The sequence below is a fragment of the Silvania sp. genome, assembly GCF_051656365.1.
In the GTDB taxonomy this organism is placed as follows: domain Bacteria; phylum Pseudomonadota; class Gammaproteobacteria; order Enterobacterales; family Enterobacteriaceae; genus Enterobacter; species Enterobacter hatchlandensis.
Map to the genome: position 1 here is coordinate 1 of NZ_JBOGBT010000030.1, position 85,351 is coordinate 85,351.

Genomic DNA, 85,351 nt, shown 5'->3' on the forward strand with positions numbered 1-85,351 from the left:
GCGAGATGGCGCGTCTGCGCACCCTGCGCAACCGTCTGTGGGAAGGCGTGAAAGATATGGAAGAGGTCTACCTGAACGGCGACCTCGAGCAGGGCGCACCTAACATCCTCAACGTCAGCTTCAACTATGTTGAAGGCGAGTCGCTGATCATGGCGCTGAAAGACCTGGCCGTCTCTTCCGGTTCTGCGTGTACTTCCGCAAGCCTCGAGCCGTCCTACGTTCTGCGTGCCCTGGGCATGACTGACGAACTGGCACACAGCTCTATCCGTTTCTCTTTAGGTCGTTTTACTACCGATGAAGAGATTGACTACACCATCAATCTGGTTCGCAACTCCATTGGCCGTCTGCGTGACCTTTCTCCTCTGTGGGAAATGTTCAAAGAAGGCGTGGATCTGAACAGCATTGAATGGTCACATCACTAATCGGTTTGTAAGGAGAATTCAACATGGCATACAGCGAAAAAGTCATCGATCATTACGAAAATCCACGTAACGTGGGTTCTTTTGACAACAGCGACGTAAGCGTAGGCAGCGGCATGGTTGGCGCACCGGCGTGTGGCGACGTGATGAAGTTGCAGATTAAAGTCAACAATGAAGGTATCATTGAAGACGCCCGCTTCAAGACCTACGGTTGCGGTTCCGCAATCGCTTCCAGCTCCCTGGTCACCGAATGGGTGAAGGGCAAATCCCTGGACGAAGCGCAGGCCATCAAAAATACCGATATTGCTGATGAGCTCGAACTGCCGCCGGTTAAAATTCACTGCTCTATCCTGGCGGAAGATGCGATCAAAGCCGCAATTGCGGATTACAAAAGCAAACGTGACGCAAAATAATTAGTTGAGGTTGTTATGTCGATTACCCTTAGCGACAGCGCTGCCGCGCGAGTAAATGCCTTTATGGCAAACCGTGGCAAAGGATTTGGCCTGCGTCTTGGTGTGCGTACTTCCGGCTGTTCTGGTATGGCCTACGTACTGGAATTTGTTGACGAACCTGCGGCGGAAGATACCGTATTCGAAGACAAAGGCGTGAAGGTCGTGATCGATGGCAAGAGCCTGCAGTTCCTGAACGGCACCGAGCTGGACTTCGTAAAAGAAGGCCTCAACGAAGGGTTTAAATTTACGAACCCGAACGTAAAAGACGAGTGCGGTTGCGGCGAAAGCTTCCAGGTTTAATTGCGTATCACCTGTTAACCCCACCGCAGCCCGCCTGCGCGTGGGGTTTGCTTTAATCAGCTAACCCTGAGATTGTTATGGATTACTTCACCCTCTTTGGGTTACCCGCCGGGTATGAAATTGATATTCAGGCGCTGGCGACCCGTTTCCAGGATCTGCAACGTCAGTATCACCCGGATAAATTCGCCAGCGGTACGCAGGCGGATCAGCTGGCTGCGGTACAGCAGTCTGCGACCATCAATCAGGCGTGGCAAACCCTGCGCAATCCGCTGAGCCGGGCAGAATATCTGCTGTCGCGCCACGGTTTCGATCTCTCAAGTGAGCAGCACACCGTCCGCGATACCGCGTTCCTGATGGAACAGCTGGAACTGCGTGAAGAGCTGGATGAGATTGAACAGGCGAAGGACGACGTGCGTCTGGAGGGTTTTATCCAGCGTGTAAAAGGGATGTTCGATTCCCGCCATCAGCAGATGGTGACCCAATTGAATAACGAGACGTGGGACGTCGCTGCGGACACTGTGCGCAAGCTGCGTTTTCTCGATAAACTGCGAAGCAGTGCTGAACAACTCGAAGAAAAGCTGCTCGATTTTTAATTTCGGAAGCAATTATGGCCTTATTACAAATTAGTGAGCCTGGCTTAAGTGCCGCACCGCACCAGCGTCGTCTGGCGGTGGGCATCGACTTAGGCACCACCAACTCGCTGGTCGCGACCGTGCGTAGCGGGCAGGCTGAAACGCTGGCCGACGCCGACGGTCAGCACCTGCTGCCGTCCGTGGTCCACTATCAGCCGCAGGGCCACAGCGTGGGCTATCACGCCCGCGCCAATGCCGCGCAGGATCCGGTCAACACCATCAGCTCGGTAAAACGGATGATGGGCCGCTCGCTGGCGGACATCCAGAACCGTTATCCACACCTGCCGTATCAACTGCAGGCAAGCGAAAACGGCCTGCCGATGATCGCCACCGCTGCCGGGCTGTTAAACCCGATCCGCATCTCTGCCGATATTCTGAAAGCGCTGGCGGCTCGTGCCACCTCTACGCTGGAAGGCGAACTCGACGGCGTGGTGATCACCGTTCCGGCCTATTTCGATGATGCACAGCGTCAGGGCACCAAAGACGCGGCGCGTCTGGCGGGCCTGCACGTGCTGCGCCTGCTGAACGAACCCACTGCTGCCGCCATTGCCTATGGGCTGGACTCCGGCAAAGAAGGTGTGATCGCGGTCTTCGACCTCGGCGGCGGCACCTTTGATATTTCGATCCTGCGCTTAAGCCGTGGGGTGTTTGAAGTGCTGGCGACCGGCGGTGACTCCGCCCTCGGCGGCGACGATTTTGACCATCTGCTGGCAGATTATATCTGCGAACAGGCCGGGATCAGCGGCAGCCGGGATGCACGCCTGCAGCGCGAGCTGCTGGATGCCGCCGTGGCCGCCAAAATCGCCCTCAGCGATGCGCAGTCCGTCAGCGTGACGGTTGCGGGTTGGCAGGGCGACATCACCCGTGCACAGTTTAATGACCTGATTGCCCCCCTGGTTAAACGCACCCTGCTGGCCTGCCGCCGCGCATTGAAAGATGCGGGCGTCGAGGCACAAGAGGTGCTGGAAGTGGTGATGGTTGGCGGTTCAACCCGCGTTCCGCTGGTGCGTGAACGGGTGGGCGACTTCTTTGGTCGCACGCCGCTGACCGCTATCGATCCGGATAAAGTAGTCGCCATTGGTGCCGCTATCCAGGCGGATATTCTGGTCGGCAACAAGCCGGACAGCGACATGCTGCTGCTCGATGTTATCCCGCTCTCGCTGGGGCTGGAAACCATGGGCGGGCTGGTCGAGAAGGTGATTCCGCGTAACACCACCATTCCGGTGGCGCGCGCGCAGGAGTTCACCACCTTCAAAGACGGTCAGACGGCGATGTCTATCCACGTGCTGCAGGGCGAGCGGGAACTGGTGCAGGACTGCCGTTCGCTGGCGCGTTTTGCGCTGCGCGGGATCCCGGCGCTGCCTGCGGGCGGGGCGCATATTCGCGTCACCTTCCAGGTGGATGCGGACGGTTTGCTGAGCGTCACGGCAATGGAAAAATCAACCGGTGTCGAATCTTCCATCCAGGTCAAACCGTCCTACGGTCTGACCGATGGCGAAATCGCCACCATGCTCCAGGATTCAATGAGCTACGCCGCGCAGGACGTGAAGGCGCGTATGCTGGCTGAACAGAAAGTCGAAGCGGCTCGCGTGCTGGAAAGTCTGCATAGCGCGCTCGCTGCCGATGCCGCGCTGTTAAGCGCCGCTGAACGTCAGGCCATTGACGACGCCATCGCGCAACTGCGCGCGGTAGCGGACGGCGATGACGCTGACGCCATAGAACAAGCGATTAAAAACGTTGATAAACAAACCCAGGAGTTTGCCGCTCGCCGTATGGACCAGTCGGTTCGCACTGCGCTGAAAGGCCACTCCGTGGACGAGGTTTAATATGCCAAAGATTGTTTTTCTGCCACATGCGGACCTCTGTCCGGATGGCGCAGTTCTGGAAGCTGAGACCGGCGAAACCATCCTTAACGTTGCCCTGCGTAACGGTATCGAAGTGGAACACGCCTGTGAAAAATCCTGTGCCTGCACAACCTGCCACTGCATCGTCCGCGAAGGGTTCGACTCTTTAGTGGAGAGCACGGAAGATGAAGACGACATGCTGGATAAAGCATGGGGTCTGGAGCCGGAAAGTCGTCTGAGCTGTCAGGCACTCGTCACCGATGAAGATCTGGTGATCGAACTTCCGCGTTACACCCTCAACCACGCACGCGAGCATTGATATGGGACTGAAGTGGACAGACAGCCGTGAAATCGGCGAGGCGCTGTACGACGCCAATCCGGATCTCGATCCGAAAACCGTACGGTTCACCGATATGCATCAGTGGATTTGCGATCTGGAAGAGTTTGATGATGATCCCAACGCCTCCAATGAAAAAGTTCTGGAGGCGATTCTGCTAGTCTGGTTAGATGAAGCAGAATAGATAATGTAACGGGCTGCCTTCGGCGGCCCGTTTGCTTGTTGCTAATAAGGATAAATAAAATGACCGAAGCGATGAAGATTACGCTCTCTACTCAGCCTGCGGATGCGCGCTGGGGTGAAAAAGCCACCTACAGCATTAATAACGACGGCATAACCCTGCACCTGAACGGCAGCGACGATATCGGTTTGATTCAGCGTGCGGCGCGTAAAATCGACGGTTTAGGCATTAAGCATGTGTTGCTCGACGGAGAAGGCTGGAACACCGACACCAGCTGGGCGTTCTGGGCCGGTTACAAAGGCCCGAAAGGCACACGCAAAGTTGAGTGGGCCGATTTGGACGCAGACGCGAAGAAAGAGCTGGAAAGCCGTCTGAAAATTATCGACTGGGTGCGCGACACCATTAACGCTTCGGCAGAAGAGTTAGGCCCGGAGCAGCTGGCCCAGCGCGCGGTGGATCTGCTGAATGGCGTGGGCGGTGAGAAAGTCTCTTACCGCATCACTAAAGGCGAAGATCTGCGTGAACAGAACTATATGGGTCTGCATACCGTGGGTCGCGGTTCCGAGCGTCCGCCGGTTCTGCTGGCGCTGGATTACAACCCAACCGGCGACAAGCAGGCTCCGGTTTACGCCTGCCTGGTCGGGAAGGGCATCACCTTCGATACCGGCGGCTACAGCCTGAAGCAGAGCGCCTTTATGGATTCGATGAAATCTGACATGGGCGGCGCGGCCACCATTACCGGCGCGCTGGCGTTTGCTATTACCCGCGGCCTGAACAAGCGCGTGAAGCTGTACCTGTGCTGTGCGGACAACATGGTCAGCGGCAACGCCTTCAAGCTGGGCGACATCATTCGCTACCGCAACGGTAAAAACGTTGAAGTGATGAATACCGACGCCGAAGGCCGTCTGGTGCTGGCCGATGGCCTGATCGACGCTTCTGCGCAGAAGCCTGAGCTGATTATCGACATGGCAACTCTGACCGGCGCCGCGAAAACTGCGCTGGGCAACGACTATCATGCGCTGTTCAGCTTCGACGACAAGCTGGCCGCTAAACTGATGGCCAGCGCGGCAGCAGAAAACGAGCCGTTCTGGCGTCTGCCGCTGGCCGAGTTCCACCGCAGCCAGCTGCCGTCTAACTTTGCCGAACTGAACAATACCGCTCCCGCCACCTATCCGGCAGGGGCCAGCACGGCTGCCGGCTTCCTGTCGCATTTCGTTGAGAACTACCGCGAAGGCTGGCTGCATATCGACTGTTCCGCAACCTACCGCAAGTCTGCCGTTGAACAGTGGTCAGCTGGCGCAACCGGTTTGGGCGTGCGCACTATTGCCAATCTGTTGACGGCTGAGTAACTGTATCCCCTTACCCCAGAGGGTGTTTGAGTTCCCTCTCCCCTTTGGGGAGAGGGTTAGGGTGAGGGGTAAAATGCAACATCTGGAATTGTTATGTCAGAAACCAAAAACGAATTAGAAACCCTGCTGGAGAAAGCGGCGACCGAGCCCGCCCATCGTCCGGCATTTTTCCGCACCCTGCTGGAGTCCACCGTCTGGGTGCCAGGCACCGCCGCCGAGGGCGAGCAGGTTGTGGATGACAGCGCGCTGGATCTGCTGCACTGGGAAAAAGATGACGGTACCTCGGTGATCCCGTTCTTCTCCTCGCTGGAGGCCCTGCAGGAAGCCGTTGAAGATGAACAGGCCTTCGTGGTGATGCCTGTGCGCACGCTGTTTGAAATGACGCTGGGCGAGACTCTGTTTCTGAATGCGAAGCTGCCGACCGGTAAAGAGTTCACCCCGCGTGAAATCAGCCATCTGATCGGTGAGGAGGGCAATCCCCTAAGCACCCAGGAGGTGCTGGAGGGCGGGGCGTCACTGCTGCTGTCGGAAGTGGCCGAACCCCCGGCGCAGATGATCGACTCCCTGACTCAGCTTTTCAAAACCATCAAGCCCGTGAAGCGCGCGTTTCTGTGCTCGATCAAAGAGCAGGCTGACGAACAGCCGGTGCTGCTGATTGGCATCGAGGCGGATGGCGAGATCGACGAGATTATTCAGGCGGCGGGCAGCGTGGCAACCGACACCCTGCCGGGCGATGAGCCGATTGATATCTGCCGGGTGATTAAAGGCGAGAAGGGCGTCAGCCACTTTCTTACTGAGCACATCGCGCCGTTCTATGAACGTCGCTGGGGTGGCTTCCTGCGCGATTTCAAAAACAACCGCATTATCTGATGCTGACGGGGTGACTCTTCACCCCGTCGCTTCCAGCAGCAGTAAATCCATCAGCAACACCAGGTTCGACTCAAACGATGTCACCCCGGCGGCTTCGGCAGCGAAATGCACCGCTTCGTCGTACAGGGCAAAATGCAGATCCGCCATCCCCGCCAGCGTATTGGCCGAGGCGCGGGTAAACGCCACTACCGTCATCCCCACGTTCTTCGCGATGCGCGCCTTATCCAGCACCTGTTCCGTTTCGCCGCGGCGCGAGACCGCAATAAACACCTGATAGCGCGAAGCGTTGCTGAGAAAAATATTGCGGCTGTCGCCGGGACCAGAGATAAACGCCGTCTTGCCCAGCACCTGCAATTTCTTCGTCAGATACTCAGCGAACAGATAGGAAAAGCCCGCCCCATAGAGAAAAAAGTGCTCTTTTTCACGCAGCAGATCGGCAAAGCGGCGGCGTTTTTCCGCCGTCGCCCACTGCAGGGTTTGCTGATAGTTGGCGATAAACTGGTTGAACAGTGCGGGTAACTCGGCGGACGGGCTGGCTTCGGCGGCAATGTGCGGCGTATCGCTCAGCAGCTGCTTACAGTGCCAGGTGAACTCGCTAAAGCCGCTGAACCCCAGCTTGCGGCACAGGCGCATGATAGTGGCGGTGGAGACAAACGTGGCCTGCGCCAGCTCCCGCACCGTGATGTTGCCCACCAGCAGCGGATGCTCGGTCAGATGCGCCAGCACGCGATACTCCGCGCGGGTCAGGGACTCCCCGCGCGTCAGCAAGGTCGCCAGACGGTTATCCATTAACGCGCCGGTTCAATCGGCAGATCGTCGCGTGCGCCCCATTCACTCCATGCTCCGTCGTACAGCGTCACGTCGGTTTTGCCGAGCGTCGCCAGCGCCAGAATCACCACGCAGGCGGTTACGCCAGAGCCGCAGCTGGCAATGGTCGGCTGGTGCAGATCCACGCCCTGACGGTCGAAAATCTCGCGCAGTTCGTCGGCGGTTTTCAGCTCGCCGTCAAACACCAGATCCCCCCAGGGGACGTTACGCGCACCGGGAATATGGCCACGCTTCAGACCTGGGCGCGGCTCGTCGGCCTCGGCGTTAAAGCGCGGGGCAGGGCGGGCGTCGATAATTTGCGCGGTCTTTTCATGGCTGGCCAGCAGCACGTCGGTCAGGCGTTTGATCGCGCTGGCGTCGATGCCTGGGTCAAAATCCCCTTCCGGTAGGTCAACATTCCCCTGCTGGAGCGGCAGGTCGGCGCGCTGCCAGCCTGCCAGCCCGCCCGCCAGAATCGACACGTTTTCGACGCCGAAGGTTTTCAGCATCCACCACGCGCGCGGAGCGGAGAACAGATTGCCCTCATCGTAGACAACCAGATGTTTATCGCGGCTGATACCCAGCTCGCGCATTGCCACGGCAAACGACTCCGGGCGCGGCATCATGTGCGGCAGGGACGAGGTGTGATCGGAGAGGGCTTCGATATCAAAAAAAACCGCCCCCGGCAGATGCCCGGCGCGGTATTCAGCGGGTACGTCACGATGCTCCTGGCCTGGCGGCGCCATGCGCGCGTCAAGGAGTTGCACTTCAGGATCGTTAGCGTGCTCAATCAGCCAGTCGGCTGCGACAAAAAATGAGGTGGACATGGTTGCCTCCAGCAATGAAAACATTAATGGATTGTCGATGTTTTTTCTGACATCGACAAGCGAACCACGTCCAGGTCGCGAGCCTGCTTCTAATTTTTCGCTATTTCCCCCTCCTGCCAGGCTTTTTGCAGGGCGGGCCAGTAGTCGCGGTTGGCCTCAATCATCTCATCAAGAATAGCTTTGGCGTGTTCCATGGTCGGCACGGTGCGGTTGAGGGTGAAGGCCTGCAACGCTTTCTCGTAGCTGCCCTCAACGGTGGCTTCCACCAGCAGCTGTTCCGAAGCCAGCTGCTGCTGCAGCAGGGTCTGATGGAACAGCGGCACCTGACCGATACGCACCGGCTCCGGGCCAGCGCTTGTGATATACGCCGGGACTTCGACCATCGCGTCATACGGTAAATTGGTAATTGCCCCGCGGTTTTCGACCATTACCAGATGGCGCTGGCGCAGGTTGAAAGCCAGCGAGCGGGCTACGTCGACGATAAACTCTCCGTGGACGCCCACGTGGAACGCATCTGACAGAATTCCGGTCTTTTTATACTCTTCCGCTGCCGCGAACAGCTTCTTCTCGCGGCCGTTCATCACTTCATTGGCGCGGGTGTAGTCAGGATTTTGATGCTCCACAATCTGGTTCGGCATCAGGTAGTACTGAAGATACGGGTTCGGCAGGTACTCCGGGAAGTTATCCATGATGGGCTTGATGTTGCGCCAGGTCTTCACCCACGACGGATCCGAGTGCTGCGGATCGGTTTTGGCCGCATCTTCCGTCAGCAGGCCAAATTTGGCGATATGGCGACGCAGCTCCGGCAGGCGATCCACGCCGTCCACCAGCACGCGGGTAAACCAGCCGAAGTGGTTCAGACCGAAGTAATCCACCTCCAGCTTGTGGCGATCCACCCCGAGAATGGCCCCCATATTACGCATCGCCGCCACCGGCATATCGCAAATGTTCAGCACCCGGGCGTCAGGACGCAGGCGGCGCACGCCTTCTGCAACGATCGCGGCCGGGTTGGAGTAGTTAACAATCCACGCTTTCTCGTGCGCATAGCGGTCGACCATATCGATAAGCTCGACCATCGGCAGAATGGTGCGCAAGCCGTACGCCAGCCCGCCGGGGCCACAGGTTTCCTGACCGACTACGCCATGGCGCAGGGGGATCTTTTCATCCTGCTCGCGCATTTTGTACTGACCGACGCGCATCTGGGCGAAGACGAAATGGGCTCCGCTGAATGCGACTTCCGGGTCACCGGTGACGGTAAATTTGATGCTCTGGCTGTGATCGCGAATGACCTTTTCGACCACCGGCGCGATGGTGTTCTGCCGCGCTTCATCGATGTCGTAGAGGCGAATTTCTGCCAGCGGGAACTTGTCCAGCTGCACCATCAGACTTTTCACAATGCCCGGCGTATAGGTGCTGCCGCCACCGGCGATAGAGAGAATAAAGGGGGGTGTAAACATGTTTGTCTCCTTCAGAGAATCGTCTCAACGGCTTCTCGCATTTTTTTGACGTGCAGCCCGTAGACCACCTGAACGTTGTTACCTTGCTTGATAATGCCTTTCGCGCCCGTTGCTTTGAGCCGTGGCTCGTCGACGATCGCGACATCTTTGACCGTGACGCGCAGGCGGGTGTAGCAGTTATCCACCACCTCAATGTTGTCGCGTCCGCCGAGGCCGATAACGATCGCCTCGCCTAATCCGTCATTGCTGCCTTTCGCCTGGTACTCCTGCTTGCTGTACAGACGCGTCTCCTGATCATCCTCCTCGCGGCCCGGCGTTTTCATCCGGAAATGGAGGATCAGGAAGCGGAAGATGACGAAGTAGAGCGCTGACATGATCAGCCCGACCACGATGTACATCGGCCAGTTGGACTTTTCCGTGCCCAGCGGCAGGTTATAAAGAATGAAATCGATAATGCCGTTAGCGCCAATGGCGTGTACGCCCAGCAGGGAGAACAGCATCATGCCAATCCCGGTCAACACCGCATGCACCACAAACAGCAGCGGGGCGACGAACAGGAACGAGAACTCAATCGGCTCGGTGACGCCCACCAGCAGCGAGGTCAGCGCCGCTGGGATCAGAATCGCTTTGGCGGCGGCTTTACGCTCCGGTTTGGCGGTGACATACATCGCCAGTGCCGCCGCCGGCAGGCCAAACATTTTGCTGATGCCGCGCGCATCCCAGACCACGGTGCTGCTGAGCTGCTTCACGTCCGGGCAGGCCATCTCGGCAAAGTAGATATTGCGCGCGCCCTGGTAGGTTGCGCCGCAGACGTCCTGGGTACCGCCCAGTTCGGTATACAGGAACGGGGTATAGACCAGATGATGCAGACCGGTCGGCACCAGAATGCGCTCAAGGAAGCCGTAAATCGCCACCCCAAACGGCCCGGAGCCTTTAATGGCGAGGGCCATGGCGCTGATACCGTGCTGAGCAAACGGCCACAGCTCGCTCATTATCACGCCCAGCAGCATCGACACCGGCAGCATAATGATGGCGACAAAGCAGTGGCCCGAGTAGATTGCCATTGCCCCGTTAAACTGCACGCTGGAGTATTTGTTATACAGGTAGCCTGACAGCGCCCCGGTGAGGATCCCGGCGAACACGCCCATCTCCAGCACCTGCACGCCCAGCACCATGCTTTGCCCGGCGGCCTTCATCTGGTCTGCCGGGGCAAGCGCCCCCTGCAGCTGCAGGGTGACGTTCATGGCGTTGATAAACACCACAAAGGTCACCAGGCCAATCAGCGCGGCGTAACCTTTGTCACGCGTGGCAAGGCCAATAGGGATCCCCACGGCAAACACCAGCGCGAGGTTGACCAGCACAGAGACGGCAGATTTTGAAATCAGCAGCCCGATGCTCTGTATTACCGGATGACCGAGAAACGGCAGATAACCGGCAAGGTTGCCGTTACCCAACACGTTACCAAAGGCGATGAACAGACCGACAATCGGTAGAATCAGTACCGGTCCGTACAGGGATTTTCCAAAATTTTGTAGGGCGTTCACGGCTCGTTTCATGACGTTCTCTCTTAGTGAACCGCGCACTCAGGGTGCGTCTCAGCATTAAAATTAGCAGGTCAAGCGGCGACTTATCCAGCTATCTTATTGTTTTAAAAACAAATGACGTTAAAGGTAACATGTAACGTTCCAGGCTGTGATCCGGGTAACAGGGGCTGTCGCGCGTGACGCAGATGTTTGCGAGGTGCTTTCCAGAGTCTCACATTGGACTTTTGTTCTTTTGTATTAATGAACGTTGCGGATAATAATTACCCCGACGATGACCAACAGGCCCGTGAGGCCAGGGATACAGGATGAAACCGTTTCGCCTTGCCGCGCTTTCTTTAGCGCTGTTTACCACAATGGCACTTGTCGGCTGTGACAACAGCGACGACAAACCCCAATCAAAGGCGCCCGCTGCGGCTGCCGAACCCGCTGCCAAAAAGCCTGAAGCGACAAAACCGGACGACGCGACGCTGGCGAAACTGGCAGCGCTTAGCCAGGGCAAAGCGCTGACCCTGCTGGATGCCTCGGAAATCCAGCTCGACGGCGCCGCCGCGTTGGTGCTGACCTTCTCCGTGCCGCTCTATCCTGCGCAGGATTTTTCACGCACTGTGCATGTGGTAGACAAAAAAAGCGGCAAGGTCGATGGGGCATGGGAGCTGGCGCCAAACCTGAAAGAGCTGCGCCTGCGGCATCTGGAGCCGAACCGTAACCTGGTGGTGACCGTCGAGCGCGGCCTGCAGGGGCTGAACAAAAATACCTTTGGCATCGACTACGAAAAAACCATCACCACCCGCGACATCGAACCGAGCGTCGGGTTTGCCAGCCGCGGCTCGCTGCTGCCGGGCAAGGTGGTCGAAGGGCTGCCGGTGATGGCGCTCAACGTCAATAACGTCGATGTGAATTTCTACCGCGTTAAACCCGAGTCGCTGGCGGCGTTCGTCAGCCAGTGGGAGTACCGCAGTTCCCTTACCAACTGGGAATCCGACAATCTGCTGAAGCTGGCGGAGCTGGTGTATACCGGACGTTTCGATCTTAACCCGGCGCGCAATACCCGCGAAAAACTGCTCCTGCCGCTGCGGGATATCAAGCCGCTGCAGCAGGCGGGGGTTTATATCGCGGTGATGAATCAGGCCGGGCATTACAACTACAGCAATGCCGCCACGCTGTTTACCCTCAGCGATATTGGTCTGTCTGCGCACCGCTACCATAACCGGCTGGATGTCTTTACCCAGAGCCTGGAAAACGGCGCGGCGCAGTCGGCCATCGAAGTGATGCTGCTCAACGATAAAGGGCAGACCCTGGCGCAGGCCACCAGCGACGCAGACGGTCACGCCACGCTGCAGACCGACAAAGAAGCGGCGCTGCTGCTGGCCCGCAAGGACGGGCAGACCACGCTGCTGGACCTTACCCTGCCGGCGCTGGATCTGGCGGAGTTTGCTATTAGCGGTGCGCCAGGCTTCAGCATGCAGTTCTTTATGTTTGGCCCGCGCGATCTCTATCGCCCGGGCGAAACGGTGATCCTCAACGGACTGCTGCGCGACAGCGATGGCAAACCGCTGGCGGATCAGCCGGTCAAGCTGGAGGTGCTGCGCCCGGACGGGCAGGTGGCGCGTACGGTGGTCAGCCAGCCGGACAACGGCCTCTATCGCTTCAACTATCAGCTTGAGAGCGGGGCGCAAACGGGCATGTGGCACGTTCGCGCCAGCACCGGCGATAACCAGCAGCGGCTGTGGGATTTCCATGTCGAAGACTTTATGCCGGAGCGCATGGCGCTCAATCTTGCCGCGCAAAAAGCACCCATTGCGCCTGCGGATAACGTCGCTTTCGACGTGACCGGCTACTACCTGTACGGCGCGCCCGCTAACGGCAACAGTCTGCAGGGGCAGCTGTTCCTGCGCCCGCTGCGCGAGGCCGTGGCCGCGCTGCCGGGCTTCCAGTTCGGTGATATCGCCGAGGAGAATCTGAGCCGCAGCCTGGATGAAGTGCAGCTGACGCTCAACGAAGAGGGACGCGGGCAAATCACGACCGAAAGCCAGTGGAAAGAGGTCCACTCCCCGCTGCAGGTGATTTTGCAGGCCAGCCTGCTCGAGTCGGGCGGACGTCCTATTACCCGCCGGGTGGAGCAGGCAGTATGGCCAGCAGCTACGCTGCCGGGTATCCGGGCGCAGTTCGCCAGCAAATCGGTGTATGACTACCGCACCGATACCACCGTTAACCAGCCGATTGTTGAAGAGAACAGTCAGGCGGGGTTCGATATCGTCTACGCCGATGCGAAAGGGGCGAAAAAAGCGGTGTCGGATCTGCAGGTGCGCCTGATCCGCGAGCGCCGCGACTACGCGTGGAACTGGTCAGAGAGCGACGGCTGGCAGTCGCAGTTTGATCAAAAAGATCTGGTCGAAGGTGAGCAGATCCTGAATCTGGCCGCGGACGAGACCGGCAAAGTGAGCTTCCCTGTTGAGTGGGGCTCTTATCGTCTGGAGGTCAAAGCCCCGAACGAGACGGTCAGCAGCCTGCGCTTCTGGGCCGGTTATAGCTGGCAGGATAACAGCGACGGCACGGGCGCGGCCCGCCCGGATCGCGTCACGATGAAGCTGGATAAGCCGACCTATCAGCCGGGGGACACCATCAAGCTGCACATTGCCGCCCCGGCGGCAGGGAAAGGCTATGCGATGATCGAATCCAGCGAAGGACCGCTGTGGTGGAAAGAGATCGACGTCCCGGCAGAAGGGCTGGAGATGACTATCCCGGTGGATAAAGCCTGGAAGCGTCACGACCTTTACCTCTCCACGCTGGTGGTACGCCCGGGAGACAAATCCAAATCGGCAACGCCAAAACGCGCGGTGGGCTTACTGCACCTGCCGATGGGGGATGAAAACCGCCGTCTGAATCTGGCGCTGGAAAACCCGCCAAAAATGCGACCTAACCAGACGCTGACCGTCAAAGTGAAAGCCAGCGTGAAAGAGGGCGCTGCACCGCAAAAAGTGAATGTGCTGGTGTCGGCGGTGGACAGCGGGGTGTTGAACATTACTGACTATGTGACGCCCGATCCGTGGCAGGCATTCTTCGGCCAGAAGCGCTACGGCGCGGATATCTACGATATTTACGGCCAGGTGATTGAAGGCCAGGGCCGACTGGCGTCGCTGCGCTTTGGCGGCGATGGCGATGAACTTAAACGCGGCGGCAAGCCGCCGGTGAATCATGTCACCATTATCGCGCAACAGGCGCAGCCGGTGACGCTGAATGCCAACGGCGAAGGCACCGTCTCGTTACCGATTGGTGACTTCAACGGTGAGCTGCGCCTGATGGCACAGGCCTGGACAGAGGACGATTTTGGCAGCAGTGAAAGCAAAATTATTGTCGCCGCGCCGGTCATCACCGAGCTGAATGCCCCGCGCTTCCTGGCAAGCGGTGATAACGCCAGGCTGACGCTGGATCTGACCAACCTTACCGACCAGCCGCAAACCCTGAATGTGGCCCTGACTGCCGGGGGCAATCTGGCACTGGAGGGGGCGCAGCCGCAGCCGGTGAAGCTGGCGGCGGGCGAGCGCAGTACGCTGTTTATTCCGGTGCGCGCGCTGGACGGCTACGGCGAGGGTGAAATTGCCGCCCAGGTCAGCGGCCTTACGCTGCCGGGGGAAACCTTTGCACCGCTGCAGAAGAGCTGGAAAATTGGCGTGCGTCCGGCGTTCCCGGCACAGACCGTGAACACCGGCACGATGCTCAATCCGGGCGAAAGCTGGCATGCGCCCGCGCAGCACATCGCTGATTTCTCACCGGCGACGCTGCAGGGGCAGCTGCTGCTAAGCGGCAAGCCGCCGCTCAACCTGGCCCGCTATATTCGTGAACTGCAGGCCTACCCGTATGGCTGCCTGGAGCAAACCGCCAGCGGCCTGTTCCCGTCGCTCTATACCAACGCCGCGCAGCTGGCTGCCCTTGGCATTAAAGGCGACAGCGACGACAAGCGCCGGGCGGCGGTGGAGATCGGCATCTCCCGCCTGCTGCAGATGCAGCGCAGCGACGGTGGATTTGCCCTGTGGGATAAAAACGGTCCGGAAGAGTACTGGCTGACCGCCTACGTTACCGATTTCCTGGTACGTGCGGGGGAGCAAGGTTACAGCGTGCCTGCTGAAGCCATTAACAATGCCAATACCCGTCTGCTGCGCTACCTGCAGGATCCTGGCATGATTTCCGTTCGTTACAGCGAAGAGACGCAGGCCAGCAAGTTTGCCGTACAGGCGTATGCCGCGCTGGTGCTGGCGCGTCAGCAAAAAGCACCTCTGGGTGCGCTGCGCGAGATCTGGGAGCGACACGGCCAGGCCAAATCCGGCCTGCCGGTGATGCAGCTGGGGCTGGCGCTGAAGCTGATGGGCGATGCGCCGCGCAGCCAGCAGGCGCTGGATCTGGCGATCAAAACTCCGCGCAGCGAGTCGCAAGGCTGGATGGCCGATTACGGCAGCCCGCTTCGCGACAACGCGCTGATGCTCAGCCTGCTGGAAGAGAACAAGCTGCTGCCGGATGCGCAAAACACGCTGCTGAACACTCTGTCGCAACAGGCATTCAGCCAGCGCTGGTTATCAACCCAGGAGAGCAATGCCCTGTTCCTCGCGGGCCGTTCCCTGCAGACCCTTTCCGGGGCGTGGCAGGCGACGACCAGCCTCTCGGACGGTGGGCTGCGCGGTGACAAACCGCAGGTGCAAAACCTGAATGCCGACCAGTTGGCCGCCCTGGAGGTGACCAATAGTGGCTCCGCGCCGCTGTGGGTGCGCCTCGACAGCAGCGGATACCCACAATCCGCGCCGCAGCCCGCCTCCAGTGTGCTGAAAATCGACCGCCAGTTCCTCGCAACCGACGGCAGCAGCAGGTCGCTCTCCTCGCTGAAGAGCGGCGAGCTGGTGCTGGTCTGGCTGGAGGTGTCGGCCAGCCAGAACGTGCCGGATGCGCTGGTGGTGGATCTGCTGCCTGCCGGACTGGAGCTGGAAAACCAGAACCTCGCCAGCAGCAGCGCCAGCCTGCTGGAGAGCGGGGCTGAAGTGCAGAACCTGCTCAACCAGATGCAGCAGGCGGATATCCAGCATATGGAGTTCCGCGACGATCGCTTTGTGGCCGCCGTGCCGGTGAACGAAGGCCAGCCGGTGACGCTGGTGTATCTGGCGCGCGCCGTTACGCCGGGAACCTACAGGGTCCCGGTGCCGATGGTGGAATCGATGTACGTTCCGCAGTGGCGGGCAACAGGTGCGGCCAGCGACCCGTTGATTGTCGTGCCGTAACGTGTGGGGTTTACGTCTGATGCGCGCCCGCTGGCTGTGGCTGGTGGGCGCGCTGCTTATGCTAGGGGGAATGGTGGTCGCGGCCGATCGCCTGTGGCCGCTGCCGTTGCAGGAGGTCAATCCCGCTCGGGTGGTGGTGGATGAAAACGGTACCCCGCTGTGGCGATTTGCCGACCGGGAGGGCATCTGGCGCTATCCGGTCACCATCGAAGAGGTCTCTCCTCGCTATCTTGAGGCGTTGATTCAGTACGAAGATCGCTGGTTCTGGCAACATCCCGGGGTGAACCCGTTCTCCGTGCTGCGCGCCGCCTGGCAGGATCTGCGCGCCGGCAAGGTGATTTCTGGCGGCAGTACCCTCACCATGCAGGTGGCTCGCCTGCTGGATCCCCATCCCCGCACGCTTGGCGGCAAAGTGCGTCAGCTCTGGCGGGCGGCACAGCTGGAATGGCATCTGTCCAAACGCGAGATCCTCACCCTCTATCTCAACCGTGCCCCGTTTGGCGGCACTTTACAGGGGGTAGGGGCGGCAAGCTGGGTCTATCTGGGCAAAGCGCCCGCGCAGCTAAGTTACTCCGAAGCCGCGCTGCTGGCCGTCCTGCCGCAGGCCCCGAGTCGCCTGCGACCGGATCGCTGGGCGCAGCGTGCAGAAGCGGCGCGTAATAAAGTTCTCGACAGGATGGCCTCCCAGGGCGTCTGGGAAGCAAGCCAGGTCCGCGAGTCACGGGAAGAGCCGGTCTGGCTGGCACCCCGGCAAATGCCGCAGCTGGCACCGCTGTTTTCGCGCATGATGCTGGGGAAAAGCCGGGACAGCAAAGTGGTTACTACCCTGGATGCCACCCTGCAGCGTCAGCTCGAGGAGCTGGCCCTCAACTGGAAGTCACGTTTAGCCCCGCGCAGCTCGCTGGCGATGATCGTCGTGGATCACACCAACATGACAGTGCGCGGCTGGGTCGGATCCGTCGACATTCATGACGACACCCGGTTCAGCCATGTGGATATGATTGCCGCGATCCGATCCCCGGGATCGGTGCTGAAGCCGTTTATCTATGGCCTGGCGATGGATGACGGGCTGATCCACCCGGCATCGCTGCTGCAGGATGTGCCCCGGCGGACGGGCGATTACCGTCCCGGCAACTTCGACAGCGGTTTTCACGGGCCAGTCGGCATGAGCGAAGCGCTGGTGCGCTCGCTGAACCTGCCTGCCGTTCAGGTGCTGGAGGCCTACGGGCCGAAAAAATTTGCCGGTATGCTGCGTAACGCTGGCCTCCCGCTGCTGCTTCCGCCGGGTGCCCAGCCAAATCTCTCACTGATTTTGGGCGGAGCCGGGGCACGTCTGGAGGATATCGCTGCCGCCTACAGCGCCTTCGCCCGTCACGGTAAAGCGGGCAAGCTGCGCCTGCAGCCCGATGACCCGCTGCTTGAACGCCCGCTGCTGTCGCCGGGCGCGGCGTGGATTATTCGTCGTATTCTGGCGAATGAGGGGCAACCGCTGCCGGACAGCGCGCTGACGCAGGTGGTACCGTTGGCGATCAAAACCGGTACCAGCTATGGCTATCGTGATGCCTGGGCGATAGGGCTGAATGCGCGCTACGTGATTGGCATCTGGACCGGCAGGCCTGACGGCACCCCGGTGGCCGGGCAGTTTGGCTTTGCCAGCGCCGTACCGCTGCTCAATCAGGTGAACAACCTGCTGCAGTCGCGCTCGGCGGTGGACGAGGCGCGTCTGCCTCGCGATCCGCGCCCGGCATCCGTGGGGCGCGGCGTGATTTGCTGGCCGGGCGGGCAATCGCTGCCGGAAGGGGCTACCAACTGCCGCAGGCGGCTCGCGCCCTGGCTGCTGGACGGCCGCCAGCCGCCGACCTTACTGCTGCCGGAGCAGGAGGGCATTCGCGGCATTCGCTTTCCCGTCTGGCTGGATAACGCCGGTCAACGTGTCGCCCCCGACTGCCCGGCGGCGAAAGAGACCACCGTCGAGGTCTGGCCGCTGCCGCTGGAGCCGTGGCTGCCGCAGGCGGAAAGGCGGGGGGCACGGATCCCGACCGCGTCCCAGGTCTGTCCGCCGCTGAGTCAGGCTTTCCCGGCGCCGCTGATTCTCTCGGGGATTCGGGAAGGGGCGGTTATCAGGCGTCTGCCGGGTGAATCACAAGTGTCCTTACCCCTGATCGCCAGCGGCAGCGACGGCGTGCGCTGGTGGTTTCTCAATGGCGAACCACTGAACGGGCAGGGACGCGCATTTACGCTGCGGCTCGACAGGGCAGGGGAGTATCAACTGCTGGTTATGGATGAGGCGGGACAGGTGGCAACGGTGAACTTTTTGCTGCAATAGCCCGTTGGAATAAGAGAAAACACGATCCAGCGCCGATCTGTTGTTAATAATCGTCTTATTTTAAAAAAATGTTACATACATCCATAGGCAATGGCGGGAATGCTCATTATAATCCGCGCCATATTTCGCAGTTATGCAAAACAACAGAACAAATCACAGAGGTTATCATGGCTATTGAACGTACTTTTTCCATCATCAAACCAAACGCGGTGGCAAAAAACGTTATTGGCAGCATCTTTGCTCGCTTTGAAGCGGCAGGGTTCCAGATTGTCGGCACCAAAATGTTGCATCTGACCGTTGAGCAGGCGCGCGGTTTCTATGCTGAACACGACGGTCGTCCTTTCTTTGATGGCCTGGTTGAGTTCATGACCTCTGGCCCAATCGTGGTATCCGTTCTGGAAGGCGAAAACGCCGTTCAGCGTCACCGCGATCTGCTGGGTGCAACCAACCCGGCTAACGCCCTGGCGGGTACCCTGCGCGCTGACTATGCAGACAGCTTCACCGAGAACGGCACCCACGGTTCTGATTCCCTGGAATCTGCTGCCCGCGAAATCGCTTTCTTCTTCGCTGAAGGCGAAGTGTGTGCCCGTAAGCGCTAATCGCGCGGGTTTACACTTTATTTCGTAAATGCCACGTGCAGACGTGGCATCCCTGCGCCAGACTTTGTACAATGCAACGCCCCGGATGAGCCAACTGCTTTCCGGGGCGTTTCTTTTTAACCCTCCAGGGGCCATAACGTGTAACAACGAGGCCGGAATCTATTATGTCTGAATTAGTAAACACCTCCGAAGTCGTCATTCCTGTCGTTGCGAATAAAAACGGTAAAATCAACCTGCTGGATCTGAACCGTCAGCAGATGCGCGAGTTCTTCCTCGAAATGGGTGAGAAGCCGTTTCGTGCCGATCAGGTGATGAAATGGATGTATCACTATTGCAGCGATGACTTTGATGACATGACTGACATCAACAAAGTCCTGCGCAATAAGCTGAAAGAAGTGGCTGAAATTCGCGCCCCGGAAGTGGTGGAAGAGCAGCGTTCAAGCGACGGCACTATCAAATGGGCGATTGCCGTGGGCGATCAGCGCGTTGAAACCGTCTATATCCCGGAAGAAGACCGCGCCACGCTGTGCGTCTCCTCTCAGGTAGGTTGTGCGCTGGAGTGTAAATTCTGCTCGACGGCGCAGCAGGGCTTTAACCGTAACCTGCGTGTGTCGGAAATTATCGGCCAGGTCTGGCGCGCGGCGAAAATCGTCGGTGCAGCGAAAGTGACCGGCACCCGTCCGATCACCAACGTGGTAATGATGGGGATGGGCGAACCGCTGCTGAACCTGACGAACGTAGTACCGGCGATGGAAATCATGCTGGATGACTTCGGTTTTGGTCTCTCCAAACGCCGCGTGACCCTGTCCACCTCGGGCGTTGTCCCTGCGCTGGATAAGCTGGGCGACATGATTGACGTGGCGCTGGCGATCTCTCTGCATGCACCGAATGATGCGATCCGTGATGAAATCGTGCCAATCAACAAGAAGTACAATATCGAGACTTTCCTGAACTCGGTGCGGGGCTACATTTCGAAGTCCAACGCCAATCAGGGTCGCGTCACCATTGAGTACGTCATGCTGGATCATATTAATGACGGCACCGATCATGCGCATGAGCTGGCCGCACTGTTAAAAGATACGCCGTGTAAGATCAACCTGATCCCATGGAACCCGTTCCCGGGCGCGCCGTATGGCCGTAGCTCTAACAGCCGTATCGATCGCTTCTCCAAGGTGCTGATGGATTATGGATTTACCACCATCGTACGTAAAACCCGCGGCGACGACATTGATGCCGCCTGTGGTCAGCTGGCGGGCGAGGTTATCGACCGTACCAAGCGTACGTTGCGTAAGCGTATGCAGGGTGAGACGATCGACGTCAAGACCGTGTGATTTTTATGCGGCCGCGGGGCGTTATCCGCACCCTGGCCGCTGATTACACGAATAAAAAGTCAAAGCACTGTGCTATGAATAATAATTACGGTGCGTTTTTTATGACTTTAAGGCAGTATGTAGCGACGCAACAACAGTTTAGCCTCACTGATGAGCCGGTTCTGTCAAACGAAAAGCTGACAGTTTTGAGCTGCTTTACTAAGGTTAACTGACCAGAAGTTTCGCGGTGCAGGCGCATTGTGATTCACCGGCGCCTGGATCCTCAATTCTCACGTACCAGTAGTTGTAGCGAATGAATACTGAAGCCACTCACGACCAAAATGCAGCACTTTCCACTGGCGTTCGTCTTCGCAACGCCCGTGAACAACTCGGCCTGAGTCAGCAAACCGTTGCTGAACGCCTGTGCCTGAAGGTTTCCACGGTCCGCGATATTGAAGAGGATAAGGCTCCTGCCGATCTTGCTTCGACGTTCCTGCGTGGTTATATCCGCTCTTATGCGAAACTGGTGCATATTCCTGAAAATGAACTGCTGCCGATGATGGAAAAGCAGGCACCTGTCAGACCGGCGAAAGTTGCGCCGATGCAAAGTTTTTCGCTGGGCAAACGCCGTAAAAAACGTGATGGCTGGCTGATGAGCTTTACCTGGCTGGTACTGTTTGTCGTGATCGGCCTGACGGGCGCCTGGTGGTGGCAAAACCACAAAGCGCAGCAGGAAGAGATCACCACCATGGCCGATCAGTCCACCGCCGAGCTGAATGGCTCGGCGGGTGACGGCGCCCAGAGCATCCCCCTGAACACTGACACCGCCGCAACCGCCAGCGAACCGCAGGTACCTGCGAGCAATATGTCGGATGAGGCCACGGCGCAAAACAGCGCGCCTGTTGCCGGACAGACCGCGCAAGCGCCTGCCGACAACGCGGTTGTTTCGCCTTCTCAGGCTAACGTCGAGACCGCACCCGCGGTCACGGCGGATAACGCCGTTCAGCCACTGCCAGCCGATCCGGCTGGCGTGTCTGCTGCCCCTACAGACCCGAACGCGCTGGTGATGAACTTCTCTGCCGATTGCTGGCTTGAAGTGACCGACGCGACCGGTAAAAAACTGTTCAGCGGTCTGCAACGTAAAGATGGCAGTTTAAATCTGGCAGGCCAGGCGCCGTACAAGCTCAAAATTGGTGCTCCGTCAGCGGTGCAGATCCAGTTTCAGGGAAAACCTGTCGATCTGAGCCGTTTTATCAGAACTAACCAGGTTGCGCGTCTGACCCTCAATGCCGAACAATCAGCAGCACAGTAACAGTCAGGCAACGCGGGAGATTTTTCATGCATAACCAGGCTCCTATTCCACGTAGAAAATCGAAACGTATCTACGTCGGAAATGTGCCGATTGGCGATGGTGCTCCTATCGCCGTTCAGTCAATGACCAACACCCGTACCACTGACGTGGCGGCGACGGTCAATCAGATCAAAGCGTTAGAACGCGTTGGCGCAGATATCGTTCGCGTCTCCGTGCCGACAATGGATGCGGCAGAAGCGTTCAAACTCATCAAACAGCAGGTCTCTGTTCCGCTGGTTGCCGATATTCACTTCGACTACCGTATCGCGCTCAAAGTGGCGGAATACGGTGTAGATTGCCTGCGTATCAATCCCGGCAACATCGGTAGTGAAGAGCGTATCCGCGCAGTCGTCGATTGTGCCCGCGACAGAAATATTCCCATCCGTATCGGCGTGAACGCCGGTTCTCTGGAAAAAGATCTGCAGGAAAAGTACGGCGAGCCGACGCCGCAGGCGCTGCTGGAATCCGCCATGCGCCATGTGGATCATCTCGATCGCCTGAACTTCGATCAGTTCAAAGTCAGCGTCAAAGCCTCTGATGTCTTCCTGGCCGTCGAGTCCTATCGTCTGCTGGCGAAGCAGATCGATCAGCCCCTGCACCTGGGGATCACCGAAGCCGGTGGTGCCCGCAGCGGTGCGGTGAAATCGGCTATTGGCCTTGGTCTACTGCTCAACGAAGGCATTGGTGACACCCTGCGCGTTTCGCTGGCAGCCGATCCGGTCGAAGAGATCAAAGTCGGTTTTGATATTTTGAAGTCGCTGCGCATTCGTGCCCGCGGCATTAACTTCATCGCCTGTCCGACCTGTTCGCGCCAGGAGTTTGATGTTATTGGCACGGTCAATGCTCTCGAGCAGCGTCTGGAAGATATCATCACCCCGATGGATATCTCGATTATCGGTTGTGTGGTGAACGGTCCGGGTGAAGCGCTGGTCTCGACGCTGGGCGTCACCGGCGGCAACAAGAAAAGTGGTCTCTATGAAGATGGCGTCCGCAAAGATCGTCTGGATAATAACGACATGATCGATCAGCTTGAAGCCCGCATCCGCGCCAAAGCAGCGATGCTGGATGAAGCGAAGCGCATCAGCGTGCAACAACTGGAAAAATAACGTGATGGGAAGCGGTGTGCTTCCTGTGTATGATTGAACCCTTCGGTTAATGAACCCCAGGGTTCATTTTTGTCTATAGAAAGAGAACAAACGTGGCAAAGAACATTCAAGCCATTCGCGGCATGAACGATTACCTGCCTGGCGAGACCGCCATCTGGCAACGCATTGAAGGCACCCTCAAGCAGGTGCTCGGCAGCTACGGTTACAGTGAAATCCGTTTGCCGATTGTAGAGCAGACCCCGTTATTCAAACGCGCCATCGGTGAAGTCACCGACGTGGTTGAAAAAGAGATGTATACCTTTGAGGACCGCAACGGCGACAGCCTGACCCTGCGTCCGGAAGGTACGGCGGGCTGTGTACGCGCCGGCATCGAGCATGGTCTCCTGTACAATCAGGAGCAGCGCCTGTGGTATATCGGCCCAATGTTCCGCCACGAACGTCCGCAGAAAGGACGCTATCGTCAGTTTAACCAGCTGGGTGTGGAAGTGTTTGGTCTGCAAGGACCGGATATCGACGCCGAGCTGATTATGCTCACCGCCCGCTGGTGGCGTGCGCTGGGCATTTCAGAACACGTCACGCTGGAGCTGAACTCCATCGGTTCCCTGGATGCGCGCGCGAACTACCGTGATGCGCTGGTTGCGTTCCTGGAACAGCATCAGGACAAGCTGGACGAAGACTGCAAACGTCGCATGTACAGCAACCCGCTGCGCGTGCTGGATTCCAAAAACCCGGACGTGCAGGCACTGCTGAACGATGCGCCAGCGCTGGGCGATTATCTGGATGAAGAATCCCGTGAACACTTCGCCGGTCTGTGTAAGCAGCTGGAAGCCGCAGGTATTGCCTATACGGTGAACCAGCGCCTGGTACGTGGCCTGGACTACTACAACCGCACCGTGTTTGAGTGGGTCACCACCAGCCTCGGTTCGCAGGGTACGGTCTGTGCGGGTGGTCGTTACGACGGCCTGGTCGAACAGTTAGGCGGTCGTGCTGCACCGGCGGTTGGCTTTGCGATGGGTCTTGAACGACTTGTTTTGTTAGTTCAGGCAGTTAATCCGGAATTTAAAGCCGATCCTGTTGTCGATATATACCTGGTGGCCTCAGGCGCGGAAACGCAGTCTGCGGCAATGCAGCTTGCCGAACGCGTGCGCGATGCGCTGCCTGACGCTAAGCTGATGACCAACCATGGCGGCGGCAACTTTAAAAAACAGTTTGCGCGTGCCGATAAATGGGGCGCGCGTGTCGCACTGGTACTTGGCGAGTCAGAAGTGGCTAACGGCGAAGTAGTAGTGAAAGATCTGCGCTCTGGTGAGCAAACAACGGTAACGCAGGACGGCGTTGCGGCGCACTTGCGCACTCTACTGGGCTAAGGAGAAAGACTGCGTGGAAATGTACGAGAACGAAAACGACCAGGTCGACGCGATTAAACGCTTCTTTGCTGAAAACGGCAAAGCGCTGGCTGTCGGGGTGGTTTTAGGTATTGGCGCGCTGATGGGCTGGCGTTACTGGAACAGTCATCAGGTCGATTCGGCGCGCGGTTCCTCTTTACAGTATGAAAATACGGTGAGCGCCATTCGTGCCGATCAGCCGGAATCGCTGGCAGCGGCAGAGAAATTTGCGGCAGAAACCAAAAACACCTATGGTGCGCTGGCTTCGCTCGAAGTGGCTCAGCAGTTCGTGGATAAAAACGAGCTGGATAAAGCGGCAGCGCAGCTGCAGCAGGGGCTGGCCGCAACGAAAGACGCCAACCTCAAAGCGGTGATTAACCTGCGTCTCGCCCGTATTCAGGTTCAGCAGAAAAAGACTGATGAAGCCCTGAAAACGCTGGAGACCGTGAAAGGTGAAGGTTTTGCCTCGATTGTGGCCGACTTGCGCGGTGAAGCACTGCTCAGCAAGGGCGACAAACAAGGCGCGCGCAGCGCATGGGAAGCGGGCGTGAAAAGCAACGCCTCACCTGCGCTGAGCGAAATGATGCAGATGAAAATAAATAATTTGTCCGTCTGAGAGGGACCCAATGCAATTGCGTAAATTACTTCTGCCAGGACTGCTTTCCGTTACGTTATTGAGTGGCTGTTCACTGTTCAGTGGCGAAGAAGATATTGTCACCATGTCACCGCTGCCAACGGTTGAAAATCAGTTTGCACCGTCCACTGCCTGGAGCACTTCCGTCGGCAGTGGTATTGGTGATTTTTATTCCAACCTGCATCCGGCGTTTGCGGACAGCGTGGTCTACGCTGCTGACCGTAAAGGCACCGTTAAAGCGGTGAATGCGGATGACGGCAAAGAAGTGTGGTCGATTAACCTTGCTGAAAAAAGCGGCTGGATCTCCCGCTCGCCTGCACTGCTCTCCGGCGGTCTGGCTGTGGCTGGCGGCCATGTGTACGTGGGCAGCGAGAAGGCCCAGGTCTATGCCCTTAACACCAGCGATGGTTCCGTTGCGTGGCAAACCCGCGTGGCGGGCGAAGCCCTTTCACGTCCGGTTGTCAGCGACGGCATGGTGCTGATTCATACCGCCAACGGTCAGCTGCAGGCGTTGAATGAAGCTGACGGTGCGGTGAAGTGGACCGTTAACCTGGATATGCCTGCGCTCTCCCTGCGCGGCGAATCTGCCCCGGCTACCGCGTTTGGTGCGGCCGTTGTGGGTGGCGATAACGGTCGCGTCAGCGCCGTATTGATGCAGCAGGGGCAGCTGATTTGGCAGCAGCGTATCTCTCAGGCAACCGGTCCGACCGAAATCGACCGTCTGAGCGATGTGGATACCACGCCGGTCATTGCCAATGGCGTTGTGTATGCGCTGGCCTATAATGGCAACCTGACGGCGATGGATCTGCGTAGCGGCCAGGTCATGTGGAAACGCGAGCTGGGTTCAGTCAATGATTTCGTGGTTGAAGGTAACCGCATCTTCCTGGTTGACCAGAACGATCGCCTGCTGGCGCTCAGCACAGACGGTGGCGTGACGCTGTGGACGCAAAGCGATCTGCTGCACCGCCTGCTGACCGCACCGGTGCTGTATAACGGCAGCCTGGTGGTGGGTGATAGCGAAGGCTACATGCACTGGGTTGACCCGACCAACGGTCGCTTTGTCGCGCAGGAAAAAGTCGACAGCTCTGGGTTCCTGACCGAACCGGTAGTGGCTGACGGCAAACTGCTGATTCAGGCAAAAGACGGCACGCTGTACGCGATCACGCGTTAATCACAGCGGTTGTAGTATACTCAACGGCTCCTGTTGCTTCAGGGGCCGTTTTGATTTTTTAAAAAACGCCGCAAACGCGACGTGATATCGAATTTTATGAGGCTTTAATCATGGTACCTGTGGTCGCGCTTGTCGGGCGCCCGAACGTTGGAAAATCCACTCTGTTTAACCGTTTAACACGCACCCGAGATGCGCTGGTTGCGGATTTCCCGGGGCTCACGCGTGACCGTAAGTACGGTCGTGCAGAAGTGGAAGGTCGCGAGTTCATCTGTATCGATACCGGTGGTATCGACGGTACAGAAGATGGCGTCGAAACTCGCATGGCGGAACAATCCCTGCTGGCGATTGAAGAGGCAGACATTGTGCTGTTTATGGTTGATGCGCGCGCGGGCCTGATGCCTGCGGATACCGCCATCGCCAAGCACCTGCGCTCGCGTGAAAAAGCCACCTTCCTGGTCGCCAACAAAACTGACGGCATCGATGCCGATCAGGCGATGGCGGACTTCTGGTCGCTTGGTCTGGGTGATATCTACCCGATCGCCGCGTCTCACGGTCGTGGCGTCACCAGCCTGCTGGAAACCGCTCTCCTGCCGTTCGTGGACGAGATCAACCCGCCGGAAGAAATCGATGAAGATGCGGCCTATTGGGCGCAGTTCGAAGCCGATCAAGCCGGCGCTGAGGGCGTAGAAGAGCCTGAAGACGACTTCAATCCGCAGGATCTGCCGATAAAGCTGGCCATCGTTGGTCGTCCGAACGTCGGGAAGTCCACACTGACAAACCGTATCCTCGGTGAAGATCGCGTCGTCGTTTACGACATGCCGGGTACCACCCGCGACAGCATCTACATCCCGATGGAGCGTGACGAGCGTGAATATATTCTGATCGATACTGCCGGGGTGCGTAAGCGCGGCAAAATTACCGATGTGGTTGAAAAATTCTCGGTGATCAAAACCCTGCAGGCGATTGAAGACGCCAACGTGGTGATGCTGGTGATTGACGCCCGTGAAGGCATCTCTGACCAGGACCTCTCGCTGCTGGGCTTTATCCTCAACAGCGGACGCTCGCTGGTTATCGTCGTCAATAAGTGGGACGGCCTGAGTAATGAAGTGCGTGAGCAGGTCAAAGAGATGCTGGACTTCCGTCTGGGCTTCATCGACTTTGCCCGCGTGCACTTTATCTCTGCTCTACACGGCAGCGGCGTAGGTAACTTGTTTGAATCCGTACGCGAAGCCTACGACTGCTCCACCCGTCGTGTTGGTACCGCGATGCTGACCCGCATCATGACCATGGCGGCAGAGGATCATCAGCCACCGCTGGTGCGCGGTCGTCGCGTGAAGCTGAAATATGCCCACGCCGGGGGTTATAACCCGCCAATCGTGGTTATCCACGGTACCCAGGTGAAGGATCTGCCGGATTCTTACAAACGCTATCTGATGAACTACTTCCGTAAATCACTGGAAGTGATGGGTACGCCAATCCGCATCCAGTTCAAGGAAGGGGAAAACCCGTTTGCTGGCAAACGTAACACCCTTACGCCGAACCAAATGCGTAAGCGTAAGCGTTTGATTAAACACATTAAGAAAAGCAAGTAATCCTTGCTGATGCTGGAAAGCTCGCGCCTGTCGCGGGCTTTTTTTATGTCCGTAGCTGATAAATAATGTTGGCTACGACATTGAAACAAACGAGGTAGGCACATGCAGATTGGCTTTGTCGGGCTGGGCGCGGTGGTGGAAACGGCGTACTTACCCGCATTACAAAACACTTTCGGTCCTTCACTTTCCTGTGTTGGATTTGATATCCAGCCCGAGAGGACGCTGGCGGGCGTCACACGCTGTGCTTCGCTGGACGAGCTGCTTGCACAGCCCCTGGATACGCTGTTTATCACCACAGCATCGCTGCAGCACCTTGAGGTGCTTGAGCAGGCGGTTAACGCCTCTATTGCGCGCATTGTTGTGGAAAAACCGATTGTCGCCACGCTTTCACAGATTGCGACCCTGAAAAACCTGCTGGCAGCGCCCGACGTTGCAGGCCGCGTGCTGGCTCTCGATCACTGGATGGCACGCCTCGGCACGGTGCAGCTGGCGCTGATTGATTCTTTATCCGGGATCGTCAAAATCGAAGGGTTTCTTCAGGAGCCGAGCGGCTTCAACGCCGCGGGGGAGCCCATCGCACTGAACTTTGCCACCGGTGAGCCGGATACGCGGACGCTTCGCCATCCTGACGGTGTGATTCTGGATATCGGAACGCATGTGCTGGCAATGCTACGTGAAACGACGCGCTATCTGGGCGGTAACGACGAGATGAGCCTGCAGGTTATCACCGCCAAAGACCGGCTGGGGCAGGATATTGCCAAAGGTGACCTGATCACAGCAGAAGGCGAGGCGCACCTTCAGGGCCGGATTAGCGGCGTGCCGGTGGATATCTGGCTGAATAAATATGCGGGCCCGTCAGGCGGGCAAAAAGGACTCCGGCTGTACCTGCGCGATGGCAGGATCATCAGCCACGACAGACGCGGCACAGAAGATGTGCTGGAGCTGATTGAGGGCGAGGACATTCAACGCTGGCACATTCCCGGCACGATCTACGCCCACTGTCTGGCGGAACATATTCTGGGGGCGAAAAGTCTGTTTGAACGCGATCCAGAGGAGGTGCCGCGCACAACCCGGCGCAGGCTGGCAGAGGTCGAACTGTTGCTGAGCTTACAACAGCTGCTGCGTGGCCCGCACTGAGCGCATCGTGTAAAATCAACGTAGTAATGAATTTTCAGAGAAGGAGTCACCATGTCGATTACCTGTCCGGACTGCCAGGCACCGCTGACGCCGCAAAACGGCCTGGCCCACTGCGATACCTGCAATAAGGATATCCCCCTGGAGCCGCGCTGCCCGGAGTGCCACAAGCCACTCCAGGTGTTAAAAGCCTGCGGTGCGGTTGATTACTTTTGCCAGAATGGCCACGGATTGATTTCGAAAAAGCGCGTGGAATTTGTGCCGGTTTAAACCGGCTTTTTCTTGCGCGTTTTTTTGGCGGGGGTGACGCCTTTTACTTCGCTCTCGACCCAACCGTCGGCCAACCGGGTGGTGAGCCTATCCCCGGCTTTAACCTGTTTGGTCTGCTTTAACACGCTGCCGTCGGTAGCGGTAGTGACGCTGTAGCCGCGCGCCAGCGTGGAGAGTGGGCTGACGGCTTCCAGATGGGTGACCGCATTGCCAAAATGCTCGCGCGTGGCGCCCAGGCGCGCGCGCAGGTTATCGGCAAGACGATATTCCAGCTGTTGGATCCGCGTTTGCGCGCGATAAATACGTGGCTGCGGGTTGTGCTGATTCAGACGCTGGGTGGTGCGCTGCTGGCGCTGTCCCGCCCGTTTAAGCTGATTGTCGACCGCGAGGTTCATTCGCTGACGCAGACGTTCCAGCACCGTTTGCTGACGCGCCAGACGCAGCTGGGGATGTTGTTGCTGCAGGCGATGGTAAAGCTGGGTAAAACGCCGCGTGCGGTTGGCGAGAAAATAGTCCATCGCCATTTCCAGGCGCTGCTGGCCGTTCTGAATCTGGCGCAGCAGCTCCTGCTGGTTGCGGCTCACCACTTCGGCGGCGGCTGACGGCGTCGGCGCGCGCAGGTCAGCAACAAAATCGGCGATGGTGACGTCCGTTTCGTGCCCGACGGCGCTGACTACCGGAATAAGGCTGGCGAAAATCGCCCGCGCCACGCGCTCATCGTTAAAACTCCACAGATCTTCCAGCGAACCGCCGCCGCGCCCGACGATCAGGACATCACACTCCTTGCGTGCGTTAGCCAGCGCAATGGCGCGAACGATTTGCCCCGGCGCGTCATCGCCCTGAACCGCCGTCGGGTAGATGATGATCGGCAGGGAAGGGTCGCGGCGTTTCAGCACGTGCAGAATGTCATGCAGCGCGGCACCGGTTCTGGAGGTGATCACCCCAATGCAGCGGGCAGGGGAGGGAAGCGGTTTTTTGTACTTCTGATCGAACAGACCCTCTGCTGCCAGCGTTGCCTTTAGCTGCTCGTATTTCTGCTGCAGCAGGCCTTCGCCCGCGGGCTGCATGCTTTCGACAATGATCTGATAATCACCGCGCGGCTCGTACAGGGTAATATTGGCGCGTACCAGCACCTGCTGCCCGTGCTGAGGGCGGAACGTCACCCGACGATTGCTGTTGCGGAACATCGCGCAGCGTACCTGGGCGTTGTCATCCTTCAGCGTAAAATACCAGTGGCCGGACGATGGCTGCGTGAAATTGGAAATTTCACCGCTGATCCAAACCTGTCCCATTTCCTGCTCAAGCAGCAAACGAACCGTTTGATTAAGGCGGCTAACGGTAAAAATTGAGGGGGTCTGAGAGGATAACATGTGAGCGAGATCAAATTTTAAATCAGCAAGTTATTCAGTCGATAGTAACCCGCTGAGACACGATCGCAAGCATTTTTTATAAAAAAGTGTAGATGCAATCGGTTACGCTCTGTATAATGCCACGGCAATATTTAACCATCCAGGTCAGAGATATTGCCCATGCTACGTATCGCTAAAGAAGCACTGACGTTTGACGACGTCCTCCTTGTTCCCGCTCACTCCACCGTTCTGCCGAATACTGCCGACCTCAGCACGCAGTTGACTAAAACCATTCGTTTGAACATTCCTATGCTCTCCGCGGCAATGGACACCGTGACTGAAGCGCGTCTGGCTATCGCTCTGGCGCAGGAAGGCGGCATTGGCTTTATCCATAAAAACATGTCTATCGAGCGCCAGGCGGAAGAAGTTCGCCGCGTGAAGAAGCATGAATCTGGCATCGTTTCCGACCCACAATCCGTTCTGCCAACCACTACCCTGCAGGAAGTCAAAGCCCTGACCGAGCGTAATGGTTTTGCAGGCTACCCGGTTGTGACCGCGGACAACGAACTGGTAGGCATCATTACTGGCCGTGACGTACGTTTCGTTACCGACCTCAGCCAGCCGGTCAGCGTCTACATGACCCCGAAAGAGCGTCTGGTGACCGTCCGTGAAGGCGAATCCCGCGACGTTGTCTTTGCGAAGATGCACGAAAAGCGCGTTGAGAAAGCACTGGTTGTCGACAGCGGCTTCCACCTGCGCGGCATGATCACCGTAAAAGACTTCCAGAAAGCAGAACGTAAACCGAACGCCTGTAAAGACGAGCATGGCCGTCTGCGCGTCGGTGCGGCAGTTGGCGCGGGTGCGGGCAACGAAGAGCGCGTTGATGCGCTGGTTGCGGCAGGCGTTGACGTGCTGCTGATCGACTCCTCCCACGGCCACTCCGAAGGCGTGCTGCAGCGCATTCGTGAAACCCGTGCGAAATACCCGGATCTGCAAATCATCGGCGGCAACGTGGCGACGGGCTCAGGCGCTCGCGCGCTGGCTGAAGCTGGTTGCAGCGCGGTAAAAGTGGGGATCGGTCCTGGCTCTATCTGTACCACCCGTATCGTAACCGGCGTAGGCGTCCCGCAGATCACCGCAGTTTCCGACGCGGTTGAAGCGCTGGAAGGCACCGGTATTCCGGTTATCGCCGACGGCGGCATCCGTTTCTCAGGCGATATCGCTAAAGCGATCGCAGCCGGAGCAGCAGCGGTGATGGTCGGCTCCATGCTGGCCGGTACCGAAGAATCCCCGGGCGAGATCGAACTGTTCCAGGGCCGTTCTTACAAATCCTATCGCGGGATGGGCTCCCTGGGCGCGATGTCCAAAGGGTCGTCTGACCGTTACTTCCAGACCGATAACGCGGCTGACAAACTGGTGCCGGAAGGGATCGAAGGCCGTGTGGCGTATAAAGGCTACCTGAAAGAGATCATTCACCAGCAGATGGGCGGCCTCCGTTCCTGTATGGGTCTGACCGGCTGTGGTACCATCGACCTGCTGCGTACTAAAGCGGAATTTGTACGTATCAGCGGTGCGGGTATTCAGGAAAGTCACGTTCACGACGTGACCATCACCAAAGAGTCCCCGAACTACCGCATGGGCTCCTGATAATTTCCACGCCCGGATTTATGCCGGGCGATTTTGTTTCACTTGCCTCGGAATTAGCGTCAATGACGGAAAATATTCATAAACATCGCATTCTTATCCTCGATTTTGGTTCGCAGTACACTCAGCTGGTTGCACGTCGCGTGCGTGAACTTGGCGTTTACTGCGAGCTGTGGGCGTGGGATGTCACGGAAGCACAAATTCGCGAATTCAACCCAAGCGGCATTATTCTTTCCGGTGGCCCGGAAAGCACCACCGAGAACAACAGCCCGCGCGCGCCGCAGTATGTGTTCGAAGCCGGTGTTCCGGTATTCGGCGTTTGCTACGGCATGCAGACCATGGCGATGCAGCTGGGTGGCCACGTTGAAGCCTCTAATGAACGTGAGTTTGGCTATGCGCAGGTTGAAGTGCAGACCGACAGCGCCCTGATCCGCGGTATCGAAGATTCCCTGACCGCTGATGGCAAACCGCTGCTCGACGTGTGGATGAGCCACGGCGATAAAGTCACGGCGATCCCGTCCGACTTCGTGACCGTTGCCAGCACCGAGACCTGCCCGTTTGCCATTATGGCCAACGAAGAAAAACGCTTCTACGGCGTGCAGTTCCACCCGGAAGTGACCCACACCCGTCAGGGTATGCGCATGCTGGACCGCTTCGTGCGTGACATCTGCCAGTGTGAAGCCCTGTGGACTCCGGCAAAAATCATCGACGACGCCATCGAGCGTATTCGCCAGCAGGTGGGTGACGATAAAGTCATTCTCGGCCTGTCCGGCGGCGTTGACTCCTCCGTGACCGCAATGCTGCTGCACCGCGCCATCGGTAAAAACCTGACCTGCGTCTTCGTGGATAACGGCCTGCTGCGTCTGAACGAAGCTGAACAGGTTATGGACATGTTTGGCGACCACTTTGGCCTGAACATCGTTCACGTTGAAGGCGAAGAGCGTTTCCTGACTGCGCTGGCGGGCGAGAACGATCCGGAAGCGAAGCGTAAAATCATCGGCCGCGTGTTCGTGGAAGTGTTCGACGAGCAGGCGCTGCGTCTGGAAGACGTGAAGTGGCTGGCACAGGGCACCATCTACCCGGACGTGATCGAATCGGCGGCCTCTGCCACCGGTAAAGCGCACGTCATCAAATCTCACCACAACGTGGGCGGCCTGCCGAAAGAGATGAAGATGGGTCTGGTTGAGCCGCTGCGTGAGCTGTTCAAAGACGAAGTGCGTAAGATCGGTCTGGAACTGGGCCTGCCGTACGACATGCTGTACCGTCACCCGTTCCCGGGTCCAGGTCTGGGCGTGCGCGTGCTGGGCGAAGTGAAGAAAGAGTACTGCGACCTGCTGCGTCGTGCGGACGCGATCTTCATCGAAGAGCTGCATAAAGCCGACTTGTACAACAAAGTCAGCCAGGCGTTCACCGTGTTCCTGCCAGTCCGTTCCGTGGGCGTGATGGGCGATGGCCGTAAGTACGACTGGGTTGTCTCCCTGCGTGCCGTCGAGACCATCGACTTTATGACCGCACACTGGGCGCACCTGCCGTACGATTTCTTAGGCCGCGTGTCTAACCGCATCATCAATGAAGTTAATGGCATCTCGCGTGTTGTGTATGACATCAGCGGTAAGCCACCTGCGACGATTGAGTGGGAATAACCTCTCCTGATCGCTAAACAAAGCCCTCGGATCCCTCCGGGGGCTTTTTTGTTTGCCTCTGCCCGATAAACAGCGTTACCGCCAGCCCGGCAATCACCAACGTCAGGCCCCACGATACCCACATCGCGCCAGTCGTCCCTAACATCCTGTTCAGCCATGCATACGCCAGCGGGGAAGCCGCTGCCATTAACTGGGCGGGGATCAGCAGCACGCCGGTGCGCCTGGCGTACTCTTCAGGCGCAAAAAGCTGTAGCGGCAGGGTAGCTTTGACGATGGTCACCAGACCGTTAATCGCCCCATAGCCCAGCACAAAACCGGCTGCCGACCACAGGTAAAGCGAACTGCTCAGCCCGAGTAAAAAACAGACCGGCATAGCCAGGGCTGTTACGAGGGTCAGGCGCAGCGGGGTGAGTCCTGCGCCTGCTACTACCTCCAGAAAGCGTGCCCCCGTCTGCCCAATCCCCCATAGCATGCCGATGGCAACCGGCAGACCTGTGCTTGCGATAAATTCTGGCAGGTGCGTGGAGGTGCCGTTAGAAACAAACGTGATCAGCGCAATAAACGTTGCGTACAGCCAGCCGTTGCGTCGCGTCTTGTCATCGGCAGAGGAAGTCGGTTGGCGCTTACTCACTGCAGGAAGGGTCTGATTGGGCAGCGAGCGGGTAAGCGCCGCGCTCAGCAAACCGAACAGGGCATAGATCAGCAGCGTTTCTCGCCAGCTCATCAGCGTCAGCAACGCTTCGCCCAGCGGCCAGAACACCACCGAAGCCAGCCCGCCCGCCAGCGTCACGCGGGAAATCGTTCGCCGTGCCTGCTGCCCGTAGAGATTAACCAACGCGGCGAACAGCGCGTCATACAGCGACAGGCGCATGCCGACACCGGTCACCATCCAGGCGAGGTACCAGCCAACAAGCGAGTAGGAACAGGCCATCGCCACGCAGCTTACCGAAATCAGCAGCGTACCGATCATCACCGTGCGCTGCCCGCCGATAAGCGCCAGCAAGCGGGCGACACGCGGTGACAGGGAAGCCATCACCAGCATGGCGAGCGTCAGGCCTGAATAGATCGCCGGTGACGACCAGCCGGTGTCGGCCGTTATCGCCCGGGCCAATGTTCCCGGCATATAAAATGAAATCCCCCAGTTGATAAGCTGATTACAACCGAGGGTGAAGGGGATCGCGCGAGCCAGGACAGGGGATTTCATTATCTATCATTCCGTTAGAGAGTTGTCCTGAGCATAGCCCGCGCGGTATGGTGCTGGCAGGCCTGTACGTTTATGACTGCTATAAGAGAAACTTTGCGATGACGACGCTCAATCTGGGACATCTGGCGACCTTTCGACTGGTCGTTCAGCGGGGCAGTTTTTCTGCGGCTGCGGACGTGCTGGGCCTGTCGCAGCCGGCGGTCAGTTTGCAGATCCGTCAGCTGGAGCAGTTTCTCCAGGCGCGTTTAATTGAGCGTACCGGGCGGGGGATCAAAGCCACGGCGGCCGGGCTGGCGCTGGTGACGCATGGCGAGCGCATTGAGCAGGCGGTGGATGAAGCGATTCGTTCGGTGGCCGGGTTCAGTCATGAGGTGAGCGGCACCCTCGCGATCGGCATGGGGGCGACTGCCTGCATCCATCTTTTGCCGCCGCTATTGCAGCAGCTGCGTCAGGATCACCCTCTGTTGAGGGTAGGCGTTACGACAGGCAATACCCTTGATATTGTCCGTGCGATAGAGGAGAACCGCCTCGATCTGGGTCTGGTGACGTTACCCGCGGCGGGGCCTGCGCTGGCCATTACGCCGGTGCTGGATGAAGAGTTTGTGTTTATTGCCGCTGAGGATCAGCAGGCGCAGTTCGATGCGCTGACTGCCGAGAATCTGCACCAACAGCCCTTGATCGCATTCAGTGCCGGGAGCAGCACCCGGGTCATGATCGACAGTTGGTTCCAGGCCAGTGGCGTGCAGGCAGTGCCGATCATGCAATCAGGCAGTATCGAAGCCATCAAACGGATGGTATGCGTTGGGCTGGGCTACAGCATCATTCCCCGCATGGCCGTCAGCAGTGAGCAAGACCGTCAGGGATTGTGCGTGCGTTCGCTTACGCCGGTTTTACAGCGTCAACTGGCGATAGTGATGCGGCAGGATAAAATTCTGAGCAAAGGCATTAGCGAAGTGATTCGGCTATTACAAAACGTCTGATAATTGAAATCGTTACTCACTCACGCATTAATTAATTTTCGGCGAGGAAGGTTCAACGTAATCCACAGACAGGCCGGACTGTTGTGCCTGTTTTTTTTCCTGATGGTGATACCAGGCGCCGATAGAGGAATAGACAAAACGGCCAAGGAAAAAGAATAAACTGATTAGCAGTATGATACGCGTCATTCGAGTGTTAAACCGATGTCGTTTGCGCATACGTGTGGCCTGACTCACTGTGGATTTCCTGAAATACCCTGCGGGCGATGGGCTCATTAAGGCACACGGGCGCACAGGGGTCAATTATTCGTAATGTAAAATTCCGTCAACGAATAACATACTTAATGTTATGTATAATAATTAGATTATTTACGCCATTGATAATTAGCACAAAAATATGGTTAAAAAATGTGATTATCCTACTTCGTTATTAATATGTTTGATTTAAGTCAACTATTGCTTGCCGTTGCTAACTAAAATCTTTGCTCCACATTCGTGTAATCATTTTTTGTCTGCACGGCAACGTCGTCAGGTTGGATGCCTGTCTGAACTACCCCTGGATGAGTGGGTTAACTATGGCATCTATGACTATTTTTTCGTTCTACCAAAAACACAAAGATCGCTGGTGGGCGCTTCCGTTGATTTTGCCCGGTGCGCTGTTGCCGCTGGCGCACGCTGCCACAACCTACACGCAGATGCAGGGGAGTCTGGTAGTGCTGTATTACATGCCGCTGGCGTTGCTGCTGTCGCTGATGTTGTTCTACGGGATGGCGGCGGTCCCCGGCATCATTCTGGCGTTATTCCTGCACTATTATCCGACGATTGGCGGTTACGAAACGACGGTGGCAATCGGCCATTTCCTGATCCCGATAATTCTCAGCTGGGGGGGATACCGGATGTTTACCCCGCGGCGCAATATGATCTCCTATGGCGACGGGCAACTGATGGCGCAGCGGATGATCTGGCAGATGCTCTGCCCGGCGACCTTGTTTCTTCTGTTGTTCCAGTTTGCGGTGTATCTTGGCGTCTATGAAAAACGCTTTAACCTGGCGGGCATCAGCGAGCCTGGTATCCGCGCGTTAATCAATTACCAGGGGCTGCTGGTCGGGTGTCTGACCGGGGTGCCATTTTGCTATCTGCTGATCCGCATTATCCGTCACCCTCGCTATCTGCGCAGCCTGCTGTCGCAGACCCTCCTCCAGATAGACCGTAAGGTCACGCTGGTCGAAATGGGGATCTGGAGTCTGGTCACCGGTGCGCTGCTGGCTTTGCTGCTGTGGCCCATTAACGAGAACAGCACCATCTTTAGCACCAACTACACGCTGTCGCTCCTGATGCCGGTTATGCTCTGGGGGTCGATGCGTTTTGGCTACAGGCTGATGTCGCTTATCTGGACGCCGGTGCTGATTATCTCGATCCACTACTTCTATCGCTATATTCCCTGGACCCAGGGATATGACCTGCAGCTCACCATTACCACATCCAGCTATCTGGTCTTCACCTTTGTGGTGGTCTACATGGCCGTGCTGGCGACGCGTCAGCGGGCAATCACGACTCGCGCCAGCCGACTGGCGTTTCTCGACCCGATAGTGCATATGCCGAACCTGCGCGCCCTCAGCCGCGCGCTGGGCAAAAAGCCCTGGTCGGTGCTCTGTTTCTTGCGCATGCCGGAGCTGGAAGTGCTCGGGCGCAACTACGGCGTGCTGCTGCGTATTCAGTACAAGCAGAAGCTGGCGGCGTGGCTGGGTGAATATTTGCAGCCGGATGAGTGCGTTTACCAGCTTTCGGGGCACGATCTGGTGCTCAGGCTGAATACTGAAGCGCATCAGTCGCGAATGGATGAACTGGATCAGCACATTAAACGCTTCCGCTTTTACTGGGACGGGATGCCGCTTCAGCCTCAGGTGGGAGTCAGCTACTGCTACGTCACTTCCCCGGTGGTGCATCTTTATCTGCTGCTGGGTGAGCTAAGCACGATTGCGGATCTCTCTCTGTCGACCAATCATCCGGAAAACCTGCAGCAGCGGGGTGCCATCAATTTACAGCGCGGCCTGAAAGATAAAGTGGCGATGATGAACCGCCTGCAGCAAGCGCTGGAGAAAGACCAGTTTACCCTGATGGCTCAGCGGGTGCAGGGCGTGCGGGGCGATAACTATTATGAAGTGCTGATCCGCCTGCAAAATGACGACGGGGAACTGATATCGCCCGATACGTTTTTGCCGGTGGCGCAAGAGTTTGGCCTCTCGTCACGTATTGATCTCTGGGTATTGGAGACGACGCTGCAGTTTATGGCCGACAATCGGCAGAGCCTTCCGGCGCAGCGCTTTGCCATCAATCTGTCGCCTACATCCATCTGCCGGGCGCAGCTGCCGCTGGAGGTTAAACGCCTGTTGCAAAAGTATGCGGTTGAGTCCTGGCAGCTGGTATTTGAGATCACCGAGAGCAGCAGTTTTGGTAATGCCGGGCTGGCGACTCAGACGGTCAACCAGCTGCAGCAGATGGGGTGTCGGATCGCGATTGACGATTTTGGTACCGGCTACGCCAGCTACGCACGGTTAAAAAGCGTGGATGCCGATATCCTCAAGATCGACGGCAGCTTTATTCGTAACATCGTCAGTAACAGCCTGGATTACCAGATTGTCGCCTCGATTTGCCATCTGGCGAGGATGAAGAAGATGCAGGTAGTGGCGGAATATGTCGAAAGCGAAGAGATCCGAATCGCCGTACTGGGGCTGGGGATCGATTACCTGCAGGGCTATTTGATTGGTAAACCGGAACCGATGGAGACACTACTAAAAAATGAGGCGCTCACAAAGAGCGCCTGATGAGCAGATTATGCGGCCACTTCCGGGGAGCGCTCTTCTTCAATTTTTAAGCACCAGCCGGTGACGGCGCTCCAGAACTGCTGTTCGCGTTCCAGATCCAGCAGCACCAGCGCGTTCTGGCTGAACCAGTCGTGCGGGAAGCTCAGGGTCCAGTGGTTGTCATCCGTAGTCAGCGTCAGCGTCGGCGGCGTGGTTGTTGCCTGACGCTGGTTGTTCAGCAGCACCCCCAGACGCAGCAGCTGGATCAGCGGCATAAACTGTTTTTTCTTAAACAGCGTAAAGCGCGGCATGTCGTCCAGCTTGACGGCTTTACGATGGTAGCGCACCAGGGAGGCCATCATCGTTTGCTGTTCCTGGTTAAAACCCGGCAGGTCGCTGTTCTGCAGAATGTACGCCGAGTGGCGGTGCATTCCGCTGTGATTGATGTTCAGCCCGACTTCATGCAGCATCGCCGCCCATTTGAGTAATGCCGCCAGCTGCGGATGCGCCAGTTTCGGATTCTGGGCCTCCCACTGTTCGTAAATATGGGTGGTGGTTTCCAGCACGCGCTTCGCCTGCTCGCGGTCAATATTGTACTGGTTGGCCAGGCTCTGGGCGGTACGGCTGCGAATGTCCTGATGGCGGAAACGACCTTCCATCTCATACAGCACACCTTCGCGAAGGGCGCCGTCAGACAGGCGTAACTCGCGAATAGCCAGCGCATCAAACACGCCGCAGAGGATCGCCAGGCCCGGCACAAACACCGCCTTACGCTCTTCTGACAGTCCCGGCAGGCTGAGGGCATCGAAGCTTTTATGCTTGAGCACCTCCTCCAGCAGCATCGCCAGACGTTCCGGGGTAATAAAACCGTCTTTTTCGCCCATCTCGACCAGCACTTCATGCGCCGCCTTAATGGTGCCGGAGGCACCGAGCGCCACGTTCCAGCCCTGCAGACGATACTGCCAGGCAAGCGTTTCCAGCTTCTGCACCGCCGCCATGCGCGCACGCTGGAAGTTCTCCCGGGTGATCACGCCGCCAGGGAAGTAGATCTGGGCGAAGCTAACGCAACCCATCCGTCGGCTTTCGACCAGATGCGGTTCAAAGTTTTCACCAATCACCAGCTCGGTGGAGCCGCCGCCGATATCAATGACCAGCTTGCGGCCTTTTTCCGGCTGGGTATGTTCCACGCCCATAAAAATCAGACGCGCTTCTTCATTGCCTGAAATGATTTCGATAGGGTAGGGGATCACTTTTTCCGCGCGCTTCAAAAACTCTGTCGCGTTCGATGCCTGGCGAAGCGTATGGGTACCGACAATGCAGACGCTCGACGGGGTAAACCCCTGCAGACGTTCGGCAAACAGCGACAGGCAGCTCAGCCCGCGCTCCATCGCCTCTTCGCTGAGCATGTTGTCAGCGCCCAGGCCATCGGCCAGGTGCACGCGCTGCTTCAGACGACCGATGATCTGCATTGCGCCATCCACTTCACGGGCAATGACCATGTGGAAGCTGTTAGAACCAAGGTCGACCGCGGCGAACTCCTGCGGTCGTGGGGTCTTATCGTTTATCGGCATAGGTTAATCGGGTTGCTCGAGTGATTTGATATAGTCGTAAATCGCCAGCTGTGCCCGCACTTTACGGCGATTGCCGCGCGGCACATAGCGGTTACTCAGTTCTTTATCGACATAGCGTGCTTTCACGGTGTCGCTTAACAGTAAATCAATAATATCAAGAACTTGTTGTTTTAGGCGCGGATCGAGTAGCGGAGCCGCCACTTCAATGCGGTAGTCGATATTGCGCGTCATCCAGTCGGCAGAAGAGAGGTACACCCGCTTATCGCCACCGTTCTCAAAAATATAGATCCGATCGTGCTCAAGATAACGGTCAACGATGCTGATGACGCGAATATTTTCACTGATACCCTCCAGATCGGGGATCAACGAACACATGCCGCGGATCAGCAGATTCACCATCACCCCGGAGCTGGAGGCCGCATACAGGCGATCGACCAGCCCTTTATCCACCAGGTTGTTGATCTTCAGCGTAATCCCGGCAGGTCGGCCGTTCTGCGCATTGGCGATCTCTTTATCGATCATGTCGTACAGCAGCCGGCGCGAGTTCTGCGGGGAGACCAGCAGATAGTCGAAGCTGACCGGGCGATACGGGTTCTCAATAAAGTTAAATACCCGGCGCACCTCGTTGGTGATCCGCGCATCGGCGGTGAGCAGCGAGTAGTCGGTATAAATACGCGCAGTTTTTTCGTTAAAGTTACCGGTGCCGATGTGGGCGTAGCGCACCACATCCTCGCCCTCTTTACGGGAGATGAGGAACAGCTTGGCGTGGATTTTCAGCCCTGGTGCCGAGAAGATAACATGCACGCCTGCTTCGGTCAGACGGCGAGCCCAGTGGATGTTTGCCGCTTCATCGAAGCGTGCCTGCAGCTCAACCACCACGGTCACTTTCTTACCGTTATGCGCGGCATGGATCATCGCGTCAATAATGCGTGAATCTTTCGCCACGCGGTAAATATTGATTTTGATCGCCAGCACGTTGGGATCGAACGATGCCTGACGCATCAGTTCCAGTACGTGCTCGAAGGTGTGGTACGGATAGTAGAGCAGGACATCGCGCTCGCGAATTGCGTCAAAGCCGTTGCGGAACTTGTCGAACCAGATATGACGCAGGCGCGGCAGCGGTTTATTCACCAGGTTGGCTTTGCCCACATTCGGGAAGCCAATAAAATCTTTAAAGTTGTGATAACGCCCGCCCGGCACGATGGAGTCGTAGCGGGAGATAGTCAGCTTTTCACGCAGCATCTCGACCATCGCATCCGGCATATCGCGCTGATAGACAAAACGTACTGGCTCTGCAGTCAGGCGCTGCTTCAGGCTCGACGACATCAGCTCCATCAGGCTGGCTTCCATCTCGTGCACCAGGTCGTACTCGGCGTCACGGGTCATCTTCATGGAGTACGCATTCAGCGCATCGTAATCGAAGAAGCCCTGGAAGATATCGTCCAGACAGTAGCGCAGAATGTTATCCAGCAGGATCATCGGCTTGCGGCGACGTGGCGTTTCTGGCGGCAGATTGACGAAGCGCGGCACTTTATCTGACGGGATCTCCAGCAGGGCGTAGCGAATGCTGTCGCCGCGGATAATCTCAACCGCCAGATAGGTGTAGTCATCCTTCAGGAACTGCACCAGGTCGGTTTCGCGGTTAATCAGAATGGGGGTGATGTGCTGGCGCAGATAGTGTTTGAAGTAGTGGCGCAGCCAGCTCTGTTGGTTGACGGAGAGTTGACGCTCATTAATCAGGAAGATTTGATTACGCGCCATCTCCAGCAGCAGTTCGTTATACAGGCCGTCGAATTCCTGATCGGCTTTCAGCACGCGGGACTGGATCTTGCCCAGCAAATGGCGTGAATTCGAGTTTAAACCCTGCTCTTCGCTAATGATGATGCGCCGTTTCAGTTCCGCGAAGCGAACTTTATAGAACTCATCCAGGTTATTGGAGTAGATACCCAAAAAACGCATGCGCTCAATCAGCGGGTTGCTTTTGTCAGCCGCTTCCTGAAGTACACGCTCGTTGAATGCTAACCAGCTTAGCTCTTTCTCGATGTATAACTTTTCCTGACCCATTACTACTCACACTCCAGTTCAATCACAGGACGTGGTAAATCCGTCTCGCCCTTATTATGGCGAGCATTTCCACAATATGTCCAACTGTGTCAGAAAAGTATGACAGTTAAATTATTTTATGAGGGATATTAATCAGTTGGAATGAGGTAAGGGATTGCCCGGCGCTGCCGGGCAAAAGACTACTCTTCGGACGCGTGGCCTTGCGGGGGGAGCGGGGCACCATCCAGCCAGGCGGCACCATCGCGCATCAAGAGACGTCCTTCGACAAACCAGCCGACCACCAGCGGGTAGATGGCATGCTCCTGGGTTTGCACCCGGGCGGTGACGTCCTCTTCGCTGTCGCCTTCAAAGACCGGCACCTTCGCCTGCAGGATCACCGGGCCGCCGTCCAGTTCGTCAGTGACAAAATGAACGGAAGTACCGTGCTCTTCATCGCCGTTTTCCAGCACCTGACGATGGGTATGCAAGCCGGGATATTTTGGCAACAGGGAAGGGTGGATATTTAACAGACGCCCGGCATAGTGCGCGACAAACGCCGGGCTGAGGATCCGCATATAACCGGCCAACACCACCACGTCGGGTGCGTAGGCGTCGATCTCTTGCACCAGTTCGCGGTCAAAGGCTTCGCGACTGGAAAACTGAGAGGCTTCGAGCGCATGCGCGGCAATACCGGCGTCGCGGGCGCGTACAAGGCCGAATGCATCGGCCTTGTTACTGAATACTGCACGAATGGTGCCGCTGATTTTCTTTTGTTCGCAGGCATCGATGATGGCCTGCAAATTACTTCCGTTACCGGAAATGAGCACCACGATATTTTTCATGCAATGACCACACGCTCTTCGGAATCAGATGCTTTGATTTTACCGATTTTCCACGCGTTTTCACCTTTCGCACTCAGCAGCGCGAGGGCGCTCTCAACTTCGCTTTCAGGCAGGGCGATAATCATCCCGACGCCGCAGTTGAAGGTGCGGTACATCTCGTGATCGCTGACGTTACCGGCATCCTGCAGCCAGTTAAACACCGCTGGCCACTGCCAGGAGGATTCGTCAATCACGGCCTGGGTGTTATCCGGTAGGACGCGCGGAATGTTTTCCCAGAAACCGCCGCCGGTCAGGTGGGCGATAGCGTGAACGTCCACGTTAGCGATCAGATCCAGCACTGATTTCACATAGATACGGGTAGGTTCGAGCAGGTGATCGGCAAGCGGTTTGCCTTCCAGATCGGTAGTCAGAGGGTCGCAGCCGCTCACTTCAACAATTTTGCGCACCAGTGAATAGCCGTTGGAGTGCGGGCCGCTGGAGCCCAGGGCGATCAGCACGTCGCCGTCGGTCACTTTGCTGCCGTCGATGATTTCGGATTTTTCGACAACGCCAACGCAGAAGCCCGCAACGTCGTAATCTTCGCCGTGGTACATCCCCGGCATTTCAGCGGTTTCACCGCCCACCAGCGCACAACCGGACTGCAGGCAGCCTTCGGCGATGCCGGTGATCACGCTGGCAGCGGTATCCACATCCAGTTTGCCGGTCGCATAGTAGTCGAGGAAGAACAGCGGCTCAGCACCCTGAACCACCAGGTCGTTAACGCACATGGCGACCAGGTCAACGCCGATGGTGTCGTGGCGTTTCAGATCCATAGCCAGACGCAGTTTGGTACCCACGCCGTCGGTGCCCGAGACCAGAACCGGTTCGCGATATTTTTGCGGCAGCGCGCACAGTGCGCCGAATCCTCCCAGACCTCCCATGACTTCCGGGCGGCGGGTCTTTTTCACCACACCTTTGATACGGTCGACCAGCGCATTACCTGCGTCAATATCAACACCGGCATCTTTGTAGCTGAGAGAAGTTTTGTTGGTCACGGCTCGAGTCCCCACGCGATTGCATTGCGATAGTAAGAAAAATCGGCGCAATTCTAACAGTCCAGGCAAACGTTTGCGAGCCCATTCTGCAACAGAAAATCACGCCGCTGAAAATGGAGATAAAATCGCAGGCTGCGGCACAAACTTGAACCCGTTCACGAAAATGAAACCGGGTACATTCTTATTCTTGCAACCCTCGCAACGAATGAACATCATTCCACTGAAACCGGTTTCTGTGCTCTTTTTTGCCGATAATTAACGCTGAATGAGGGATATCGCATGTCAGGATTTAAAGAAGGTTTTCTGTGGGGCGGCGCGGTAGCGGCGCATCAACTTGAAGGCGGCTGGCAGGAGGGTGGGAAGGGCGCGAGCGTAGCGGACGTCATGACCGCTGGCGCACATGGCGTCCCCCGCGAAATAACGGACGGCGTGCTGCCGGGCAAGAACTACCCCAATCACGACGCCATCGATTTCTATCACCGCTACAAAGAAGACCTTCAGCTGTTCGCCGAACTGGGCTTCAAATGTTTTCGTACCTCGATTGCCTGGACGCGCATTTTCCCCAACGGCGATGAACAGCAGCCCAACGAAGCCGGCCTGCAGTTTTACGACGATCTGTTCGACGAGTGCCATAAGCACGGCATTGAGCCGGTGATTACCCTGTCGCACTTTGAGATGCCTTATCACCTGGTCAGCGAATACGGTGGCTGGCGCAACCGTAAGCTCATCGACTTCTTTGTGCGCTTTGCCAGCGTGGTGTTTGAACGCTACCAGCACAAAGTGAAGTACTGGATGACCTTCAATGAGATCAATAACCAGGCTAACTTCCACGAAGATTTCGCGCCGTTCACCAACTCCGGGCTGAAGTATCAGCCGGGCGAAGATCGCGAGCCGGTGATGTTCCAGGCGGCGCATTACGAGCTGGTCGCCAGCGCGCTGGCGGTGAAAGCCGGGCGTGAGATTAACCCGTCGCTGCAGATTGGCTGCATGATTGCTATGTGCCCGATCTATCCCCTGAGCTGCGCGCCGAACGACATCATGATGGCGATGAACGCCATGCACCGCCGCTACTGGTTCACAGACGTGCACGTGCGCGGGGCGTATCCGCAGCATCTGCTCAACTACTTTGCCCGTCGCGGCTTTGAGCTGGATATTACCGAAGAGGATCGCGCGGCGCTGAAGCAGGGCTGTGTGGATTACATCGGCTTCAGCTATTACATGTCGTTTGCCACCAAAGCTACGGAAGACAACCCGCAGTTGGATTATGACGAAAGCAAAAGCCTGGTCTCTAACCCGTACGTGCAGAAATCCGACTGGGGCTGGCAGATTGACCCGGTGGGCCTGCGCTACTCCCTGAACTGGTTCTGGGATCACTATCAGCTGCCGCTGTTTATTGTCGAGAACGGTTTTGGCGCTATCGACGTGCAGGAGAGCGATGGCAGTGTTGACGACCAGTACCGCATTGATTATCTCGCCGCACACATCAGCGAGATGAAAAAAGCGGTGGAAGAGGACGGTGTCGATCTGATGGGATACACCCCGTGGGGCTGTATCGACCTCGTTTCTGCCGGCACCGGCGAAATGAAAAAGCGCTACGGCTTTATTTATGTCGATAAAGACAACGAAGGTAACGGCACCCTGAACCGCAGCAGGAAAAAGTCGTTTGCCTGGTATCAGAAGGTGATTGCCAGCAACGGCGAAAATCTTTAATGCCCCACCCGGCAAAAAATCACACCTAAACCGGAGACCCCCTCCGGTTTTTTGTGTCTGTTTTATAATCTCTATCGGCCTGTAATCACTTTGCTTGATCGACGTCAAGCAAGATGGGTATGGCGCATACCGAAAAAAGCGGTATAATCCGGCGATTTTTTTTGTGGCTGCCACCCGAAGGAGAAAGAGAATGAAGATTGTGGAAGTGAAACACCCACTCGTTAAACACAAGCTGGGCCTGATGCGTGAGCATGACATCAGCACTAAGCGCTTTCGCGAACTGGCCTCTGAAGTTGGCAGCTTACTGACTTATGAAGCGACGTCCGACCTGGAAACCGAAACGGTCACCATCGAAGGCTGGAACGGCCCGGTGCAGGTTGAGCAGATCAAAGGTAAAAAAATTACCGTTGTGCCAATCCTGCGTGCAGGCCTGGGCATGATGGAAGGCGTGCTGGAGCACGTGCCAAGCGCGCGTATCAGCGTAGTCGGTATCTACCGTAACGAAGAGACGCTGGAGCCGGTTCCGTATTTCCAGAAGCTGGTGTCCAACATCGACGAGCGTATGGCGCTGGTCGTTGACCCGATGCTCGCCACCGGTGGTTCAATGATCGCCACCATCGACCTGCTGAAAAATGCAGGCTGCACCAGCATCAAGGTGCTGGTACTGGTCGCGGCACCGGAAGGCCTTGCCGCGCTGGAGAAAGCGCATCCGGACGTTGAAGTCTATACCGCGTCTGTCGATCAGGGGCTGAACGAGCACGGGTACATCATCCCGGGCCTCGGCGATGCCGGTGATAAGATTTTTGGTACCAAATAATTGAATAACAAAAAAGAAGCCGACTTTGATAGTCGGCTTTTTTTTGAATAAAAAACCAACCGCCAGAAACACACAACACTTGAGGAAGACACTATGACGCGCCGTGCTATCGGGGTGAGTGAAAGACCGCCGCTTTTACAGACAATCCCGCTTAGTTTGCAGCACCTGTTCGCTATGTTTGGCGCAACCGTGCTGGTGCCAATCCTGTTCCACATCAACCCGGCCACCGTACTGCTGTTTAACGGTGTCGGCACGCTGCTTTATCTCTTTATCTGTAAAGGCAAAATCCCGGCCTATCTGGGCTCCAGCTTTGCGTTTATCTCTCCGGTTCTGCTGCTGCTGCCGTTAGGCTACGAGGTGGCGCTGGGTGGGTTTATCATGTGCGGCGTGCTGTTCTGCATCGTGGCGTTTATCGTCAAGAAAGCGGGTACCGGCTGGCTGGATGTCATCTTCCCGCCTGCGGCAATGGGCGCAATCGTTGCCGTTATTGGTCTTGAGCTGGCAGGGGTTGCGGCGAGCATGGCGGGTCTGCTGCCAGCCGATGGCCAGGCACCGGATTCCAAAACCATCATCATCTCGCTGGTAACGCTGGGTGTGACCGTCTTTGGCTCAGTGCTGTTCCGCGGCTTTATGGCGATTATCCCGATCCTGATTGGCGTGCTGGCGGGCTATGCGCTCTCCTTTGCCATGGGCGTAGTCGATACCGCGCCAATCGCCCAGGCACACTGGTTTGCGCTGCCGACCTTCTATACCCCGCGCTTTGAGTGGTTTGCGATCTTCACTATTCTGCCTGCGGCGCTGGTGGTGATTGCCGAGCACGTCGGGCACCTGGTGGTGACGGCGAATATCGTTAAGCGCGATCTGATCCGCGACCCGGGCTTGCACCGTTCGATGTTTGCCAACGGCTTCTCGACCATTATCTCCGGCTTCTTCGGCTCCACGCCGAACACCACCTACGGCGAGAACATCGGCGTTATGGCGATCACCCGCGTGTACAGCACCTGGGTGATCGGCGGGGCGGCAATCATCGCCATTCTGCTCTCATGCGTCGGCAAGCTCGCGGCGGCCATTCAGATCATCCCGGTTCCGGTGATGGGCGGTGTGTCTCTGCTGCTTTACGGAGTGATTGGTGCATCCGGTATCCGCGTGCTGATCGAATCCAAAGTGGATTACAGCAAAGCGCAGAACCTGATCCTCACCTCGGTGATCCTGATTATCGGCGTCAGCGGCGCGAAGGTGCACATTGGTGCCGCAGAGCTGAAAGGCATGGCGCTGGCGACCATCGTCGGTATCAGCCTGAGCCTGATCTTCAAGCTGATCTCCGTTCTGCGCCCGGAAGAGACGGTGCTGGACGCGGAAGAGAGCGAAAAAGTTTCGCATTGATCATCAGACCGGGCGGTCGATCCGCCCGGTTCTCTCCCCGCGTGTTCCGTGCTAAACTCTGTGCCGATTCCGAGTAAGATCTGGTTGAGGTATTTCTGAACGCACCGGCACAGCTCTCTTTGCCACTTTATCTTCCCGACGACGAGACTTTCGCGAGTTTCTGGCCGGGTGATAACCCCTCTTTACTGGCTGCACTGCAAAACGTGTTGCGCCAGGATCACAGCGGTTACATCTATATCTGGTCGCGCGAAGGCGCGGGACGCAGCCATTTGCTGCACGCAGCCTGTGCTGAGCTCTCCGCACGTGGCGATGCTGTGGGCTATGTGCCGCTGGATAAACGCACCTGGTTTGTGCCGGAAGTGCTCGATGGCATGGAACAGCTCTCGCTGGTCTGCATCGACAATATCGAATGCGTGGCGGGTGACGAACTGTGGGAAATGGCGATTTTTGATCTCTACAATCGCATTCTGGAATCGGGCAAAACCCGGCTGCTGATCACCGGCGATCGTCCACCGCGTCAGCTCAATCTGGGCCTTGCGGATCTGGCTTCGCGTCTCGACTGGGGGCAAATCTACAAACTACAGCCGCTCTCCGATGAAGATAAACTGCAGGCATTGCAGCTGCGGGCGCGACTGCGCGGGTTTGAACTGCCGGAGGACGTGGGGCGTTTCCTGTTAAAACGTCTGGATCGTGAGATGCGCACGCTGTTTGTGACCCTCGATCAGCTGGATCGGGCTTCTATTACCGCCCAGCGGAAATTAACCATCCCCTTCGTTAAAGAAATCCTGAGTCTGTAGCCCGGCAAGCACGCGTCGCCGGGCCACTTCATGCTTAATTCACAATCTCAAGCACCTGTTCAGGCGGGCGACCTATGCGCGCTTTGCCGTTAGCCACCACAATCGGGCGCTCAATCAGCTTAGGATTGTTGACCATCGCCTGAATCAGTTCATCTTCGCTGAGATGGCTGTCATCCAGACCCAGCGAGGTATACAGGTCATCTTTCTGGCGCATTAACTCTCTGGCACTGACCATCCCCAACTGGCTGAGCAGCGTGCGCAGGGTCTGCGCATCCGGTGGTGTATCCAGATAAAGCACCACCTGCGGGTCAATGCCGTTGGATTTCAGCAGACTCAGGGTATCGCGGCTCTTGGAGCAGCGCGGGTTATGGTAGATCGTGACCTCAGACATCTCTTCTCCTGGTTACATCTTTTCGTACGGGCGATAGCGTACCTGCAGCTGGCGCAGCTGATCGATGCGGGCATCGTAGCGTGCCTGCTGCAGACTACCGAGTTTAACCTGTGAACTGGCGCTGCTCAGCAATGAAATAGCCTGGTCCAGGCGTCCGGCGAGGGCATAGCCTTCGGCGCGAGCGGCCAGCTCCTGATCGCGATGGCCCAGCGCGGCTTCAGCCTGGGCCAGCAGATCCCAGCCGTTAGGATCATCTTTATTGCTAAAGGTATAGCGGTTAAGGATCGTGGTCGCGTCCTGCGGCTGTCCGCCCTGTAAGTAAGCATTCGCCAGGTTGAGCTGCAATACCGGGTTGGTGCGCAGTTCACGGGCACCTTTCAGACGGTTAATCGCATCCTGAGCCTTTTTCTGCCCCAGATCGATATCGGTCGCCAGGTCGAGATACCAGGCATTGCCCGGCTCGGCCGTCAGCAGCGGCTGCAGCTGTTTGCGCGCTTCAGGGTAGTTGCTGGTTTCCATCGCCTGCAGCGCCCGGCCATACTGCGCCGCGCGCTGTTCACGCACGTTGCCTTTGCCCAGTGCGTCCAGCAGATCGTTGGTCAGCTGGTTACGCCCGGAATTGTACATCCCGAGGGTTCTGACCTTCGCCATGTAGAAATCTTCTGAGGACTGCACCACCACCGGACGCATCTGGTTGGCACGGTTGCGGGCGTCAGAGAGACGACTTTCAGGCAACGGGTGAGTGAGCAAAATTTCCGGCGGACGTGAGGAATAGCGCGCCTGATCGAGTAATTTCTCGAGGAAGCCCGGCATCGCCTGGGGATCGAACCCGGAGCGTTGCAGGACCTGAATCCCGATGCGGTCGGCTTCCTGTTCGTTTTGCTGGGTGAAGCTGATCATCCCCTGACGGGTACCGGCCAGCGTGCCGGTCAGCGCGGCCATCCCCGCCTGCGGGCTGGCCATCGCCAGCAGAATCGAACCCAGCGCGCCTACCCAGGTGAGCGGTGCATTGCGCTTCTGGTCTTCCATTGCGCGCGCCAGATGGCGTTGGGTGACGTGAGATATTTCGTGCGCCATTACCGACGCCAACTGACTTTCGTTATCGGAATAGCGGAATAACGCTGAATGCAGCACCACGTTGCCACCGAAGAAGGCGAAGGCGTTGATTTCATCGTTATTGATTAAAAAGAAGTGAAACGGGGTTTTCACCGAGTCTGCATGCGAGACCAGTCGCATCCCCAGCGAATTGATGTACTGTACCAGCAGCGGGTCGTTAATCAGCGGCGCACTGCCGCGCAGCTGGCGCACATAAAAGTCGCCCATCTGCATCTCCTGACCAATGGAGAGCGTGCTTCCTGCCGAGGTGCCCATATCGGGCAATGATTCGGCAGAGTCAGCGAAAGCAGGCATCATCTGGCCTGCGGTCAGCGCAGCGATAAGCGTCGCAACCAGCGTTTTTTTCAACTGCCTGAACATAACCTCTGTCCTGTCTTTTGGGTGTGCTATTTTGACCAATGAACCTGTATATCGTTCACCGCTTGCTGCTCTGGGAGTGTAGCCGGGTCAGGACGATAAGAACATCCCCCTTTTCAGGCTTTTGCGTTTTGTGACAGCACGATAAAAAGCGAAGTCTTTTCAGTGACACTTCGATACAATTCACACTTTTCACCCCGCCATCATAATCAGGAAAGGGTTGTATGCTCGAGTTATTAATGCAGTGGTACCGCCGACGCTTTAGCGATCCGGAGGCCATTGCTTTGCTGGTTATCCTTGTCGCCGGATTTGGCATTCTTTTCTTCTTCAGCGGACTGCTGGCACCGCTGCTGGTCGCCATTGTGCTTGCCTATTTGCTGGAGTGGCCCACGGTTCGCCTGCAAAACATCGGCTGTTCCCGCCGCTGGGCCAGCGTTATCGTGCTGGTCTTTTTCGCCGGTATTCTGCTGTTAATGTCGTTTGTGGTGATGCCGATCGCCTGGCAGCAGGGGATCAACCTGATCCGTGATATGCCGGGGATGCTCAGCAAACTCTCTGATTTTGCCGCCACGTTGCCGCGTCGTTATCCGGCGTTGATGGATGCGGGCATTATTGATGCGATGGCGGAAAACGTGCGTACCCGCATCATGACGATGGGGGATACGGTGGTAAAATTCTCCCTCGCGTCGCTGGTCGGCCTGCTGACTCTGGCCGTTTATCTGGTACTGGTCCCGCTGATGGTCTTCTTCCTGGTGAAGGACAAAGAGCAGATGCTGAACGCGGTGCGTCGCGTACTGCCGCGCAACCGCGGGCTGGCGGGGCAGGTCTGGCAGGAGATGAACCAGCAGATCACTAACTACATTCGCGGAAAAGTGACGGAAATGATCGTCGTCGGTGTCGCTACCTGGATTGGTTTCTTTGTCTTCGGTCTGAACTATTCCCTGCTGCTGGCGGTGCTGGTCGGATTCTCAGTGCTGATCCCCTACATCGGGGCATTTGTGGTTACCATTCCGGTTATCGGCGTGGCGCTGTTCCAGTTTGGGCTGGGCCCGGAGTTCTGGAGCTGTTTCGTCGTCTATCTGATTATCCAGGGGCTGGATGGCAACCTGCTGGTGCCGGTGCTGTTCTCCGAAGCGGTGAACCTGCATCCGATCGTCATTATTCTGTCAGTGGTGATTTTTGGCGGGCTGTGGGGATTCTGGGGGGTGTTTTTTGCCATCCCGCTGGCCACGCTTATCAAAGCGGTGGTGCACGCCTGGCCGGATGTGCCTGCTGTTGAAGAGTAATCGTTGCCGGGTAAGCGGTAGCGCTACCCGGCAACATAAATGACTCAGGCGTTCGCTTTCACCCAGTTCAACACCACGTCGTGGTGGTTGCTGGTTTTGAAGTCATCAAACACATGTTCAACTTTACCGTCAGCACCGATCAGGAAGCTGATGCGATGAATGCCGTCGTAGGTTTTACCCATAAAGGACTTCTCACCCCAGACGCCAAATTCTGCGCAGACCTGATGGTCTTCATCGGAGAGCAGCGTAAAGTTCAGCAGCTCTTTTTCAGCAAAGCGGGACAGTTTTTCTGGCTTATCGGTGCTGATACCCAACACTTCAATACCTGCTGTTTTCAAATCGTCCATGTTATCGCGTAGACCGCACGCTTGTACGGTACAGCCTGGCGTCATGGCTTTCGGGTAGAAATAGACCAGAACACGCTGTCCCTGGAAGTCGGTTAAATTTACTTGCTCGCCGTCTTGATCGGGCAGGCTAAATTTCGGTGCGATGTCACCGGCTTTCAGTGGATTCATTACTTAACTCCATCTTGTTCATGCGGGGAATAATTAACGACGTTTATACTGCCTTGCGCATGTAATTCTGTACAGAGGGCTTTGAACGCTTGCTCAATATTTGACGCATCCTGCGACGCCGGGCTGTGGGCGGTGATCTGGATAAACAGCTTCGGTATGGCATCGCCATCGCCGGGCTGCGTGCGGGAAGCCAGCTCGGCAACGTTCATTTGATGACTGTCGAACAGCGCCGTAAAGCGCTCAATCAAATGCGGGGAGTCGGCCACTTCAACCTGCACCCACACCGTCGCGGGCATCGCCGGACGCGGGCGAGCATTGGTGCGCTTCATCACGATCAGCAGATCCAGCTCTGCCCCTTTTAACGGCAGGGTCGATTCAATTAAGGTGATGGCATTCCATGACCCGGATAGCAGCATAATGAAGGTGAATTCTTCCCCCAGCATCGCCAGTCGGCTGTCTTCAATATTACAGCCGCAGCTACTCACATGACGGGTGATGGTGTTCACAATACCCGGCCTGTCGGCACCCAGCGCAGTGATAACCAGGTAATGTTGTGATGAGGTTGTCAAACCTGTTCTTCCTTTGCGTGGTTAAGTGTTCTAAGGAAAGCATAAAAAAAACCGGCATACAATAACCTGGAGGCCTCACGTCGCTTGCTTTTATTACAGCACCAAACGTACCATTGAGACTCTTGCACGCACAGAGGATGGCCCATGTTCACGGGAAGTATTGTTGCGCTTGTTACACCGATGGATGAGAAAGGTAATGTCTGCCGGTCAAGCCTGAAGAAACTGATTGATTATCATGTCGCCAGCGGAACCTCGGCGATTGTTTCGGTAGGGACTACCGGTGAATCTGCTACGCTGAGCCACGAAGAGCATGGCGAAGTGGTAATGATGACCCTTGAGCTGGCTGACGGACGTATTCCGGTCATTGCTGGTACGGGCGCCAACGCCACCGCTGAAGCCATCAGCCTGACCCAGCGTTTTAACGACAGCGGCGTGGTCGGTTGCCTGACGGTAACGCCGTACTACAACCGCCCGACGCAGGAAGGTCTGTTCCAGCATTTCAAAGCCATCGCTGAACATACTGACTTGCCGCAAATTCTGTATAATGTGCCGTCGCGTACGGGTTGCGATATGCTGCCAGAAACGGTAGGCCGCCTCGCGAAAGTTAAAAATATTATCGGTATTAAAGAGGCGACCGGGAACTTAAGTCGTGTTCATCAGATCAAAGAGCTGGTTTCAGATGACTTTGTTCTGCTGAGTGGTGATGATGCGACATCGCTGGACTTTATGCAGCTCGGCGGCCACGGCGTAATTTCCGTGACCACCAACGTTGCAGCCCGCGATATGGCCGAAATGTGTAAACTGGCCGCGGCCGGTCATTTCAACGAAGCACGTGTGATTAACCAGCGTCTGATGCCGCTGCACAACAAATTATTTGTCGAGCCCAATCCGATCCCAGTGAAATGGGCATGTAAGGAATTGGGACTTGTAGCGACCGACACGCTGCGCCTGCCGATGACCCCGATTACCGACCACGGTCGTGAAACGGTCACTGGTGCGCTGAAGCATGCCGGTTTGCTGTAAAGTTTAGGGAGATTTGATGGCTTACTCAGTACAGAAATCGCGCCTGGTGAAGGTTGCGGGTGTTTCGCTTGTGATGCTGCTCGCGGCCTGTAGCTCAGATTCGCGCTACAAGCGCCAGGTGAGCGGTGACGAATCCTATCTGGATGCTGCGCCGCTTGCTGAAATTCACGCACCTGCTGGCATGATCCTGCCGGTTCAGAATGGCGACTATAACATTCCTGTCACCAACGGCAGTGGCGCGGTAGGTAAGGCGCTTGATATTCGTCCGCCAGCTCAGCCTCTGGCGCTGGTGAGCGGGGCGCGTACTCAGTTCACGGGCGATACCGCGACGCTGCAGGTCGAGAGTGCGCGTAATGCAACGCTGTGGCCGCAGGTGGTCAGCGTGATTCAGTCGAAAAACTACGCGATTGATAAACGTGACGACGCCAGCCAGACGCTGACGACAGACTGGGTTGAATGGAGCCGTCTGGATGAAGACCAACAGTACCGTGGCCGTTATCAAGTCTCTGTTAAACCTCAGGGTTATCAGCAGGCGGTGGTGGTTAAGCTGCTGAATCTGGAGCAGGCGGGCAAGCCAGTGGCGGATGCCGCTTCCATGCAGCGCTACAGCACCGAGATGCTTAACGTTATCGCAGCGGGCCTCGACAAAACCGCGACCGATGCCGCCAATGCGGCGCAGAGCCGTAATGGCGCGACCTTCGACGTGCAGAGCGCGGCCGACGATACCGGTCTGCCAATGCTGGTGGTGCGCGGTCCGTTCCAACAAGTCTGGCAGCGTCTGCCAGCTACCCTTGAGCGCGTTGGCATGAAAGTGACCGACAGTACCCGCTCAACCGGCAGCATGGCCGTGACCTACAAACCGTTGTCCGACAGCGGCTGGGAAGCGTTGGGTGCTCGCGATCCGGGCCTGTCCTCTGGCGACTACAAACTTCAGGTCGGCGATCTGGACAACCGTAGCAGCCTGCAGTTTATCGACCCGAAAGGTCACACGCTGACCCAGTCGCAGAACGATGCGCTGGTAGCTGCCTTCCAGGCTGCATTCAGCAAATAAAAAAAGGGGCTGGTTAATCCAGCCCTTTTTATTTTCGTGCTACGCAAACGTGTGCGTGGCATAATGTGCCGGGTTTTGTACACAAATCATCACACCAGGAGTAATGAAGATGCAGAAGCAAGCTGAGTTGTATCGTGGCAAAGCGAAAACCGTATACAGCACGGAAAATCCCGATCTGTTGGTGCTCGAGTTCCGCAATGATACGTCAGCAGGAGATGGCGCGCGCATTGAACAGTTCGACCGTAAGGGGATGGTGAACAATAAGTTCAACCACTTCATTATGAGCAAGCTGGAAGAAGCGGGTATTCCGACGCAGATGGAAGCGTTGCTGTCCGATACGGAATGTCTGGTGAAAAAGCTGGAGATGGTTCCGGTGGAATGTGTCGTCCGTAACCGCGCCGCAGGCTCCCTGGTGAAACGTCTGGGTATCGAAGAAGGTATCGAGCTTAATCCGCCGCTGTTTGACCTGTTCCTGAAAAACGACGCCATGCACGATCCGATGGTCAACGAATCTTACTGCGAAACCTTTGGCTGGGTCAGCAAAGAGAACCTGGCGCGCATGCAGGAACTGACCTTTCAAGCCAACGACGTGCTGAAAAAGCTGTTTGATGACGCCGGTCTGATTCTGGTCGATTTCAAACTGGAATTCGGTCTGTTCAACGGCGAAGTGGTGCTGGGCGATGAATTCTCCCCGGACGGCAGCCGCCTGTGGGACAAAGAGACGCTGGATAAGATGGACAAAGACCGCTTCCGTCAGAGCCTGGGTGGCCTGATTGAAGCCTATGAAGCCGTTGCCCACCGTCTGGGCGTCAAGCTTGATTAATTCCTAATTCCGCGCTTTGTGCCAGAGAACACCCCTGTTTCTCTGGCATCTCATCCTTGTTTCCTGTGGTAATCTTTCCCTGAACCGCCTACGATCATACTCATTATCAAAATAATATTTGAGGTGGTTATGCGTTGGCAAGGGCGTCGTGAAAGCGACAATGTAGAAGACAGACGCAGTGGCGGCGGTCCATCAATGGGCGGCGGCCCCGGCTTTCGTCTGCCGGGGGGAAAGGGCGGTATTATCTTACTGCTGGTGGTAGTGGTCGCGGGCTATTACGGCGTCGACCTGAGCGGACTGCTAACCGGACAGCCGATGCAGCAGCAACAGCAGCAGACCCAGCGCTCTATCAGCCCGAACGAAGACGAAGCCGCCAAATTTACCTCCGTGGTGCTCGCCACCACCGAAGATACCTGGGGACAGCTGTTTGACAAAATGGGCCGTACCTACCAGCAGCCGAAGCTGGTGATGTACCGCGGTGCAACCCGTACCGGCTGCGGCACCGGACAATCGGTGATGGGGCCGTTTTATTGTCCTGCCGACACCACCGTCTATATCGATCTCTCCTTCTACGATGACATGAAACGCAAACTGGGCGCCGATGGCGACTTTGCCCAGGGTTACGTCATTGCCCACGAAGTCGGGCACCACGTGCAAAAGCTGCTCGGTATTGAGCCAAAAGTTCGCCAGCTTCAGCAGAATGCCAGCGAGGCCGAAGTGAACGCGCTGTCGGTACGCATGGAGCTGCAGGCAGACTGCTTTGCCGGAGTCTGGGGCCACAGCATGCAGCAGCAGGGCGTGCTGGAAGCGGGCGATCTGGAAGAAGCCCTTAACGCCGCCCACGCCATTGGCGATGACCGTCTGCAACAGCAAAGCCAGGGACGTGTAGTGCCGGACAGCTTCACTCACGGCACCTCGGAACAGCGCTATCAGTGGTTCAAACGCGGTTTTGACGGTGGCGATCCGGCCCAGTGCAATACTTTCGGTAAGGCTCTGTAATCAGCAATGTCAGGGATGAGATTATCGGGTTTACCTGAACAACTGGCTCGTGAGGGGCATCGGCGGCTGTTGGTGCTGAGCGGGGATGAGGTCTGGACCCAACAGCAGGCGCTGGCCCTGCGCGATGGCCATCCCGGCGACTGGCTGTGGGTGGGCGATGACGCCCCCGTGGCTGATGCCTGTTCGCCCCAGGCGCTGCATCAGCTGCTGGGCCGCGAGTTTCTGCATGCCATCTTCGATGCCCGCCGTGGTTTTGACGTCTCGGCGTTCGCCGCTGCAGGCGGTACGCTGCGGGCCGGTAGCCTGCTGGTGTTGCTGGTTCCTGACTTTGCCCGCTGGGCTGACCAGCCCGACCGCGATTCACTGCGCTGGAGCGACAGTCCACAACCCATCGTCACCCCACATTTTATTCATCACTTCTGCCGCCACATCGCCCGCGATCCGCAGGTGCTGCTGTGCCAGCAGGGGCAACCATTTACTTTATTGTCCACCCCAGCAGCGCCCGACTGGCACCCCGCCAGCGGCGAGCCGCAGAGTGAGCAGGCCGCGATCCTCGACAACCTGACCCAGATGCCCGAGGGCGTGGCTGCGGTGACCGCCCCGCGCGGGCGCGGCAAATCGGCCCTGGCGGGTATGCTGCTGCAGCGCATCCCGGGCAACGCCCTTGTGACGGCACCCGCCCGCGCCGCGACCGAGGTTATTGCCCGCTTTGCCGGCGAGCGCTATCACTTTATGGCACCCGACGCGCTGTTGGCCTCGACTCAGGTGGCTGACTGGCTGATCGTTGATGAAGCCGCCGCCATTCCCGGCCCGCTGCTGGCGCAGCTGGTGGCGCGCTTCCCTCGCGTGCTGCTGACTACCACGGTGCAGGGCTATGAAGGGACCGGCAGAGGCTTTTTACTGAAATTCTGTGCCCGCTTTGCCGGGCTACGCTACTTCACCCTCTGTGCGCCGGTGCGCTGGGCGGCGGGATGCCCGCTGGAGCGCATCATCGCCGAGGTGCTGCTGTTCGATGACGAGCCCGACGACACCACACCTCAGGGGCCTGTTCAGTTTACGCCGCTGGAGCAGGAGGCCTGGCGCCAGGCACCCGCGTATCCGGCAGCGGTCTATAAGCTGCTGTGTGCGGCCCACTATCGAACCTCGCCGCTCGATCTGCGGCGGATGATGGACGCGCCGGGGCAGCATTTCGTCGCTGCCCGTGCCGGTGAGACGGTCTGCGGTGCGCTGTGGCTGGTGGAGGAGGGCGGGTTAAGCCCGGCCCTTAGTCAGGCGGTATGGGCAGGCTATCGTCGTCCGCGCGGCAATCTGGTGGCGCAGTCGCTGGCCGCGCACGGGGGGTCGCCCCAGGCGGCCGCGCTCACCGCCCGACGGGTGACCCGCGTGGCGGTGCATCCTGCCCGCCAGCGCGAAGGGATTGGCCTGGCGTTGGTCGCCAGCGCCAGCCAGTTGGCGCAGACGGACTACCTTTCCGTCAGCTTCGGCTATACCGACGAACTGTGGCGCTTCTGGCAGCGCTGTGGTTTTGTGCTGGTGCGGATCGGCAGCCACCGGGAGGCCAGCAGCGGGTGCTACACGGCGATGGCGATGCTGCCGCTCAGCGAAGCGGGACGAGCGCTTTGCCAGCGTGAGCATCAGCGGCTCTGTCGCGATGCATCCATTATTGCGCACTGGAACGGTGAAAAGATCCCGGTAGTGGCAGGTGGGGAGTCTACCCTTAATGATGATGACTGGCTGGAGCTGGCCGGGTTTGCCTTTGCGCACCGTCCGTTCTCCGCTGCGGTCGCCAGCCTGACGCGACTGCTTCTGGCTACCTCTCTGCCGCTAGCGGGGCTGCGCGGCAAAATCGAATCGGGGCTGGACGATGCGGCTCTGAGTCGTGTCCTGAAGCTGAGCGGACGTAAAGCGTTGCTGGCCCATTTGCGCAGTGAAACGGGCGCAGCGCTGGCGCAGCATGACGATGAACGGGCCCGGCAGCTGCAATCTACGATTTTGCAATGGCAATTTTTTCAATGACTTCATCAGTAAACCGGCATGTTCATTCTGTTTGTCAGGCGTAGAATTCAGCCTATCAATTAAGGAGATCGCCATGAAACATGACCATTTTATTGTCCAGAGCCCCGCACAACCGGCCAAACAGCTGCTGTTGCTGTTTCATGGCGTCGGCGATAACCCGGTCAACATGGGACAGATCGGCAGCTGGTTTGCGCCGCAGTTCCCGGATGCGTTGGTCGTGAGCATCGGCGGCGTAGAGCCATGCGGGCCAACGGGCCGCCAGTGGTTTTCAGTGCAGGGCGTAACGGAAGAGAACCGTCAGGGGCGCGTGGATGCAATCATGCCGGTGTTTATCGATACAGTACGTTACTGGCAGCAGCAAAGCGGCGTAGCAGCAAATGCTACCGCGCTGATCGGTTTTTCGCAGGGTGCAATCATGGCGCTGGAGAGCGTGAAGGCCGAGCCGGAGCTGGTGTCGCGCGTAATTGCGTTTAATGGCCGCTACGCGACCTTACCTGAACGCGCCACGACTGCGACCACCATCCATCTGATTCACGGCGGTGAAGACCGGGTGATTGAGCTGTCCCATGCGGTGGCCGCTCAGGAAGCGCTTATCCGCGCGGGTGGCGATGTGACGCTGGATATTGTTGATGAGCTGGGGCATGCCATTGACGATCGCAGTATTCAGTTCGCACTGGATCACCTGCATTTTACCGTGCCGAAGCACTACTTCGATGAAGCGCTCAGCGGCAGCAAGCCAAAGGACGACGATATTATCGAGTTTTTGTAGGGAATGACCCTCTCCCCGGTAGGGGAGAGGGGTAACGTCTTACTTCTTCTGGTCTTTCTTCGGCCAGTCGTCTTCATCGTCCCATTTATCGTTAAAGTCACGATGCGGGGGAAGTTCGGGTTTGTTGGCGAGGAATTTCTTGTGATCAACGCGCTTGAGATCCTTGATCACGTTCAGCAGTACGCCTACCAGAAAAACCAGCACCAGAATCCACCAGTATTTAGCCAGCCAGTCCATTCGCTTATCCTTCTTCAGGGCAATCGTCAGGCGACGAGTTGCTCCATAATACGTTGATACATACGGGCCAGCAGTTGCAAATCAGCTGCATTCACGCATTCATTGATTTTATGAATCGTGGCATTAACCGGCCCAAGTTCCACCACCTGCGCACCCATGCGCGCAATAAAGCGCCCGTCGGATGTGCCGCCCGTGGTCAGCAGTTGCGGTTTAATTTCATTATAGTGCGCGATAGCGTTAACCACCGCATCAACCAGCTTACCGCGTCCGGTGAGGAACGGCTGACCGGATAACCACCAGTCAACGCTGTAGCGCAGCTGATGCTTCTCCAGCAGCGCCGCCACGCGAGCTTTAATCATCTCGTCGGTCAGTTCGGTGCTGAAGCGGAAGTTAAACTGCACAAACAGATCGCCGGGGATCACGTTGTTGCTGCCGGTACCCGCCTGCATGTTGGCAATCTGCATGCTGGTTGGCGGGAAGTATTCATTGCCCTTGTCCCACTCGATCCCGACCAGCTCGTTGAGCATCGGGGCCGCGCGGTGAACCGGGTTATCGGCAAGGTGCGGATAAGCCACGTGACCCTGCACGCCGTGAATGGTCAGGTTACAGGTGATAGAGCCGCGACGGCCATTTTTCACTACGTCACCCACCACTTCGGTGCTCGACGGTTCACCGACAAGGCAGTAGTCGAGGCGTTCGTTACGCGCCATCAGCGTTTCGACCACTTTCACCGTACCGTTTTTGGCGCTGGCCTCTTCATCGGAGGTTATCAAAAACGCCAGACGGCCTCTGTGATTCGGGTGTTGCTCAACAAAACGTTCTGCGGCAACTACCATCGCTGCCAGCGAACCTTTCATGTCCGCCGCGCCGCGACCAAACAACATACCGTCGCGGATCGTCGGTTCGAAAGGGGGATTGATCCAGCGGTCGGCATCACCTGCCGGCACCACATCAGTATGTCCGGCAAACGCCAGCGTTTCGCCCTGACCGCGCCATGCCCAGAAGTTTTGCGTATCGCCAAAATCCATGGGTTCGACGGTGAAACCAATCGCCCGCAGGCGTTCGATCATCAGAGCCTGACAACCCGCATCGTCCGGGCTCAGGGAGGGGCGGCGAATAAGCTGCTGAGTCAGCTCAATGACCGGGCATGACATAGACTACACCTCAATAAAATAGGTTTGGTATTGGGATTCTTTGAAACCCAGCAGCATAGGCTTACCGGGCGCCCAGAGCAATGGGCGTTTGATGATTGCCGGCATTTCAATCATCAAGGCAGCGGCGCTGTCGGCAGTAGTGATGCTGCTGCGCACGGTTTCATCCAGCTTGCGCCAGGTGGTGCCGCGGGTATTCAGCAATGCTTCCCAGCCCAGCTCGGCGATGAATTGTTGTATTAGTTCCGCATCAAGGCCGTCAACGCGATAGTCGTGAAAACGGTAATCAACGTGGTTATCCTCAAGCCAGCGACGGGCTTTTTTTATGGTGTCGCAGTTTTTGATGCCGTAGAGGGTGATCATGGTGAATCCTTTTGTCTTAAATAGCGATGAATTGCTCAGTGTTTTCGATGATGCAGGGAGGGAAAAATATAACACATTTGTTTTATAACATTATTTAATATTCATGATTAATGCAGAAATCACCCCTGTTATGAATATTCTCTCATCGTAAACGCATAGCTGCTCAGAAACAAAATACCCTGTAAAACAGTTGATAATTAAAGTGTTCATCCTAAATAGTGGTTGTTTCAAAATATTGCAGTGCGTCACATAAAATTTATGAGCTTAGACGCATAGTTAGTACAAGCCAGTCGTACCAAGGGAGGTAGGCGACCACCACTGATTAAAACCTCTTCACAATGATGATATATTCTCGTAGAATGCCGATAATAATAAGAGAGGTAGTTATGATTGAACGTGAACTGGGGAACTGGAAAGATTTTATCGAAGTCATGCTTCGTAAATGACATTCTTGAAGAATTGCAAGAGCACTTAATTAGCAAAATAACGATAGTGTGTAAATAAACACACAAAAAAGGCGCCTGGTTGGGGCGCCTTTTTTATTTGCTGAAGATTATTGTGGCCGCTCTTTTAGCGGAAAACGACGGCGCACCAGCACAAAGAACAGCGGGACAAAGTAAATGGCGAGAATGGTCGCTGAAATCATCCCGCCTATCACACCGGTCCCGACCGCGTGCTGGCTGCTGGAACCCGCGCCGGAGCTGGTGGCCATCGGCAGTACGCCGAAGACAAACGCCAGCGAGGTCATCAGGATCGGGCGCAGGCGTTGACGACAGGCTTCAAGCGTTGCCGACAGCAAGTCCTGACCCTGTTCATTCCGCTCGTTGGCAAATTCCACGATCAGAATAGCGTTCTTCGCCGACAGACCAATAACCGTCAACAACCCTACCTGGAAGTAGACATCATTTTCCAGGCCACGCATCCAGGTGGCGAGCAGGGCACCGATCACCCCCAGCGGTACCACCAGCATTACCGAGAACGGCACCGACCAGCTTTCATACAGCGCGGCCAGGCACAGGAACACCACCAGCAGCGACAGGGCATACAGCGCCGGGGCCTGCGCCCCGGAAAGACGTTCCTGATAGGACATCGCGGTCCACTCCAGGCCAAACCCGGCCGGAAGCTGCTGCACCAGATTTTCCATCACGTCCATCGCGGTTCCGGTACTGACCCCTGGTGCAGCCTCCCCGACGATCTCTACCGCCGCATAGCCGTTGTATCGCTCCATGCGTGGTGAACCCGTCTCCCAGCGCGAGGTAGCAAAGGCCGAGAAGGGCACCATGCCGCCATCGTTGTTGCGCACGTACCATAAGTTGATATCGTCCGGCAGCATGCGGTATTTGGCATCGGCCTGCACGTAGACCTTCTTCACGCGCCCTCTGTCCATAAAATCATTCACATAGCTTGAGCCCCAGGCGGTCTGCAGCGTGTCGTTGATATCGTCAATCGATACCCCCAGCGCCTGCGCCTTACGCTGGTCGATATCGACCTGCAGCTGCGGGCTATCGTCCAGACCGTTGTGGCGCACGCGGGTCAGGGAGGGCTCTTCACCCGCCAGCTCCAGCAGCCGGTCGCGCGCGGCCATCAGTGCAATGTGTCCGGCTCCTGCGTGATCCTGCAGCTCCATATCAAACCCTGCCGAGCTGCCGAGCCCGCTAATCGCCGGGGGACTGCTGGCAAAGACGCGCGCCTCTTTGATGTGGCTAAAGGCTTTGGTGGCGCGCTCGATAATGGCAAATGAGCTGCCGGTGTCCGGGTCACGTTGATCCCAGTCTTTCAGGCGCACAAACATGCGCGCGACGTTCTGGCCGTTGCCGCCAGGACCCGATCCCACGGTGGCGAACACCGACAGGACGGTATCTTTCTCTTTGGTGGAGAAGTACGACTCAACCTGCTCGACCACTTTCAGGGTCTGCTGTTGCGTAGAACCGCTCGGCAGCTGTACGGAGGTGATAAACATTCCCCGGTCCTCCAGCGGCAGGAACGAGGTCGGCAGTCGCAGGAACAGGAAGATCATCCCACCGAGCAGCAGTACGTAAATAAATATCCAGCGCAGGCTGCGCTGCAGAATGCGGCCCACGCCCGCTTCGTAACGCGCGGCGCTGCGGTTAAACATGCGGTTGAACCAGCCGAAGAAGCCTTTCTGACCGTGCTGCTCGCCTTTGTGCAGCGGTTTGAGCAGGGTGGAGCACAGGGCAGGGGTGAGGATCATCGCCACCAGCACCGACAGCACCATTGCCGAAACAATGGTGATGGAGAACTGGCGGTAAATGGCGCCCGTCGTCCCGCCAAAGAAGGCCATCGGCACAAACACTGCGGACAGCACCATCGCGATACCGACCAGCGCCCCCTGGATCTGCCCCATCGACTTGCGCGTGGCCTCGCGCGGTGAGAGCCCCTCTTCGCTCATGATGCGTTCGACGTTCTCCACCACCACGATGGCGTCATCCACCAGCAGGCCGATCGCCAGCACCATCGCAAACATGGTGAGGGTATTGATGCTGTAGCCAAAGGCGTATAGCACCGTGAAAGTGCCGAGCAGCACCACCGGGACGGCAATGGTCGGGATCAGGGTGGCGCGGAAGTTTTGCAGGAACAGGTACATCACGAGGAACACCAGCGCGATGGCCTCAAGCAGGGTTTTGACTACATCCTCGATGGAGGCTTTCACGAAAGAGGTGGTTTCGTAGGCGACTTTATATTCCAGCCCGTGCGGGAAATAGTGCGACAGCTCGTCGAGACGGTTGATGACCTGCTCCGCCGTTGCCATCTCATTGGCACCGGAGGCCAGCTTGACCCCCAGCCCGGAGGCCTGCTTGCCGTTAAAGCGGCTCAGGTAATCGTATTTTTCTGCCCCCATTTCCACCGTGGCAACATCGCCAAGGCGCACTTCCGACCCGTCCTGGTTAACGCGCAGGGTGATGTCGCGAAACTGTTGCGGCGTTTGCAGCAGCGACTGGGAGTTAATGGTGGCATTCAGCGCCTGCTTATCGACGGACGGCGTCCCGCCCAACTGGCCAACGGCTATCTGCGCATTTTGCGATTCGATGGCGTCGGTCACGTCTTTCGCCGTCATCTGGAAACTGTTCAGTTTCGCCGGATCGAGCCAGATGCGCATCGAATACTGCGAGCCGTAGGCGTCAATATCCCCCACGCCGTTAATGCGGCTCAGCGGATCCTGAATATTACTGGCCACGTAGTCGGCGATATCCTGCTTATCCATCGAGCCGTCGGTGGAGACAAAGGCGATGGTCAGGATGTTGGTATCACCGGTTTTACGCACCGTCACGCCCTGGTTTTGCACCGCCTGCGGCAGCTTGCGCATCGCGGACTGAAGCTGGTTTTGCACCTGCTGCACCGCTTCATCCGGATCGGCACCCGCGGTAAAGCTCAGGGTGACCGTTGCCTGGCCGGTGGCGCTGCTCTGGGACGACATATACATCAGGTTATCGAGGCCGGTCATGTTCTGCTCAATGACCTGGGTGACGGTGTTCTCCAGCGTTTGTGCGGAGGCGCCAGGATAGTTGGCCGTGATGCGCACATTAGGCGGGGCCAGCTCCGGGTACTGTTCAACGGGGAGTGAAAGAATAGCCAGTGTACCCGTCAGGCATAACAAAATTGCCAGCACCCAGGCAAAAATGGGGCGATCGATGAAAAAATTCGCCATTAAAATGAGACCTCGTTTTGCTGCGCATCGCGATGATAGATTGCCGCCTCACTCTAGCGGCAACGTGGGTGTCAAACGTGGAGAAATAAAGGAGATAATGTAAATTATCATGCGTCTTTACTGTTATTTACCGGCGAGTGGAAGCTGACATTCACCTGGGTGCCACCGTCCGGTGGCTGCGAGAAGTGCAATGTGCCTCCGAGCCGCCCGGCGCGCTCGCGCATAATGTTCAGGCCGTAGTGGCCTGGCGGCTCGCTGGCATCACCGATGCCAATCCCGTTATCGCGGATATACACAGTATGGACGCCTTCCGGGGCGGTGGCGCAACTGACGGTGATCTCGCTGGCCTGCGCATGTTTAATGGCGTTCAGCACCGCCTCACGCACAATCTGCAGTAAATGCACCTGCTTGTGCGCATCCAGCGCCAGCGTCGAAAGCCGACAGTCAAGGTGCAGTCTGGCACGGGTCTGATTCTGCAGGCTATCCATCGTCTCCTGTAGCGCGGCGGGCAGGTTGGCCTGGTTCAGCGTCAGACGGAAGGTGGCCAGCAGCTCGCGCAGCTGTTGATAGGCGGAGTTCAGCGCCTGAGAAAAATCAGTAATGATGTTTTGCGCCGGGAGATTCTCCGGCGGAACCGCATGCTTAAGCAGCGTCAGCTGGATGCGCAGGTATGAGAGCACCTGCGCCAGCGAGTCGTGCAACTCCCGGGCAATGATGGCGCGCTCCTCCATCAGTAGCAGCTGATGGTAGTGCTTCTGCGCCTGGTTAAAGTAGATCCCGCGTCCGAGCAGGATCGCGACGTTTTTCATCAGCGGCAGCGACACCGCGCTCTGATCGCTCTGCCAGCGCAGCTCGCCGAAGCGGGTCTCCAGCATCACCACCGGCAGGGTCTGCATCTCAAGTTCGCCAGAGGCGCTGCCTTCCTGCAGCTGCCAGTCATCGCTGGCGTGCAGCGCCACATAGCGCATCCCGGCGTACTCCTGCACGATCTGCAGAACATGGCGAAAACAGTGACTGTCGATCTGGCTGGTATTCATCGCCTGTGAGCACTTAAACAACATCTCCAGCTGCTGGTGGGCTTCATGCAGGTGGCGGGTTTTCTCCTCAACCGAACTTTCCAGCGAGCGGTACAGTGTGTGCAGCTCGGCCGACATGTGGTTAAAGGTGCGTGACAGCAGGCCCAGCTCGTTCGGCAGGTCGCTGTCCGGCACCGGATGATCGAAGCGGCCCTGTTCAATCTGCTGGCTGGCGGCGACCAGATGCGTGAGCGGGGCTACCACCTGTCGGCGGATGCGGCGCAGGGTGAGAAACGCCAGCAGACAAATAGCGAGCCCGCCCGCCAGTGAAATGGCGACCACCAGCTGGATCTTATGCTCGGCGTAGTGTTGTAAAGAGAGAACAAAAGCGTCGATCCGCCGCACATATTCGCTGATGTGGCTCTGATACCAGCGGTAATCACCCTGGGCCAGCTTTTGATCCACCGTCTGCCAGCTGAGCTGCAGCTGGCGATAGCGCTGCTTCACTTCGTTTGGCACATACCAGCGGTCCAGGCTCTGAAGGGCAGGGGCGTCCAGCGTCTGCTGCCAGGCCAGACGATGTGCCGCCAGATCGTTGTCACCACGTTGGATCTCGTAACCCAGCCGATAGCTCTGCATTCGCAGCGAGCCCGCCAGGTTGATCGCTTCGGCATCGCGCTGGCTGCTGGCGAGGGTAAACAGCGCAATCGCCCCGGTCAGCAGGGACAACACAATAATCGAGAACAAAGCCCGGGCGAGGCTTCGTGAAACAGGCTGTTTAACGGTCACAAATAGCATCCTGAGCTGAGTGCGGTCCTGTCCTGGCGAGAGTATCGCCAGATTTCGAAACGTCATTTTAACCGCAATGAAATTAATTGATCTGCCACAGGTTCAGGCGAAATAGTTCGCTTTCCTGGGCAATTGAACATTGCCTGATACCGTTGCGGTCGGTAAATACAATATTCATATAAAGAATAAGGTTATGGAAGTCTGGTCGAGTATCTTATGAATCATTTTATCATGGCGAACAGCCAGCAATGTATTGGATGTCGTGCCTGCGAAGTGGCCTGCGTGATGGCTCACCACGACGAGCAGCATCCCCTTAACCCGCGCCATTTTACCCCGCGCATCACCGTGGTCAAAGAAGGCAACAGGCACAGTGCCGTGGCCTGCCATCACTGTGAAAACGCCCCGTGTGCGCAAAGCTGTCCGAACGGGGCGATCGCCAGAACCCGCGACAGTGTGCAGGTGGACAGCCAAAAGTGCATCGGCTGCAAAGCCTGCGTAGTGGCCTGTCCGTTTGGCACCATGGAGATAGTGATCAGCGCCGAGGCGGCCACCGCGCAGAAGTGCGATTTGTGCCTGGACCGCCCGCAGGGCCCGGCCTGCGTCGAAAACTGCCCGGCGGATGCCTTGTCGCGTGTTACCCCGGACAGCCTCAATCAGCTGGCCCGCACCCGGCGTCTGCGCACGGCCCGTCATGAGGCGCAGCCGTGGCAGACCCGCGCGGGTATCAGCCCGGTGGGCATCAGCAAACGCGAGCAGATGTCTGCTCTGCCGCCGCGCGGTGAGCCAGATAAGCTTTCCCCGGCGGCCCGGGCGAATAACTTTGCCGAAATCTACCTGCCGTTTCGCCCGGAGCAGGCGCACCGTGAGGCCGAACGCTGCCTGAAGTGCGGCGAGCATTCAGTGTGTGAATGGACCTGCCCGCTGCATAACCCTATTCCCCAGTGGATTGAGCTGGTGCTGGCCGGCAACATCGACGACGCCGTCGAGCTCTCTCATCAGACTAACTGTCTGCCGGAAATCACCGGCCGGGTCTGCCCGCAGGACAAGTTGTGCGAAGGCGCCTGCACGGTGCGCGACGTCGCCGGTTCGGTGACCATCGGTAACATTGAGCGCTATATCTCCGACCAGGCACTGGCGAAAGGCTGGCGACCGGATCTGAGCGGCGTGCAGCCGGTGGATAAACGCGTGGCGATTATTGGTGCCGGACCTGCCGGGCTGGCGTGCGCCGACGCGCTGATCCGTCGCGGCGTCAGCGTAACCGTGTTTGACCGTCATCCAGAGATCGGCGGCCTGCTCACCTTCGGCATTCCGGCGTTTAAGCTGGATAAATCTCTGCTGGCACGTCGTCGGGAGATTTTTACCGCAATGGGTATCCGCTTCGAACTGAACTGCGAAGTGGGAAAAGACGTTCCACTTGCAGAGCTGCTGAGCGACTACGATGCGCTGTTTGTCGGCGTGGGCACCTACCGGTCGATGAAAGCCGGGATCCCGCATGAAGACGCACCGGGCGTGTACGATGCGCTGCCGTTCCTGGTGGGCAATACCCGCCAGCTGATGGGGCTGACCTCTTCGGCAGAAGAACCCTTTGTCGATACCGCCGGGCTGAACGTAGTGGTGCTGGGGGGCGGCGACACGGCGATGGACTGCGTGCGCACCGCGCTGCGTCACGGGGCGACGAATGTCACCTGCGCCTATCGTCGGGATGAAGCCAATATGCCAGGCTCGAAAAAAGAGGTCAAAAACGCCAAAGAAGAAGGTGCGGTGTTTGAATTTAACGTCCAGCCGGTGGAACTGGTGCTCGACGATGCCGGGCGCGTCAACGGCATCCGCCTGCTGCGCACTCGTCTGGGAGAGGCTGATTCGCAGGGCCGCCGCCGCCCGCAACCGATCCCCGGCAGCGAGTTTGTGATGCCGGCCGATGCGGTGATCATGGCCTTTGGCTTTAACCCGCACGCGATGCCCTGGCTGCAGGCGCAGGGCGTCGAGGTCGATGACTGGGGACGGATTGCCGCCAGCGTCGACAGTCGCTTCCGCTATCAGACCAGCAATCCGCAGATTTTTGCCGGTGGCGACGCGGTACGTGGAGCGGATCTGGTGGTGACCGCCATGGCAGAAGGGCGGCACGCTGCCCAAGGGATCGCCGACTGGCTGGGGGTAAAAGCACCCGCCGCCCATTGATCCGACGGACGACAAAATGGGCTTCACCGCGTAGTATGGCGTTAATGCCTTGTGCTATGGAGCCCGTATGTCCCTGAAAATTGACCTGATTAAAGATAAAGTCCTGTCTGAAAACTATTTTGTTCTGCGCAACGTCACCTACGATCTGACCCGCAGCAATGGCGAGGTGATCCGCCACAAGCGTGAGGTGTACGATCGGGGTAACGGCGCCACCATCCTGTTGTACAACCGCGAGAAAAAGAGCGTGGTGCTGATCCGCCAGTTCCGCGTTGCCACCTGGGTCAATGGCAACCTTGAGGGGCGGCTGATTGAGACCTGCGCCGGGCTGCTGGATGACGACGAGCCTGAAGTCTGTATCCGCAAAGAGGCCGTCGAAGAGACAGGTTTTGCCGTGGGCGACGTGCGTAAAGTCTTTGAGCTGTATATGTCCCCTGGCGGCGTGACGGAAATCGTTCATTTCTTCATTGCGGAATACAGCGAGACGCAGCGCACCAGCGCGGGCGGCGGCGTAGAAGATGAAGATATCGAGGTGCTTGAACTGCCCTTTGCTCAGGCATTAACGATGATACAAACGGGTGAAATACGCGATGGCAAAACGGTGATATTATTACAATATTTGCAGGGCTCCGGGCTAATGGCTTGATCTTATTGAGCTTAAAAAGATGCATTTTGGATAAATCTATCCGATAAATCCGATTGAGCAACCCCGTCCTGAGCAGGAAGATAGCGTCTGTCTGTCCCGTATGCTTCCAGGATCGTGCTATTCATGCGTCACTGCGTTTTTCTTACTTTCATGCTCTGCATGCTGCCTGCGTCTTTTGTTCAGGCGGCACCGGCACAGCAGTCGTTTACTGACTGGCAGGTTACCTGCAACAACCAGAATTTTTGCATTGCACGTAATACCGGTGAGCATAACGGGCTGGTCATGACCCTGAGCCGCAGTGCGGGTGCCAAAGCGGACGCGGTACTGCGTATCGATCTCGGCGGGCTGTCGACGCCCGATCCGAAAGAACCTGCCATCGCTCCCCGCCTGCGTCTTGACGGTGAACCGCTCCCGCTGGATGCCAGGCTTTGGCAGATCTCCCCCTGGCGTCTGACCACGGACAATCCCACCCTCATCACAGCTCTGTTAACCACGCTCCAGCAGAAAAAAGCGATCACCCTTGATAAGGGCAAGCAGACGCTCTCGTTGAACGGGCTGAAAGAGGCCATCCAGTTTATCGACGCCCAGCAAAAACGCGGCGGGAGTGAAACTGCGTGGATCAATAAAGGCGATGAGCCGCCGCTGAGCGTGCCGCCCGCGCCTGCGCTGAAAGAGGTGGCGTTGGTCAACCCGACGCCGACCCCGCTGTCGCGCGAGGAGCGCAGCGATCTGGTCGATTACGGTACCTGGAGGATGAACAACAGTCAGTGTTCCCTCGATCCGACGCGTCGGGAAGTGCGGGTGACGGCGTTGACGGATGACAAAGCGCTATTGATTATCAGCTGCGAGGCGGGTGCCTATAACACGGTGGACTTAGCCTGGCTGGTGTCGCGCAAAAAACCGTTCGCGTCCCATGCGGTGCGCCTGCGGCTGCCGTTTGTTGCCTCCAGCGAAAGCAGCGACATGGAGCTGATGAACGCCAGCTTTGATGAGAAGAGCCGCGAGTTGACCACTCTGGCACTGGGGCGCGGGATTGCCGACTGCGGGATCCAGACGCGCTGGCGCTTTACCGGCCAGCGTTTTCGCCTTGTGCGCTACGCCGAAGAGCCGAGCTGCGATAACTGGCATGGGCCAGATGCCTGGCCCACGTTGTGGATCACCCGATAATAAAAGCAAAACGGCAACAACGTTGCCGTTTTTAGTGTTTGCTCCCTCGCACCAAAGAAGAGGTCCGGGGTGAGGTCATCAGGCCGCACAGCACTTACAGTAAACGCTGCGCCTTCTCCACTACGTTCTCAACGGTAAAGCCGAAGAACGGGAACAGCTTGTCAGCAGGTGCCGATTCGCCATAGCTGGTCATCCCGACAATCGCCCCCTTCAGGCCGACATATTTGTACCAGTAGTCGGCAATCCCCGCTTCCACCGCCACGCGCGCAGTTACATCGGAAGGCAGCACCGATTCCCGGTACGCCTCGTCCTGGGCATCAAAGATATCCGTAGACGGCAGCGATACCACTCGCACCGCGTGACCTTCTGCCGTCAGTTTTTCGGCAGCTTTAACGGTGATCTCCATTTCCGAACCGGTGGCAATCAAAATCAGGTCCGGCTTGCCGCCGCTGTCTTTGAGGATATACCCCCCGCGGGCAATAGCCTTGACCTGATCCGGCGTGCGCTCCATCTGCGCCAGATTCTGCCTGGAGAGGATTAGCGCCGTCGGGCCGTGGTGGCGTTCTACCGCCAGCTTCCAGCCGACCGCCGCTTCGACCTGATCGCAGGGACGCCAGGTGCTGAAATTCGGCGTCAGACGCAGGCTGGCGAGCTGTTCTACCGCCTGGTGGGTCGGACCGTCTTCGCCAAGCCCAATGGAGTCGTGGGTATACACCATAATCTGCCGGGCCTTCATCAGCGCCGCCATGCGTGCCGCGTTGCGGGCATACTCGACAAACATCAGGAAGGTGGCGGTGTAAGGTACAAAGCCGCCGTGATGGGCGATGCCGTTGGCAATGGCGGTCATGCCAAACTCGCGCACTCCGTAGTGGATGTAGTTCCCGGCGAGATCCTCTTTAATCGAGGTCGACCCCGACCAGATGGTCAGGTTGCTCGGTGCCAGATCCGCAGAGCCGCCAAGCAGCTCGGGCAGGATCGGGCCGATCGCGTTCAGGGTGTTGTGCGAGGCCTTACGGGTGGCGATTTTCGCCGGGTTCGACTGTAAATTCTCAATCAGCGCCTGGGTGGTCTCTTCCCAGTCCTCCGGCAGCCCGCCGCTCATTCGACGGTTAAACTCGGCCGCCAGCTCAGGGTGGGTTTTTTCATAAGCCGCAAATTTATCGTTCCATTCGGCCTGCGCTTTTTCACCGGATTCACGGGCATCCCACGCCTTGTAAATCTCTTTTGGGATCTCAAAGGCCGGGTATTTCCAGCCCAGCTTCTGACGGGTCAGGGCGACTTCCTCTTCGCCCAGCGCCGCGCCGTGGGCCTCTTCTTTCCCGGCTTTGTTCGGGGAACCAAATCCGATGACCGTGCGACAGATAATCAGTGATGGCTTATCGGTGACGCTTTGCGCCTCCTGAATTGCAGCCTGGAGCGCCTGCGGATCGTGACCGTCAATCTCATGCACCACATGCCAGTGGTAGGCTTCAAAGCGTTTGGCCGTGTCGTCAGTGAACCAGCCCTCGGTTTCGCCGTCGATGGAGATGCCGTTATGATCGTAAAAACCAATCAGTTTGCCCAGCCCCAGCGTGCCCGCGAGGGACGAGACTTCGTGGGAAATCCCCTCCATCAGACAGCCGTCGCCCATAAACACATAGGTAAAGTGATCGACAATCTCATGTCCCGGCTGGTTGAACTGCGCCGCCAGCGTGCGCTCGGCAATCGCCAGCCCGACTGCATTCGCCAGCCCCTGACCCAGCGGTCCGGTGGTGGTCTCCACGCCTGGCGTATAGCCCAGCTCCGGGTGTCCCGGCGTTTTCGAGTGCAACTGGCGGAAGTTTTTCAGCTCTTCGAGCGGCAGGTTGTAGCCGGACAGGTGCAGCAGGCTGTACAGCAGCATCGAGGCGTGACCGTTGGAGAGAATAAAGCGGTCGCGGTCGTACCACGTTGGATCGTTCGGGTTGTGTTTCAGGAAGTCGTTCCACAGCACTTCGGCGATATCGGCCATGCCCATCGGTGCGCCTGGATGACCGGAATTGGCTTTTTGCACGGCATCCATGCTGAGGGCGCGAATGGCATTGGCTAACTCTTTACGGGACATAGTTCACTCCATGGCAGGGTTAAAGTTTGGCGGCGAGCAGATCTTCAAGTTTGCGCTGATCGACCGCGAAAAGGCGGATCCCCTCTGATAGCTTATCAACCGCCATAGCGTCCTGATTATGCTCCCAGCGGAATTCGGCTTCGGTCAGCGGTTTCGGTTTTGGCAGGACGGTGGAGGAGGGCACCAGGCGACGGATCACCGGTTCCTCTTTCTCCTGCAGCTCTTTTAGCAGGTTAGGGGAGATGGTCAGCCGGTCGCAGCCAGTCAGAGCAAGGATCTGCTCGGTGCGACGGAAGCTGGCGCCCATCACGATGGTTTCATAGCGATGCTGTTTATAGTAATCGTAGATATTGCGTACCGATTTGACGCCGGGATCTTCTTCTACCACGTAGGGATCCATCGGCTTGCGGGCCTGATACCAGTCGTAGATACGCCCGACGAACGGTGATACCAGGAACACGCCGGCTTCGGCACAGGCGCGGGCCTGCGCAAAGGAGAACAGCAATGTCAGGTTGCAGTTGATCCCCTCTTTTTCCAGCACTTCAGCGGCGCGGATCCCCTCCCAGGTGGAGGCCAGCTTGATCAGAATGCGCGACTTATCGACATCCTGATCCTGATACAGCTGCACCAGGTGACGCGCTTTGGCGATGCTTTTCGCCTGATCAAACGAAATTCGGGCGTCCACCTCGGTGGAGACGCGCCCCGGGACGCTTTTCAGAATTTCGCAACCGAAGTTAACCGCCAGCTTGTCGCTGGCCTCGGCGACCTGCTGCTCTTTGGTTTTACCCCGGGCTTTACCATAGCTGATGGCGTCGTCGATCAGGTGGGCGTAACTGTCGAGCCCGGCGGCTTTGAGCAGCAGCGACGGGTTGGTGGTCGCATCTTCCGGCTGATAGTGGCGGATCGATTCGATATCGCCGCTGTCGGCGACCACGGTGGTGAATTTTTTGATGCCGTCTAGTTGGTTCATAAGAAATGACTCCTTGAAAATAAAAGAGTTGGTTGAGTGTGTTCGATCACACTTCTGTCAATTTCGCGACGTACTTAACAAAAAAGCATAGCAGACAGGTAAGGTCTTGCTTTGCCTGGCGGGTAACATGATTGTTATAAATTGATAACAATTTTTGCTTTTTGATGGTGAGAGTTTGGCAGCCTTCAAAGTTTGAACGGCGGTCAGGCGCGATACTATCCGCCACCCAGGGTGAACATCAGACCATAACAACATCACCCTTTTTGTACACTACGTGAAAGGAACCCTACAATGGACGAGCAGTTGAGACAAAGTGCCCTCGATTTTCATGAATTCCCCGTTCCCGGCAAAATTCAGGTCTCCCCCACCAAGCCCCTCGCGACCCAGCGTGACCTGGCATTAGCCTATTCGCCAGGCGTAGCCGCCCCGTGCCTCGAAATCGAAAAAGATCCGCTGGCGGCCTACAAGTACACCGCGCGCGGCAACCTGGTGGCGGTGATCTCCAACGGCACTGCGGTGCTGGGGTTGGGCAATATTGGCGCGCTGGCCGGCAAACCGGTGATGGAAGGCAAAGGTGTGCTGTTCAAGAAATTTGCCGGTATTGACGTGTTCGATATTGAAGTGGATGAGCTCGACCCGGACAAATTCATCAACGTGGTGGCCGCGCTGGAGCCGACTTTTGGCGGCATCAATCTCGAAGACATCAAAGCGCCGGAATGTTTCTACATCGAGCAGAAGCTGCGTGAGCGTATGAACATTCCCGTGTTTCATGATGACCAGCACGGCACGGCGATCATCAGCACCGCCGCCATTCTGAACGGCCTGCGGGTGGTTGAGAAAACCCTCTCCGACGTGCGGATGGTGGTCTCTGGCGCAGGCGCGGCAGCCATTGCCTGTATGAACCTGCTGGTGGCGCTGGGGATGCAGAAGCACAATATCGTGGTCTGCGACTCCAAAGGGGTGATCTACAAAGGTCGCGAAGCCAACATGGCGGAGACCAAAGCTGCCTATGCGGTAGAGGATGATGGCAGACGCAGTCTGGCGGACGTGATGGACGGGGCGGATATCTTCCTCGGCTGCTCGGGCCCGAAAGTGCTTACCGAAGAGATGGTGCAGAAGATGGCCCGCGCGCCGCTGATCCTCGCCCTGGCAAACCCGGAGCCTGAGATCCTGCCACCGCTGGCAAAAGCGGTACGCCCGGATGCGATTATCTGTACCGGTCGCTCAGACTATCCAAACCAGGTGAACAACGTCCTGTGCTTCCCGTTCATCTTCCGCGGCGCGCTGGACGTGGGTGCCACCGCCATCAACGAAGAGATGAAGCTGGCAGCGGTTCACGCCATTGCTGAACTGGCGCACGCTGAACAGAGCGAAGTGGTGGCGTCGGCATATGGCGATCAGGACCTGAGCTTCGGCCCGGAGTACATCATTCCGAAACCGTTCGATCCACGTCTGATTGTTAAAATCGCCCCAGCGGTGGCCAAAGCAGCGATGGACTCCGGGGTGGCGACGCGCCCAATTGCTGACTTTGATGCCTATGTCGATAAGCTGAGCGAGTTTGTCTATAAAACCAACCTGTTTATGAAGCCGATCTTCTCCCAGGCCCGCACGGATGCAAAACGCGTGGTGATGGCCGAAGGGGAAGAGGCGCGCGTCCTGCACGCCACCCAGGAGCTGATTACCCTCGGTCTGGCGAAGCCGATCCTGATTGGTCGTCCGAGCGTCATCGAGATGCGTATTCAGAAGCTGGGTCTGCAGATCAAGCCGGGCGTGGACTTTGAGATCGTTAACAACGAATCCGATCCGCGTTTTAAAGAGTACTGGAGCGAGTACTACAGCATCATGAAGCGCCGGGGGATCACCCAGGAGCAAGCCCAGCGGGCGGTGATCAGCAACACCACGGTGATCGGGGCGATCATGGTGCATCGCGGCGAAGCCGACGCGCTGATCTGCGGCACCATCGGTGATTATCATGAACACTTCAGCGTAGTGCAGGAGATCTTCGGTCATCGCGAAGGCGTGCACACGGCGGGGGCGATGAACGCGCTGCTGCTGCCAAGCGGCAACACCTTTATTGCTGACACCTACGTCAACGACGATCCAACCCCGGAGCAGCTGGCTGAAATTACGGTGATGGCGGCGGAAACCGTGCGTCGCTTTGGTATCGAGCCAAAAGTGGCCCTGCTGTCGCACTCCAACTTTGGTTCATCCAAATCCGCTGCGGCCTGTAAAATGCGTCAGACGCTGGAGCTGGTGCGCGCGCGCGCGCCAGAGCTGATGATCGACGGCGAGATGCACGGCGACGCTGCGCTGGTGGAAAGCATCCGCAACGAACGGATGCCGGACAGCCCGCTGAAAGGCTCAGCCAACGTGCTGATTATGCCGAACGTGGAAGCGGCACGCATCAGCTACAACCTGCTGCGCGTCTCCAGTTCAGAAGGGGTAACCGTGGGGCCGGTACTGATGGGGGTGGCGAAACCGGTGCATGTGTTAACACCGATTGCCTCGGTGCGCCGCATCGTCAACATGGTGGCGCTGGCGGTGGTTGAGGCGCAGACGCAGCCGCTGTAGACCCTCACCCTAACCCTCGCCCCCATGGGGAGAGGGACGGGGTGAGGGGAAACTAAACCCAGTCCCGAACTTTCAAAAACTCACTCAAGGCAGCCTCCCGGCTGCCTTCTTTTGCTTCAAAGCCATACTCCCAGCGCACCAGCGGCGGCATCGACATTAAAATCGACTCCGTGCGCCCACCGGTTTGCAGGCCGAACAGCGTCCCGCGATCCCACACCAGGTTGAACTCCACGTAACGCCCCCGACGATAGAGCTGGAACTCACGCTCGCGAACCCCGTAATCGAGGTGTTTTCGCCGCTCAACGATCGGCAGATAGGCATCGGTAAAGCCTTCGCCAACCGCCTGCATAAAATTAAACGCGGTATCAAAATCGGGCGCATTCAAATCATCGAAGAACAACCCGCCGATGCCGCGCTGTTCGTTACGGTGTTTGAGATGGAAGTAGTCGTCGCACCACTTTTTATAGCGAGGATAGACGTCGTCGCCAAACGGCTGACACAGGTCATGCGCGGTCTGGTGCCAGTGAATCGCATCTTCCTCAAAGCCATAAAACGGCGTCAGGTCAAAGCCGCCACCAAACCACCACACCGGATCGGCACCGGGTTTTTCTGCGATAAAAAAGCGCACGTTGGCATGGCTGGTGGGGACAAACGGGTTATGCGGATGCACCACCAGCGAGACGCCCATCGCCTCAAAGCTACGGCCCGCCAGCTCCGGACGGTGTGCGGTGGCCGAGGCGGGCATCGCCTCGCCGTAGACGTGGGAGAAGTTAACCCCGGCCTGCTCGAAGATACCGCCATTACGCAGCACCCGGCTGCGCCCGCCGCCACCGGCTTCGCGCTGCCACTCGTCCTGCTGGAATTCAGCGCCATCCACAGCGGCCAGCTGCTGGCAAATGGAGTCCTGCAGCTGTAGAAGAAAGGTTTTGACCGTTTGCGCGTTGGGTTTCATCAGCGTCTCTTCGCGTGGGCTTTTTGATTATCGAACCAGTTAAAGTAACTGATGATCCCGGAGGCAATCGCGTTGGCAATTTTCTGGCGGAACGCGGTGGTGCCGAGCAGGCGCTCTTCGTTGGGATTGGTAATAAAGGAGGTTTCGACCAGCACGGACGGGATCGACGGTGACTTCAGCACCACAAACGCCGCCTGTTCCGTGCCTTTGCTGTGCAGCTTATGCACCGGCTTAATTTTTTTCAGAATATGGGAGCCCAGCGTCAGGCTGTTCTTGATGGTATCGGTTTGCACCAGATCAAACAGTACCTGCTGGAGCAGATGGTCTTTGGCAGTGGCTTTTTTTCCAGCCACTTCATCGGCGCGGTTCTCGCGTTCGGAGAGGTATTTGGCCATCGCGCTACTGGCGCCGCGGTTGGAGAGGGCAAAGACCGACGCCCCTGCGGCATCCGGGTTGGTAAAGCCGTCCGCGTGGATCGACATAAACAGGTCGGCGCCGTGCTGATGGGCTATCTCCACCCGATCGTACAGTGGGATAAAGGTATCACCGGAGCGGGTCAGGCGGGCGTCAATCCCGTTACTGCGTAAAATTGATCGCACGTTTTTTGCAATCGCCAGCACGACGTGTTTTTCTTTAGAGCCGTTGCGACCAATAGCGCCAGTATCAATACCGCCGTGGCCGGGATCCAGCACCACCACCCGCTTTGCGCCGCTCTTTTTGGCTTTCGGTTTACTGTGGCCGTTGCTGGTTTTCAGCGTGGATTCTTCTTTTGCCTGTGCGCTGGCCATGCCGGTTAATGTTAATGCCGCCAGCCCCGCTTTAAGAACCTGACGACGCGATGTGAGTGTTTTTAAGAGTTTGAATGTGCTCATGCGGCCTGAAGTGTAAAAATTAGGTGTCTGGTGTTATATCGTATCGTCTTTTGCGTTACGACAGTCCATGTTGTGATTTGTTTTACTTTTCATTTCAATACGTGACAGCCTGCCATTATGCCAAATTTCCTGACCTTTTTCGCTGGATATTGGCGAAAGAGGGCGTTCGCGTCATAATCACAGTTTTTGAACTCTAAAAGGCGGTTAATACCATGGAGATACGCGTTTTTCGCCAGTCAGACTTCGAAGAGGTCATCACCCTTTGGGAGCGCTGCGATCTCCTGCGCCCGTGGAACGATCCGGAAATGGACATCGAACGGAAAGTGAATCATGACGTCAGCCTGTTTCTGGTGGCAGAAGTGAACGGTGAAGTGGTGGGCACCGTGATGGGCGGTTATGACGGTCATCGCGGCTCGGCCTATTACCTCGGTGTTCACCCGGAATATCGCGGACGCGGCATTGCTAATGCGCTGCTCAATCGTCTGGAAAAGAAGCTGATTGCCCGCGGTTGCCCAAAAATTCAGATCATGGTGCGCGAAGAGAATGAGGTAGTGATGGGCATGTACGAGCGCCTCAACTATGAACCTGCGGACGTCATCACGCTGGGCAAACGCCTGATTGAAGATGAAGAGTACTGAATTCCACCCCGGCGATTATGACAGCCAGGGCCGGGTGCGCCTGCCGTTTCTGTTCTGGTGCGTTTTGCTGCTGCAGGCGCGCACCTGGGTGGTGTTCGTGGTGGCGGGTGCCTCACGCGATCAGGGCAATACCCTGCTGAATCTGTTTTATCCCGATCACGATAACTTCTGGATTGGGCTGCTGCCGGGGCTGCCGGCGGTACTGGCGTTCTTACTCAGCGGGCGGCGTCATCTTGTGCCGCACCTGTGGCAGGCGCTGCGCTGGCTGCTGATCCTGGCTCAGCTTATTCTGCTCTTCTGGCAGCCGCTGCTGTGGCTGAACGGCGAGGCGCTAAGCGGCATCGGTATCACGCTGGTGGTGGCCGATATCGTGGCGCTGTTGTGGCTGTTGACCCATCCCCGTTTGCGCGCCTGTTTTACGCCAGAGCAAGATTAAACGGCACTTTTTAGCGATGCTGCACTCCAACAAGCGTCGAATTAACCAGAAAGGAACTCCCGATGAAATCGCTGCGTTTACTGTTATGCGCGTTTCCCCTTGTTTTAACCGGCTGTTCAACGCTCTCTGCCGTGAACTGGTCTGCGGCTTATCCCTGGAACTGGTTTGGCGCGTCCACCGAAGTGACAGAACAGGGCGTGGGCAATCTCACGGCCGCCACCCCGCTGGAGCAAGAGGCCATTTCGTCTGAGCTGAGCGGCGACTATCGCCTGCGCAGCGGTATGAAAACCCTGAACGGCAACATCGTTCACTATTACGAAGCGTTGAAGGACGACCAGCTGGCGCTGGTGATCAACGGCGATAAAAACAGCATCAGCCGCATCGAGGTGCTGGACAGCGACATCGAAACCGACAGTGGCGTCAAAATTGGCACCCCGTTCAGCGACCTGTATCAAAAAGCCTACGGCAACTGCGTCAGCGCCCCGGCAGATGAGGGTGCCGCGGTAGAGTGTAAGGCTGAAGGTAGTCAGCACATCAGCTATCTGTTTAGCGGCAGCTGGAGCGGTCCACAAGGGTTAATGCCTTCTGACGACGCGCTGAAAAACTGGAAAGTCAGCAAAATTATCTGGCAGCAGTAAATTGCGCCTGAACAAGCTGCCCTGCTGAAAAAACGGGTATAATCGCCGCCAACAATGCCACGCTGTCGTGGCATCTTTTTTTTCAGGAGGAGCGATGTCTCAGGTTCAGAGTGGCATTTTGCCAGAACATTGCCGCGCGGCGATTTGGATCGAAGCCCGCGTGAAAGGGGATGTGGATGCCCTGCGTGCGGCCAGCAAAATTTTTATCGATAAACTGGCAACCTTTCAGGCCAAATTCCCGGATGCCAACTGCGGTGCGGCGGTGGCGTTTGGTCATACCGTCTGGCGTCAGCTGAGCGGCGGCGAAGGGGCTGCCGAGCTGAAAGACTTTATCCCCTACGGGAAAGGTCTGGCTCCGGCCACCCAGCATGACGTGCTGATCCACATTCTCTCATTGCGTCACGACGTGAATTTTTCCATTGCCCAGGCGGCGCTGGCTGCGTTCGGCGACAGCATTGAGGTGCAGGAAGAGACCCACGGCTTCCGCTGGGTGGAAGACAGGGACCTGAGCGGCTTTGTCGACGGCACCGAAAATCCGGCAGGCGATGAGACACGTCGCGCGGTAGCGGTGATTCAGGACGGCGTGGATACGGGCGGCAGCTATGTGTTCGTGCAGCGCTGGGAGCACAACCTTAAGCAGCTGAACCGCATGAGCGTGCAGGATCAGGAGATGATGATTGGCCGCACTAAAGAGGCCAATGAAGAGATCGACGGCGACGAACGTCCGGTGACCTCGCACCTGAGCCGTGTGGATCTGAAAGAAGACGGCAAAGGGCTGAAGATTGTCCGCCAGAGCCTGCCGTACGGCACCGCCAGCGGCACCCACGGCTTGTACTTCTGCGCTTACTGCGCGCGTCTGTATAACATTGAACAGCAGCTGCTGAGCATGTTTGGCGACACCGATGGCAAGCGCGACGCGATGCTGCGCTTCACCAAACCGGTGACCGGCGGCTATTACTTTGCCCCATCCGTTGAGCGTCTGCTGGCGCTGTAAGAGTGCTCCCTCTCCCGAAAGGGGAGAGGGGATAATGCTTATTCCCTTTTCTGCTTCCAAATCACCAAACGGTATATAAAACCGTTACTCCTTTAGTACTCGTTATAAATATGATGACCCTAAGAAAAACATCACATCTATAAGGGTGCGCAATGGCCGTTACTGTACTGAAAAAAGGAACTCTGGCGCTGGCGGGTTTGCTGCTGGTGGCGCAGGCGCAGGCAACGGAGCTGCTCAACAGCTCGTACGATGTCTCTCGCGAGCTGTTTACCGCCCTTAACCCGCCGTTTGAACAGCAGTGGGCGAAAGATAACAACGGCGACAAGCTGACCATCAAGCAATCGCATGCGGGTTCCTCGAAGCAGGCGCTGGCGATTTTGCAGGGGCTGAAAGCCGACGTTGTCACCTATAACCAGATTACCGACGTGCAGATCCTGCATGACAAAGGTAAGCTGCTCCCGGCCGACTGGCAGAGCCGCTTGCCGAATAACAGCTCGCCGTTCTACTCCACGATGGGCTTCCTGGTGCGTAAGGGGAACCCAAAAAATATCCACGACTGGAATGACCTCGTGCGTTCCGACGTGAAGCTGATTTTCCCGAACCCGAAAACCTCCGGCAACGCGCGTTATACCTATCTCGCCGCCTGGGGTGCAGCAGATAAAGCGGACGGCGGCGATAAAGCCAAAACTGAACAGTTCATGACCCAGTTCCTGAAAAACGTTGAAGTGTTTGATACCGGCGGTCGTGGCGCCACCACCACCTTCGCAGAACGTGGTCTGGGCGACGTGTTGATCAGCTTCGAATCGGAAGTGAATAACATCCGCAAGCAGTATGAAGCGCAGGGCTTTGAGGTGGTGATCCCGAAAACCAACATCCTCGCTGAATTCCCGGTCGCGTGGGTCGATAAAAACGTGCAGGCCAATGGCACAGAGAAGGCGGCGAAGGCGTACCTGAACTATCTCTACAGCCCGCAGGCACAGACCATCATTACCGATTACTACTACCGGGTGAATAACCCGGAGGTGATGAACAAACTGAAAGACAAATTCCCGCAGACCGATCTGTTCCGCGTGGAAGACCAGTTCGGCTCCTGGCCTGAGGTGATGAAAACCCACTTTATCAGCGGCGGTGAGTTCGACAAACTGTTGGCGACGGGGCGTAAGTAATGTTTGCAGTGTCCTCCAGACGTGTGCTGCCGGGCTTTACCTTAAGCCTCGGGACCAGCCTGCTGTTCGTCTGTCTGATTTTATTGTTACCGCTCAGCGCGCTGGTGGTTCAGCTCTCTGAAATGAGCTGGTCCCAGTACTGGGAAGTGATCAGCAATCCGCAGGTGGTGGCGGCTTATAAAGTGACGCTGCTGTCGGCGTTTGTTGCCTCGATCTTCAACGGCGTGTTTGGCTTGCTGATGGCGTGGATCTTAACCCGCTATCGCTTTCCGGGCCGCACGCTGCTGGATGCGCTGATCGATTTACCCTTCGCCCTGCCGACGGCGGTGGCGGGCTTAACGCTGGCCTCGCTGTTCTCGGTGAACGGCTTTTACGGCGAGTGGCTGGCACAGTTCGACATTAAAGTGACCTACACCTGGCTGGGTATCGCAGTAGCAATGGCCTTTACCAGCATCCCGTTTGTGGTGCGTACCGTGCAGCCGGTGCTGGAAGAGTTAGGCCCGGAATACGAAGAAGCAGCGGAAACGCTGGGTGCAACCCGTTTGCAGAGCTTTCGCAAAGTGGTGCTGCCCGAACTGTCTCCGGCGCTGCTGGCTGGCATCGCGCTGTCGTTCACCCGTAGCCTCGGTGAGTTTGGCGCGGTGATTTTTATCGCCGGCAACATCGCCTGGAAAACCGAAGTCACCTCGCTGATGATTTTTGTCCGCCTGCAGGAGTTTGACTATCCGGCCGCCAGCGCGATTGCCTCGGTGATTCTGGCCGCCTCGCTGCTGCTGCTGTTCTCGATTAACACTCTGCAAAGTCGCTTTGGTCGACGCGTGGTAGGTCACTAATGGCGGAAGTTACTCAGTTGAAACGCTACGACGCCCCCCGCATTAACTGGGGTAAATGGTTCCTGATCGGCACGGGTGTGCTGGTCTCGATTTTTATTCTTGTCGTGCCGATGGTGTACATCTTCGTGCAGGCCTTCAGTAAAGGTATTATGCCTGCGCTGCAAAACCTGGCCGACCCGGACATGCTGCATGCCATCTGGCTGACGGTGATGATTGCCCTGATTACCGTGCCGGTAAACCTGGTGTTTGGTACGCTGCTGGCCTGGCTGGTAACGCGCTTTAACTTCCCAGGACGCCAGCTGCTGCTGACCCTGCTGGATATTCCGTTCGCGGTGTCGCCGGTGGTCGCCGGTCTGGTGTATCTGCTGTTCTACGGCTCCAACGGCCCGCTGGGCGGCTGGCTGGATGAACATAACCTGCAGATCATGTTTGCCTGGCCAGGCATGGTGCTGGTAACCATTTTCGTCACCTGTCCGTTTGTGGTGCGCGAACTGGTGCCGGTGATGCTGAGCCAGGGCAGCCATGAAGACGAAGCCGCCGTGCTGCTGGGCGCATCGGGCTGGCAGATGTTCCGCCGCGTAACGTTGCCGAACATTCGCTGGGCGCTGCTGTACGGCGTGGTGCTGACCAACGCCCGCGCGATTGGCGAGTTTGGCGCGGTATCGGTGGTGTCGGGTTCTATCCGCGGCGAAACGCTGTCGCTGCCATTACAAATTGAATTACTGGAGCAGGACTACAATACCGTCGGCTCCTTTACCGCCGCAGCGCTGTTGACGCTGATGGCAATATTGACCCTGTTTTTAAAGAGTGTGGTGCAGTGGCGTTTAGAGAATCAGGAAAAACGTCAGCATCAGGAGGGAAATCATGAGCATTGAGATTGCCAATATTAAGAAGTCCTTTGGTCGCACCCAGGTGCTGAATGATATCTCGCTGGATATCCCCTCCGGACAAATGGTGGCGCTGCTGGGGCCGTCCGGCTCCGGTAAAACCACGCTGCTGCGTATTATCGCCGGTCTGGAGCATCAGACCAGCGGGCACATTCGCTTCCACGGCACCGACGTCAGCCGCCTGCACGCGCGCGATCGCAAAGTGGGCTTTGTGTTCCAGCACTACGCCCTGTTCCGCCATATGACGGTGTTCGACAACATCGCGTTTGGCCTGACGGTGCTGCCGCGTCGCGAACGCCCGGATGCGGCAACTATCAAAGCGAAAGTGACCAAACTACTGGAGATGGTACAGCTGGCCCATCTGGCGGACCGTTTCCCGGCGCAGCTTTCCGGCGGGCAGAAACAGCGCGTGGCGCTGGCTCGCGCCCTGGCGGTTGAGCCGCAGATCCTGCTGCTGGATGAACCTTTTGGTGCGCTGGATGCGCAGGTGCGTAAAGAGCTGCGCCGCTGGCTGCGTCAGCTGCATGAAGAACTTAAGTTCACCAGCGTCTTCGTTACCCACGATCAGGAAGAGGCGATGGAAGTGGCCGACCGGGTGGTGGTGATGAGCCAGGGGAACATTGAGCAGGTTGACGAGCCAGAACAGCTGTGGCGTGAACCGGCCACCCGCTTTGTGCTCGAATTTATGGGGGAAGTGAACCGTCTGCACGGCAACATTCGCGGCGGTCAGTTCCACGTAGGTGCCCACCGCTGGCCGCTGGGCTATACCCCTGCGTATCAGGGCCCGGTCGATCTGTTCCTGCGTCCGTGGGAAGTGGACGTCAGCCGCCGTACCAGCCTCGATTCGCCGCTGCCAGTCCAGGTGCTGGAAGCCAGCCCGAAAGGACATTACACCCACCTGGTGGTCCAGCCGCTGGGCTGGTACAACGAACCGCTGACTGTGGTGATGCGTGACGACGAGCCACCGCACCGCGGCGAGCGCCTGTTTGTCGGCCTGCAGCACGCTCGCATTTATCACGACAAGGATCGCATCGAGACGCCAGGGGTTCTTGCTCTGGCGGAGTCAGCCTGATAGGTTAATCGGTCTGTTTATCGCCCGGTGGCGCTACGCTTACCGGGCCTACCAAAGCACGGATGTAGGCCCGGTAAGCATAGCGCCACCGGGTTTTTTATTGGACAGCGATCGTGAACACACTCGAACAAACC

Annotated in this window: 73 protein-coding genes; 49 read left to right on the forward strand and 24 right to left on the reverse strand. The window is 57.4% G+C overall.

The annotated features are described in order from the left end of the window. The 9 genes from ACRDD5_RS05485 to sseB form a co-directional block, all read left to right on the forward strand. Positions 1 to 422, forward strand: a 422-nt coding sequence (locus ACRDD5_RS05485; protein ID WP_438676142.1) for an aminotransferase class V-fold PLP-dependent enzyme, incomplete at its 5' end; no start/stop codon positions are given. A gap of 23 nt (positions 423 to 445) precedes the next feature. Beyond that, positions 446 to 832 carry a Fe-S cluster assembly scaffold IscU gene (gene iscU, locus ACRDD5_RS05490; protein WP_271280996.1) on the forward strand — a complete coding sequence of 129 codons (387 nt, stop codon included), beginning with the start codon at positions 446 to 448 and terminating at the stop codon, positions 830 to 832. Positions 833 to 847: 15 nt separating this feature from the next. Next, a complete protein-coding gene (gene iscA, locus ACRDD5_RS05495) occupies positions 848 to 1,171 on the forward strand; it encodes an iron-sulfur cluster assembly protein IscA (RefSeq protein WP_271269039.1) in 324 nt (107 codons plus the stop codon). A 77-nt stretch (positions 1,172 to 1,248) separates the two neighbouring features. Then, positions 1,249 to 1,764, forward strand: a complete 516-nt coding sequence (gene hscB / locus ACRDD5_RS05500; protein ID WP_271280997.1) for a co-chaperone HscB — start codon at positions 1,249 to 1,251, stop codon at positions 1,762 to 1,764. A gap of 14 nt (positions 1,765 to 1,778) precedes the next feature. Further along, on the forward strand, positions 1,779 to 3,629 hold the full coding sequence (gene hscA / locus ACRDD5_RS05505) for a Fe-S protein assembly chaperone HscA (RefSeq protein WP_271280998.1): 1,851 nt from the start codon (positions 1,779 to 1,781) through the stop codon (positions 3,627 to 3,629). 1 nt (position 3,630) lies between these two features. Further along, entirely contained in the window at positions 3,631 to 3,966 is a 336-nt protein-coding gene (fdx, locus tag ACRDD5_RS05510; protein ID WP_271269036.1) for an ISC system 2Fe-2S type ferredoxin, read from the forward strand. 1 nt (position 3,967) lies between these two features. Beyond that, positions 3,968 to 4,168: a Fe-S cluster assembly protein IscX gene (gene iscX / locus ACRDD5_RS05515; protein WP_106994595.1), complete on the forward strand. Its 201-nt coding sequence runs from the start codon at positions 3,968 to 3,970 to the stop codon at positions 4,166 to 4,168. Between the two features lie 59 nt (positions 4,169 to 4,227). Next, a complete protein-coding gene (pepB, locus tag ACRDD5_RS05520; RefSeq protein WP_438676143.1) occupies positions 4,228 to 5,514 on the forward strand; it encodes an aminopeptidase PepB in 1,287 nt (428 codons plus the stop codon). A 93-nt stretch (positions 5,515 to 5,607) separates the two neighbouring features. Next, a complete protein-coding gene (gene sseB / locus ACRDD5_RS05525) occupies positions 5,608 to 6,384 on the forward strand; it encodes an enhanced serine sensitivity protein SseB (RefSeq protein ID WP_438676144.1) in 777 nt (258 codons plus the stop codon). Positions 6,385 to 6,402: 18 nt separating this feature from the next. On the opposite strand, the gene ACRDD5_RS05530 is transcribed toward sseB, so the two are convergent. From ACRDD5_RS05530 to ACRDD5_RS05545, 4 genes are all read right to left on the reverse strand, one after another. Continuing rightward, entirely contained in the window at positions 6,403 to 7,173 is a 771-nt protein-coding gene (locus ACRDD5_RS05530; RefSeq protein WP_438676145.1) for a MurR/RpiR family transcriptional regulator, read from the reverse strand. Continuing rightward, a complete protein-coding gene (sseA, locus tag ACRDD5_RS05535) occupies positions 7,173 to 8,018 on the reverse strand; it encodes a 3-mercaptopyruvate sulfurtransferase (protein WP_271281002.1) in 846 nt (281 codons plus the stop codon). Before sseA ends, ACRDD5_RS05530 begins: the two co-directional genes overlap by 1 nt. A gap of 89 nt (positions 8,019 to 8,107) precedes the next feature. Next, the gene (locus ACRDD5_RS05540) at positions 8,108 to 9,475 is read right to left on the reverse strand and encodes a 6-phospho-alpha-glucosidase (RefSeq protein ID WP_271281003.1); all 1,368 of its coding nucleotides are present in this window, start codon (positions 9,473 to 9,475) and stop codon (positions 8,108 to 8,110) included. A gap of 11 nt (positions 9,476 to 9,486) precedes the next feature. Next, the gene (locus ACRDD5_RS05545; protein WP_271281004.1) at positions 9,487 to 11,031 is read right to left on the reverse strand and encodes a PTS transporter subunit EIIC; all 1,545 of its coding nucleotides are present in this window, start codon (positions 11,029 to 11,031) and stop codon (positions 9,487 to 9,489) included. A 293-nt stretch (positions 11,032 to 11,324) separates the two neighbouring features. Between ACRDD5_RS05545 and ACRDD5_RS05550 the strand changes: the two genes are divergently transcribed. From ACRDD5_RS05550 to ACRDD5_RS05605, 12 genes are all read left to right on the forward strand, one after another. Further along, complete coding sequence (locus tag ACRDD5_RS05550) at positions 11,325 to 16,283, forward strand: alpha-2-macroglobulin family protein (protein ID WP_438676146.1); 4,959 nt, start codon at positions 11,325 to 11,327, stop codon at positions 16,281 to 16,283. A 19-nt stretch (positions 16,284 to 16,302) separates the two neighbouring features. Then, entirely contained in the window at positions 16,303 to 18,609 is a 2,307-nt protein-coding gene (gene pbpC / locus ACRDD5_RS05555; protein ID WP_438676147.1) for a peptidoglycan glycosyltransferase PbpC, read from the forward strand. A gap of 167 nt (positions 18,610 to 18,776) precedes the next feature. Continuing rightward, positions 18,777 to 19,208 (forward strand): nucleoside-diphosphate kinase, encoded by a 432-nt coding sequence (gene ndk, locus ACRDD5_RS05560; RefSeq protein WP_271269027.1) that lies wholly within the window; start codon positions 18,777 to 18,779, stop codon positions 19,206 to 19,208. 164 nt (positions 19,209 to 19,372) lie between these two features. Next, positions 19,373 to 20,539 (forward strand): bifunctional tRNA (adenosine(37)-C2)-methyltransferase TrmG/ribosomal RNA large subunit methyltransferase RlmN, encoded by a 1,167-nt coding sequence (locus tag ACRDD5_RS05565; protein ID WP_271281006.1) that lies wholly within the window; start codon positions 19,373 to 19,375, stop codon positions 20,537 to 20,539. A gap of 292 nt (positions 20,540 to 20,831) precedes the next feature. Further along, a complete protein-coding gene (gene rodZ / locus ACRDD5_RS05570; protein ID WP_438676148.1) occupies positions 20,832 to 21,830 on the forward strand; it encodes a cytoskeleton protein RodZ in 999 nt (332 codons plus the stop codon). Between the two features lie 26 nt (positions 21,831 to 21,856). After that, on the forward strand, positions 21,857 to 22,975 hold the full coding sequence (gene ispG, locus ACRDD5_RS05575) for a flavodoxin-dependent (E)-4-hydroxy-3-methylbut-2-enyl-diphosphate synthase (protein ID WP_438676149.1): 1,119 nt from the start codon (positions 21,857 to 21,859) through the stop codon (positions 22,973 to 22,975). 92 nt (positions 22,976 to 23,067) lie between these two features. Then, complete coding sequence (gene hisS, locus ACRDD5_RS05580; RefSeq protein ID WP_271281009.1) at positions 23,068 to 24,342, forward strand: histidine--tRNA ligase; 1,275 nt, start codon at positions 23,068 to 23,070, stop codon at positions 24,340 to 24,342. 13 nt (positions 24,343 to 24,355) lie between these two features. Then, positions 24,356 to 24,976: a YfgM family protein gene (locus ACRDD5_RS05585; RefSeq protein ID WP_271281010.1), complete on the forward strand. Its 621-nt coding sequence runs from the start codon at positions 24,356 to 24,358 to the stop codon at positions 24,974 to 24,976. A 10-nt stretch (positions 24,977 to 24,986) separates the two neighbouring features. Then, positions 24,987 to 26,165 carry an outer membrane protein assembly factor BamB gene (bamB, locus tag ACRDD5_RS05590; protein ID WP_271281011.1) on the forward strand — a complete coding sequence of 393 codons (1,179 nt, stop codon included), beginning with the start codon at positions 24,987 to 24,989 and terminating at the stop codon, positions 26,163 to 26,165. A 110-nt stretch (positions 26,166 to 26,275) separates the two neighbouring features. Next, a complete protein-coding gene (gene der / locus ACRDD5_RS05595; RefSeq protein WP_271281012.1) occupies positions 26,276 to 27,757 on the forward strand; it encodes a ribosome biogenesis GTPase Der in 1,482 nt (493 codons plus the stop codon). 102 nt (positions 27,758 to 27,859) lie between these two features. After that, positions 27,860 to 28,894, forward strand: coding sequence for a Gfo/Idh/MocA family oxidoreductase (locus ACRDD5_RS05600; RefSeq protein ID WP_438676150.1), 1,035 nt, complete (start codon positions 27,860 to 27,862; stop codon positions 28,892 to 28,894). A 51-nt stretch (positions 28,895 to 28,945) separates the two neighbouring features. Beyond that, the gene (locus tag ACRDD5_RS05605; RefSeq protein ID WP_271281014.1) at positions 28,946 to 29,161 is read left to right on the forward strand and encodes a zinc ribbon domain-containing protein; all 216 of its coding nucleotides are present in this window, start codon (positions 28,946 to 28,948) and stop codon (positions 29,159 to 29,161) included. On the opposite strand, the gene xseA is transcribed toward ACRDD5_RS05605, so the two are convergent. Then, on the reverse strand, positions 29,158 to 30,531 hold the full coding sequence (xseA, locus tag ACRDD5_RS05610; protein ID WP_438676151.1) for an exodeoxyribonuclease VII large subunit: 1,374 nt from the start codon (positions 30,529 to 30,531) through the stop codon (positions 29,158 to 29,160). The two genes, ACRDD5_RS05605 and xseA, sit on opposite strands and share 4 nt — an antisense overlap. Positions 30,532 to 30,690: 159 nt before the next feature. Here xseA and guaB point away from each other — a divergent pair, with 159 nt between their 5' ends. Together guaB and guaA are read left to right on the forward strand one after the other, a co-directional pair. After that, positions 30,691 to 32,157, forward strand: a complete 1,467-nt coding sequence (guaB, locus tag ACRDD5_RS05615; protein ID WP_271281016.1) for an IMP dehydrogenase — start codon at positions 30,691 to 30,693, stop codon at positions 32,155 to 32,157. A 62-nt stretch (positions 32,158 to 32,219) separates the two neighbouring features. Then, positions 32,220 to 33,797: a glutamine-hydrolyzing GMP synthase gene (gene guaA / locus ACRDD5_RS05620; RefSeq protein ID WP_271281017.1), complete on the forward strand. Its 1,578-nt coding sequence runs from the start codon at positions 32,220 to 32,222 to the stop codon at positions 33,795 to 33,797. Between the two features lie 13 nt (positions 33,798 to 33,810). Here the strand turns inward: guaA and ACRDD5_RS05625 are convergent, their stop codons facing one another. Beyond that, positions 33,811 to 35,001 (reverse strand): MFS transporter, encoded by a 1,191-nt coding sequence (locus ACRDD5_RS05625; RefSeq protein WP_438676152.1) that lies wholly within the window; start codon positions 34,999 to 35,001, stop codon positions 33,811 to 33,813. Between the two features lie 98 nt (positions 35,002 to 35,099). Here ACRDD5_RS05625 and ACRDD5_RS05630 point away from each other — a divergent pair, with 98 nt between their 5' ends. Further along, positions 35,100 to 35,981, forward strand: a complete 882-nt coding sequence (locus ACRDD5_RS05630; RefSeq protein WP_438676153.1) for a LysR family transcriptional regulator — start codon at positions 35,100 to 35,102, stop codon at positions 35,979 to 35,981. Between the two features lie 27 nt (positions 35,982 to 36,008). Here the strand turns inward: ACRDD5_RS05630 and ACRDD5_RS05635 are convergent, their stop codons facing one another. Continuing rightward, positions 36,009 to 36,215: a YfgG family protein gene (locus ACRDD5_RS05635; protein ID WP_271269013.1), complete on the reverse strand. Its 207-nt coding sequence runs from the start codon at positions 36,213 to 36,215 to the stop codon at positions 36,009 to 36,011. A 347-nt stretch (positions 36,216 to 36,562) separates the two neighbouring features. On the opposite strand from ACRDD5_RS05635, the gene ACRDD5_RS05640 reads away from it, so the two are divergent. Beyond that, complete coding sequence (locus ACRDD5_RS05640) at positions 36,563 to 38,803, forward strand: EAL domain-containing protein (RefSeq protein ID WP_438676171.1); 2,241 nt, start codon at positions 36,563 to 36,565, stop codon at positions 38,801 to 38,803. Positions 38,804 to 38,811: 8 nt separating this feature from the next. Here ACRDD5_RS05640 and ppx read toward each other — a convergent pair whose 3' ends face one another. From ppx to purM, 4 genes are all read right to left on the reverse strand, one after another. Further along, positions 38,812 to 40,353 carry an exopolyphosphatase gene (gene ppx / locus ACRDD5_RS05645; protein WP_271281020.1) on the reverse strand — a complete coding sequence of 514 codons (1,542 nt, stop codon included), beginning with the start codon at positions 40,351 to 40,353 and terminating at the stop codon, positions 38,812 to 38,814. A 3-nt stretch (positions 40,354 to 40,356) separates the two neighbouring features. Next, positions 40,357 to 42,417: a polyphosphate kinase 1 gene (ppk1, locus tag ACRDD5_RS05650; protein ID WP_438676154.1), complete on the reverse strand. Its 2,061-nt coding sequence runs from the start codon at positions 42,415 to 42,417 to the stop codon at positions 40,357 to 40,359. 179 nt (positions 42,418 to 42,596) lie between these two features. Continuing rightward, on the reverse strand, positions 42,597 to 43,238 hold the full coding sequence (gene purN, locus ACRDD5_RS05655; RefSeq protein ID WP_438676155.1) for a phosphoribosylglycinamide formyltransferase: 642 nt from the start codon (positions 43,236 to 43,238) through the stop codon (positions 42,597 to 42,599). Next, complete coding sequence (purM, locus tag ACRDD5_RS05660) at positions 43,235 to 44,272, reverse strand: phosphoribosylformylglycinamidine cyclo-ligase (protein ID WP_271281023.1); 1,038 nt, start codon at positions 44,270 to 44,272, stop codon at positions 43,235 to 43,237. Before purM ends, purN begins: the two co-directional genes overlap by 4 nt. Before the next feature lie 279 nt (positions 44,273 to 44,551). Here purM and ACRDD5_RS05665 point away from each other — a divergent pair, with 279 nt between their 5' ends. The 4 genes from ACRDD5_RS05665 to ACRDD5_RS05680 all read left to right on the forward strand — a co-directional run bounded on the left by ACRDD5_RS05665 (position 44,552) and on the right by ACRDD5_RS05680 (position 48,979). Beyond that, complete coding sequence (locus tag ACRDD5_RS05665; protein ID WP_438676156.1) at positions 44,552 to 45,982, forward strand: 6-phospho-beta-glucosidase; 1,431 nt, start codon at positions 44,552 to 44,554, stop codon at positions 45,980 to 45,982. Between the two features lie 190 nt (positions 45,983 to 46,172). After that, complete coding sequence (upp, locus tag ACRDD5_RS05670) at positions 46,173 to 46,799, forward strand: uracil phosphoribosyltransferase (RefSeq protein ID WP_271281025.1); 627 nt, start codon at positions 46,173 to 46,175, stop codon at positions 46,797 to 46,799. A 93-nt stretch (positions 46,800 to 46,892) separates the two neighbouring features. After that, the gene (uraA, locus tag ACRDD5_RS05675; RefSeq protein ID WP_271281026.1) at positions 46,893 to 48,182 is read left to right on the forward strand and encodes a uracil permease; all 1,290 of its coding nucleotides are present in this window, start codon (positions 46,893 to 46,895) and stop codon (positions 48,180 to 48,182) included. Between the two features lie 95 nt (positions 48,183 to 48,277). Further along, positions 48,278 to 48,979 (forward strand): DnaA inactivator Hda, encoded by a 702-nt coding sequence (locus ACRDD5_RS05680; protein WP_271281047.1) that lies wholly within the window; start codon positions 48,278 to 48,280, stop codon positions 48,977 to 48,979. 34 nt (positions 48,980 to 49,013) lie between these two features. Here ACRDD5_RS05680 and arsC read toward each other — a convergent pair whose 3' ends face one another. Then, complete coding sequence (arsC, locus tag ACRDD5_RS05685) at positions 49,014 to 49,370, reverse strand: arsenate reductase (glutaredoxin) (protein WP_438676157.1); 357 nt, start codon at positions 49,368 to 49,370, stop codon at positions 49,014 to 49,016. A 12-nt stretch (positions 49,371 to 49,382) separates the two neighbouring features. Further along, a complete protein-coding gene (gene bepA, locus ACRDD5_RS05690) occupies positions 49,383 to 50,846 on the reverse strand; it encodes a beta-barrel assembly-enhancing protease (protein ID WP_438676158.1) in 1,464 nt (487 codons plus the stop codon). Between the two features lie 221 nt (positions 50,847 to 51,067). Here bepA and ACRDD5_RS05695 point away from each other — a divergent pair, with 221 nt between their 5' ends. After that, positions 51,068 to 52,129, forward strand: coding sequence for an AI-2E family transporter (locus ACRDD5_RS05695; RefSeq protein ID WP_271281029.1), 1,062 nt, complete (start codon positions 51,068 to 51,070; stop codon positions 52,127 to 52,129). Positions 52,130 to 52,173: 44 nt separating this feature from the next. On the opposite strand, the gene bcp is transcribed toward ACRDD5_RS05695, so the two are convergent. Together bcp and ACRDD5_RS05705 are read right to left on the reverse strand one after the other, a co-directional pair. Next, positions 52,174 to 52,644, reverse strand: a complete 471-nt coding sequence (gene bcp / locus ACRDD5_RS05700) for a thioredoxin-dependent thiol peroxidase (RefSeq protein ID WP_271281030.1) — start codon at positions 52,642 to 52,644, stop codon at positions 52,174 to 52,176. Further along, on the reverse strand, positions 52,644 to 53,213 hold the full coding sequence (locus ACRDD5_RS05705) for a glycine cleavage system transcriptional repressor (RefSeq protein WP_271281031.1): 570 nt from the start codon (positions 53,211 to 53,213) through the stop codon (positions 52,644 to 52,646). The genes bcp and ACRDD5_RS05705 overlap by 1 nt, the downstream gene beginning before the upstream one ends. Positions 53,214 to 53,357: 144 nt before the next feature. Between ACRDD5_RS05705 and dapA the strand changes: the two genes are divergently transcribed. From dapA to ypfH, 6 genes are all read left to right on the forward strand, one after another. Further along, positions 53,358 to 54,236, forward strand: a complete 879-nt coding sequence (dapA, locus tag ACRDD5_RS05710; RefSeq protein ID WP_271281032.1) for a 4-hydroxy-tetrahydrodipicolinate synthase — start codon at positions 53,358 to 53,360, stop codon at positions 54,234 to 54,236. Between the two features lie 16 nt (positions 54,237 to 54,252). After that, complete coding sequence (bamC, locus tag ACRDD5_RS05715) at positions 54,253 to 55,287, forward strand: outer membrane protein assembly factor BamC (RefSeq protein ID WP_271281033.1); 1,035 nt, start codon at positions 54,253 to 54,255, stop codon at positions 55,285 to 55,287. A gap of 109 nt (positions 55,288 to 55,396) precedes the next feature. Then, positions 55,397 to 56,110, forward strand: a complete 714-nt coding sequence (purC, locus tag ACRDD5_RS05720; protein ID WP_438676159.1) for a phosphoribosylaminoimidazolesuccinocarboxamide synthase — start codon at positions 55,397 to 55,399, stop codon at positions 56,108 to 56,110. Positions 56,111 to 56,239: 129 nt separating this feature from the next. After that, entirely contained in the window at positions 56,240 to 57,109 is an 870-nt protein-coding gene (gene ypfJ / locus ACRDD5_RS05725) for a KPN_02809 family neutral zinc metallopeptidase (RefSeq protein ID WP_271281034.1), read from the forward strand. A 15-nt stretch (positions 57,110 to 57,124) separates the two neighbouring features. Beyond that, positions 57,125 to 59,125, forward strand: a complete 2,001-nt coding sequence (locus ACRDD5_RS05730) for a tRNA(Met) cytidine acetyltransferase TmcA (protein WP_438676160.1) — start codon at positions 57,125 to 57,127, stop codon at positions 59,123 to 59,125. A gap of 73 nt (positions 59,126 to 59,198) precedes the next feature. Next, a complete protein-coding gene (gene ypfH, locus ACRDD5_RS05735; protein WP_438676161.1) occupies positions 59,199 to 59,894 on the forward strand; it encodes an esterase in 696 nt (231 codons plus the stop codon). A gap of 39 nt (positions 59,895 to 59,933) precedes the next feature. Here ypfH and ACRDD5_RS05740 read toward each other — a convergent pair whose 3' ends face one another. The 3 genes from ACRDD5_RS05740 to ACRDD5_RS05750 are packed head-to-tail and all read right to left on the reverse strand — an operon-like array spanning position 59,934 to position 61,645. Continuing rightward, positions 59,934 to 60,131, reverse strand: a complete 198-nt coding sequence (locus ACRDD5_RS05740; protein WP_039029679.1) for a YpfN family protein — start codon at positions 60,129 to 60,131, stop codon at positions 59,934 to 59,936. Positions 60,132 to 60,157: 26 nt separating this feature from the next. Further along, positions 60,158 to 61,285 (reverse strand): succinyl-diaminopimelate desuccinylase, encoded by a 1,128-nt coding sequence (dapE, locus tag ACRDD5_RS05745; RefSeq protein ID WP_271281037.1) that lies wholly within the window; start codon positions 61,283 to 61,285, stop codon positions 60,158 to 60,160. Positions 61,286 to 61,288: 3 nt separating this feature from the next. Continuing rightward, positions 61,289 to 61,645, reverse strand: a complete 357-nt coding sequence (locus tag ACRDD5_RS05750; RefSeq protein WP_438676162.1) for an ArsC family reductase — start codon at positions 61,643 to 61,645, stop codon at positions 61,289 to 61,291. Between the two features lie 386 nt (positions 61,646 to 62,031). Here ACRDD5_RS05750 and ypfM point away from each other — a divergent pair, with 386 nt between their 5' ends. After that, entirely contained in the window at positions 62,032 to 62,091 is a 60-nt protein-coding gene (ypfM, locus tag ACRDD5_RS05755; protein WP_001386977.1) for a protein YpfM, read from the forward strand. 107 nt (positions 62,092 to 62,198) lie between these two features. Here the strand turns inward: ypfM and acrD are convergent, their stop codons facing one another. Beyond that, positions 62,199 to 65,312, reverse strand: coding sequence for a multidrug efflux RND transporter permease AcrD (gene acrD / locus ACRDD5_RS05760; RefSeq protein ID WP_438676163.1), 3,114 nt, complete (start codon positions 65,310 to 65,312; stop codon positions 62,199 to 62,201). 107 nt (positions 65,313 to 65,419) lie between these two features. Continuing rightward, positions 65,420 to 67,117 (reverse strand): nitrate/nitrite two-component system sensor histidine kinase NarQ, encoded by a 1,698-nt coding sequence (gene narQ / locus ACRDD5_RS05765; RefSeq protein WP_271281040.1) that lies wholly within the window; start codon positions 67,115 to 67,117, stop codon positions 65,420 to 65,422. A gap of 216 nt (positions 67,118 to 67,333) precedes the next feature. On the opposite strand from narQ, the gene aegA reads away from it, so the two are divergent. The 3 genes from aegA to ACRDD5_RS05780 all read left to right on the forward strand — a co-directional run bounded on the left by aegA (position 67,334) and on the right by ACRDD5_RS05780 (position 71,105). Next, the gene (gene aegA / locus ACRDD5_RS05770) at positions 67,334 to 69,295 is read left to right on the forward strand and encodes a formate-dependent uric acid utilization protein AegA (protein ID WP_438676164.1); all 1,962 of its coding nucleotides are present in this window, start codon (positions 67,334 to 67,336) and stop codon (positions 69,293 to 69,295) included. A gap of 67 nt (positions 69,296 to 69,362) precedes the next feature. Beyond that, positions 69,363 to 69,938, forward strand: a complete 576-nt coding sequence (nudK, locus tag ACRDD5_RS05775; RefSeq protein WP_438676165.1) for a GDP-mannose pyrophosphatase NudK — start codon at positions 69,363 to 69,365, stop codon at positions 69,936 to 69,938. A 123-nt stretch (positions 69,939 to 70,061) separates the two neighbouring features. Beyond that, on the forward strand, positions 70,062 to 71,105 hold the full coding sequence (locus ACRDD5_RS05780) for a DUF1176 domain-containing protein (protein WP_438676166.1): 1,044 nt from the start codon (positions 70,062 to 70,064) through the stop codon (positions 71,103 to 71,105). Between the two features lie 94 nt (positions 71,106 to 71,199). On the opposite strand, the gene tkt is transcribed toward ACRDD5_RS05780, so the two are convergent. Together tkt and tal are read right to left on the reverse strand one after the other, a co-directional pair. After that, positions 71,200 to 73,188 carry a transketolase gene (gene tkt / locus ACRDD5_RS05785; protein WP_438676167.1) on the reverse strand — a complete coding sequence of 663 codons (1,989 nt, stop codon included), beginning with the start codon at positions 73,186 to 73,188 and terminating at the stop codon, positions 71,200 to 71,202. A 19-nt stretch (positions 73,189 to 73,207) separates the two neighbouring features. Further along, a complete protein-coding gene (gene tal, locus ACRDD5_RS05790) occupies positions 73,208 to 74,158 on the reverse strand; it encodes a transaldolase (protein ID WP_271280762.1) in 951 nt (316 codons plus the stop codon). 291 nt (positions 74,159 to 74,449) lie between these two features. Between tal and maeB the strand changes: the two genes are divergently transcribed. After that, entirely contained in the window at positions 74,450 to 76,729 is a 2,280-nt protein-coding gene (gene maeB / locus ACRDD5_RS05795; RefSeq protein ID WP_271280761.1) for an NADP-dependent oxaloacetate-decarboxylating malate dehydrogenase, read from the forward strand. A gap of 52 nt (positions 76,730 to 76,781) precedes the next feature. Here maeB and hemF read toward each other — a convergent pair whose 3' ends face one another. Both hemF and amiA read right to left on the reverse strand, forming a co-directional pair. Continuing rightward, positions 76,782 to 77,681 (reverse strand): oxygen-dependent coproporphyrinogen oxidase, encoded by a 900-nt coding sequence (gene hemF / locus ACRDD5_RS05800; RefSeq protein ID WP_438676168.1) that lies wholly within the window; start codon positions 77,679 to 77,681, stop codon positions 76,782 to 76,784. Next, positions 77,681 to 78,553, reverse strand: a complete 873-nt coding sequence (gene amiA / locus ACRDD5_RS05805) for an N-acetylmuramoyl-L-alanine amidase AmiA (RefSeq protein WP_271280759.1) — start codon at positions 78,551 to 78,553, stop codon at positions 77,681 to 77,683. The genes hemF and amiA overlap by 1 nt, the downstream gene beginning before the upstream one ends. A 212-nt stretch (positions 78,554 to 78,765) precedes the next feature. Here amiA and ACRDD5_RS05810 point away from each other — a divergent pair, with 212 nt between their 5' ends. The 8 genes from ACRDD5_RS05810 (at position 78,766) to cysA (ending at position 85,217) form a co-directional block, all read left to right on the forward strand. Next, a complete protein-coding gene (locus ACRDD5_RS05810) occupies positions 78,766 to 79,191 on the forward strand; it encodes a GNAT family acetyltransferase (RefSeq protein ID WP_271280758.1) in 426 nt (141 codons plus the stop codon). Continuing rightward, positions 79,178 to 79,627: a DUF2919 domain-containing protein gene (locus ACRDD5_RS05815; RefSeq protein ID WP_271280757.1), complete on the forward strand. Its 450-nt coding sequence runs from the start codon at positions 79,178 to 79,180 to the stop codon at positions 79,625 to 79,627. Before ACRDD5_RS05810 ends, ACRDD5_RS05815 begins: the two co-directional genes overlap by 14 nt. Before the next feature lie 62 nt (positions 79,628 to 79,689). After that, the gene (locus tag ACRDD5_RS05820; RefSeq protein ID WP_438676169.1) at positions 79,690 to 80,265 is read left to right on the forward strand and encodes an RpoE-regulated lipoprotein; all 576 of its coding nucleotides are present in this window, start codon (positions 79,690 to 79,692) and stop codon (positions 80,263 to 80,265) included. A 94-nt stretch (positions 80,266 to 80,359) separates the two neighbouring features. Beyond that, positions 80,360 to 81,259: a Dyp-type peroxidase gene (locus ACRDD5_RS05825; protein WP_438676170.1), complete on the forward strand. Its 900-nt coding sequence runs from the start codon at positions 80,360 to 80,362 to the stop codon at positions 81,257 to 81,259. 152 nt (positions 81,260 to 81,411) lie between these two features. After that, on the forward strand, positions 81,412 to 82,425 hold the full coding sequence (locus ACRDD5_RS05830; protein WP_271268978.1) for a sulfate ABC transporter substrate-binding protein: 1,014 nt from the start codon (positions 81,412 to 81,414) through the stop codon (positions 82,423 to 82,425). Further along, positions 82,425 to 83,258, forward strand: coding sequence for a sulfate/thiosulfate ABC transporter permease CysT (cysT, locus tag ACRDD5_RS05835; RefSeq protein ID WP_271268977.1), 834 nt, complete (start codon positions 82,425 to 82,427; stop codon positions 83,256 to 83,258). The genes ACRDD5_RS05830 and cysT overlap by 1 nt, the downstream gene beginning before the upstream one ends. Continuing rightward, positions 83,258 to 84,133 (forward strand): sulfate/thiosulfate ABC transporter permease CysW, encoded by an 876-nt coding sequence (gene cysW / locus ACRDD5_RS05840; RefSeq protein WP_271280754.1) that lies wholly within the window; start codon positions 83,258 to 83,260, stop codon positions 84,131 to 84,133. The genes cysT and cysW overlap by 1 nt, the downstream gene beginning before the upstream one ends. Beyond that, on the forward strand, positions 84,123 to 85,217 hold the full coding sequence (cysA, locus tag ACRDD5_RS05845; protein WP_271280753.1) for a sulfate/thiosulfate ABC transporter ATP-binding protein CysA: 1,095 nt from the start codon (positions 84,123 to 84,125) through the stop codon (positions 85,215 to 85,217). Before cysW ends, cysA begins: the two co-directional genes overlap by 11 nt. The last annotated feature ends 134 nt before the right edge of the window (positions 85,218 to 85,351 follow it).

Excerpts from the sequence above, each read along its gene's own strand:
- iscU (WP_271280996.1), top strand. The coding sequence starts at position 446 with ATGGCATACAGCGAAAAAGTCATCGATCATTACGAAAATCCACGTAAC.
- iscA (WP_271269039.1), top strand. The coding sequence starts at position 848 with ATGTCGATTACCCTTAGCGACAGCGCTGCCGCGCGAGTAAATGCCTTT.
- hscB (WP_271280997.1), top strand. The coding sequence starts at position 1,249 with ATGGATTACTTCACCCTCTTTGGGTTACCCGCCGGGTATGAAATTGAT.
- hscA (WP_271280998.1), top strand. The coding sequence starts at position 1,779 with ATGGCCTTATTACAAATTAGTGAGCCTGGCTTAAGTGCCGCACCGCAC.
- fdx (WP_271269036.1), top strand. The coding sequence starts at position 3,631 with ATGCCAAAGATTGTTTTTCTGCCACATGCGGACCTCTGTCCGGATGGC.
- iscX (WP_106994595.1), top strand. The coding sequence starts at position 3,968 with ATGGGACTGAAGTGGACAGACAGCCGTGAAATCGGCGAGGCGCTGTAC.
- pepB (WP_438676143.1), top strand. The coding sequence starts at position 4,228 with ATGACCGAAGCGATGAAGATTACGCTCTCTACTCAGCCTGCGGATGCG.
- sseB (WP_438676144.1), top strand. The coding sequence starts at position 5,608 with ATGTCAGAAACCAAAAACGAATTAGAAACCCTGCTGGAGAAAGCGGCG.
- ACRDD5_RS05530 (WP_438676145.1), bottom strand. The coding sequence starts at position 7,173 with ATGGATAACCGTCTGGCGACCTTGCTGACGCGCGGGGAGTCCCTGACC.
- sseA (WP_271281002.1), bottom strand. The coding sequence starts at position 8,018 with ATGTCCACCTCATTTTTTGTCGCAGCCGACTGGCTGATTGAGCACGCT.
- ACRDD5_RS05540 (WP_271281003.1), bottom strand. The coding sequence starts at position 9,475 with ATGTTTACACCCCCCTTTATTCTCTCTATCGCCGGTGGCGGCAGCACC.
- ACRDD5_RS05545 (WP_271281004.1), bottom strand. The coding sequence starts at position 11,031 with ATGAAACGAGCCGTGAACGCCCTACAAAATTTTGGAAAATCCCTGTAC.
- ACRDD5_RS05550 (WP_438676146.1), top strand. The coding sequence starts at position 11,325 with ATGAAACCGTTTCGCCTTGCCGCGCTTTCTTTAGCGCTGTTTACCACA.
- pbpC (WP_438676147.1), top strand. The coding sequence starts at position 16,303 with ATGCGCGCCCGCTGGCTGTGGCTGGTGGGCGCGCTGCTTATGCTAGGG.
- ndk (WP_271269027.1), top strand. The coding sequence starts at position 18,777 with ATGGCTATTGAACGTACTTTTTCCATCATCAAACCAAACGCGGTGGCA.
- ACRDD5_RS05565 (WP_271281006.1), top strand. The coding sequence starts at position 19,373 with ATGTCTGAATTAGTAAACACCTCCGAAGTCGTCATTCCTGTCGTTGCG.
- rodZ (WP_438676148.1), top strand. The coding sequence starts at position 20,832 with ATGAATACTGAAGCCACTCACGACCAAAATGCAGCACTTTCCACTGGC.
- ispG (WP_438676149.1), top strand. The coding sequence starts at position 21,857 with ATGCATAACCAGGCTCCTATTCCACGTAGAAAATCGAAACGTATCTAC.
- bamB (WP_271281011.1), top strand. The coding sequence starts at position 24,987 with ATGCAATTGCGTAAATTACTTCTGCCAGGACTGCTTTCCGTTACGTTA.
- der (WP_271281012.1), top strand. The coding sequence starts at position 26,276 with ATGGTACCTGTGGTCGCGCTTGTCGGGCGCCCGAACGTTGGAAAATCC.
- ACRDD5_RS05600 (WP_438676150.1), top strand. The coding sequence starts at position 27,860 with ATGCAGATTGGCTTTGTCGGGCTGGGCGCGGTGGTGGAAACGGCGTAC.
- ACRDD5_RS05605 (WP_271281014.1), top strand. The coding sequence starts at position 28,946 with ATGTCGATTACCTGTCCGGACTGCCAGGCACCGCTGACGCCGCAAAAC.
- xseA (WP_438676151.1), bottom strand. The coding sequence starts at position 30,531 with ATGTTATCCTCTCAGACCCCCTCAATTTTTACCGTTAGCCGCCTTAAT.
- guaB (WP_271281016.1), top strand. The coding sequence starts at position 30,691 with ATGCTACGTATCGCTAAAGAAGCACTGACGTTTGACGACGTCCTCCTT.
- guaA (WP_271281017.1), top strand. The coding sequence starts at position 32,220 with ATGACGGAAAATATTCATAAACATCGCATTCTTATCCTCGATTTTGGT.
- ACRDD5_RS05625 (WP_438676152.1), bottom strand. The coding sequence starts at position 35,001 with ATGAAATCCCCTGTCCTGGCTCGCGCGATCCCCTTCACCCTCGGTTGT.
- ACRDD5_RS05630 (WP_438676153.1), top strand. The coding sequence starts at position 35,100 with ATGACGACGCTCAATCTGGGACATCTGGCGACCTTTCGACTGGTCGTT.
- ACRDD5_RS05640 (WP_438676171.1), top strand. The coding sequence starts at position 36,563 with ATGACTATTTTTTCGTTCTACCAAAAACACAAAGATCGCTGGTGGGCG.
- ppx (WP_271281020.1), bottom strand. The coding sequence starts at position 40,353 with ATGCCGATAAACGATAAGACCCCACGACCGCAGGAGTTCGCCGCGGTC.
- ppk1 (WP_438676154.1), bottom strand. The coding sequence starts at position 42,417 with ATGGGTCAGGAAAAGTTATACATCGAGAAAGAGCTAAGCTGGTTAGCA.
- purN (WP_438676155.1), bottom strand. The coding sequence starts at position 43,238 with ATGAAAAATATCGTGGTGCTCATTTCCGGTAACGGAAGTAATTTGCAG.
- ACRDD5_RS05665 (WP_438676156.1), top strand. The coding sequence starts at position 44,552 with ATGTCAGGATTTAAAGAAGGTTTTCTGTGGGGCGGCGCGGTAGCGGCG.
- upp (WP_271281025.1), top strand. The coding sequence starts at position 46,173 with ATGAAGATTGTGGAAGTGAAACACCCACTCGTTAAACACAAGCTGGGC.
- uraA (WP_271281026.1), top strand. The coding sequence starts at position 46,893 with ATGACGCGCCGTGCTATCGGGGTGAGTGAAAGACCGCCGCTTTTACAG.
- arsC (WP_438676157.1), bottom strand. The coding sequence starts at position 49,370 with ATGTCTGAGGTCACGATCTACCATAACCCGCGCTGCTCCAAGAGCCGC.
- bepA (WP_438676158.1), bottom strand. The coding sequence starts at position 50,846 with ATGTTCAGGCAGTTGAAAAAAACGCTGGTTGCGACGCTTATCGCTGCG.
- ACRDD5_RS05695 (WP_271281029.1), top strand. The coding sequence starts at position 51,068 with ATGCTCGAGTTATTAATGCAGTGGTACCGCCGACGCTTTAGCGATCCG.
- bcp (WP_271281030.1), bottom strand. The coding sequence starts at position 52,644 with ATGAATCCACTGAAAGCCGGTGACATCGCACCGAAATTTAGCCTGCCC.
- dapA (WP_271281032.1), top strand. The coding sequence starts at position 53,358 with ATGTTCACGGGAAGTATTGTTGCGCTTGTTACACCGATGGATGAGAAA.
- bamC (WP_271281033.1), top strand. The coding sequence starts at position 54,253 with ATGGCTTACTCAGTACAGAAATCGCGCCTGGTGAAGGTTGCGGGTGTT.
- purC (WP_438676159.1), top strand. The coding sequence starts at position 55,397 with ATGCAGAAGCAAGCTGAGTTGTATCGTGGCAAAGCGAAAACCGTATAC.
- ypfJ (WP_271281034.1), top strand. The coding sequence starts at position 56,240 with ATGCGTTGGCAAGGGCGTCGTGAAAGCGACAATGTAGAAGACAGACGC.
- ACRDD5_RS05730 (WP_438676160.1), top strand. The coding sequence starts at position 57,125 with ATGAGATTATCGGGTTTACCTGAACAACTGGCTCGTGAGGGGCATCGG.
- ypfH (WP_438676161.1), top strand. The coding sequence starts at position 59,199 with ATGAAACATGACCATTTTATTGTCCAGAGCCCCGCACAACCGGCCAAA.
- ACRDD5_RS05740 (WP_039029679.1), bottom strand. The coding sequence starts at position 60,131 with ATGGACTGGCTGGCTAAATACTGGTGGATTCTGGTGCTGGTTTTTCTG.
- dapE (WP_271281037.1), bottom strand. The coding sequence starts at position 61,285 with ATGTCATGCCCGGTCATTGAGCTGACTCAGCAGCTTATTCGCCGCCCC.
- ACRDD5_RS05750 (WP_438676162.1), bottom strand. The coding sequence starts at position 61,645 with ATGATCACCCTCTACGGCATCAAAAACTGCGACACCATAAAAAAAGCC.
- acrD (WP_438676163.1), bottom strand. The coding sequence starts at position 65,312 with ATGGCGAATTTTTTCATCGATCGCCCCATTTTTGCCTGGGTGCTGGCA.
- aegA (WP_438676164.1), top strand. The coding sequence starts at position 67,334 with ATGAATCATTTTATCATGGCGAACAGCCAGCAATGTATTGGATGTCGT.
- nudK (WP_438676165.1), top strand. The coding sequence starts at position 69,363 with ATGTCCCTGAAAATTGACCTGATTAAAGATAAAGTCCTGTCTGAAAAC.
- ACRDD5_RS05780 (WP_438676166.1), top strand. The coding sequence starts at position 70,062 with ATGCGTCACTGCGTTTTTCTTACTTTCATGCTCTGCATGCTGCCTGCG.
- tkt (WP_438676167.1), bottom strand. The coding sequence starts at position 73,188 with ATGTCCCGTAAAGAGTTAGCCAATGCCATTCGCGCCCTCAGCATGGAT.
- tal (WP_271280762.1), bottom strand. The coding sequence starts at position 74,158 with ATGAACCAACTAGACGGCATCAAAAAATTCACCACCGTGGTCGCCGAC.
- maeB (WP_271280761.1), top strand. The coding sequence starts at position 74,450 with ATGGACGAGCAGTTGAGACAAAGTGCCCTCGATTTTCATGAATTCCCC.
- hemF (WP_438676168.1), bottom strand. The coding sequence starts at position 77,681 with ATGAAACCCAACGCGCAAACGGTCAAAACCTTTCTTCTACAGCTGCAG.
- amiA (WP_271280759.1), bottom strand. The coding sequence starts at position 78,553 with ATGAGCACATTCAAACTCTTAAAAACACTCACATCGCGTCGTCAGGTT.
- ACRDD5_RS05810 (WP_271280758.1), top strand. The coding sequence starts at position 78,766 with ATGGAGATACGCGTTTTTCGCCAGTCAGACTTCGAAGAGGTCATCACC.
- ACRDD5_RS05815 (WP_271280757.1), top strand. The coding sequence starts at position 79,178 with ATGAAGAGTACTGAATTCCACCCCGGCGATTATGACAGCCAGGGCCGG.
- ACRDD5_RS05820 (WP_438676169.1), top strand. The coding sequence starts at position 79,690 with ATGAAATCGCTGCGTTTACTGTTATGCGCGTTTCCCCTTGTTTTAACC.
- ACRDD5_RS05825 (WP_438676170.1), top strand. The coding sequence starts at position 80,360 with ATGTCTCAGGTTCAGAGTGGCATTTTGCCAGAACATTGCCGCGCGGCG.
- ACRDD5_RS05830 (WP_271268978.1), top strand. The coding sequence starts at position 81,412 with ATGGCCGTTACTGTACTGAAAAAAGGAACTCTGGCGCTGGCGGGTTTG.
- cysT (WP_271268977.1), top strand. The coding sequence starts at position 82,425 with ATGTTTGCAGTGTCCTCCAGACGTGTGCTGCCGGGCTTTACCTTAAGC.
- cysW (WP_271280754.1), top strand. The coding sequence starts at position 83,258 with ATGGCGGAAGTTACTCAGTTGAAACGCTACGACGCCCCCCGCATTAAC.
- cysA (WP_271280753.1), top strand. The coding sequence starts at position 84,123 with ATGAGCATTGAGATTGCCAATATTAAGAAGTCCTTTGGTCGCACCCAG.